At 45.2% G+C, this 115,343-nt stretch carries 112 protein-coding genes and 2 pseudogenes; 71 read left to right on the top strand and 43 right to left on the bottom strand.

Annotation, left to right across the window (positions count from 1 at the left end):
* Positions 1–9: 9 nt before the first annotated feature.
* The 4 genes from QUB12_RS03945 (at position 10) to QUB12_RS03930 (ending at position 2,918) form a co-directional block, all read left to right on the top strand.
* Positions 10–306 carry a hypothetical protein gene (locus tag QUB12_RS03945; protein ID WP_333305572.1) on the top strand — a complete coding sequence of 99 codons (297 nt, stop codon included), beginning with the start codon at positions 10–12 and terminating at the stop codon, positions 304–306.
* 139 nt (positions 307–445) lie between these two features.
* The gene (locus tag QUB12_RS03940) at positions 446–1,312 is read left to right on the top strand and encodes a DUF5895 domain-containing protein (RefSeq protein WP_333305570.1); all 867 of its coding nucleotides are present in this window, start codon (positions 446–448) and stop codon (positions 1,310–1,312) included.
* Positions 1,313–1,453: 141 nt separating this feature from the next.
* Positions 1,454–1,897, top strand: a complete 444-nt coding sequence (locus QUB12_RS03935) for a hypothetical protein (RefSeq protein WP_333305568.1) — start codon at positions 1,454–1,456, stop codon at positions 1,895–1,897.
* Positions 1,898–1,910: 13 nt separating this feature from the next.
* A complete protein-coding gene (locus QUB12_RS03930) occupies positions 1,911–2,918 on the top strand; it encodes a DNA phosphorothioation-associated putative methyltransferase (RefSeq protein ID WP_333305566.1) in 1,008 nt (335 codons plus the stop codon).
* Positions 2,919–3,062: 144 nt separating this feature from the next.
* Here QUB12_RS03930 and QUB12_RS03925 read toward each other — a convergent pair whose 3' ends face one another.
* A complete protein-coding gene (locus QUB12_RS03925; RefSeq protein ID WP_333305564.1) occupies positions 3,063–3,755 on the bottom strand; it encodes a DUF4417 domain-containing protein in 693 nt (230 codons plus the stop codon).
* Between the two features lie 296 nt (positions 3,756–4,051).
* Between QUB12_RS03925 and QUB12_RS03920 the strand changes: the two genes are divergently transcribed.
* The 7 genes from QUB12_RS03920 (at position 4,052) to QUB12_RS03890 (ending at position 9,162) form a co-directional block, all read left to right on the top strand.
* Positions 4,052–4,240: a hypothetical protein gene (locus QUB12_RS03920; protein WP_333305562.1), complete on the top strand. Its 189-nt coding sequence runs from the start codon at positions 4,052–4,054 to the stop codon at positions 4,238–4,240.
* 861 nt (positions 4,241–5,101) lie between these two features.
* Positions 5,102–5,482: a DUF4326 domain-containing protein gene (locus QUB12_RS03915; RefSeq protein WP_333305560.1), complete on the top strand. Its 381-nt coding sequence runs from the start codon at positions 5,102–5,104 to the stop codon at positions 5,480–5,482.
* A gap of 64 nt (positions 5,483–5,546) precedes the next feature.
* Positions 5,547–5,909 carry a DUF2493 domain-containing protein gene (locus QUB12_RS03910; RefSeq protein WP_333305558.1) on the top strand — a complete coding sequence of 121 codons (363 nt, stop codon included), beginning with the start codon at positions 5,547–5,549 and terminating at the stop codon, positions 5,907–5,909.
* Between the two features lie 119 nt (positions 5,910–6,028).
* Positions 6,029–7,186: a hypothetical protein gene (locus tag QUB12_RS03905; RefSeq protein ID WP_333305557.1), complete on the top strand. Its 1,158-nt coding sequence runs from the start codon at positions 6,029–6,031 to the stop codon at positions 7,184–7,186.
* 40 nt (positions 7,187–7,226) lie between these two features.
* Positions 7,227–7,826: a hypothetical protein gene (locus QUB12_RS03900; RefSeq protein ID WP_333305555.1), complete on the top strand. Its 600-nt coding sequence runs from the start codon at positions 7,227–7,229 to the stop codon at positions 7,824–7,826.
* Positions 7,827–8,049: 223 nt separating this feature from the next.
* The gene (locus tag QUB12_RS03895; protein ID WP_333305553.1) at positions 8,050–8,208 is read left to right on the top strand and encodes a hypothetical protein; all 159 of its coding nucleotides are present in this window, start codon (positions 8,050–8,052) and stop codon (positions 8,206–8,208) included.
* 498 nt (positions 8,209–8,706) lie between these two features.
* Entirely contained in the window at positions 8,707–9,162 is a 456-nt protein-coding gene (locus tag QUB12_RS03890; RefSeq protein ID WP_333305551.1) for a hypothetical protein, read from the top strand.
* Here the strand turns inward: QUB12_RS03890 and QUB12_RS03885 are convergent, their stop codons facing one another.
* Positions 9,163–9,585, bottom strand: a complete 423-nt coding sequence (locus QUB12_RS03885) for a hypothetical protein (protein WP_333305549.1) — start codon at positions 9,583–9,585, stop codon at positions 9,163–9,165.
* 196 nt (positions 9,586–9,781) lie between these two features.
* Between QUB12_RS03885 and QUB12_RS03880 the strand changes: the two genes are divergently transcribed.
* From QUB12_RS03880 to QUB12_RS03850, 7 genes are all read left to right on the top strand, one after another.
* Positions 9,782–10,333 carry a hypothetical protein gene (locus QUB12_RS03880; protein WP_333305546.1) on the top strand — a complete coding sequence of 184 codons (552 nt, stop codon included), beginning with the start codon at positions 9,782–9,784 and terminating at the stop codon, positions 10,331–10,333.
* Positions 10,334–10,398: 65 nt separating this feature from the next.
* Positions 10,399–11,121: a hypothetical protein gene (locus QUB12_RS03875; RefSeq protein ID WP_333305544.1), complete on the top strand. Its 723-nt coding sequence runs from the start codon at positions 10,399–10,401 to the stop codon at positions 11,119–11,121.
* A gap of 38 nt (positions 11,122–11,159) precedes the next feature.
* On the top strand, positions 11,160–12,173 hold the full coding sequence (locus QUB12_RS03870; RefSeq protein WP_333305541.1) for a metal-dependent hydrolase: 1,014 nt from the start codon (positions 11,160–11,162) through the stop codon (positions 12,171–12,173).
* Between the two features lie 9 nt (positions 12,174–12,182).
* Positions 12,183–13,046, top strand: coding sequence for a hypothetical protein (locus tag QUB12_RS03865; RefSeq protein WP_333305539.1), 864 nt, complete (start codon positions 12,183–12,185; stop codon positions 13,044–13,046).
* A 27-nt stretch (positions 13,047–13,073) separates the two neighbouring features.
* Positions 13,074–13,637 (top strand): thermonuclease family protein, encoded by a 564-nt coding sequence (locus QUB12_RS03860; protein WP_333305537.1) that lies wholly within the window; start codon positions 13,074–13,076, stop codon positions 13,635–13,637.
* A gap of 527 nt (positions 13,638–14,164) precedes the next feature.
* On the top strand, positions 14,165–15,019 hold the full coding sequence (locus tag QUB12_RS03855; RefSeq protein WP_333142018.1) for a hypothetical protein: 855 nt from the start codon (positions 14,165–14,167) through the stop codon (positions 15,017–15,019).
* Positions 15,016–16,245, top strand: a complete 1,230-nt coding sequence (locus QUB12_RS03850; protein ID WP_333142019.1) for a tetratricopeptide repeat protein — start codon at positions 15,016–15,018, stop codon at positions 16,243–16,245. Before QUB12_RS03855 ends, QUB12_RS03850 begins: the two co-directional genes overlap by 4 nt.
* A 132-nt stretch (positions 16,246–16,377) precedes the next feature.
* On the opposite strand, the gene QUB12_RS03845 is transcribed toward QUB12_RS03850, so the two are convergent.
* The 3 genes from QUB12_RS03845 to QUB12_RS03835 form a co-directional block, all read right to left on the bottom strand.
* Complete coding sequence (locus QUB12_RS03845) at positions 16,378–17,862, bottom strand: S-layer homology domain-containing protein (protein ID WP_333142020.1); 1,485 nt, start codon at positions 17,860–17,862, stop codon at positions 16,378–16,380.
* Positions 17,863–18,024: 162 nt separating this feature from the next.
* Entirely contained in the window at positions 18,025–19,011 is a 987-nt protein-coding gene (locus tag QUB12_RS03840; protein ID WP_333142022.1) for a DUF6263 family protein, read from the bottom strand.
* 4 nt (positions 19,012–19,015) lie between these two features.
* Positions 19,016–19,705, bottom strand: coding sequence for a polysaccharide deacetylase family protein (locus tag QUB12_RS03835; protein ID WP_333142023.1), 690 nt, complete (start codon positions 19,703–19,705; stop codon positions 19,016–19,018).
* 79 nt (positions 19,706–19,784) lie between these two features.
* On the opposite strand from QUB12_RS03835, the gene QUB12_RS03830 reads away from it, so the two are divergent.
* From QUB12_RS03830 to QUB12_RS03800, 7 genes are all read left to right on the top strand, one after another.
* Entirely contained in the window at positions 19,785–20,078 is a 294-nt protein-coding gene (locus QUB12_RS03830; protein ID WP_333106892.1) for a DUF433 domain-containing protein, read from the top strand.
* Positions 20,075–20,446, top strand: a complete 372-nt coding sequence (locus QUB12_RS03825) for a DUF5615 family PIN-like protein (protein WP_333142024.1) — start codon at positions 20,075–20,077, stop codon at positions 20,444–20,446. Before QUB12_RS03830 ends, QUB12_RS03825 begins: the two co-directional genes overlap by 4 nt.
* Positions 20,447–20,621: 175 nt before the next feature.
* A complete protein-coding gene (locus tag QUB12_RS03820) occupies positions 20,622–21,389 on the top strand; it encodes a ChaB family protein (protein ID WP_333305534.1) in 768 nt (255 codons plus the stop codon).
* A 266-nt stretch (positions 21,390–21,655) separates the two neighbouring features.
* Positions 21,656–21,817 carry a rubredoxin gene (gene rd, locus QUB12_RS03815; protein WP_333305532.1) on the top strand — a complete coding sequence of 54 codons (162 nt, stop codon included), beginning with the start codon at positions 21,656–21,658 and terminating at the stop codon, positions 21,815–21,817.
* Positions 21,818–21,841: 24 nt separating this feature from the next.
* Positions 21,842–23,107: an NAD(P)/FAD-dependent oxidoreductase gene (locus QUB12_RS03810; protein WP_333305530.1), complete on the top strand. Its 1,266-nt coding sequence runs from the start codon at positions 21,842–21,844 to the stop codon at positions 23,105–23,107.
* Positions 23,108–23,677: 570 nt separating this feature from the next.
* Positions 23,678–24,346: a hypothetical protein gene (locus QUB12_RS03805; protein ID WP_333305528.1), complete on the top strand. Its 669-nt coding sequence runs from the start codon at positions 23,678–23,680 to the stop codon at positions 24,344–24,346.
* 132 nt (positions 24,347–24,478) lie between these two features.
* Positions 24,479–25,252, top strand: a complete 774-nt coding sequence (locus QUB12_RS03800) for a class II aldolase/adducin family protein (protein WP_333305526.1) — start codon at positions 24,479–24,481, stop codon at positions 25,250–25,252.
* Between the two features lie 111 nt (positions 25,253–25,363).
* Here the strand turns inward: QUB12_RS03800 and QUB12_RS03795 are convergent, their stop codons facing one another.
* From QUB12_RS03795 to QUB12_RS03780, 4 genes are all read right to left on the bottom strand, one after another.
* Positions 25,364–26,278 carry an Rpn family recombination-promoting nuclease/putative transposase gene (locus tag QUB12_RS03795; RefSeq protein ID WP_333305524.1) on the bottom strand — a complete coding sequence of 305 codons (915 nt, stop codon included), beginning with the start codon at positions 26,276–26,278 and terminating at the stop codon, positions 25,364–25,366.
* A 37-nt stretch (positions 26,279–26,315) separates the two neighbouring features.
* Positions 26,316–27,062, bottom strand: coding sequence for a HEAT repeat domain-containing protein (locus tag QUB12_RS03790; protein WP_333144593.1), 747 nt, complete (start codon positions 27,060–27,062; stop codon positions 26,316–26,318).
* Positions 27,063–27,530: 468 nt separating this feature from the next.
* Complete coding sequence (locus QUB12_RS03785; RefSeq protein ID WP_333144595.1) at positions 27,531–28,067, bottom strand: GNAT family N-acetyltransferase; 537 nt, start codon at positions 28,065–28,067, stop codon at positions 27,531–27,533.
* 4 nt (positions 28,068–28,071) lie between these two features.
* Positions 28,072–28,275 (bottom strand): hypothetical protein, encoded by a 204-nt coding sequence (locus QUB12_RS03780; RefSeq protein WP_333144596.1) that lies wholly within the window; start codon positions 28,273–28,275, stop codon positions 28,072–28,074.
* A gap of 134 nt (positions 28,276–28,409) precedes the next feature.
* Here QUB12_RS03780 and QUB12_RS03775 point away from each other — a divergent pair, with 134 nt between their 5' ends.
* Positions 28,410–29,771, top strand: coding sequence for a calcium-binding protein (locus QUB12_RS03775; RefSeq protein WP_333300483.1), 1,362 nt, complete (start codon positions 28,410–28,412; stop codon positions 29,769–29,771).
* A gap of 215 nt (positions 29,772–29,986) precedes the next feature.
* Positions 29,987–31,345 (top strand): calcium-binding protein, encoded by a 1,359-nt coding sequence (locus tag QUB12_RS03770; protein ID WP_333305522.1) that lies wholly within the window; start codon positions 29,987–29,989, stop codon positions 31,343–31,345.
* 89 nt (positions 31,346–31,434) lie between these two features.
* On the opposite strand, the gene QUB12_RS03765 is transcribed toward QUB12_RS03770, so the two are convergent.
* Both QUB12_RS03765 and QUB12_RS03760 read right to left on the bottom strand, forming a co-directional pair.
* Positions 31,435–32,799 carry an MFS transporter gene (locus tag QUB12_RS03765; RefSeq protein WP_333305520.1) on the bottom strand — a complete coding sequence of 455 codons (1,365 nt, stop codon included), beginning with the start codon at positions 32,797–32,799 and terminating at the stop codon, positions 31,435–31,437.
* Between the two features lie 264 nt (positions 32,800–33,063).
* Positions 33,064–35,127, bottom strand: coding sequence for an Eco57I restriction-modification methylase domain-containing protein (locus tag QUB12_RS03760; protein WP_333305518.1), 2,064 nt, complete (start codon positions 35,125–35,127; stop codon positions 33,064–33,066).
* 108 nt (positions 35,128–35,235) lie between these two features.
* Between QUB12_RS03760 and QUB12_RS03755 the strand changes: the two genes are divergently transcribed.
* The 7 genes from QUB12_RS03755 to QUB12_RS03725 all read left to right on the top strand — a co-directional run bounded on the left by QUB12_RS03755 (position 35,236) and on the right by QUB12_RS03725 (position 40,952).
* Positions 35,236–35,478 (top strand): CopG family transcriptional regulator, encoded by a 243-nt coding sequence (locus QUB12_RS03755; RefSeq protein ID WP_333305516.1) that lies wholly within the window; start codon positions 35,236–35,238, stop codon positions 35,476–35,478.
* Positions 35,468–35,749 (top strand): type II toxin-antitoxin system RelE/ParE family toxin, encoded by a 282-nt coding sequence (locus QUB12_RS03750; protein ID WP_333305514.1) that lies wholly within the window; start codon positions 35,468–35,470, stop codon positions 35,747–35,749. Before QUB12_RS03755 ends, QUB12_RS03750 begins: the two co-directional genes overlap by 11 nt.
* Before the next feature lie 340 nt (positions 35,750–36,089).
* On the top strand, positions 36,090–37,457 hold the full coding sequence (locus QUB12_RS03745; RefSeq protein WP_333305511.1) for an AAA family ATPase: 1,368 nt from the start codon (positions 36,090–36,092) through the stop codon (positions 37,455–37,457).
* Positions 37,450–38,235, top strand: coding sequence for a hypothetical protein (locus QUB12_RS03740; RefSeq protein WP_333144602.1), 786 nt, complete (start codon positions 37,450–37,452; stop codon positions 38,233–38,235). Before QUB12_RS03745 ends, QUB12_RS03740 begins: the two co-directional genes overlap by 8 nt.
* A 4-nt stretch (positions 38,236–38,239) precedes the next feature.
* Positions 38,240–38,389, top strand: coding sequence for an alpha-E domain-containing protein (locus QUB12_RS03735; protein WP_445243466.1), 150 nt, complete (start codon positions 38,240–38,242; stop codon positions 38,387–38,389).
* Between the two features lie 83 nt (positions 38,390–38,472).
* Entirely contained in the window at positions 38,473–40,089 is a 1,617-nt protein-coding gene (locus tag QUB12_RS03730; RefSeq protein WP_333305509.1) for a family 10 glycosylhydrolase, read from the top strand.
* Between the two features lie 278 nt (positions 40,090–40,367).
* On the top strand, positions 40,368–40,952 hold the full coding sequence (locus QUB12_RS03725; protein WP_333305507.1) for a Uma2 family endonuclease: 585 nt from the start codon (positions 40,368–40,370) through the stop codon (positions 40,950–40,952).
* A 143-nt stretch (positions 40,953–41,095) separates the two neighbouring features.
* On the opposite strand, the gene QUB12_RS03720 is transcribed toward QUB12_RS03725, so the two are convergent.
* The 4 genes from QUB12_RS03720 to dusB form a co-directional block, all read right to left on the bottom strand.
* Positions 41,096–41,587 (bottom strand): hypothetical protein, encoded by a 492-nt coding sequence (locus tag QUB12_RS03720; protein WP_333144605.1) that lies wholly within the window; start codon positions 41,585–41,587, stop codon positions 41,096–41,098.
* A complete protein-coding gene (locus tag QUB12_RS03715; RefSeq protein WP_333144606.1) occupies positions 41,584–42,894 on the bottom strand; it encodes an AAA family ATPase in 1,311 nt (436 codons plus the stop codon). The genes QUB12_RS03720 and QUB12_RS03715 overlap by 4 nt, the downstream gene beginning before the upstream one ends.
* 190 nt (positions 42,895–43,084) lie before the next feature.
* Positions 43,085–44,005, bottom strand: a complete 921-nt coding sequence (gene argF, locus QUB12_RS03710) for an ornithine carbamoyltransferase (protein WP_333144607.1) — start codon at positions 44,003–44,005, stop codon at positions 43,085–43,087.
* 99 nt (positions 44,006–44,104) lie between these two features.
* Complete coding sequence (dusB, locus tag QUB12_RS03705; protein WP_333144608.1) at positions 44,105–45,115, bottom strand: tRNA dihydrouridine synthase DusB; 1,011 nt, start codon at positions 45,113–45,115, stop codon at positions 44,105–44,107.
* A gap of 463 nt (positions 45,116–45,578) precedes the next feature.
* Between dusB and QUB12_RS03700 the strand changes: the two genes are divergently transcribed.
* Together QUB12_RS03700 and QUB12_RS03695 are read left to right on the top strand one after the other, a co-directional pair.
* Positions 45,579–47,177, top strand: coding sequence for a glucose-6-phosphate isomerase (locus tag QUB12_RS03700; protein ID WP_333305505.1), 1,599 nt, complete (start codon positions 45,579–45,581; stop codon positions 47,175–47,177).
* Between the two features lie 518 nt (positions 47,178–47,695).
* The gene (locus QUB12_RS03695) at positions 47,696–48,436 is read left to right on the top strand and encodes a response regulator transcription factor (RefSeq protein WP_333305503.1); all 741 of its coding nucleotides are present in this window, start codon (positions 47,696–47,698) and stop codon (positions 48,434–48,436) included.
* 3 nt (positions 48,437–48,439) lie between these two features.
* Here the strand turns inward: QUB12_RS03695 and QUB12_RS03690 are convergent, their stop codons facing one another.
* From QUB12_RS03690 to murC, 4 genes are all read right to left on the bottom strand, one after another.
* A complete protein-coding gene (locus QUB12_RS03690; protein ID WP_333144611.1) occupies positions 48,440–48,931 on the bottom strand; it encodes a low molecular weight protein-tyrosine-phosphatase in 492 nt (163 codons plus the stop codon).
* Positions 48,932–49,138: 207 nt separating this feature from the next.
* A complete protein-coding gene (locus QUB12_RS03685; protein ID WP_333144612.1) occupies positions 49,139–49,489 on the bottom strand; it encodes a YbaB/EbfC family nucleoid-associated protein in 351 nt (116 codons plus the stop codon).
* Positions 49,490–49,906: 417 nt separating this feature from the next.
* Complete coding sequence (murB, locus tag QUB12_RS03680; protein WP_333144613.1) at positions 49,907–50,863, bottom strand: UDP-N-acetylmuramate dehydrogenase; 957 nt, start codon at positions 50,861–50,863, stop codon at positions 49,907–49,909.
* Between the two features lie 150 nt (positions 50,864–51,013).
* Positions 51,014–52,570: a UDP-N-acetylmuramate--L-alanine ligase gene (gene murC, locus QUB12_RS03675; RefSeq protein WP_333144614.1), complete on the bottom strand. Its 1,557-nt coding sequence runs from the start codon at positions 52,568–52,570 to the stop codon at positions 51,014–51,016.
* A gap of 620 nt (positions 52,571–53,190) precedes the next feature.
* On the opposite strand from murC, the gene nadD reads away from it, so the two are divergent.
* Both nadD and QUB12_RS03665 read left to right on the top strand, forming a co-directional pair.
* Complete coding sequence (gene nadD / locus QUB12_RS03670) at positions 53,191–53,907, top strand: nicotinate (nicotinamide) nucleotide adenylyltransferase (protein WP_333144615.1); 717 nt, start codon at positions 53,191–53,193, stop codon at positions 53,905–53,907.
* A 191-nt stretch (positions 53,908–54,098) separates the two neighbouring features.
* Entirely contained in the window at positions 54,099–55,118 is a 1,020-nt protein-coding gene (locus tag QUB12_RS03665; RefSeq protein ID WP_333144616.1) for a type I glyceraldehyde-3-phosphate dehydrogenase, read from the top strand.
* Between the two features lie 770 nt (positions 55,119–55,888).
* On the opposite strand, the gene QUB12_RS03660 is transcribed toward QUB12_RS03665, so the two are convergent.
* The gene (locus QUB12_RS03660) at positions 55,889–56,014 is read right to left on the bottom strand and encodes a hypothetical protein (protein ID WP_333305501.1); all 126 of its coding nucleotides are present in this window, start codon (positions 56,012–56,014) and stop codon (positions 55,889–55,891) included.
* A 56-nt stretch (positions 56,015–56,070) separates the two neighbouring features.
* On the opposite strand from QUB12_RS03660, the gene QUB12_RS03655 reads away from it, so the two are divergent.
* Together QUB12_RS03655 and QUB12_RS03650 are read left to right on the top strand one after the other, a co-directional pair.
* Positions 56,071–57,030 carry a GDP-mannose 4,6-dehydratase gene (locus QUB12_RS03655; protein ID WP_333144617.1) on the top strand — a complete coding sequence of 320 codons (960 nt, stop codon included), beginning with the start codon at positions 56,071–56,073 and terminating at the stop codon, positions 57,028–57,030.
* A gap of 90 nt (positions 57,031–57,120) precedes the next feature.
* Positions 57,121–57,912, top strand: a pseudogene (locus QUB12_RS03650) (glucose-1-phosphate cytidylyltransferase).
* Between the two features lie 69 nt (positions 57,913–57,981).
* Here QUB12_RS03650 and QUB12_RS03645 read toward each other — a convergent pair.
* From QUB12_RS03645 to QUB12_RS03615, 7 genes are all read right to left on the bottom strand, one after another.
* Positions 57,982–59,094 carry a DegT/DnrJ/EryC1/StrS family aminotransferase gene (locus QUB12_RS03645; RefSeq protein WP_333144618.1) on the bottom strand — a complete coding sequence of 371 codons (1,113 nt, stop codon included), beginning with the start codon at positions 59,092–59,094 and terminating at the stop codon, positions 57,982–57,984.
* A gap of 72 nt (positions 59,095–59,166) precedes the next feature.
* On the bottom strand, positions 59,167–59,580 hold the full coding sequence (locus QUB12_RS03640) for a sugar 3,4-ketoisomerase (protein WP_333144619.1): 414 nt from the start codon (positions 59,578–59,580) through the stop codon (positions 59,167–59,169).
* A complete protein-coding gene (locus tag QUB12_RS03635) occupies positions 59,570–60,220 on the bottom strand; it encodes an HAD hydrolase-like protein (protein WP_333144620.1) in 651 nt (216 codons plus the stop codon). The genes QUB12_RS03640 and QUB12_RS03635 overlap by 11 nt, the downstream gene beginning before the upstream one ends.
* Positions 60,217–60,933, bottom strand: a complete 717-nt coding sequence (locus QUB12_RS03630) for a class I SAM-dependent methyltransferase (RefSeq protein ID WP_333144621.1) — start codon at positions 60,931–60,933, stop codon at positions 60,217–60,219. The genes QUB12_RS03635 and QUB12_RS03630 overlap by 4 nt, the downstream gene beginning before the upstream one ends.
* Entirely contained in the window at positions 60,930–61,877 is a 948-nt protein-coding gene (locus tag QUB12_RS03625; RefSeq protein ID WP_333144622.1) for an NAD(P)-dependent oxidoreductase, read from the bottom strand. The genes QUB12_RS03630 and QUB12_RS03625 overlap by 4 nt, the downstream gene beginning before the upstream one ends.
* A complete protein-coding gene (locus QUB12_RS03620) occupies positions 61,865–62,923 on the bottom strand; it encodes a hypothetical protein (RefSeq protein ID WP_333144623.1) in 1,059 nt (352 codons plus the stop codon). Before QUB12_RS03620 ends, QUB12_RS03625 begins: the two co-directional genes overlap by 13 nt.
* Positions 62,924–62,980: 57 nt before the next feature.
* The gene (locus QUB12_RS03615) at positions 62,981–67,981 is read right to left on the bottom strand and encodes a tetratricopeptide repeat protein (RefSeq protein ID WP_333144624.1); all 5,001 of its coding nucleotides are present in this window, start codon (positions 67,979–67,981) and stop codon (positions 62,981–62,983) included.
* Between the two features lie 144 nt (positions 67,982–68,125).
* Here QUB12_RS03615 and QUB12_RS03610 point away from each other — a divergent pair, with 144 nt between their 5' ends.
* The 7 genes from QUB12_RS03610 (at position 68,126) to QUB12_RS03580 (ending at position 75,150) form a co-directional block, all read left to right on the top strand.
* Entirely contained in the window at positions 68,126–68,287 is a 162-nt protein-coding gene (locus QUB12_RS03610) for a hypothetical protein (protein ID WP_333144625.1), read from the top strand.
* A 142-nt stretch (positions 68,288–68,429) separates the two neighbouring features.
* Positions 68,430–70,379, top strand: coding sequence for a hypothetical protein (locus QUB12_RS03605; protein ID WP_333305499.1), 1,950 nt, complete (start codon positions 68,430–68,432; stop codon positions 70,377–70,379).
* Between the two features lie 20 nt (positions 70,380–70,399).
* Complete coding sequence (locus tag QUB12_RS03600; RefSeq protein WP_333144856.1) at positions 70,400–70,891, top strand: hypothetical protein; 492 nt, start codon at positions 70,400–70,402, stop codon at positions 70,889–70,891.
* On the top strand, positions 70,872–71,273 hold the full coding sequence (locus tag QUB12_RS03595) for a hypothetical protein (protein WP_333144857.1): 402 nt from the start codon (positions 70,872–70,874) through the stop codon (positions 71,271–71,273). Before QUB12_RS03600 ends, QUB12_RS03595 begins: the two co-directional genes overlap by 20 nt.
* A 56-nt stretch (positions 71,274–71,329) precedes the next feature.
* A complete protein-coding gene (locus tag QUB12_RS03590) occupies positions 71,330–72,586 on the top strand; it encodes a glycosyltransferase (RefSeq protein ID WP_333144858.1) in 1,257 nt (418 codons plus the stop codon).
* 67 nt (positions 72,587–72,653) lie between these two features.
* On the top strand, positions 72,654–73,907 hold the full coding sequence (locus tag QUB12_RS03585; protein ID WP_333144859.1) for a glycosyltransferase: 1,254 nt from the start codon (positions 72,654–72,656) through the stop codon (positions 73,905–73,907).
* A gap of 43 nt (positions 73,908–73,950) precedes the next feature.
* Positions 73,951–75,150, top strand: coding sequence for a glycosyltransferase (locus tag QUB12_RS03580; protein ID WP_333144860.1), 1,200 nt, complete (start codon positions 73,951–73,953; stop codon positions 75,148–75,150).
* 153 nt (positions 75,151–75,303) lie between these two features.
* On the opposite strand, the gene QUB12_RS03575 is transcribed toward QUB12_RS03580, so the two are convergent.
* The 7 genes from QUB12_RS03575 to QUB12_RS03545 all read right to left on the bottom strand — a co-directional run bounded on the left by QUB12_RS03575 (position 75,304) and on the right by QUB12_RS03545 (position 83,013).
* Positions 75,304–76,227, bottom strand: coding sequence for a DUF4214 domain-containing protein (locus tag QUB12_RS03575; protein WP_333144861.1), 924 nt, complete (start codon positions 76,225–76,227; stop codon positions 75,304–75,306).
* Between the two features lie 95 nt (positions 76,228–76,322).
* Complete coding sequence (locus QUB12_RS03570; RefSeq protein ID WP_333144862.1) at positions 76,323–79,037, bottom strand: tetratricopeptide repeat protein; 2,715 nt, start codon at positions 79,035–79,037, stop codon at positions 76,323–76,325.
* A 26-nt stretch (positions 79,038–79,063) separates the two neighbouring features.
* A complete protein-coding gene (locus QUB12_RS03565) occupies positions 79,064–79,405 on the bottom strand; it encodes a hypothetical protein (RefSeq protein ID WP_333144863.1) in 342 nt (113 codons plus the stop codon).
* A 395-nt stretch (positions 79,406–79,800) separates the two neighbouring features.
* Positions 79,801–80,403 carry a 50S ribosomal protein L25/general stress protein Ctc gene (locus QUB12_RS03560; protein WP_333144865.1) on the bottom strand — a complete coding sequence of 201 codons (603 nt, stop codon included), beginning with the start codon at positions 80,401–80,403 and terminating at the stop codon, positions 79,801–79,803.
* A 192-nt stretch (positions 80,404–80,595) separates the two neighbouring features.
* Positions 80,596–80,964 (bottom strand): hypothetical protein, encoded by a 369-nt coding sequence (locus QUB12_RS03555; protein WP_333144866.1) that lies wholly within the window; start codon positions 80,962–80,964, stop codon positions 80,596–80,598.
* Positions 80,965–81,001: 37 nt separating this feature from the next.
* Positions 81,002–81,373, bottom strand: coding sequence for a hypothetical protein (locus QUB12_RS03550; protein ID WP_333144867.1), 372 nt, complete (start codon positions 81,371–81,373; stop codon positions 81,002–81,004).
* A gap of 299 nt (positions 81,374–81,672) precedes the next feature.
* A complete protein-coding gene (locus QUB12_RS03545) occupies positions 81,673–83,013 on the bottom strand; it encodes an adenylosuccinate synthase (protein WP_333144868.1) in 1,341 nt (446 codons plus the stop codon).
* A 399-nt stretch (positions 83,014–83,412) separates the two neighbouring features.
* Here QUB12_RS03545 and QUB12_RS03540 point away from each other — a divergent pair, with 399 nt between their 5' ends.
* The 8 genes from QUB12_RS03540 (at position 83,413) to QUB12_RS03505 (ending at position 93,257) form a co-directional block, all read left to right on the top strand.
* Entirely contained in the window at positions 83,413–84,450 is a 1,038-nt protein-coding gene (locus QUB12_RS03540) for an adenosine deaminase (RefSeq protein WP_333144869.1), read from the top strand.
* A 225-nt stretch (positions 84,451–84,675) separates the two neighbouring features.
* Positions 84,676–85,980, top strand: coding sequence for an aspartate aminotransferase family protein (locus QUB12_RS03535; protein ID WP_333036696.1), 1,305 nt, complete (start codon positions 84,676–84,678; stop codon positions 85,978–85,980).
* 291 nt (positions 85,981–86,271) lie between these two features.
* Positions 86,272–87,759, top strand: coding sequence for a TldD/PmbA family protein (locus tag QUB12_RS03530; RefSeq protein WP_333144871.1), 1,488 nt, complete (start codon positions 86,272–86,274; stop codon positions 87,757–87,759).
* A 139-nt stretch (positions 87,760–87,898) separates the two neighbouring features.
* Complete coding sequence (locus tag QUB12_RS03525) at positions 87,899–88,192, top strand: DUF4926 domain-containing protein (protein ID WP_333300488.1); 294 nt, start codon at positions 87,899–87,901, stop codon at positions 88,190–88,192.
* Between the two features lie 194 nt (positions 88,193–88,386).
* Positions 88,387–89,721: a TldD/PmbA family protein gene (locus QUB12_RS03520; protein ID WP_333144875.1), complete on the top strand. Its 1,335-nt coding sequence runs from the start codon at positions 88,387–88,389 to the stop codon at positions 89,719–89,721.
* A 516-nt stretch (positions 89,722–90,237) separates the two neighbouring features.
* Positions 90,238–91,362: a THUMP domain-containing protein gene (locus QUB12_RS03515; protein WP_333144876.1), complete on the top strand. Its 1,125-nt coding sequence runs from the start codon at positions 90,238–90,240 to the stop codon at positions 91,360–91,362.
* Positions 91,363–91,428: 66 nt separating this feature from the next.
* Positions 91,429–92,280, top strand: coding sequence for an adenine-specific DNA-methyltransferase (yhdJ, locus tag QUB12_RS03510; RefSeq protein ID WP_333144878.1), 852 nt, complete (start codon positions 91,429–91,431; stop codon positions 92,278–92,280).
* A 5-nt stretch (positions 92,281–92,285) separates the two neighbouring features.
* The gene (locus QUB12_RS03505; protein WP_333144879.1) at positions 92,286–93,257 is read left to right on the top strand and encodes a restriction endonuclease; all 972 of its coding nucleotides are present in this window, start codon (positions 92,286–92,288) and stop codon (positions 93,255–93,257) included.
* 229 nt (positions 93,258–93,486) lie between these two features.
* Here QUB12_RS03505 and hpxZ read toward each other — a convergent pair whose 3' ends face one another.
* From hpxZ to QUB12_RS03490, 3 genes are all read right to left on the bottom strand, one after another.
* Complete coding sequence (gene hpxZ / locus QUB12_RS03500; RefSeq protein WP_333144880.1) at positions 93,487–93,873, bottom strand: oxalurate catabolism protein HpxZ; 387 nt, start codon at positions 93,871–93,873, stop codon at positions 93,487–93,489.
* A 232-nt stretch (positions 93,874–94,105) separates the two neighbouring features.
* Entirely contained in the window at positions 94,106–94,525 is a 420-nt protein-coding gene (locus tag QUB12_RS03495; protein WP_333144881.1) for a peptidylprolyl isomerase, read from the bottom strand.
* A 236-nt stretch (positions 94,526–94,761) separates the two neighbouring features.
* Positions 94,762–95,631, bottom strand: coding sequence for a prohibitin family protein (locus tag QUB12_RS03490; RefSeq protein WP_333144882.1), 870 nt, complete (start codon positions 95,629–95,631; stop codon positions 94,762–94,764).
* An 87-nt stretch (positions 95,632–95,718) separates the two neighbouring features.
* On the opposite strand from QUB12_RS03490, the gene QUB12_RS03485 reads away from it, so the two are divergent.
* Positions 95,719–96,522: an RNA ligase family protein gene (locus QUB12_RS03485; RefSeq protein ID WP_333144883.1), complete on the top strand. Its 804-nt coding sequence runs from the start codon at positions 95,719–95,721 to the stop codon at positions 96,520–96,522.
* A 121-nt stretch (positions 96,523–96,643) separates the two neighbouring features.
* Positions 96,644–97,804 (top strand): AAA family ATPase, encoded by a 1,161-nt coding sequence (locus QUB12_RS03480; protein ID WP_333144884.1) that lies wholly within the window; start codon positions 96,644–96,646, stop codon positions 97,802–97,804.
* Positions 97,805–97,838: 34 nt separating this feature from the next.
* Here the strand turns inward: QUB12_RS03480 and QUB12_RS03475 are convergent, their stop codons facing one another.
* From QUB12_RS03475 to QUB12_RS03460, 4 genes are all read right to left on the bottom strand, one after another.
* Complete coding sequence (locus tag QUB12_RS03475; protein ID WP_333144885.1) at positions 97,839–98,525, bottom strand: HAD family hydrolase; 687 nt, start codon at positions 98,523–98,525, stop codon at positions 97,839–97,841.
* A gap of 229 nt (positions 98,526–98,754) precedes the next feature.
* The gene (locus QUB12_RS03470; protein WP_333144886.1) at positions 98,755–99,609 is read right to left on the bottom strand and encodes a manganese catalase family protein; all 855 of its coding nucleotides are present in this window, start codon (positions 99,607–99,609) and stop codon (positions 98,755–98,757) included.
* Positions 99,610–100,171: 562 nt separating this feature from the next.
* The gene (locus QUB12_RS03465) at positions 100,172–100,381 is read right to left on the bottom strand and encodes an acetyltransferase (RefSeq protein ID WP_333144887.1); all 210 of its coding nucleotides are present in this window, start codon (positions 100,379–100,381) and stop codon (positions 100,172–100,174) included.
* 27 nt (positions 100,382–100,408) lie between these two features.
* Complete coding sequence (locus QUB12_RS03460) at positions 100,409–101,575, bottom strand: zinc-dependent alcohol dehydrogenase (protein WP_333107537.1); 1,167 nt, start codon at positions 101,573–101,575, stop codon at positions 100,409–100,411.
* 674 nt (positions 101,576–102,249) lie between these two features.
* On the opposite strand from QUB12_RS03460, the gene mutS reads away from it, so the two are divergent.
* The 4 genes from mutS to QUB12_RS03440 all read left to right on the top strand — a co-directional run bounded on the left by mutS (position 102,250) and on the right by QUB12_RS03440 (position 106,961).
* Positions 102,250–104,877 carry a DNA mismatch repair protein MutS gene (gene mutS, locus QUB12_RS03455; RefSeq protein WP_333144898.1) on the top strand — a complete coding sequence of 876 codons (2,628 nt, stop codon included), beginning with the start codon at positions 102,250–102,252 and terminating at the stop codon, positions 104,875–104,877.
* A 138-nt stretch (positions 104,878–105,015) separates the two neighbouring features.
* Positions 105,016–106,245, top strand: a complete 1,230-nt coding sequence (locus tag QUB12_RS03450) for an AAA family ATPase (protein WP_333144888.1) — start codon at positions 105,016–105,018, stop codon at positions 106,243–106,245.
* On the top strand, positions 106,239–106,406 hold the full coding sequence (locus tag QUB12_RS03445; protein WP_333144889.1) for a hypothetical protein: 168 nt from the start codon (positions 106,239–106,241) through the stop codon (positions 106,404–106,406). Before QUB12_RS03450 ends, QUB12_RS03445 begins: the two co-directional genes overlap by 7 nt.
* A 45-nt stretch (positions 106,407–106,451) precedes the next feature.
* A complete protein-coding gene (locus QUB12_RS03440; protein WP_333144890.1) occupies positions 106,452–106,961 on the top strand; it encodes a DUF4276 family protein in 510 nt (169 codons plus the stop codon).
* Positions 106,962–106,987: 26 nt separating this feature from the next.
* On the opposite strand, the gene QUB12_RS03435 is transcribed toward QUB12_RS03440, so the two are convergent.
* Together QUB12_RS03435 and QUB12_RS03430 are read right to left on the bottom strand one after the other, a co-directional pair.
* Positions 106,988–107,698: a hypothetical protein gene (locus tag QUB12_RS03435; RefSeq protein ID WP_333144891.1), complete on the bottom strand. Its 711-nt coding sequence runs from the start codon at positions 107,696–107,698 to the stop codon at positions 106,988–106,990.
* A gap of 29 nt (positions 107,699–107,727) precedes the next feature.
* Positions 107,728–108,405 (bottom strand): actin-binding WH2 domain-containing protein, encoded by a 678-nt coding sequence (locus tag QUB12_RS03430; protein WP_333144893.1) that lies wholly within the window; start codon positions 108,403–108,405, stop codon positions 107,728–107,730.
* A gap of 599 nt (positions 108,406–109,004) precedes the next feature.
* Here QUB12_RS03430 and QUB12_RS03425 point away from each other — a divergent pair.
* The 10 genes and pseudogenes from QUB12_RS03425 to QUB12_RS03380 form a co-directional block, all read left to right on the top strand.
* Complete coding sequence (locus QUB12_RS03425; RefSeq protein WP_333305495.1) at positions 109,005–110,249, top strand: tyrosine-type recombinase/integrase; 1,245 nt, start codon at positions 109,005–109,007, stop codon at positions 110,247–110,249.
* A 263-nt stretch (positions 110,250–110,512) separates the two neighbouring features.
* Positions 110,513–111,382 (top strand): BRO family protein, encoded by an 870-nt coding sequence (locus tag QUB12_RS03420; RefSeq protein ID WP_333144895.1) that lies wholly within the window; start codon positions 110,513–110,515, stop codon positions 111,380–111,382.
* Positions 111,375–111,953: a hypothetical protein gene (locus tag QUB12_RS03415; RefSeq protein WP_333305493.1), complete on the top strand. Its 579-nt coding sequence runs from the start codon at positions 111,375–111,377 to the stop codon at positions 111,951–111,953. Before QUB12_RS03420 ends, QUB12_RS03415 begins: the two co-directional genes overlap by 8 nt.
* Positions 111,950–112,459: a hypothetical protein gene (locus tag QUB12_RS03410; RefSeq protein WP_333305490.1), complete on the top strand. Its 510-nt coding sequence runs from the start codon at positions 111,950–111,952 to the stop codon at positions 112,457–112,459. The genes QUB12_RS03415 and QUB12_RS03410 overlap by 4 nt, the downstream gene beginning before the upstream one ends.
* Positions 112,460–112,723 carry a hypothetical protein gene (locus QUB12_RS03405; RefSeq protein ID WP_333305488.1) on the top strand — a complete coding sequence of 88 codons (264 nt, stop codon included), beginning with the start codon at positions 112,460–112,462 and terminating at the stop codon, positions 112,721–112,723.
* The gene (locus tag QUB12_RS03400) at positions 112,714–113,001 is read left to right on the top strand and encodes a hypothetical protein (protein WP_333148411.1); all 288 of its coding nucleotides are present in this window, start codon (positions 112,714–112,716) and stop codon (positions 112,999–113,001) included. The genes QUB12_RS03405 and QUB12_RS03400 overlap by 10 nt, the downstream gene beginning before the upstream one ends.
* Positions 112,992–113,579, top strand: a complete 588-nt coding sequence (locus QUB12_RS03395) for a hypothetical protein (protein ID WP_333305486.1) — start codon at positions 112,992–112,994, stop codon at positions 113,577–113,579. Before QUB12_RS03400 ends, QUB12_RS03395 begins: the two co-directional genes overlap by 10 nt.
* Complete coding sequence (locus tag QUB12_RS03390; RefSeq protein ID WP_333305484.1) at positions 113,572–113,877, top strand: hypothetical protein; 306 nt, start codon at positions 113,572–113,574, stop codon at positions 113,875–113,877. The genes QUB12_RS03395 and QUB12_RS03390 overlap by 8 nt, the downstream gene beginning before the upstream one ends.
* A gap of 65 nt (positions 113,878–113,942) precedes the next feature.
* Complete coding sequence (locus QUB12_RS03385; protein WP_333305482.1) at positions 113,943–114,443, top strand: hypothetical protein; 501 nt, start codon at positions 113,943–113,945, stop codon at positions 114,441–114,443.
* 125 nt (positions 114,444–114,568) lie between these two features.
* A pseudogene (locus QUB12_RS03380) lies at positions 114,569–115,343 on the top strand (DUF5906 domain-containing protein); the annotation flags it as partial.

Genomic DNA, 115,343 nt, shown 5'->3' with positions numbered 1-115,343 from the left:
AGTAAACCCATGAACATCAGAACAATAGCCGTGGTGTATACCCGCAAATTCAACTTGCTTAACTTCAATTCAGTTGACTTATCCTGCTCGTTGTGGGCACAAATAGACCCCGAAGAAGATGAAGATGCCTGCATTGCCATATTGCAAGATAAAGCAAGAGAAGCCGTGCGCTGTGAGTATCACAAAGTGAAAAGCAATCAAGGCCCCGTACCCACAGTTAAAGTAAACGGTGCTTTTGTTGAAGACTTTACCCCAGAAGGTGAAGAATATAGCGCGATTGCGGTGAAGTCAGCACATCTCCAATAGCGCAGAGATTGATGGAGAGAATAGCCCCAAGTAATCAAGTCTATTTGGGGGTTCTCAACATCAACTATCAATAAGTAACGATCGATAAAAGTGAAAAAGAATGGCTTTCGCTAGGGTGAAAAATAGGAGGCTTTATCACATGGCTAAGAAATCAGAGTCTAATATCCAATCCGAATCTACTATCCAATCTGATGCAATGCCAATTCCCGAAATGGTAGAACCGACCATCGAGCGCGATGAGTTTGCCAGTCCTGAATTCGTAGACCCCGAAGCTCGTCTACCACGCATTCAAGCAGTGCGGGGAGAATCGAACTTAGAACACTGCGGCTACTTCATAACTGCCGATCAAATGGCACAAGCAGGGTGGCAGGAGTTTGATGAATCCCAACTAATCGAGTACACCTTCAATTCAGGAGAAACCGAGCAAGGAATCCTTATCCGCAAACCCAGGATGATTGTTTGTCCAAAAACACCGGTGCTTGCCTTTGACCGGGATGAAAGCGAAAAATGCCAACAGACCGTCATCTTGGGCTTGTACGATCGCGCGGCAAAGGAAAACGAACGCATTAGCAACATCCAATTGTTTCAGGTATTTCTAGTCAATGCTCAGAATCAACCCCTGCATTCAATTCCTTTAAGCTACAAAGCCAAGGGTGCGAATCAAGCTAGTTTTAGCAAGCACTGGCAGCAGTTCTGCACCGAGATTACAGCCTGTCACGCCCTCGAAAACGGCATTGCTGCCAAACCCAAGAATGCAGCTTTCAAGAGCTTGTGCGTGTTTGAGTTTGAGGTAGAACGCCAAATCGTAGGAGAGAAGAAGAAATCGCCTTGCTGTTACGTTACCTCGCACACAAAACCCACCCTAGAAACTTGGAAACAGCACTTTTTGGGTTACGACCAACAAACCAAAAAATGGACTTGGGAAGCCCTAGAACCCGAACGCCCTTTGACCATCCCCGCACTCCAATTTTCATCATCTCCACCCTTAGCTTTATCTGAAAGCTAATCCTTACTTTTGGGGAATTGAGTAACTTCTAGTAACTTTGATGTAACTGCAATTCCCCATAACTCAAACACTTGAAAAAGCACATAAAACAGCAACAAAACGGCTACCGCAATGGTGAAAACAACGATAACGAGGTACACTATGGCTCGCACAACTGTGAAACAACCCCAACCCCCTAACTTTGATGCTGCCTTTGGTGATGATTTTACCGTCAAAGATTACTCCGAGAAAGAGTGGGAAAGCGTTTACTATGCCATCCGAGAACTGCAAGGGCGAGCGCTCAGGAAATCTAAATTAGCTCAGGGTGATGTGTTTTCCTGGGATGCTTACAAAGCCAAGTTTTCAGAGGTATTTGGGACTCCCCAGGACAAGCGCTTTACTCTGGAACAATTGGTGAGTTATGCTACCAAAAAGTGGGGTATGGACTTGGAACAACTCAAAGCATACAACCGCCGTTCTTGGGAAAGACGCAATGTTGAAGTCAAGGTATCGGTAATTCCTGCAGTTGTGACAACTCCGAAAAACCTCAAAAATGTTAGCTCTTGGGATGTTAGCAATCGGGTAACAGATACTTGGGCAACATGATATTCCCTACTAATTGAATCGCACTCCCAGGCTAGTCCTGGGAGGTACAATCTTATTAGTTAATGAATTAGCGCACCCAACGCCAAACACAATGCTACACCGCCACAAAGCAGCTATCAACCGCCACAAACTATCGCGACCTTGCCAAAGAGCAATAGAGTGGGGATTCATCACCCCAGAAACTACCATCACCGATTACGGTTGCGGTTATGGGCAAGATGCAGAACGGTTGAGTGCAATGGGGTATCCCGTCATCAGCCGTTACGACCCGTACTATTTCCCCAATTCAACCCCATTGCCCGCTGATGTAGTAATGCTCAACTTCGTATTGTCGGTAATCGAAGACCCAGCAGAACGCGAACAAGTGTTGGTTAGAGCGTGGAACTTAGCTCAGAAATATCTCATTGTGGGATTGTTATCGGGTAAAGCTAAAGAGTCGGCATACCGCTTCAATGACGGCATCATTACCAAGTGGAGTACCTTTGAAAAGCACTACTCCGCCACATCGGGAAAAGCTTACCTGCAAGCAATATTGGGATGCGATTTAGTGCGTCTAGAAAACTGCATTTGGGCTATCCCCAAGGTTTCCTCGAAAGTCCTCACAGCTTACAATACTCCCCCTTCCGAACTTCAGCGCTTGCTTGCCAATTATAAGAAACAGCGCTATCGCTTGGGGTGTCAAACTCTCTTGCCCCAAGGTGCTTACATTGAAGATTATTCACCCAGCAACAGCAATCAAACTTATTACCGGTTGCGCTCTCCCAATCGAGATTTGCCGGGTAAAAAGGGCAAGAGCTTTGTAGTGCATCTGGGAACGGTTGAGTCTCCAGAATTCAAAGAAGCAGCGAAAGCATTGCAGCGCAGGGAACAATTGGATTTCCTTACCTCCCGAATCGATTACATCCAGCAAGTTCTTAAAGAACCGACATCGACCGAGACTAAGGTGACAGTGGCTCCCCAACCAGGTTTCATGGCTCACTTTTCTATGACCCAAATGGATTTGTCACCCCCCGCCAACTAATAGGAAGTACAGACCAACGCCCCGGTCTAACTTGCTTGATGCCATATTTCCCCTTAGTATTCGGGTTATCTTCCAGCATCGCTAACCTCTGAAGCGCTTCCTCAAATTTGTTGCCCCATCCCCCGCTGCTCCTGCCGCCCATCCTTATCTTCCCCCTTGCCCTTCTCCCTCAAATTTACCCGTAGCCCTTTCCCAAAAGCTGGGAGCCCATATCCAATGGCGCTTGGTACACTGTTCCTTGATTTTTTTGCCACCTCCCACTACCAAAAATACAATCTCTTTCGTCTCGGCCCGTTCACACGCCATCTCCCACTGGTCTAGGTTGTACTGGAAGTTATCGCCGCATCCCCTAGTCGAGTATGCCCTCCATCCTTTGGGCACTCCCAACAGTTGCCACTCGGCTTGTTCAGCAGCAAAGTTAACATCCACCCAAATCCGAATCGCTGCTTCTGATTGCCAAACCCGACTCGTCCACCGCTTAGCATAAATCAATCCCATCAGGTAAGCCAGGGGCGTATTCAAGTCGGTGCTGAAATTCAATTCACAGGCAGCCTTGGGATAAAGGGCAGGTAATGCCATCGGATTCGACAGCAATTGCGTAAATTTGTAATCATCCTGGTAAAAGTGGAACGTTCCCGTAGTTCCCCGCTTCTTGGCTTTGCTTCCCCAAGCGTCCAGGGGAAGTTCCAAACCCGTTGCTTGCCATTCGAGCATCAACATGGGTACATCCCAATCATCGGCGGGAAATACCAAACCCCCCGCCCGTAGTAGCTTCCTTTGTAACTTCCCCGCTTCAGTACGATCGCTCCCAATTGTTTCTGGCTTTGGATGTAACATTGTTCCTTCGCTCTTCCTTTGCTAACCCGCTCTACAAGTTGCTGCAAACCGTGGAAACCACTTCTATTGATGTTCTCCTGCTCGCCCACTACTTGCTGCTAACCGTCAAAACTAAACCTCACCGATGTTGTTTTGTATGTGGTAGTTATCGAAAGTTTTGAACACAGAAGAAAAAAGCTCGTTTTCAATCACAGTAAGCGTTTTGGAAAGTGTAGATTGTCCTTTCTTGAACTTCTGATGTTCCCTTTTAGCAGAATAATCAGCCTTATTTTAGGACAATTATAGTCAAGGAATCGGTGAATAGGGGAAACATCCATGCACCGAGTGACGTGTCTGCATCCACGATCGCTCCTGGCGCTATTGGGATCGTGGTTGTCGATCGCGATCGCACTTTTTTGACCACGAAGCGATTGTCCTACACGATCGCCCGCTGCAATTCAAACACTTGGGAAACCTTCACTACCCGCACTATCGATCGCCCTTGAAATTCAAAAGGTTGCTGCGCTTTGGTTTCGTTGCCCCCCCCTGCCCCCTCGGGGGGAGACACTCCTCGGAAGTTCGGGGGAGGATTTCTTGCACGAGTGCGAAATTGCTCCCCCGAACTTCCTCGCAAAAGCAGTTGCTTCGCTTTTATTTGTTTGGGGCCGCTCAGGCCGCTGGGCCGTCACTACATTGGGCAGTATACAGAGGCGGTCGGAAAAATGTGCAAGGCCTCACGTACACTAACTCCGACTAAGCAAATAGGCTTCACTAACAAACTGCAAGGAATTTTCACAGCCTCACTAATCGAATAGGCTTTACTAAGTGTCAGTAAGCTCGAAGACTCGCTAACTGACACTAACTAAACCGTATTCGCTAAGTGAGTCTGTGAAAATTTGCAGTTTGTAAGTGAACCGTATTTGCTAAGTCTCCGTAAGCGTCCGAGAGCAAGTAAGAGTTTGCAATCGTTAGACTCGCTAACAATTGGCTAAGATTTCAGACGCCGACAACGAATTATTCTATCTATTTTGGCGTGTTGTCGGCGTCTGAAATCTTGCCAATTCTAAGCTCTTCTAAGCGAGCAAACTCTAAGCCTTGACATAAGCAAGATTTTGTAAGACTTGGCTCGCGGACAACTTCTAAGCTAATCCGGTAGCTGGCAGTTTTGTAAGCTTCACGCCCCGTATTAAGTAGCAGTAAGGCTCGAAGACTCGCCAACTGCTACTAAACACAGGGCGAGAAGCCAACAAAACGGTCGCAACTACCCGATTAGCTAAGAAGTAGTTGACGCTCACGCAAGCCTAACAAAATCTAACTTTTCCTCGCACCTCTGTCTCCTAAAAGTGTAGTGACTGAGGAAAAGTCAAATGTTTGAACGCACTTGCGGAAAGGATGGTGTATTCGGATTCAATGCCCTACATCGAGTCTATATCGGACGGGGAAACAAAGCTTATCAATTAAAGCCAAGCCCTCTAGCAAATCCATTTGTAATTGGCAAACACGGTTCTCGCGAGCAGGTAGTTGAATCCTACCGTCAATGGCTTTGGCAACAAGTAAAAGAAGGTATGGCGGGGAAACCCAATGCAGCGTGGAATGAGTTGAAGTATTTGCAATCCAGTGCCAAAAAACTCACCACGAAATGGGATTTTGATTCTCTGGAATTGACCTGTTGGTGTCAAGATTCTGAGTTGTGTCACGGAGATGTGATTATCAAGTGTTTGGAATGGATGAATAAGAATGACCTCTAAGGGGTTTTGGGCGGGGTCGAAAGACCTCGCTTTTTTTATCAACTAATCAAAGGAGAAAAAGACAATGCTCAAAGTAATCATCGCGGGTTCAAGAGATTTCAACGATTACCAATTACTCGAAAGCCTGGTAGATATGTACCTCCAACGCTATTCTCCCGACCAGGTAGAAATAGTATCTGGAGGAGCGCGGGGTGCCGATCGCCTTGGTGAACGCTACGCCCAATCACGGGGAATGGCGCTTAAGGTAATGCCCGCCGATTGGAATCGATACGGTAAATCAGCGGGTTATCGACGCAATGAGGAAATGGCGCAATATGCCACTCACTGCATCGTTTTCTGGGATGGCTCGTCACGGGGAACCCAACACATGATTAATCTAGCCAATCAATACCAATTGGCTCTGAGAATTGTGCGCTATCGTCCCTAGAGACTTGCCCTGAGCAAGGCATTAAAAGGCTCATTGACAAGAAGAGAAAAGAAAAAAGGAAAGTAAATAAAACTGCTTTCGCATTCGGTGTAAACACAATTCAATCTAGGAGAAAGACCATGAGCTTCATCAACAAGTCTCAACTCGGAATCTATGCACCCAAGGCTTCAGAAAAAGCAGCAATCGGTGCCGAAGCCCAAACCATTATCAAGGATGCTCTCTCCACCTACAAGAAACTCTACTACGGATTGAGACAAGTCGCTTGGCAACATCGAGATAAACGAGCCAGCTTCATGGATGCTAAATCCAACGGAGAATTAGAGCAATTTATCATCGCACCGGGTTGCCGCCAAGATGATGGTTCCTATTCCAAAGATGAATGGGATTACCAACAACTTAATAAATATCTCTGGGAACGTTTCTGTGCCCATTTCGAGGATACCTTTGGCTTAGAACGCATCCAAGAATTGACCAAACTCAAGGATTTGTTAGCCGTCACCGAAGAATTGCTCTCAGCGGCTCTGGATGAATGGGGAAACCGCATTCTCGAACGCATTGAAGATGAATCCTTAGAATCTCTGGATTCAGTACCCCGCTACACGACCGACCTTCCCAACGGCATCCGCATCGAAGCAGATTTCCGCAATCCCAACAAGCGGACGATCGCTCTTTCTGCACCCCAGTTCTCGAATATCCCGGATGTATTGGTCGAACAAATGCGGGGCGATACTTGCTGGCAGGGAAGGATTTACTTCGACACCACGGGAGTAACAGCGCTCACCTCCAAGTCGGCAAAACTCCTGGGTGAAATGCTCGAACTCGCCGCAAAACTGAACAACGGCATCAAGGAATTTATCGCAGCACCAGATTTCTTCCTAGGTTTGGAATCGGCCCAAGCCCGCAAGCGTAATCTCCAGCGGGTGAAGGCGAGGCTCCTGGAAATCAACGAGAACAAGCTCACCCAACGCCAAGTGGAAGCACCCGAAAAGCAGGCAACCCGCCGCATCAACGAAGCAATAGACGCAGCCGAGAATGCTGAACCAGAGCAATTTGAGGAAGCTCGGAATCAAGCCAATCGCATCAAAGCCGAGAATCCAAAGCCTCAACAACCTCAACCAAGGCCGTTGAAACGACGTGCTGCCACCCTGGATGAAGTTAGCGAATGGATGGAGCGCAACGTCCATTTATTAGGAATGGAACCCGACATCGATGCAGAACTCGGAATCAAAAGCGTAAAACAATCCAAACGCCGAGTTAGTGAAGCTGACCGAGAGTAAGCGTGCTCTCGAATAAGCAAGCGGTCGTACTTACCCCAAAGTGCGATCGCTTTTTCAGTTCTCAACGATTGTAGCTACCAAAAAAACAGGAAATTCTCAGAAAACAGCTACCGCAGCGGATGTAAATAACGAGGCAAGTGTCATGCGCTATTCCACCGATTCTGGATTCACACTAACCGAAAAACTCATCGTCATCGTGGTACTCAACATCTTGTGCGCCATCGCAGTACCGGGATGGATTGGGTTTATGAATTCTCAACAAGTTAGCGTAGCAAACGATCGAATTTATTGGTGCTTCCAAAAGGCGAAATCGGAAGCTCGACGAGACAAACTAACAATGGAGTGTCTGATTCGACAAACTCCCCAGGGTATCGAATACTCGGTCAACCGCACTGATGAAAAACCCCAGTGGCAAAGTGCGGGCATCGACCCCAAAATCACCATCAAAACTGCCACTTTCTATTATGACAAGAAAGATGGAGCCTATCGGATGCAGTACAACTGGCTCGGTGTGAGTAACGGGCGCTTGGGTCGCATTCACCTAGTCAAAGAAAATGCAGAACGCTGCACCGTGGTGAGTACCCTTTTAGGCTCCATGAGAACTGGACGCAGGGGCAACTCATCCAATCCCTGCATCTAATCCAAACCCCAGCGTACCGAGAGTTTGGGCGCTGGGTGTTTGGGTGCCCCCGCAGACCTAGATATCCCAGCAATCCTGAATTAGATTGGTGCATTGTTACATAAATTATGGGATTGCTGGGAATAAATAAATAAAATTAGTAACACTATCTTATCACTATTAAAAAGTTAACAAAACGGCTATCGCTAGGGGTATAAAACTACAAATAGGAACCCTAATTTTTATGCTCCTAATTAGCTTAGTGCAATTCATTGCCCAGTTCTTACAACAAGAATTAGCACAATACATTGAACCAGAACAATCCATCGAACCTTATTTAGCTTACCTCGAACTCCAACACGAAATAGAATCGGATTACTATCACGCCTGTGGGCGCTGGTAGCTCATCCACTTGGGGCAGCGGTTGCATTCTATCCCCTTCTCCCGTTGCCCGATATTCTTCGCTATTTCGATGCTTGGGTACACCGAATTATTCGTTATGTTTCGATGCTAGGGTACACTCTCACTATGCGCTGTGTTTCGGTGCGCTCGCATATGAAGATATCCCTTGAGTTATGGTACACTAAGCCCTGGGTTGTGTTTTGATGCTGGGGTACACTCCCGCTATTGGCTGTGTTTCGGTGCTCCCGCCTATCAAGATATTCATTTTGTTTCGGTGTACTTGCATAGCTGGATATTCGTTGTGTTTCGGTGCACTCGCCCATGAAGATATTCGCTATGTTTCGGTGTACTCGCCCATCAAGATTTACTCTCTCTAACGTTACTTTGATGCTGCACCAAATTAATCTTTAATCCAGGTTATTACAGTTTGTTACAAAATCATTACTTCCGACAACTTGGATTTGTTTAGCATTTCCAACAGGCGAGTATCATAAGGCACATGGTACTAGAAATAAAGTTGAAAATCATCCCCGATATCGAAACGGGCATCATCGCTCATCAAGTGTGTTGCACCGGTGTGCTTCATACGGGTTTGGGGAAGGCAATTGCCGAGAAATGGTCGTTGGTGGAATCGGAGTATCAACGCTTCTGCGGCCCCGATGCAGGTGGAGAGCGCTTTGTTCCCGGTAAAATTCAAATGATTCGGGTTAGCTCCACTCCAGAGCTTTGGGTGTGCAATATGGCAGGTCAAAACTTACATGGGAGCAAGAAACGCTATACCGATTACGAAGCCCTGGCGCTTTGTTTGTCCAAGCTCCACGGTAAATCCTTGGAGTTAGAACTAACTCCTTTCCTACCTTACAAACTCGGATGGTCTGGGGGGCGCGGTGAGTGGAGTGTTGTCCGTTCCCTGATCGAACAACACTGCCCCAATGCCATCATCTGCACGGATTGATTAACTCACCTGCGTTAGGGTCAACTTGGAGGTAAACAAAGATTCAATTGAAGATTCGGTGCTGAACTGGAGAAAGTAGACTCCCGGCTCCAAAGTGGTTGTCAAGTTGCTCGAATACCCATCACTCGAATCCACAACCACGCTGCGACTAGAGTTCACAATGGCGGCGATGGCATTGTCCGTTACCAGATTCACTTGCACTGGAACATTCACTTTAAATCTCGCCCAGTCGGTGATGTCGTCTCCCCCGATGCTTTCAGAAATGGTGGAAACTCCGCTGCGGTTCTTGCTCGCCATACCCTCGTTCCAATCTGCACCAGTCAGGATATCCACGCTTTCCCCAGTTTTGCGATTCTTCCGCCTTTTTGCTAAGGTTCCCATGTTCCACGCTCGACTCCGATTGTTGCCCATGTCTGTTTGCATTGTTTCTCATTCCTCTTTGATTGGTTAGACACCGCTAAGTAACAAAATACACTTATTTTGTAGATTTACTGACAGTGGAATGACTGAGCTAAACTCAGGGTGGATTCCAGTTCCCTATTCCGGTTGATAGGTGGATTTTGTGCGGTGTATAGTTCATATTATGTAAATCTGATATTAAAAAACTACCAAAATTCCAATGACAACAGAACTTTCCACCAAGCTACGACCCGATGCAATCTGCGAGAAGCTCAGTATCGGATCATCTACGTATTACAACAGATTAAAGCACCTGGGAATTGAGGCAAGCAAGGATGAGGATGGCCCCTATCTCAATGCCGAGCAAATGAAACTGATGGAGGATTTGAGCGAGCACATCAAAGCAACGGGCAAGATGCAGGGATTCGGTGGCGGCGGTCAGCTAGCGCTATCGGAAAGATCGGGTTTGGCATCGGCGTTAGAGATTCCAGAGGTGGAGGCAGAAACGTTCGATCAGATGGATGATGAAATGCTGAGTCAATTCATCGAGGAAGCAGGTGAACTAAAAACGCAGCAGATAGCGATGCCGCATTTAATTAAGTGGCATCTGGCTAACAACATGAGCGAGGAGGATTTATCGGACGAGCAAAGAGCAAAACTCCAAGCCATTAGGGATGCAGCCAACCCAAAGCAGAGTGCCGCATCAATAGCCCAGCAACTGTTGCAGCGGCACCGCAACAAGAACCAACAGAAAAATCCAGAAACGAAGTAACCAAAGTCTGCTCCACCATCCGCAGCGGTCACTGCTGCATCGTCACCGGTGAGTTGGGAACCGGTTTGGAAGAAGTGGCGGCGGGCGTTGCTTCAGAATTGGCGGGGGAGTTCTCCATAGCAATGGCTACCTACAAAGGAAGTGGCAAGAAGTTTTTGCAACAGTTAGCAGAACAGTTGGACATTCCTACCGAAGTGGAGGATGACAAAGGCAAAGTTAAACAACTCACCTTAGACCAACTCAAAGAAGAAATCGCGCTGAACCTTCCCACTGATGCCTTATTGTTGTTGCCCGAAGCCAAGCGCCTCACCACGGGGATTAGATTCTGGCTGGAAGATTTAATCGAAGCTGGTTGTAGGGTTTGTTGCTTTGCGGTGGCGAATCCAGGTCGCGATATCTTCATCGAAATGATCGAAGTGAAATTAGAGTTGCCGAGCGATCGGGCAATCCGCGAAGCCATGCAGGATGAAGCAGCAAAGTTGAATTTCGACCTAACACCGGCTCGGCTTTCCCAACTGCAACCGCTAGCTGGGAGGAATCCGATGTTGGCGCGCAAAGTAGTGAGGCAAGAGAAATTGGGTATCAACCAAACAATGGAGCACCGCCAATATTTAGTGATGATGCCCATTTTGATTGCTGCTTTATTCTCTTTTGCCGTCATCCGCTATGTAGGAATGGGAACGGGCAACAAGAATTGGCAAATCTTTGGTGGCATTGCCCTGACTGTGGCGATGGCTGCCAAACAATTAGGGCGGGTTGAAGGAGCAAAGAAGAAGTTAGGACAATAAAGGCTGTAACATCTTTCACTGTTGGGGGGTAACTGATAATGATGGCCTTAACTCACAGCATCATCGCAGCAGCGGGAACGAGCTTTTTTCTGACCACTGCCAATCCCCTGCATTTAGCATTAGCCATTGCTGGTAGTCAATTGCCCGATATCGATACATCTACAAGTACCATTGGGCAAATCCTATTTCCCATTAGCAATTGGATTGAGGATCGCTTTCCCCACCGCTCGGTTACTCACTGCTTTCTGGCAACTTGCGCGATCGCGCTTTTGTCCGCACCTTTGTATTTTTATTTCGATTGGAGAACGTGGATTTGTCTGCCCCTGGGACACCTATTGAGTTGCTTTTCGGACTGTTTCACCAAACAGGGAGTGCAGTTCTTTTGGCCGCATCCCGCTTGGTGCATATCGGTTCCAAATCCCAACCGCAGGCTTGAAACCGGCAAACCGGGGGAATACTGGGTGCTGGCAGTTGCGGTGCTTGCTTTGGTTGCAGCGATTAAGCTAAGCAAGACAGGTGGCCCGACAGCATTTGTAGGAACATCACTTGGATTGCGCTCCAATGCAACGGAGATTTATCAAACTAATGCAGATTCTTACCACGTTTACGCTCAAATAAACGGCACTTTTGCCAGCGATTCTAGTTCAGCAGACGGTAATTATTTTATAGCAGCGGGAGAGGGTAACGAGTTTGTGGTGGTAAATAAACTGGGAATCTTCAAAACCGGAACGAATATCATCGCCAGCCGATTAACCGCCGAAGTCGGTAAACCCGCAACAGCATCGGTTCAAACGCTAGAATTTGATGAATCAGAATTTGCTATTACCCCCATTCCCGATACTCTTATATTGCTTACGGGTACACTAACCGTGGATGACCCGCAATCTATTAAAATAGCAACCAATCCGAAACAATTAGAGATGGCGAAACTAATCGGTGATAAAATAACTTTTAACTACTGTCCCCTAGAAACAGCGATCAAATTACTGAGCGGACAATACATCACAGGTTCCCTAGAAGCCAAGATATTTAGCCCTAAACCCGATGTTTGAGATAACCCTATGAAAGAATATATAGCAACTGCATTGGGAGCGGGAGTTGTGGGATTCTTGCCTTTCCTCAACCTTAACCCGCAGCCTAATACACCCATACCCTCCCTCGCACCCTCACCCGTACCTCGTTTACAAAAGCCACCCGTTATTCAGCTACAGCAATCAACCAAACCAACTAAAAGACACCGCATTCAAGTGCAAGTGATTTCCCTCAACGATTTAAAGATTGCTGAAGGAGTTGAGGTAGTAGCCGGACAAATCATCAGTGATCGCACTGAAGAACGCCAATCCTTGGAAGCAGAACGCAAGCAAATCGAGAACAGCATCCAACAATTATCGATTCCTACGAGCAAACTAGCCGAACTTCCCGAACCCAACTTTGCCATAGAAGAAGCAGCCATCCAACAAATTAAGGATGAACTACAACTAATGGAAGCCCACTCGGTAACACCTGCACCAGAAACATCGTTCAGATTTAAGGATGAAACGCTCAGGAAGTTATTGGAAGCCAAACAGCTAGAAGAAAGGGCAGAAGCCATCACCGCTGAAGCGAACAACCGCACCAAACTTGCTGAATCTAAAGCAAGATTAGTGGGACAACTAAACAGCGCCATTGCTGCACTAAACAAAGCTAAGAGCAATTACCAACACCAACAATACGAGCATTCACTAAACCTGGTGAGGCAACAATCAGAAATGCAGAGGCAACAGTATCAAATAGCTTCCTTGGTAGGGCAAAAACAAGAGATTGAAGCTAAACTACGCGACATTACTCAGATTAAATCTCCTGTAGCTGGCAAAGTACGCCGCATCAAAAACTTGGGTCAAAAGGACAGGCAGATTAATTTAGAGGTAGTAATTGATGTTCAATAAAGTATTGATTAAATTAGCAATAAATAAATGCAGAAATTCCTCAACGCCCTACCCTTGTTAGCCATCGCAGCTTTGGTTTGGTTCCACTTCCACCAACCCAACAGCGATAAACCAAAACTAGCCAAGCCTCCCAGCCAAACAGAATCGCGTCGATGTCAGGTAGTTGATGGTTCAATCTACGACGGTGATACTTTTCGAGTGCGGTGCGACAATCAGGAACAAAAGATTCGATTGTGCGGCATCGATGCGCCAGAAGCCAAGCAACCCCTGGGTATTGAGTCTCGGAATTACCTGCGTTCCCTAGTTGCTCAAGCCAAAGGTCAGGTCATAGTTATTGAGATGGATCGGGACAAGTACGGCCGCAGTGTCGCCGAAGTGTTGCTAGAGTCACCATCAGGCGAACAATCGGTGCAAGAGGAAATGCTCAAAGCGGGTATGGCTTATCACTACAAACAGTACAGCAGCAATTGTCACAACCGTGAGGCGTTCGATATTGCAGAGGAGATGGGGCGATCGCAACAGCGGGGAGTGTGGCAGTTTCTCAATGGTGGTGAAAGACCGTGGGATTATCGCAAGCAAGATAAGAGTTGATTTACGCCAATGTTGGGTATACACCAATGCAGGGAATGCGGCAACTTCCCAAGGGTGATAAACGACTGTGAAATTATCCTCAGCCAAAACGTTAATTGGGGTTGTGGAATTGTTGTTTTGCCCAATCCAACAGCTCGTCATCATTGCTAACAAGTTAAGCTAAGAAAGCATTTGTCAATCAGCAATTATGCTCAACATTTACTCGGATTTTGGGCATAAAACTGAGATTTGGGCGATCGAGGAATCATGCCTCCCATGATATTTATACCTACTCCCTCTCAAATCGTAAATTTTCCACTCCTAAAAAAGCAGTTTTTTTTGAGTAATATTACTGATTGACAAATGCAATTAAGTCTTAACTTGTTACCAATGCACTGCGGTCATTAAATAAGACTACAAAAGAGCAATAATTTTGTAGTAAAAACTTGAATTGTTCCCAGTTCGTAGTAAGGACTAAAGTCCTTAATTTTGACCAAATTAAGGACTTTAGTCCTTACTACAAACCTGTTTTTCAAATATAGTAAAAAATGTCTTATCTGCGCCGGAGTATCGTAATTTATCGATGTCAAAATTTGGAGTTAGAAACTCCAGAATCAGAGTGGCAAATTCCCCGAGTGTGGCTGAGTTCGGGGACTCAGCTAGCTGTTGACAGCGTACCCGATCGCATTCCGTATTGCGAAGGGGCTTTTATGCCACAAGAACCTTGGAGGGAACCAACACCAGCAGAGTCTGCACTGCTTTGGGTTCATGAACCGCCGCCGCCATATTCGGGTATAGGAATTGTGCGTTTACCGCCGGATGTTTTAACCTTGTTTGCTGCTGCCGGTATAGCTTCGCTAACAACTCGGCTACAGGTCGCTGAGTTTAAATCGCAGGAAAAATGCCAGCAAGCACTCGATAAATTAATTGAATATTTTAAGCCTTTTTGTATGTCGGACGCGTCGCCAATTATTAACGGTATGGGAGGCAGGCAGCCGGGATTGAGTACGGCAACAATTGATAATAAACGGGGTTGCCGCAACGGTTTGCATACTGATAATTGGGACTGGTTGCCGCTGGCGAAAAAGCAGGACGCTACTAATCGGATTTGCTTGAATTTAGGGCGGGACAGCCGTTATTTTTTGTTTGTGAATTTGACTGAGATGGACATTTTTGAGATGTTGGGCTGTCGCGAGTCAGATGTTAGCAAACCTTGGAGGAGGCAGTTAACTCATGAGTTTATGAGACGCTATCCTAATTATCCGGTGGTGAAGCTAAGAATTGCACCGGGTGAGGCTTATATTGCACCGACAGAAAATATGATTCACGATGCTTCTACTGCCGAAATGAAGCACTTGGATGTTAAGGTGATGATGCGCGGTTATTACAGGATTCCAGCATGAGTTTTGCCCTTAGCGAAGCCTTCGGAGAGGATCGCACTTTTACAGATACTTTTAGAGATAGTTTGAAGGATGAGGGAAAATTGCAAGAGTCGATCGCCCTTTACGAACAGTCGATCACCCAAAATCCCAATTCGCCCTCCGCTTACCACAATTTAGGCAAAGCGCTGCAACAAAACGGACAAATTGCAGAAGCTGTCGCCTGTCACCAAAAAGCCATTCTCCTACAACCAAACTTTACTGCTGCTTACTTCCCCTTGCTGTACGCGCCGCTGCCTCAATATTCTCCTCTGATTGACAGCCTGGTTGCTCTTTACCGCGAAGTTATCGAGATTTTGCCAAATTTTCCATTAGCCTACATTAACTTGGCTGTAGCGCTGAGCAAGCAGGGAAAAATTCAAGAGTCGATCGCGCTTTTTCAAACCGCAGTCCGCTTGCAAACAGTCGCATCTCGCCCGGAATTGGCACAAGTAGAATGGAATTATGAAAAATTGCGATCGGCCGATTTCATTATCATCGGTTCTCCCCGTTGCGGCACAACTTCTCTCTACAAATATATCACTTCCCACCCTCAGATTTTACCGGCAGCCAATAAAGAAATCTGTTTTTTTTCAGAACATTTTAACAAGGGATTAGCTTGGTACCAGGCGCATTTTCCGCCGCCAATAGATTCGCATCATTTTTTAGTAGGAGAAGCAACTCCGACTTATCTGACTCACCCGCTGGCTGCAGAAAGATTGCACGGTTGTTTACCAAAAGTTAAGCTGATTGTGATTTTGAGAAATCCAGTTGATCGGGCTTTTTCGCACTATCAAATGCTGGTGAGGCGCGGTACTGAACGCAGGAGTTTTGAAAAGGCGATCGATTCCGAGTTGCAATTGCTTGCTGGTGCAACCGAAACCAGTTTAGAAGATAGGGCTCAGTGGAAAGATTGTCATTATATTTATAAGAGTCTTTATGCTTGCAGTCTCAAACAGTGGATGAAACTTTTTCATCGGGAACAGTTTTTGATTTTGCAGAGTGAAGAATTTTATGCCAATCCGGCTGCGACACTCAAACAAGTTTTTGAGTTTTTAGATTTGCCAGATTTTCCACTCGGGAATTATCAAAAGTACAACGGTGGTGATTATCAGCCTGCGGATGATGTTGTCAGCCAGCGATTGCGCGAGTATTTTCAGCCGCACAATATGAAATTAGCGGAAAATCTGAAGAGAGAATTTGCATGGTAATTACAAAAAACTTATAGGGGCGGGTTTAGCACGAAATACCAAATACTGAACAGCTAATCTAAATACCAAATCCGCCCCTACAGACACTATCCGCGTTAATCCGCGTTCCTCTGCGCTTAAAGACCTGCAAATCTACTTACTCGCATAACCCGTACTTACCAAAAACTCCCGCAACTTCCCAAAGTATTGAGTGCGATCGCGTCCTTGATAAACTTTCTCCAACAACTGCCAACCTTCCGCCTCCTGGCCCATGACATACTTGTTCGCCATGAAAGCCGCCAACACCCCCTTCACCTCCCCATCTTCACTCAGACGCTTGTTAGATTCCAGCCAAAGCTCAGCAGAATTCGTGTATACTTCCACCGGATACTGTTTGCTAACATCTTGCATTTTACCTTGGCGGTACTGCCAAACTTGCAGCGGGAAGCGAGAATCAGCATAATTGGTAAAAGCCTCGGAAAATCTGCCGTCCTGACTCTTAAACTCTGGGATATCATTTTTGCCAAAATCGACAATTTCGTAACTCACATTGCCCCAGAAATGCTTGATATGAGTGTATTTGTTAGCTGCCGAGTCGTAGCGGTAAATAAACGAATAATTGCAGCAGCGGACGCCGCTTTTGGTTGACACTAAATCTGCCAGGACTTCCGGTTCCTTGTCGCCGTCCAAATCACGGATTCGCAGCGATAAAAAACGTCCTTCTGATATTTCTTCGCTGGCTCTTTGGTCGGGGTTATCTACTAGAGAACGAGTCGGAATCAGCACTGGTTCTTCTAATAATTTTTTACCGTCGCGGATGATTTTGATGCGGAGATTTTTAGCATTTTCTGCTTCTTTTACGAAAGAAACTTCTGCGCGAAGTTTCCCCGATTCCGAGGTTTCTGTTGTTCTCGGCGGGCCGATATTCGCCGGAACTTGGGCGATATATTCCGCAGGAACTAAGGCCGTTTGACCGGGTTTGGCGATCGCCTGACAGAAAAAAGTGGCGACTTCGGCGCGAGTAGCATTCCGAGTAGGTTCTAGCTGTTTTACAGCCGGATAATTGACCACAAGTTGTTTTTCTGTGGCGGCGGCGATCGCACTTCTGGCCAGTTCGGGAATTTGCGGCGCATCCTCAAAAGTCGCATCCAAAATCTCAGCCGCCGGCCCCGTCGTAGGTGTATATTTCAAGCCGCTGCTTAAAGCTACCAAAGCCTGCCAGCGGGTAATATTCAAAGTGGGGTTAAAAATACTGCCACTGTATCCAGACATAAAACCCGTCTGATAAGCTTCTCGAATTGCTTTAAAACCCCAGTAATTTGTAGGAATATCTGCAAAGTCGATCGGAGCGCGGACGGTTTTGGCATCGGGAAAAGCCATGCGAACCATCGCCGCAAACTCAGCGCGGCTGACTGGGCGATTCGGGCGAAAAGTGCCGTCTTCGTAGTAGCCGCTGATAATTTTTTTCTGTGCTAACTCCTCAATGCAACCTTGCGCCCAATGGTCTTTAACATCCTGAAATTTAGCTTGAGCAAATGCCGGCGGTACATTCATGCCCGGAAACACTAAATTCCCGATGATTATCCCTAAAGCTACGACGAAAGCAATTACAGCTTGACTTTTGTGCGATCGAACCATAGAACAGACTCCTCTACTTGCAAATTGGCGATCGAAAGTTTCGGAAAATTTACATAATATCAAGTATATTAGCCCGATTTAATACCATTTATTAAAAATTTAGCTGCGACCAGGGACACGGAATTGCCGTGTCCCTACTTTTTCCAGTTGGTATAATAAAGGTTACTTCGACTCTAAAGTCATCTCCATCACCATTTTTGTTGTGAGTGTTAATTCTTGAGAACTGCCCGCATTTTTACCACTCATTTCGCTATTTGAACTAACAGACACAGTAGACCGAAACGGCATTAATCTATCCAAGCGCATTGTGGTTGATCCCCCACCCTGAGAACTAAAAGATTTTAGGGTTAAGGTAGTTCCAGCAGGCAATTGGGGAGAGGTAATATTTTGAGGGTTTGCTTGCTGCTCTATACTTACATTCAGAGAGGCAACTCCATCTTGCCAGCTCGCCAATTCATAGGTATAAATGTTATTCAAATTCATGCCACTCAAATCAGAAGAAGAAGAAACGCGCCATTTGGCTCCTTTTCCGACTGCTTCTGCGGGCAGCGGCGAGGCAAGTTGCTCTAGAGATTTAGACATTTGTCGAACCATTTGTTTGAGGTTGTTGTCAGCTTTTTCGGGCAAAATAATGTCACCTCCTTTATGAAAACCGCGATTGTCCATGATGAAAGAGCCTTTCACTCCCACCATGCTTTTGAGTGCGGAACGCATGGCATCTCGGACTGCTGGCGGCATATTTCCAGTATCGCCGACGATATCTGAGTTAGTATAAGCAAACTCGTAGTGAATATCGCCGTTGGGATCAATCTTAGTGACTTTTGTCTCGAAAGTCATCACCGATACTGGAATTTTAGCCCCAGGCGAAGACCGACCGGATGCGGATATTTCCATATCCATTTTTACGGTCATAACAGTTGTTTGTTTGACATCGATAGCTGGTTTTAAACGCAGTTCCTGTCGTGGTTCCACTCCCGGATTTAGCAGTTCCACTTGCGGGGTTTTCGAGTTGGGGGCAGGCGCGGATACGCCAGGGGCTGGCTGCTGCACTACAAGTGGAGTTTCCGCACTCAGGGAAGCAGGAGAAAGCTCGATCGCCCATCCGGCACTTACCAAACAAAGAGATGCAATAAACTGTCTTTTTTTCATTAACTTAATTTCCTGGTATTTGAATGTTAGCCTGTTCCCACAGTCGATCGACTGTCACGAATTTGTAACCTTTGTACAAAAGCAAGGGAATTATTTTATCAGCAGAAGCTGCAACATCTTCACCGCCGCAATAGCCGTCGTGCAGTACAATAATTGAGCCGTTTTCTGTTTGCTGCACGATGCGACTAATAACTTTCCTCACCCCCGGTCGCACCCAATCTTCCGGGACAACACTCCACATTACAGGGCGATATTCCCACTGTTGCAATAACTCTAATGTTCGCGGCGTAAAAATGCCGTTGGGTGGCCGCACGTCCAGGATTAATTGTGGGTCTAAATCGCAAGCTTTGGCAATTGCTTTTTGCGTGTCTTCTAAACTTTGTTTGAGTTCGTGGGTTTTGAGTTTGGGAAACGATATATGCTGATAGCCGTGGAGGCCGATCCAGTGTCCGCGATCGTACACTTCTTTAGCCGTTTCTGGATGCCTGTCCACGCAAAATCCCAGCCAGAAAAAACTAGCTTTGATGTCGTATTTATCTAAAATTTTTAACAATTGAGGTGTGTGCTGACGGTGCGGCCCGTCGTCAAATGTGAGGGCAATTTCTCGGCTGTTGATATCTCCCGTCCACAGACATCTGGGAAAAGCCGATTTGAGAATGGGATGAACGACAGGAAACAGGGGTGCTAATGGCATTGATTAATGTTGTTTAGTGCGATCGGGTAGAAATGAAGCTGCGTTACAATAGAATAAAGTTAACTCAATCTAGGTAAATATGACAACTGCCGTTGATATAGGAACGCTAATTGTCCGCACGCCCGGAACTTGCGGCGGCCGCCCGCGAATTGCAGGAACTAGAATTACGGTACAGAATATTGCTATTGATTTTAATGCCGGGATGACTCCACAGCAAATCATTGATGAAATACCGCATTTGACTTTAGCACAAATTTATGCAGCACTCACTTACTATTACGCGAACAAGGAAGCAACGGACGCCGAAATAGCAGCTTACTACGAAGAGTATGACCGTTTGGAAGCAGAATATATGGCAGGTAAGCTATCGTGAGCCGAATTTGTTTATACATGGATGAGGATATTCTCCAACGCTCGCTGATACTCGCTCTGCGAACCTCTGGTGTAGACGTAATAACTACCTCGGACGCTAACAAGCTTAGCTGTTCAGATGAGGAACAACTGATCTGGGCAGCGGAGCAAGGGCGTGCCATATACAGTTTCAACACTAAAGATTTTTGTCGTTTGCACAGTACCTTTATTGCCCAAAATATCGGTCATGCTGGAATTATTATGGGAGTGCAACAGCGGTACTCGATTGGCGATCAGTTGCGGGGGTTTTTTAACTTGATTGCTGCTAAGTCAGCCGAAGAAATGATAAATCAATTGGTGTTTTTAGCTGAGTACATTAGATATGAATAAAAGCTTGAAATAACCGATTGCACCGGAAACTACCAGCCTCTTTAACTCCTTTGATATAGACTCAATCTAGCCACAGTCGCATCGACCTCTATCTCGCGGTCGATGCGATCGCCCTACAGTCTCTTCCTATACTAAAAACTAGCACAACTAATCTACCAACCATCAAGGAGGAACAATGACCGAGGAATATTTAGCCGAACGAACAGTTTCAGCCGTATTTAAGGAAGAAGAACAATTAGACGGCGTAATTCGGCGGTTGCTAGATCGCGGAGTTTCCCGCGACCACATCTCAGTAATGGGAAAAAACTTTCAATCTAAAACTAAAATTGCAGGCTTTATTACTAAAAAAGATGTAATTTTAGGCGGTCTGCGAAGCGGGGCAATTTTTGGTTCCTTATTCGGTTCTTTTTTGGGTTTGCTAACAGGCGTCGGCGTGCTGTTTATTCCCTTTGTTGGCGCAGTAGTATCGGCGGGCCCGCTGGGTGCTGTACTGTTGGGTGCAGCTAGCGGCGCGATCGCAGGTTCGGCCGGTGCGGGTCTAGTTTCCGCTTTAGTCGCTGTGGGAATGCCCGAAGACAAAGCAACTATCTATCAAACGCGCGTTGAAGCTGGCGAATTTCTCGTGATGGCAGAAGTCGCCGCCGACCGATCGGGCGAATTTCAACTCTTGCTAGAAAGTGCAGGTGGCGAAGAAGTTTCAGTTAGCGAAATGACGCTGCCGCGCGCCGTTAAAGGTCGCTGCAATAGTCCGGCAGACTTATCTCCAGAAGTGCGATCGCACCTGTCGGAAGCAGCTCAAAAAACCTTTATGGAATCCTACAACGCCGCATTTGACGAAAGCAACGACTCGATACAAGCGGAACACACTGCTTGGGACGCCATTCACCAGCAATACGAAGAAGATGAAAACGGCGTTTGGACTAAGCCTTTAGCGAAAGTCTAGTCTTCCCATCGCAGTAAACTAATAAAAAATACAATCAAGCCTCTAGAACTGCGGTTCTGGAGGCTTTGACGATTTGAGATTTTAGATTTTAGATTTTATAATTGTGCAAGACTTAATTAGATTTTAGATTTTATAATTGTGCAAAATTTAATTTTTAATAATTTGGGAATGGCCGAAAGTCGCATTACGTTGGGAAATTGGTATTGCACTAGGTTGCGTTGTCAAGTACAATCTATAAGCTTACAATATAAAATTGAGTTAAGCAAATGCAAAAATACGTTTGTACCGTTTGCAATTACGTCTACGATCCCGAAGTAGGCGACCCCGACGGGGACATAGATCCCGGTACTGCCTTTGAAGATATCCCCGACGATTGGGTTTGTCCGACTTGCGGGGCGAAAAAATCCGATTTTGAACCAGAAGAATAAGCGAGAAACAATTTGTCCGATCGAATGCTCAAAATTACAGTCATAGGTGGTGGTGCAGCAGGTTTTTTTAGTGCAATTACCTGTGCCAAAACCTATCCGCAAGCCCGCGTCACTTTACTAGAAGCTGGCCGGCAACTCCTGGCAAAAGTTCGCATCTCTGGCGGCGGGCGCTGCAATGTGACTCACGCTTGTTTTGACCCTGGTGTTTTAGTGCAGAATTACCCCAGAGGAGGGAAAGCTCTGCGCGGTGCTTTTACTCGATTTCAACCCCGCGATACTGTAGAATGGTTTGCCGGTCACGGTGTGAAGTTGAAAACAGAAGAAGACGGGCGAATGTTTCCGATTACAGACGATTCGGCGACAATTGTTAACTGTTTGATCCGGGCTGCTGAGGATGCAGGCGTAAAAATTCGCACCGGCGATGCAGTAGTTTCAGTAAAGAAGTTAACGGGCAACACCCCAGAGGGCGAACAAGGGGACACTGCGCCTAGGTTTGAAATTGAGTTGAAGTCGGGGGAGAGTTTTAAGTGCGATCGCATTCTTCTCGCTACAGGCAGCAATCCATCGGGTTATAAGTGGGCAAAAGAGTTAGGTAATACAGTAGAACAGCCCGTTCCTTCTCTATTTACTTTTAATATTTCCGACAGCAGAATCAAAGATTTAGCCGGAATTTCTGTTCCTAATGCTAAGGTGAAATTGCCGGGAGCTAAATTAGAACAAAGCGGGCCTTTGTTAATTACTCACTGGGGTTTAAGCGGGCCTGCTGTACTCAAACTTTCGGCTTGGGGTGCGAGATTTTTGCACGATCGCCATTATAAAACATCTGTGCTGATTAATTGGCTTCCCCAGTACAATGCGGAAGTTTTGCGGCAGCAACTGCTAGCAGTTAAGTCGCAGTTGTCGCACCGATTGATAGTTTCTAGCTGTCCGTTTCCGGTGCCGCGCCGCCTCTGGGAACGCTTGACAAGTTCGATCGGCATTGATGAGCAAAAACGCTGGGCCGACTTATCTAACAAAATCCTCGATCGCCTCCTGCAAGAACTCGTTCAAGGCGAATATCAGATTGCCGGAAAAGGCGCATTTAAAGAAGAGTTCGTCACCTGCGGCGGTGTCAACCTCAAAGAAGTCGATTTTAAGACAATGGAAAGCCGCCGCTGTCCCGGACTTTTCTTTGCTGGGGAAATCTTGGATATCGACGGGGTGACGGGCGGTTTCAACTTCCAAAGTGCCTGGACTACGGCGTGGTTGGCCGGAAACGCGATCGGCAAACCATCCGATTTTAGAGTTTAGATTTTAGATTTTAGATTGGGGGATACTTGCTATATAAAGGTTTGGGAGTTGCGATCGCGCGATCGGCTTGCCTGTATTAATTTTTGTGTTATTTTTGACTGAAGGCGCACCAAATGTGTGTCAAATTCAGCTTGTAGACACAATTCGGAGTTTTGCGGAGTTAACATCGGGTGAGATACGTCACTAACCCCACCCTAAAGGGATGGGGCTTGAAAGCGGAAGACTCACCACCTTCTTAATTTGAGGCCAAACCAGTGTCTAGCCTGGGTCTTCGAGACAAGCTGAACTATATGGTGGTGGTACACCAAGCGACGTTAAGAATGCTTCCCTAGTTTTTAACCTCTCGGATAGTCAGCGGCGAAGGGATATATACACACGGGCTTACAGCCACTTGCTATGCGTACAGGTAAAAAGCACGAGCCTGTAACTGTCCAGGCGAAAGGCGAATACAAAACGTCGAACGTCGTCACTATATTCAAGGCGGTAGCAAGCAAGAAAAGGGGGACTAATCCTCCCCCCATCCAATGTAAAGCCGTCCTAAAAGGACGGGGTTTCAAACCCAAATTTTTGATGAAAAACTTGAATCTAAAAACCCTAAAGTTCGATCGCAACCTTGAGGGCCATTTTGACTCACCTTTCATCGAAAAAAATGGCTTGCTGGAATTCAACCCCAAATTTATCACTCCCGAATTTTTAACAACCTGGACGTTTGAAACACACCTGTACGACGAACAAGTTGCGATCGACCACTTTGTCATCACATTTCCCAGCCGAACCGAACTCGAAAAATACGCCGAATCTTTTTACCCATTCGACGCCAAAATAGTCGAAGGCCCAGACTTGTTCCCAATTAACTTTTGTGCGGAAAACATTAATGTTCCCTCCGATTTGTGGCTGCATTTAATGACCTTATTGATGCCAGCCGGCGGCTTAGTAGTATTAGATGCGCCCCACGCAGCGGGCGACCAAAAAAACCGCTTCCAGCAAGAAAGAGGATTAGAAGCAGTTCACCACGTCGCGCTTCGAGTCGAAAACGTGCAGAATGCTGCTAAAATATGGCAAAATAAAAACTTTAAACCGCTATCAGAGCGTCCTCTAGACTACGGCTCATTAACCCAGTGGTTTCTGCAAAACCCCGCCGGACAAATTCTCGAATTAATAGAACGTCGCCCCGGCAACAACGCCACCTTTGACTGCAAAAACATCGTAGGTTTGCGTCTCAGCGAAATCGCAGTTTAGTAGGGCAGGCAAGATGGCGGCCCCACAGTTCCCAATTCAAATTTCCCAATTCAAAATTTATCTCGTTCCCAGTCTCTGACTGGGAATGCCGATTCGGAGGCTCTGCCTCGTGTCTTTTCACTAATAAAATATATGGTTGCAATAAAAATCCCCAAAGTCACTTTTCAACCCCCAACATTCAACTCACTTGAAGAAGAACGCCGCCACCGCAAACAGCGTTTAGCCGCCGCATTCCGATTATTTGCCCGCTTCGGATTCAGCGAAGGAATTGCCGGACATATCACCGTCCGCGACCCCGAACACCTCGACCATTTCTGGGTTAATTCTTTTGGAATGCACTTTAGTTTAATTCGAGTCAGCGACCTAATTTTAGTCAACCACAAAGGCGAAGTTGTTGAAGGAAATAAACCCGTAAACGAAGCAGCATTTGCCATTCATTCCCAAGTACACAGCGCCCGCCCCGACGTAATCGCAGCAGCCCACGCTCATTCTCCCTACGGCAAAAGTTGGTCGAGTTTGGGCCGCATGCTTGACCCGCTGACGCAAGATGCTTGTTCGTTTTATGAAGACCAAAGTTTATTTGACGATTACACCGGAGTTGTTTTGGAAATCGAAGAAGCTAAACGCATAGCCAAAACTTTAGGTGAGAAAAAAGCCATTATCTTACAAAATCACGGACTGTTAACAGTAGGTCAAACAGTAGATGAAGCCGCTTGGTGGTTTATTGCAATGGAACGTTCTTGTCAAGCGCAGTTAATGGCCGAAGCTGCGGGAAAACCCATTCTCATCAAGCCAGAATGTGCGCGTTTAACACAGCAGCAAGTAGGGTCTCACCGCATGGGATGGTTTAGCTTTCAACCGCTTTATGACATGATAGTGCGTCGGGAACCTGACTTATTAGATTAGGAACTAGGCGGTTGAAACCGCTACTACACAAACACCGTCCGCCTGCGGCGAATCAAGAATGAAGGGGGTATTAAAGCCGGATTTAGTATCAGAAGTGCAAAATTTATAAATTCATGCTGACACGGATTCCAGCCAAGCTATCAAATCCTGTTGACTGGTAAAATCTAGCAAGATTTCTCCTAAATCCTCTAATTGTTCGAGAGATAACTGCTGGATGCGAGTTTTAATTTCTGGTGGGATTTCGCCAGTGCGCCGCGCGACTTGACGCAAGATTAATGCTGTTTGCCCCTCAATTATGCCTTCTTGGCGACCTTCTTGCATCCCCTTAATAACAGCACCGCGTTGGTCTTCAAAAAACATTTCCCGCTTTTCCAATTCCTCTAATTCCTTAAGGGTTAAATTAGTTCTGCTGGCGATGGAAAAAGCTGTTTGAATTTCGGGAATTGATGTGAACCTTTCAGGAATTTCATCGAATAGGGGAGCATTTTTGATAAAATAAATCCAGCTTTGAATTAGGTTTTCGATTTGTTCTAGTTCTTTGTTAAACTTGGGAAGTTCGACAAACACTAATTCGATTTCTCTGTTATAATACTCGAAGTTTTCTTCTAGTTCTTTAAATACAAAATGGGTGAGAAATTTTTCTGTATTTTCAAATAGAATAAAATCTGTAATTGTTAAAGCAATCAGAGGATTTAATTTAGAGTATCCTTCCCTGGGTCTGAGTTGAGTTGCGTAGGTTTTGGCGGCATTGTACACTACCCGTTTAGTAAAAGCTTCTACATTTATTACCTGCATTTCGATAATCACAGTTTTGTTGCCTGTAATTTTGGCTTTAACATCCAGGTAAGTATCTTTTAATCCAGTAACGCTCGGCGCGGCGTAAGGGTCAATAATTTCTAAGTCTTCAATGGTTGGCTGTGCGTCATAGAGCATAGCATTGAGGAAGCTAATCAAAATGTCTTTGCTCTGGGGCGAACCAAAAATTTTTTTGAAACCAAAATCTGTTTTAGCACTGATGAAAGGCATAATTAATAGTGGGTAATTGGTAATGGGGGCGTTTAAATCACAAAAGTCCTTCCATTTCTAAGTCTTCAATTATCTGCAATCCGCGCGGGTCGCCAACTCGCAAAAGTGAAGATTTAGCATCTTCCCTGACGCCCATATCTTCATCTTCTTCTAAAGCTTCAATCAAACCGTCGATCGCCCCAGCGTACACTATATTATTCGGCAATTCGCGGGCCAGTTGCCCGATCGCCCAAGCGCAGTTGCTCCGCACAGCAGATACAGGATCTCCCCGCAGCGCTTGAATCAACGGTGGAATCGCCGCAATCACCACATAGTAACCAACTTTTGCCATTTGACCCAGAGAACTCGCCGCCCACAAACGCACCGCCGAAATATCTGTTTTTAGAGCATCAATTAAAGATGGCAAAGCGCGGTGATCCCTGCAATTTCCCAAGGCCCAAACTACCCCTTTGCGAACGTAACCGTTCCAGTCGCAGTTAAGTTGAAGAATCAGGGGTTCCACAGCATCGGGGCTCGGATTTCGCCCCAAAGCATAAGCCGCGCTCACCCGCACCAAGGGGCAACCGTCTCTCAATAAATTAATTAAATGCGAAATTGCTCGATCGTCCTGCACTTCGCAAAAAGCCCGCGCCCCAATCATCCGGTGCTGAGGTTCCGGGGATTCCAGCAAAGGCAGCATTTCATCGGGATCTGGCAGCGGGGGTTCGGAGTCATAAATTTGCTCCAAAGGGCTTTCCAGTTCCGTGTCAGTATCAAGGGCGTTGGAGTAGTCGTTATTGTTCATAAAAAAACTTTACCGCACAGAGGATGCTCCTAAGCAAATCAGTCAGTAGTCAGCACTCAGCAGTCAATAATTGTAGGGTGCACGCGCAGTACCTTACTACTGAGATATTGCACCATTGTCAGCAACAGGCTTTTCGGCCTGTTCCACAACAGATAAATTTTCTTGTGGAACAGGCCGAAAAGCCTGTTCATAAAAGGCTAATGGAGAATGGTGCAACATATGACTTACTACAAACAAATTCCTCTGCTGTCACCTAAGTTGGTAGCGAGGACTTCAGTCCTCATAATTGCTGTCACCTAAGTTTGTAGTGAGGACTTCAGTCGTCATAATTTGGATGAATCAGGACTAAAATCCTTACTACAAAGGAATATCTCTGCTGTTACTTAAGTTTGTAGCGAGGACTGAAGCCCCCCTAATTTGGATGAATCAGGACTTTACCCCTGATTCCAAACCAGTAGAATTTATATTTCAAAGGGATTTGAGCATCGAGAGGGAATGAGTTTGATAGCCTAATTTTTGATAGAGATTCACCGCAGGCTGATTGCTCAGAAATACTTGCAAACCAATTTGCCGATCGCCCCTTTCCCGCGCCCAATTTTCAGCATGAATAACTAAAGCTGCACCGACTCCTAAACGGCGATGTTCCGGTGCGACGTACAGCAAAAAAATGTGAGCGTAGCGTTCTCCGGTGGTTTGGTCGATCGCATTTCCCAACCACAAACATCCGACAACCGATTGGAGATTTTGGGCTTGAGATTGGGGATTGAGATACTGCGAGGGAAGCGCCGGCAAAATTTCTGCCTCTTCCTGGCTGTTTTTCTGGCACTCTACCCACCAAACCGGCGTCTGGTTAGAAAAATACTGCTCGACAGTTTGAGCCAAATGTCCCAATTCCCGATCGGGGTAAAGCTCTTGGTAAGTCCGGTGCATAAACTTTACCAGTTTTGCTCGATCGAGTCCCGATCCTGAGCGCAGCCGATAGCCCGGTATTAGTTGAGCAGACATCAGATCAGCGGACACGGAAAGCTGAATAATTTAGCCCCAAGAAAATTGGGTTCACTACTGCCGCTTGCTTTTGGGGGATCGCTTCCTCAATCGGTGCGGGGGCCGCCATGTCACCAGGCAAAAAGATGCGAGCACTGACTGCTACCAGAGCCGCGAAAAATACTAATACCGCTATAAATGGAGCAATGTATTGACGAATGATACCCATAACCGCAAAAACTTTATTCTTGAGTTGATATTATCAAGTGTACCATACAAATCTTGTCAGCTATAATGGTTGATTGGACACTTAGCTCAAGAAGAGAGCGATCGCAAATACCAACAAACACAAAATATAATATTATGGCTGCCTCGCCTGCTGTTTATGAAGCTCTGGCTAAATCAATTGTTTTTTTGAATAAAAAGCCGAGCGAGCAAAATGAAGTTTCGAGTTTCCTGGATACTAATGGCTACTATATCGATCGCATATTCGACGACCAAGAAACCGGGTTTTATGCGATCGGGTTCGGTTCATCCAATCCCGAAAACCCGCCCGCCCTCGTATTAAAAGGTACAGACTTCATCGACGGCGACGCTATCTTTTCCGACTCGCGGGACATTGGTGTACCGGAATTTGAAAAGAACAAAGATAATATCCAAAATTGGCTCACAGAAATCGGTCAAAATACTGGTAAAAACCCCAACAAATTATTGCCCGATGTCATCGGACACAGTTGGGGCGGAGCCGTCGCTCAAATTGTAGCAACCGAATACACATCTCTGACCGGCGATATCTTTACTTTCAACTCTCCGGGAGTATCAGCGAGTACATTCAACACTTTTCGGAGAAATCTCAGTAGGGCAGGCAACAAAAATGTCACTCACTACATTGTCAGCGGAGATGTAGTCAGCTTGTTTGGCGAAGCATTTATTCCGGGTAAAGTATTTATCCAAAGCTTTACAGACCCGAGTATTAATCCCTTAACTGTTTTGGCAAAACATCGAACTGAAAATTTGTTAACTACTCCGCCCGTGGGTTTTTTGCAGAGGCAAATTTCCGTAGAACAATTAAACAGTCCCGAATTTACTTATAACAACGATTCAGATTTTAACGAGTTTATCGCTGCGATGAATTTGGCCTTACCCAATGTGTCAGTAGCCATCAGAAGCAGAGGCGGTGCAGAGAGTGTGAGAACAGCACCAGAATTTTCTTTTGTGCAGTTAATCAGACAAATGCAATACGGTTTAGCTCCCTTACAACCGAATTATTTATCAGGCGACGCTCGCAACAATACTGCTACGGGGGGCCCTGGAGAGGATACAGTTATCGGCAACGGCGGTAACGATACTCTCAGAGGCAATCGAGGTAATGACAGCATCACCGGTGGTGATGGCGACGATTTCTTGTACGGCGGCAGAGATAACGATTATTTGGAGGGTGGCGACGGAAACGATTTGGTTTCCGGCGAGTTTGGCAACGATTTTTTAATTGGTGGTGCGGGGCGCGATCGCTTTGTATTGGAATCCGGCGGCGGAGCCGATGTGATTGTCGATTTTCAAGATAGTGAAGATTTAATTACACTGTCGCGGGGTCTAACTTTTCCTCAAATTAGAGTAACCCAAGGGGGTGACGGAGCTTTAATTACTATCCCGGTTACTGGGGAAATTCTTGCTACTCTCAGAGGCGTAGTTGCCAGCGATCTTACGCGGGTAGATTTTGTATAGCTTGGGGGCGATAAAAAATTGTAGTTTTAGTGGCGCGAAACCGGGGTGGGTTTTGTAGCAAAATTGTTTTTACCCACAAAAAATGTCTGCTAAATCTGCCCCTACAAAGCAACGAAATATGACCAATTAATATGGTTAATAACCGGAGTTTACAGTAAAATTAATTAAGTAGCTTAAACACTAATTCCCAATCTAACGACAGGAAATAAAAAAATATGCCCTCCTCTCCCGCCGCTTACGAAACTATAGCCAAGCAACTTGTTTACATAGATAACAACCCCCAGTCTCAAACTTTAGTTCAAACGGGTTTGACCGCTGCTGGCTACCAAATCGATCGCACCTTTGACGATCCCGGAACTGGATTTCACGCGATCGGCTTAATTTCCACCACCCCAGACAAACCGCCAGTTTTGGTATTTCGCGGCACCGACTCGCCCACAGACGATCTTGCCAACGCAGACAAGCGCGGCGTCGGTTTCAACCAATTTGAAGCCAACAAACAGGCATTAGGAAATTGGCTGACACAAATCGGTCAAGACACAGCAAAAAACCCTCGTCGCTTGCCCCCAGACGTTCTCGGACACAGCTTGGGCGGTGCTTTAACGCAACTAGCCGCCACAGAATTCACATCTGCGATCGGAGATGTTGTCACCTTCAATTCCCCGGGAGTTGCTCAAAGTACAGTCAATTCATTTAAGCAGAAAGCCGGTGCGGGAAAAAATGTAACTCACTACATAGTTAGCGGCGATTTTGTGAGTTTGGGAGGAGAAGCTTTTCTCCCCGGAAAAGTAGTTCTTCAAACATTTACTAACCCGATTATCAACCCACTACTTGTCTTGGACAAGCACGGCCAAAGCGGTTTGTTAACTTCTCCACCTCCCGGCTTGACTCAGGCCGAAATCTCTGTAGACCAGTTGAACCGCCCTGATTTCACTTTTACAGATTCAGATTATTTAGAACTGTTAGCTGGCTTAGACTTTGCATTACCAGAATTTGGAGATGCGCTGCAATCGCGCAGCACAGTAGAGCAATTGAGAACCACTCCCGGAAAAGGCTTTTTTGGAAGTTTTAGGGCAATGCAAACTGCTCTAGATCTATCCCAAATTAATAATTTAGTCGGCGACGATGCCAACAATATAGCATCCGGTTTGGCAGGGGACGATATTATGACGGGCAATGGGGGAAACGACACCCTCATAGGCAATGGAGGTAACGATATTATCAGCGGTGTCGCCGGCAACGACCAGTTATTCGGCGGCAAACGAGATGACAATTTGAACGGGGGAGAAGGAGACGATACGCTCATTGGCGGAGTAGGTGCTGACCTCTTGATTGGCGGCGCTGGACGCGACTTGTTTGTGTTGGGAATTGGGGCTGGTACAGACACACTTATTGACTTTAAACAGGGTGAAGATTTAATCGGTTTGACCAAAGGTTTGAGCTTTAACCAACTGAGAATTACTGAAACGGAGCTTTCAACGGGGATCGAGGTTGTCAGCACAGGTGAAGTTCTTGCCAGTTTCTTCGGCACACTAAATACTCCGCTTACAGCTAGCGATTTTAGGTCGATTTAGTTAGCAATACAGATATGGGGTAGGGACACAACATTGTTGTGTCCTCTATTTTGTGGCGCCACCTAGGAACGTCAACAGATACAATTTAATTAATCGAAATCGTCCAGTCCAGGTCTGGGCATGGATGCCAATTTTTTCTCATCTTCTAAGGGCAGAAAGAAAATCGTCAGCATACCGGGAATCACAGCCAGCGCGCTCATCAAAAAATAATTTTGATAGCCGAGACTCGCCTGCAAGTAGCCGCTAAAAACGCCCGGAATCAGCACTCCTGCTGCCATAAAAGCCGTTGTAATTGCATAGTGAGATGCTTCGTATTCAGGGCGGACAGTCCGCATCAAGAACACTGTATAGGCAGCTACGCCAAGTCCGTAAGTAAATTGCTCGATCGAGTTTACAGCATAAGCCCATTCAATCCCCGGTTGATTGATTGCCAACAGCCAATACAGCACGTTAGTTGAATTTTGCAGAATTGCCGTCGGCCACATCCATTTTTTCAATCCTTGTTTGGCAATCAAATAGCCCCCCAGCAACCCTCCAATTAACAGAAACATTACCCCTAAAGTACCGGATAATAAGCCCATATCCGACGTAGAAACTGCTAATCCTCCTTTCTCAACTTTATCCATTAAAAAGGGAGGAGCCATTTTAAACGTCAAGGCATCGCCCAAGCGAAAAATCAAGACGTAAGCCACAATCCAACCTATTTTATCTTGCTGAAAATAGGTTTTGAATGCTTCGATAAAGCTGGTTGTTCGTTGAGGAGTGTCGGATTCCTGATCGTAATTTCTAGGATAGGGAAGATACCACCGCTGAAAAAGATATATCAGCACAAACATAATCGCACAAATGCCAAAAGCTGTCGCCCATCCGTAGTTAAGCGCAGACACGCTAAAATCCGAACCGAAAAGTGACAGCGGAATGTTTTGATATATTTTGGTGTCACCTGTATTTCCGCTGACTAAATGCTGTTCTGCCAGTTTCCCCGCTAAGAATACCAATAAACCGCTACCGGCAATGACAGCACCTCTATAAGCCGTGTTGCGAACCCCGACAAATAGTGCTTGTTGGTCTTTATTTAGAGTGTTTAAATAAAATCCGTCAATGGCGATGTCGTGAGTAGCTGACACAAAGGCGATCGCGGTAAAGATAACAAGCGATATAATAATCGGTGCCGGCGTTAATACGCCAAAAGCTAGGAAAGCAAACAGAAAAGCACAAATGATTTCGGTTGTTAAAATCCATTTGCGTTTGGTGGAATACAAATCAACAACTGGCCCCCACAAACCTTTTAAAACCCAAGGAAAAGACAAAAGACTTGTCAATCCTATCAATTCGTTGCTGGTTCCCATACCTTTCAAAAAAATCACCGACATTAAATTAACGACGGTGTAAGGGAGACCTTGAGCGAAGTATAATACTGATACCCACAATCCAGCGTTATGCTTTTTTTCCATTGCAGAGATATTTTACCTAGTTACTTATTTGATTTACTGAGTGCGATCGACAATTCCGGTCAATTCAACCCCTGGCATCACAGTATAGCAATCTTAAATCATTCAGATAAATTTGTAGGGGTAGTGCTACCCCTACTCCCCGTGCCTACCCCCTATCTATCGGGGCAACCGGGCGTGGGATTGCCCCTACAATAATTACGCAAATCATTTAGGATTGCTATACTGTGATGCCAGCGGCTGCCATATAAATAGTGCATTTTAGCATCATTCATACTCAAAACTATTTTTATTTTTTGAATTAGCCTGCAAAAGATGTTCTCCGTTAAAATGAACGAGGTAAGCGCGAAGATTCTTGTCCCAATCATAAGTGTCATAAGTTCGCAGCAGTTCCAAAGCACTTTCTTCTATCTGATATGCAGTTTTTGGACTATTCACCGGACGTTCGGGACTGTCAGGATTAACAACAATTAAACCTGCATCTAGAAACTGATGCACCGTTTGGCAGCGCACAGTTTCCCGCGTATTTAGTGCATATTTTTTACTGTACTCTTGCTCCATAAATTCCATAATTGGTGTGATTCCCCGAAGTGGAGATTTTGCCAATTCCCAAGCATCCTTTGGCTTGAGGTCAAGCAAAGCCAGAAGGGTTAAGGCGGAACGTTCGTTAAGCTGACCTTTTGGAAAACCCAGCGCTGCAAGTATTTCTAAAGATTCATCAATACGGTTCTTGATTGTCATCGGACTATTTTCTAACGGATTGGGATCCTTCAGCAGTTGTCTCTCGACAAGTCGATCGAGCTCCCGCTGTGTAGGAAATATTTCTCTTATTTGAGCGCCAAGTAAAAGTAATTGCTCTACATTAGGATACTTCAAATTGCGTAAATCCGTAGCATTAACTTGAGTGTGTCCGTTGAACAGTCGGAAAAACGCATCTACCAAACTCGAATTTAGATAAACGGTCAATCCCCGCGCCAGGGTGAGGTCTAATCCGCGTCCCTGTTGGTGAAAGTAATTCAAATGGTTCTCAAAACCCACGCTAGAACTATTAATTTTATTGGCATCCCAAACAACTGCAACAATTCGCTTTTTCTCTTCCTTTGAGGAGAAGCGCTTGCTCAAAACATAATGTTCGTTAGGTACGAGGAGTGCAGCAGTTTTTTCCGTGACAGCTAAAGCTTGATGCTTTCTCGTGGCTGTGGGATATTCAACACCGCCAGCCGAGAAATGTGCGGGATAAATCAGCGGAACTGTACCGTTTTCAGGTTTTAGCCGCAAGTCAGACCGAACACGAAAATCTACAACTTTTCCGGTAGAAACTGTTAAGCCTAATTCCTCTAGGGTGCAAGTAAATTGAGCCATTTGAGCGACTACTTTCTGGCTGACAGAATCCGGTAAAATCCGAATAAATTGCTCGGAATCTTTGGGATTAATTAGGGCGGTATAGGGCAGTTGGTGAGACAAAACCAGGTCGTCGCCCACGCTGCTGCTTGAGGTAATTAGTACAGTATCTGGCTGTTCTATTTGTTTGGTGGCGCGCACAATAATAGTTTCTTGCAGCACCGCATCATCGCGAAATGGCAACTGTCGGGATTCAAAGATGTGTAGTTGGCGTAAAGCCATCATTTGAAGGAATACTTTGCGGAAATCTCGAAAGTATAAACCGTTACAAAAGCTGCGGGGAGTAATCGACACTAATTCACCGTTTGGTTTGAGCAGGTGAGCAGCAGCAACTGTGAAGCCAGCGTAGAGATTGCTGGTTTCTAGTCCTATAGAACGCAGCAAGGTTCGGGCTTGGGACTTAGCGTCTATCTTGGCATAGGGAGGATTGATAATTGCATGGGTAAATTCCCGTTTTACTGGTTGTGTAAATAGATTGGGCCGCAACATATCGGCGCTGTCTTGAATAAAATCTATTTCGCGAACCTCACAGGTAAAAGATATCCCAAAACGCTGACATTCTATACTGCATAATTCTAAGGTTTGCTTGAGGTATTCTATCAAAATAAGGTCAATTTCATAAGCTGTAACGTGCAGGCTGTGCGGTTTGTTTGGGCGCTGGCAAAGCTCGCAAACAACGGCTGCTAACAGGGAACCAATTCCTGCGCCGGCATCTAAAAGCGATATATCGGGACAGTTAAATTCAAACATTGCCGCCATCAAAGTTGCGACTGAGGAAGGTGTTAAAAATTGTCCTTTTTCTCCTCTCTGGCTTTGCTGCAACTTTCGGGTTGCTTCTTGGCGCCAGCCATCTACTCGATGGAGTAAATTGCTTGCTGTTGAGTAGCTGTTACCCGGAAGGGCTAGCGTTTGAAAGTGCGGTACTATCATTTGTTCAAAAAGTGCGATTTCGAGTTCAGTTTATTTTCGCCCAAAATAGGAATCTATAGGCTATCATAGTACCAGTTTACTCTCTTCCCATAACAGCAAAGGGCAGCCATGAGTCAAGAAAATTTTACATTTCTCCTTGATAGCGAAAAAAAAGAGGCGCTGAAGGCGATCGCTACTGTCACCGATCGCGATTTAACTTATGTTTTGAACGAAGCGATCGCTTCTTACCTAGAAAATTATCAATGGCTGCTCGATGAGATTAACAAAGGCGTTGCCGAGGCCGAAGCTGGAGACTTTGCCAGCGATGATGAAGTCCAAGCAGTTTTTGCCAAATTGACTAATGAAAATTAAGTGGCTGCGACAAGCTTTGCGAAATCTAGAACAGGCTCACGCATATATTGTTAAAGACGATCCAGAGGCAGCAAGGCAATTAATTTTAAGGATTCAGAGTGCTGTAGGTCAACTCGCCGAATTTCCTTTTATGGGTCGAGTTGGTCGCGTAGAATCTACTAGAGAACTTGTCATTTCCAATACCTCTTATCTCATCATCTATCGAGTAAAAGAAGAAAGCGTAGAAATTCTCCGTATCCTTCACAGTTCAAGAAAGTATCCAGAAAATTAGGTGATGCTGTCGATCGCGATTCTGGGCGCAAGCAATTTACTCGATCGAGTAAATTGCTTGCAGTTGAGTAGCTGTTACCCGGAAGGGCTAGCGTTTGAAAGTGCGGTGCTATCATTTGTTCAAAAAGTGCGTGACGCGCAGCTATCCCGTAGGGAATCGCGAGTTCAGCTTATTTTCGCCTAAAATTTCACCGATGTGCGAAAATGTCAAGCGCACTATAAAATATATAACTTATCCAAAAGTATATTGACTGTTCATATAGCTAGATCGGGAGGTAGCTAACGATGACACAAACTCAAAGCAAGCGTTATGATTTTACTTAAGTATCTAGGCCTAAGTTATGACAACTATCAACTGGAATGAAGTTTTAGATAGTATTTCAGAGAATGCAGAAGAGCCAGAAGTCGAAGATAGATTTGTCAAACGCCTTCTAAATGCACTGGGATTCACATCTGATGAGTGGGTACAACAGTTTAAAACAGGGAAGGGTCCTGCTGATTTTGCTGCTCGCAAGAATCACGATGAGGATAAATTTTCAGTTGCTAAGAGTAAGCCATACTTAATCATTGAAGTTAAAGGGAGAGTATCAGGAAAGGTAATCCTTAACTTAGCAGAAGGTACTCCCACGTACAAAAAAGCTAAAGAACAGATAACAGGTTATCTTCTTGCTCCTAAGTGCCAAACATCTCAATGGGGTATTATCACTAACTCAACAGATATCCAGCTCTTCCGCAAACATGGTAAAATCGTATTGCCTGCTACTGACTGCATGAGGATAACCAAAGATAATATCATTGAGATTATTACTAAAATTAAGAACTTGCTGGAAAACCCACCCAAAGCTTTAACAATTTGCATTTATAATGATAAGGGAGGCGTGGGAAAAACTACAACGACAATCAACTTGGCTGCGATTCTTCGACAACAGCCGAAAAAAGTGCTTGTTGTTGACTTCGATCCACAACAAGGAGATTTAACAGATTCATTAGGCTTACAGGAGGGAAAAGTAAAATTATCGGATTGCTTGAGGGATGGAGCATTGAATGTTAAAGACACTATTCAAGCATTTAATCTGAAGAATAAAGCGGGTCAATTAGTTAAGGTGTTTGATGTCATTCCATCGGATACAGGGTTATCGAAGTTTATGGATTATAAGTATGAAGCACAAATTGAAAAAGGTTCAGCAAGGCTGCGAGATTTGCTTGATATTTTTGTTCGTGATTATGATTACATCTTAATTGATGCACCTACGAACTGGACTTTTTTTAGTAAAAGCTGTGTGGTAGCTTCCGATGTAATCCTCATGCCAACAGAACACAATAATTTTTCATCTTTAAAGAATGCTGCTAAAGTGATTAAAGGATTCTTACCTGAAGTTAAGAAGCTTAGGCAGGACGGTGGCCCTATTGCCTTGCCGATATTTTTCAATAAACATAAAGAAACAGAGGCTTCAATCAAAAGAGCAAATGCAGAAATTAAAGCAATTCTTACACTTAAGAAAGGAGAGAGTTATATTCTCGATTCTAATTTGTTACCCTATTATTGGCCTAAATCTACAAAAACGGTGATTGACACAAGTATATTCAATGTTCCAGAATATGAAGTTGTTTCAAGTGCAGCTTTTTCTCGAAAACCAGCGGTTTTTCAACACAAAAAAGCCGCTGAATATTACTTAAAATTAGCGAAGGAGTATTTTTTGTATGAGTAATTCTGAGAACATCGGTAAGTTAATGCACTTGAAGTTATCTAAAATTGAGTCAGCAGAACCCTGCTCTGAGTCAGAGTTTATCATTGCCGGAGCCGCCGAAGCCGTCTTGCAAGCAGGTAATCGCAATTGGATTCCGATTATCGTTAAAGAAACAGGCGACTATCAGTATCAAGTTGTGAGCAATCACTTTGTCTATGCTGTAGCTCAACAAGCCAAATTAGATTTAGTATGGTGTATTGTCATTGACCCAAAACCATCAAATATTGAACAAGCGAAGATTCTAGCGCGAGAAGCAAATCCCACAGTCAATCTGAGTACAGCATCAAAAGATACTATTATAGCTGCACTTGAATACTTAGTTAAAGAGCATAATTGGAACAATGTAAAACCAGTTGAAGCTGCCAATAAAATTTTAGAATCTAACCGGGATCAATGGTCAGATTTTAGCCCTTTGACTAAGCTAAAAAGTTGTAATTTGACTAAGGCGAGATTAGGTTGTATTGCTAAAGTATTTTCTATATCACCGCCACCGCCGCCGCCTCCTCCTCCTCAAGCAGTCAGCGTGAAACGTGCATCAAGAGATGAAATTTTCGATCGTCTCAATTACTTATACACTAATAAAATAGGAGGCTTTGAAACTATCGATCCTGAAAAAACAGCCGATGCTATCTTCACCGCGAATAAAGGCAAGTGGAAAAGCCTAACTCCAATTGCCAAACTTGAACCCGGCCTTGATACAGCCAAAATGAAAATCATTAAAACCCTATTTAGCCTGTAAAACTATGTTAAGTGGTGTAGCGGATTCAATTTACTGGCTCAACCGCTATATTGAAATATCGGAAAATATCGCCCATTTTGCCGAGGTCAATTTTAATCTCATTCTCGACTCTCCCAGCGGTATTACTCAACTATTTACCGATCTGCCCACTTAATTTACCATTGTGCGAAAATGTCAAGCGGACGCTCAAACCAAAAGTCCGTAAAGGACTGTTAAACGCTCTCTCACACATTTCTGATGCCTAAACCCAAAACATTCTTTTTGTCAAGCTTGTTCCTGATTGGCTTAACAATTAGTTTTCTGCTGACTCCTGGTTGGTTATCAAACTGGTTCCCAAACCGCGCTAACGCAACTATGCCCCCACAAACCCAAACCGCCGAATTTCGAGCCTTCTGGGTGGACGCCTTCAACCCCGGCTTCAAAACGCCTCAAGAAGTCACAAAATTGATCGCAGACGCGCAGCGGGCAAATGCCAACGCTATCGTCGCCCAAGTCCGCCGCCGTGGCGATGCTTTTTACACCAGTGCGATCGAACCCCGCACCCTCGATCCCAACGTTCCGGCGGGTTTCGATCCCCTGCAAGATTTGATTGACAAAGCCCACGCCGCAGGCATTGAAGTACACGCTTGGATGGTGACGCTGCCGGTGGTTTCGGGCACCAAACTTCCCGCCGGTCACGTTTGGCAACAACACGGGCCTTCGGCCCCAGGAAACGACAATTGGGCGATGCTGACTTACGGGGGGGAATCACCCGGTTTCCTCGATCCCGGCCATCCAGACGCCCTAGATTATACTGTTTCCGTCTATTTGGACTTGCTGAAGCGCTACGATGTGGACGGCGTACAGTTGGATTACGTGCGCTACGGCGGGCCGACTTGGGGCTACAATCCGACTGCGATCGCCCGTTTCAATCAGCAAACAGGTCGATCGGGCAAACCCGCACCCACAGATCCCGCGTGGATGCAGTGGCGGCGCGAACAGGTGACAAATTTAGTGCGGAAGCTTTATGTAGAAAGCCTTGCGATTAAACCGCGCGTTAAAATTACCGCCGCCACGATCGCCTGGGGAGACGGCCCGCAAAACGATGCAGGGTGGTATCAAACCCAGCCCTACAAAGAAGTATTGCAGGATTGGCGCGCTTGGCTGGAAGAAGGGATCGTAGACATGGCGATGCCGATGACTTACCAGCGCGAGTACAAACGATCGCAAAAACTCGCTTACGACAACTGGATCGAGTACGCCAAAGACCACCAGTACAACCGCCAAATTGCGATCGGCCCCGGCAATTACCTCAACTACATCGAAGACACTCTAGGCCAGATTCGTCGCGCCGAACAGCCTTCTGCGAAAGGAAATCACGTCGCAGGTACGGTGCTGTATTCCTACGCTAGCAGCAACGTGTACACGAATGTGGAACTGCGATCGGGCGGTAGCGGTGATTTGCCCCGCCAGCCTTGGAAATACGTTCCCCAAAGCAACGATTTGTTTTACACTGCGCTGTCGCAGCCGAGTCAATACGTTGACGCTGCCACGGGCAAAACCGTTCAAACTCAGCCTGTGTGGGCGACAACCGCAGCGGTTCCCGATATGCCTTGGAAGTCGCGGCCGACTACAGGTGCGATCGCCGGAAATTTGCAGCGGTGCGCTCAAACTTGCGACGGTGCGAGCTTGACATTGCAGTCGATCGATGCTGCGGGAAAGGTGCGTCAACTGCGCGCGGATGGTAAAGGATGGTTTGGGGCGATCGAGCTTTCTCCGGGAACTTATCAGTTGAAAGTTGACGGTAGTCAAATTCAACAAACAGTTAATGTTGTCGCCGGTGAAGTAACAAAAGTGAATTTCGCCAGTTTGTAGGGTGTCAACTTAGCCCGAAAGACCGGGATGAGTTTAAACCCCTGCTTAGCCCGAAAGACCGCCAGGGAATTAATTCCCTGGCTAATAGCTAAAGTCCTCTCAAGAGGACTGATGAATTGTGCAGTCCTCTTGAGAGGACTTTAGCTTTGAGGCAGGGGTTTCAACCCCTGCCGGACTATCGGTTTTACGTTAAGTTGTCAGTAATGGTTTCTGCCTGGGAACCAATTAAGCTACAATCAAATTATCCAGGCTCAAATTATAAATTTAGCCGAGAAGCTATGCTAATAACAGAAGCTGCTTTCATGCTCCGTAAATGGACAGTTAAAGAGTATCACAAGCTGGGAGAAATCGGAATTTTTAACCCAGAAGAACGACTCGAATTAATTGAAGGAAATATTATAAAAATAAGTGCAAAAGGAACTCTTCACGCTGCCGCCACTAGACGCACTGCGACGCTGCTGCACAATCTTCTGGGAAATCAGGCTGCTGTTTATAATAAAAGCCCGATCGCCCTTGATGACAATTCCGAACCCGAACCGGATATCGCCGTAGTCAGAATCGATCCTTTTGACTGTGCGACTCACCATCCCACTCCCTCAGAGGTATATCTCATTATCGAAGTGGCAGACAGCAGCTTAACTTTCGATCGCGAAATTAAAGCCAAAATTTACGCGCGATCGGGAATTGCCGATTATTGGGTGCTAAATGTGGGCGATCGACAACTGCACGTTTTTCGAGAACCTGCGGAAGATGGGTATCAAAGCGAGGTTATTCTGGGAGAAAGCGCGAGCATTTCACCGCTGGAATTTCCTGCTTTCAATATCGCAATTCTGGCAATGTTGCCCCCTCTGGTATCAAATTGAAAACGGCTGTATCAATTCTCTTTATTTGTGAATTATGTTTTTTTTATTAACCGCAGAGGGCGCAGAGGGCGCAGAGAAAGAGAAGAGATAGAGATAGAGAGAATGGCTTTTCCCTTCGCGATCGCCTATTTATGCGTTCAGGACTAGGATCGGTATTTTGCGTTTTGGTGATAGCTGTTTAAATCACTGTCCAGTGACCAAATAAACACTTCACTCATGGGGAAACGCTGACATGACTTATTAAATTCTTCAATGATACTGAGATCGCCGAAGCTAGTTCCTTCATACTTATCAGGTGCTTTGTTTCTGCCAGCTAAATCAGGAAAATTGTCAATCCACAGTAGTATTTGTTCTGTATTTGGGAATTGAGTAAGTGACCAAGGAGCTTCACCCTTAAATGCAGCTTTAACTTCTTTAACAAAACGCATGGCTGTTTTCCTTCGCATTGTACCGTCGCCATTCTGGGCAATGTGGTTGCCTGTTTCTACTATGGTTGCCATCGGTAACAAAAAAGTACAACCAGATTCAGCATAAATCTTAAAATCTTCTAGGACTAATGCCCTATCCTGATTGCAGTTGGGAACATTAAGAAAGTTGAGGAAAATGCTAGTATCGATTAGGCAAATACTACTCATTCCCCGTACTCCTGCAAACGAGATAGCCATGCCATTGCTTGCTGTTTTCTCTCATCAGGCGTGTGCGGCGACTTGACAAACCGATCGACTACTCCAGCAGTTACCAATTGACCAAGAGGGCCTTGCGATATCAGGCTAGGATAGTCATACATATCTCCGAGTCGTATAAGGCGGCTATCCCCTGCTTGTGGATCTCGGTAACAAAACACTACATCACCGAGGGCCGCGTCAGGTAAGGCATCCATGAGAGCGGGGTTATGAGTAGAAAGCAGCACCCGCAAATTACGACGCTCGGCAATATCTCGAATGCAGGTTAGTAGATGTTTGGCGCGGTTGGGATGAACCCCATTATCGATTTCTTCGATGACTACTAAACTACCTTCAGTTGCTGATAGCATGGCTGCTGTAATTGCTAACACCCGCAAAGTGCCATCTGATAACAAAGCAGCCTCGCAATAGCGCGGTTTGTTACCAAAGGTTTCTGCTAGCCGCACCATCACTTCATCTCGCGGACCAGAAATGAAATCTAGCTTGTCTATAGCCTGTTCTGGTAAGCTCTGAATCAAGTTTAAAATGGTTTTTTGATTGTCTGGTTTCTTGTCCCATAGGCGAAACAAAACACTGGAAAGATTAGTGCCATCCTCTTGTAAGCGTTTATCCGATTTGAAACTGTACTCGCGCATTTTGGCGGGAACGGGATCTAGAAATAGGATGTTTTGTAATACTCTTTGATATTCGCGGACTGTTTCAGGAATGACTTTTTGGGATTTATGGTTTTTTGCATCAAAACGAGCAGGTGTGTCTAATTGAACAAAGATAGCCATTTGATCGCTGCAAATTACTCGTGGCTTATTTTTTCCTTGGGTAAAGTTGTTATAGGAAACATCAACATCCGTCCCTATTCCTTGAGATGGTTTATTTAGCTCATATAGAGGTATTTGACTTGTTTCAGTTGTCGAGCCAACAATCCGCTCACTACTAATATGCAGTTCTCCCTCACGCACATTGAGGGTTATATCAAGTTGGTTCCATTTTGTTGAGTCTAAATGGCAACCGATGGTAAAATTTGACTCTCCTTGATAAGATAAATCATCGACTCGACCGCGTATAATGCGATCGGCATTATTGACCGCATATTGAATAGTGGTGAGTTTTTGACCTTGTGCCAACCATGACAAAAACCGCAAAGCTTCAATTGCATTACTTTTGCCTGCGGCGTTGGCCCCGATGAGCACAGTCAGCGCTCCAAGCGGTAATCGGCTTGTTTTGTAACTCTTGAAGTTTGCGAGGGTAAATTCTGTTAGCATAGTGTCGATCGGGAATTGCCGATTATTGGTGTTAAATGTGAATTAGCGACAATTTCATGTTTTTCGATAACCTTTTGTGAATTATGTTTTTTTATTAACCGCAGAGGGCGCAGAGGGCGCAGAGAAAGAGAAGAGATAGAGAGATGGCTTTCTCTTTCAACCGCCGATTCTTCTCTTCCCTTCTTTATTCCTAATCGCTTTCTAGAATGCTTGCGAGCAAAGCTTGCTGAGCGTGCATCCGATTTTCTGCCTGATCCCAAACGCGCGATTGACTGCCTTCTATCACTGCATCGGTAATCTCTTCATCCCGGTGTGCGGGCAAACAGTGCAATACAATTGCATTCTTATCTGCTAACTTCAGCAATTGTTCGTTTACCTGATAGGGCTCAAACAAAGGAATCCTGATTTTTGCTTCCTCTTCCTGTCCCATACTCGCCCAAACATCAGTATAAATCACTTGAGCATTCTTCACAGCAGCTTCTGCGTCCGCCGTCACAGTAACTTCTGTTTTTCCATTAGCAATATTCTTAGCTTTTTCCACTATCTCAGCATTCGGCTGGAAATCTTGAGGGCAAGCAATTCTTACATTCATTCCCGTCATTGCACAGCCCAACATCAGCGAATTAGCCATATTATTGCCATCGCCCAAATAAGTCAGAGTCAATCCTTCTAGCTTGCCAAAACACTCTTTTACTGTCATTAAATCTGCCAGCACTTGGCAGGGGTGTTCGTCATCTGTCAGCGCATTAATAACAGGAATCTTTGCATAGTTAGCAAAAGTTGCTAAGTCCTTTTGCTCGAAAGTCCGAATCGCCAAAATGTCTAAATATCTGTCTAACACCCTGGCTGTATCTACCAAAGGTTCACCGCGGCTGACTTGGGTAACGTTGGGATTAAGGTCAATCACTTGCCCTCCCAATTTATACATTGCTACCGTAAAACTTACCCGCGTTCGCGTTGAAGCTTTGGAAAATAACAAGCCGAGAACTTTATTGCGTTTCAGCTTGACCATTCCCGATTTTAAACTGGCTGCTAGATCCAGCAAATAATTTAATTCGTCAATGCTTAAATCTGCCAGACTTAATAAATCTCGCCCTTTTAAGGAATCCATGCTTTCCCCCACCCACAAATTTTTAACTGTGTCTTAAATCTTAGCCCGCAGAGGTGAATTTTGTTTCTGTAATCCCTAGTTGGCCTCTGCGGGTAAGGTTTATGCGGGCAATTGCTCGATCGCGCGATCGATCGAATCGCAACCTTGTTCCACTGTTTCTACCACAGCCAACACGCCCCGCAATTCCCCAGCACCGGGGAAACCCTTAGCATACCAGGTTAAGTGCTTGCGCGCTTGGCAAACACCGCTTTCACCTTTATATTCCCACAAAGCCCGCAAATGTTCCTTAGCACATTCGAGGCGTTCAATTGGTGTCGGAGCTATCTTTTCCACACCCGTTTTCAAGAAATAATCAACTTCTCCCACCAAAAAAGGATAGCCCAATGTTCCCCGCGAACACATCACTCCATCAGCGCCGGTTTCTTCCAGACATCGCATCGCTGCTTCCACTGAAAAAATATCCCCGTTAGCAATAACTGGAATCGATAAAACTTCTTTCACTCGGCGAATCCACTCCCATTTTGCCGGGCCGGTGTAACCTTGCGATCGAGTGCGGCCGTGCACGGTAATCATTTTTGCTCCCGCATCTTGCATCCTTCGAGCAAATTCCAAAATATTAATTTCTTTGTCAGTCCAACCGATCCTAGTTTTAACGGTGACAGGAACCTCTACCGCTTCCACCACAGCCCGCACAATTGCCTCGGCCGTTTCCGGATCTCGCAGCAGGGAAGAACCGCCGCCGTTTTTAGTAATTTTGTTAACCGGACAGCCCATATTAATATCAACAGTATCTGCTCCTTCGGCCACAGCTTTCTGGGCTGCTTCTGCCAAGAAATCCGGCCGGCAGTCAAACAATTGAATGCTAATCGGGCGTTCGTTCGGGTCAACTTCCATAATTCTCGGCAGTTGCTTGACGTAGTGCAAACCCGTAGCGTTCACCATTTCCGTGTACATCATCGAATCCGGCGCGTAGCGGCGCACCAGGCGGCGAAATACCAAATCGGTAACGCCGGATAAGGGCGATTGCAGGACGCGGCTTTTAACTTCAAAATCGCCGATTTTGAGCGGAGTTGCTAACCTTTCTTTTAATTCGGGAGATAGAGCAAGCATAGTCGATCGCACTTTAATTCTAATATCTGTATATTATACTACACTTCAGATAGTTGACTGTTGTTAACTATATTTTTAGCCGATTATTGAGTGACAGCTAAAAGTATATTTAACCTGACCGCAATGCCTATTTTACACCTCCCGATCGCCCGAATTTGAATATTGTGAAACCAGGGCCCAAAGCCCAACCCCGACTACACTTAAATCTCTGTGCCACTTCGATCTATCTATGGGGTGTGGCCATTAATGGGGGATCTACCTACTAAGACTGTTGCCCAAGTCATATTTTTATTGTTTAATTCTGCCGAATGCTCTGCCTGCCTTCGGCTCCGGCTGCCTTCAGACGATTAATGCTTAAATTTATTAGGATTCTGCAAAAGCCGTACATCAGATCGTTTTAAACTACAATTGGTGGATTCCTGACGACCCCGATCGAACATTAAAAAAATTGTAGAGAATTCCTATGGACGCCGCAGCACTCTGGCAACGCTATCAAGACTGGCTTTACTATCACTCTGGATTGGGACTTTACCTCGATATCAGCCGCATGGGATTCGACGACGCTTTCGCAGCAGAACTCAAGCCCAAATTTGACAAAGCTTTCAAAGACATGGCAGCCTTGGAAGCAGGTGCGATCGCCAATCCCGACGAAAACCGGATGGTGGGCCACTACTGGCTGCGAAACCCTGATTTAGCTCCCACTCCAGAATTAAAACAAGAAATAGTCGAAGGCATAGCACAAGTCGAAGCATTTGTCAAGAAAGTTCAAAACCGCGATATTAAACCGCCATTTGCTCCGCAATTTACCGACATAATTTCGATCGGCATCGGTGGTTCGGCCCTGGGCCCCCAATTTGTCGCCGAAGCTTTATCCCCAGACATTCCGCCCCTAGCAATACATTTTATCGACAACACAGATCCGGCTGGGATCGATCGCATCCTTAACAAAATTAAAGACAAACTCGCCAGCACCCTAGTAATTACAATCTCCAAATCCGGCGGCACCCCCGAACCCCGCAACGGCATGATTGAAGTTCAAAAAGCCTTCGCCGCCCAAAAACTCGACTTCGCCAAACAGGCAGTTGCCATCACTGGAACAGACAGCAAACTAGACAAATTAGCAAAATCCGAAGGCTGGATTGACAGCTTCCCGATGGCCGACTGGGTGGGAGGGCGCACTTCGGAACTGTCAGCAGTAGGACTTTTGCCAGCAGCTTTGCAAGGCATCGACATTCAGGCGATGCTCGATGGTGCTAAAGTCATGGACGAAGCTACCAGAATTCCCGACATTAAAAATAATCCCGCCGCCTTGTTAGCAATGTCCTGGTATTTTGCTTGCAACGGACGTGGCGAGAAAGATATGGTAGTTTTGCCGTATAAAGATTCACTGCTATTGTTCAGCCGCTACTTGCAGCAATTAGTCATGGAATCGATCGGCAAACAGGAAGATTTAGACGGCAACACAGTTCACCAAGGTATCGCAGTTTACGGCAACAAAGGCAGCACCGACCAACACGCCTACGTCCAGCAACTGCGAGACGGCGTGCCGAATTTCTTCCTAACATTTATCGAAGTTTTGCAAGACAGGCAAGGCATTTCCCCAGAAGTAGAAACCGGCGTGACTTCTGGAGATTATTTGTCTGGTTTGTTGCAGGGAACTCGACAAGCTTTGTACGAAAATCACCGAGATTCCATTACTGTCACAATTCCCCAAGTCAACCCGGAGACAGTAGGAGCATTAATCGCCCTCTACGAAAGAGCCGTAGGTTTTTACGGTTCCTTGGTGAATGTCAATGCCTATCACCAGCCAGGGGTTGAAGCAGGCAAAAAAGCAGCCGCTGCTGTATTGGACTTGCAGCAACGGGTACTGCAAGTGCTCAAAGACGCTCAAACACCTCTGTCTGTATCAGAAATAGCCAAAAAAGCCGGAAGACCAGAGCAAATCGAGACAATTTACAAAACTCTGCGGCATTTGGCAGCCAACGGGCGCGGCGTAGCTTTGGAGGGAACATTAGGGCAGCCTGCTACTTTAATAGCAAGTTATCAACGAAATGGGGTCTAAAACCCTGTCCTTCTAGGACGGTTTTAATTTCTTAAATCCCTTCCTAAAAGTGAGGCAATTTCTAGTATACTAGAGTAGTCAAGGTTAAACTCCTTTGCCATCGTGTATAAAAACAGTTAATGACACACTTTTAGGCGTAAACCGGGGGACAAAGAGCGGCGAAAACTCTATAAACAGCTAGGGGCTTAACACAGTTCCTTTAACCAGAGAAACAAACTATTTAGTCTTGTTAAGTAGGGTAGGGCATACCCGAACTCTAGGTGAATATCCTAGTACGCTTTTGGAGATAGACCCTAGGCGGGTGACTGCGAATCGGGCTCGTTAATTGGTAGGCTTTCTACGGTTAAAAAGTTTGAGTATTGCCGAAAGGACGCAACATTTTAAGGTCAGTCGCTGAATTAAGAATCCCTGTCCTTTAGGTCAGGGAGTGTCAAAAACAGAATTAAACAGTAGAATTAAAAATTAAAAGTGACTAATTTCACTTTTAATTTTTAATGTTTAATTTTTAAATTCCCCTCATGCCCTTGACCATTCTGGTTGCTGACGACGATTTCGCGACTCGCTTGTCGATTACCGATTATCTGGAAATTACCGGATATTCTGTAATCCCTGCTGAGAACGGCAAAGAAGCTTTAGGCTTGGTAGAGGAATTTCAGCCCCACTTGATTGTTACGGACATTACAATGCCCGAGATGGATGGCTACGAATTCGTGCGGCGAGTTCGGACTCGTCCCGCTTTTCGCTTGCTGCCGGTGATTTTTTTGACGGAACGCACGACTACGCAGGAACGGATTCGCGGCTATCAGATGGGGTGCGACAATTATCTGGCTAAGCCTTTTGAACTCCCAGAGTTGGGGGCGGTAATTCGCTCTTTGCTCGATCGCTACGCCCTAATCGCTCAGGCACCGTCTCATTCCCCAAAACCTGAACCGACGCCAACAGAGGCACGCAGCAGAGCCAACAGCCAGCCCGAAGCGGATTTTTTTACTCAAAAGTCAAACACAGGCGATTCCCTACGGGATAGCTCCGCTTCACGCCCCTCTCCCAGCCAAAATGCTCCGAGTTTGACTCAGCGAGAGCGAGAAGTGCTAGAGTTGCTAACAGAAGGTCTTTCTAATATTCAAATAGGCGATCGACTCCACCTGAGTCCTCGAACTGTCGAAAAGCACGTCAGCAGCTTGTTCAGAAAAACCGACAGCAACAACCGTGCAGAACTCGTTCGTTTTGCGATGGAACACCATTTAGTCGGTAATTGGTAATTGTTAATTGGTAATTCTTAATTTTTCCTGATTTATAACATACTCCAACAAACCCGCTTGAGCGTCCAGCAGCAAATCAATTACTCGATCGAATCCCTCCGGGCCACCGTAGTAAGGATCTGGCACTTCTTTAAGGTCGTATTTCTGGCAAAAATCGCACATCAGTCGCACTTTATCTTTATACTTTCCAGCCGCATCCAGGGCAAGAATATTGCGATAATTGTCCCGATCCATAGCCAGAATCAAATCAAAATTTTCAAAATCTTTCCTGGTAAATTGGCGGGCTTCGCCTAGCAATTCAATGTCTCGCTTCCTCGCCGCCAATGCCATCCGCCTGTCAGGGGGGCTGCCAACGTGATAGCTAGCAGTTCCAGCCGAATCGCAGGTGATGCGATCGCCCAAACCAGCTTGTTCAATTAAGTGATTCATAATATTTTCTGCTGAGGGCGATCGGCAGATGTTGCCGAGACAGACAAACAATAATTTATAAGACATTAAATTAGTAATTGGTATTGAGTAATTGGTAATTGGTAATTGGTAATTGGTAATTGGAAGGAAGAGGAAAGAATATTTTTCATTCCAATTACCAAGGTTTCCTGCTTCATACCAATCAACCAGTCATTAGCTATCAAGCCGTTATTAAACATCCATCACCATTGACTAATGACTAATGACTGATGACTAATGACTGATGACTAATGACTAACCGAAACCGGGGAGATTTAGTCCACCGGTGAGTTCTTCCATTTTCTCCCGCATCGTCATCGTAGACTTAGCGTAAGCCTCCTGCATCGCCACCGTGACGAGTTCAGAAACCACATCAGCACCTTCACCGAGGGCATCCGGTGAGATTTCCACGCGGCGGGGTTCTTGGTTGCCGCTAAGAAAAACCTTGACCAAGCCGCCGCCGGCAGTTCCCTCAATTTCCATGACATCCAACTCTTCTTGGAGCTTTTTAGCTCCTTCTTGAACCTGCTGAGCTTTTTTGAAAGCTTCAGTCAGTTCTTTCATTTTGCCCAGGCCGAAGCCAAATCCCTGTCCTGATTTTGTCATCAAAATTCCTCGGGTCTGAAACCCCGTCCTTACAGGACGGCTTTACATTTAATTTTAATCCCCTTGCGGGGTAGGGGGGTATGGTTGCCCCCCCCGTGAGGATATGGTTGTCCTCAATCTCCCATTTCTGGGGTAAAGTTAGCTTTGCCAATGTTTTCTGAGCTTGCGCGGGCTAGCAGCACTGTTCCAGTGACCTTAGAACTGTTTAACTACTAGCGACAGAGCAGGGAACTAGCTTCGCATTCGCCCGGTGTCGTGACTCAAAAAACGTAGTCAGTTAAGACGCAAGGCGGGTCAAGATGGCTTGTTAGATTTCTCTTTCAAGCCTCATGCCGTCAGGGCTGAGGTTCTTGACAACTACTTTGTGATGGTGTGTGGGCTGGCAGTCTGCCGTTTCCGTATTACTTCAATGATGCCTTAGAAGGGAAACTCTCCCAGTATTCTAACTTCTGGCTCCAACAACAGCGACCACCGCTGCTCGACTTGCTGTTGAACGTGGCGGATCACTTGAAAAATATCATTGGCCGTTGCCGACCCGCAGTTAAGAATAAAATTAGCATGGCGCTGCGCTACTTGTGCGCCGCCGATCTGATATCCCTTCAGTCCCGCTTGTTCGATGAACCAACCGGCAGTCTTGGGGCCGGGGTTACGGAAGACTGAGCCACAGCTCGGTAAGTGGTAAGGTTGAGTTGTCCGCCGCTGGCTGAAATGGTCATTAGTTTCTGCCATTACTTGCGATCGGTCGAACCCCGGCTGTAACTGGAAAGTCGCTTCTGTTACTAGCCGATCGCCCCCTTGCAGCACCGAAGTCCGGTAGCGGTACTCCAACTCTTGGGGAGTCAGAATTTCCACCTTGCCACCAGGGGATAGGACGCGAGCGTTGACCAGAATATCAGCAGTACAGCCTCTGTGAGCGCCTGCATTCATCACCACAGCCCCTCCCACGCTGCCCGGTATGCCGACTGCCCATTCTAGACCTTTCCAGCCCCGTTTAGCCGCCAACCAAGCAAGGCGGGGAATTGACTCCCCCGCCCCCGCTGTAACTTGACCTGTTTCTGGGTTAAAATTCACCTGTTTCAGGTAGCGAGTGCCGACGACCAAACCGGACAAACCCCGATCGCTCACCAACAAATTAGAACCGGCACCCAGCAGAGTCACAGGCACCCCTTCAGAATCAGCCCAAGCAAAACTCGCTTGCAAAGCCTCCATACTGCGGGGAGCAACGTACCACTCGGCAGGGCCACCGACTCGGAAGGAAGTCAGGCCCGCCAGCGAAACTTGGGAGTTAATCTTGCAATCAGTTCCCCGCAAAGAAATAGGAGAATACACTCGCCGATTGTCCTTAACAGAGGAGTCATTCGAGATAGTCACCATCTTGAAAATCCTTAAAAATACCTTCGCTCGAAGACGTGGTTTAAAATCCATTTAGCTAACTTATGTCGCCCCTTTGAGCGAGCCGTCCGACAGAAGTTTCGGCCCAACGTGCAACGCCATAATGTCGATCGACTCTACTCAGTTCGCGAGCTAATCGGGGCGATCGGCTTGTTGATAAAAAGCCATCACCTCTGGAATAATCTGATTCAGATTACCAGCGCCCAAAAACAGAGCCAAATCCCCCGGTTGCAGATTTTTGGTTAAAAACTTAGTGACTGACTCCAGGGAAGGCGCAAACTCAACCTCTCGGCCTTCTTTCGCAATCAAATCAGCAACCTGCTGCCCGCTAATCTCTCCTAAATTCGGTTCCCCAGCACTATAAATATCGCAAGCCACAACCAAATCAGCATCCCCAAAAGATTGAGCAAATTCTGGCAAAAATGTCAGAGTTCGGCTGTAACGGTGGGGTTGAAAAATTGCAACCACTCTTCGGGATTTGGAATTTTTTTCGCTACCTTCGATACGCAAGCGAGCCGCCGCCAAGGTGACACGAATTTCGCTAGGATGGTGGGCGTAGTCGTCCACAAACAGGATGTCATTGTGAAAGCCCCGCACCTCAAAACGGCGGCGAGCTCCTTCAAAGCCAGCAATCGCTTTGGCAATCGCCGAAAACTCTAACCCCAACAATCGGCCTACTGCTACCGCAGCTAGTGCATTGCTGAGATTGTGTGTGCCGAGCAACTTCAACTCCATTTCCCCCAGGAAAACTCCTCGCTCCCAAATCCGAGCCTTGGTGCTTTCTGCCCCGTACTCCACGCCCGAAGCCGTGTAGTCAGCACCGCTGTCCGGCTGCAAGCTATAACTGACATGAGGCCCAAGGCAGTCTTTGACGATTTGGTCGTCAATGCAGCCCACCAAGGTTTGACAGTTTTGGGCAAACACCTTAAAAGTGTCTATTACCTGGTCAAGGGTATCGTAATGGTCTGGATGATCCAGTTCCACGTTCGTTACTATGCCAATTTTGGCTACTAGCTTAACGAGAGAACCGTCGGATTCATCAGCCTCGGCCACTAAGTAGGGGCCTTCCCCCAAACGGGCATTGCCTTCCCAAGCATTTACCTCGCCTCCTACTACGATGGTCGGGTCTAGACCCGCAGCCATCAGCATGAACCCGATTAAGCTGCTAGTAGTAGTTTTGCCATGAGTCCCGGCTACGGCTATGCTTTGGTAATCTTGAATTAACGCTGCCAACACATCCGATCGATGAAAAATCGGACAGCCCAAATCTAAAGCAGCTCGATATTCGGCATTGGCTGGGTGAATAGCCGTCGAACATACTACTTGAGGCAATCCCGCAATTGCTTGGGCGCTTGAACCGTTGCCGTTCAATTGGACAGCTTTGGCTGTCGCGACAGAAGTCCCTACCGTACCCGCGACTATCGAGGATACTGCCCTTTCCTGTTGCCCGCAGTCGGGACTGCTACCGTTAAGGGCCGTTTGAAATAGTTCAAAATTGCTGGCGTCTTGACTCCAAAAAATATGAGCTCCCATTCCTTGCAAGCGCTCGGTTATGTGACTCGATTTAATGTCGGAGCCGTACACAGGCAACTTGCGTTTAGCTAGAATGTAGGCAAGGGCTGACATCCCAATCCCACCAATGCCGATGAAATGAAATGGTCTACCGCTAAAATCAACAGAACTCGGCATCTTTGCTCCTCACACACCACACCACGCCAATAACACGCGATATCATATCAAGAATTGTTTTTTCAGGATACAGTTCGCTAGAGATTTTGTACAAAATTCTCTGCGCGTCCCTAGATTTGAGGGACTTGTAGAGATGTTTGTCTTGTATCCTATATGACTTAGTACCGAGTAGTTTTCCGGAACAGTCACAGCTCGAAAATTGCAGGTAAGAGAAAACGGGGTCTGGGGCCTGTGCCAATAGACTAATTTTGGGTGGTTGCATACTCCTGCATTCTTTCTATTTCTATCCGCCTGCTGTGCTGGGATACGGCAGCAAAAGCCCCACAACCTTTCTACCAAGATTGAGGGTAAAACCCATAAGGATTTACAAACACTACCACGAACAACAAAATTTCGCTCATTTTGTAGTCATTTATCTACTCCTACGGTTATTTTTTCTTGAAAGTCAGAGATTGACACGATCGCAACTCAACTATAGATAATATGTATTCTCACTTAATTGTATATATACCAAGTTATGCAGTTAGTCGAATAAGTCGAAAAGCGATAGAGTTTACGGTTAAAAGTGTATAAACATAAAATTGGCGCGATGTCTCTACTAATCCTGATTTTGGGGAAATATGGGGAAAATAGCGATTTTGGGGGGGACTTTTGACCCGGTTCACTGGGGTCACGTGTTGGTAGCCGAGACGGCTGCGAGTCAATTTGCTCTCGATCGAGTCATTTGGGTACCGGATCGCTCTCCTCCTCACAAAGAGCGCCCGGATTTGGCAAGTTTTGAGCGGCGGCGGGAAATGCTGGCTTTGGCGATCGGCGATCGCCCAGACTTCGTAATTTCGCCGCGGTCGGCAAATCCCAGAGGCAGTTGTTTTGCGATCGACACCCTGCTGTATTTGCAAAAATTGTATCCTGGCGATCATCGCTGGTACTGGATTATTGGTAGTGACGCACTCCTTACTCTTCCCAAATGGCACCGATGCGCCGAAATTGCCGGGTTGTGCGACTGGTTGGTGGCCCCACGTCCGAGTCACGGAGATCGAGTGACAGCAGAAACCGGGGAGATTGGGGGACTGTCCGAGTGGGGAGATTGTCCGGGTGGAAAACCCCTCGATTTCGGGGGGGACAGGATGCAGGTTCAGGCGACTGCTGTGGGCCGACGAGTTGCCGAACAAATGGCTCTTTTGGACGTGGAAATGCGCTGGGATGTGCTTTCGATGGCTGCGATCGAGATTTCGTCGAGCCACATCCGCCGCTGCTGCGCCGAAAGGATCGACCTCCGCTACTTAGTCCCGGAAGTTGTCGGGACTTATATTGCAGCCCATCAGCTTTACCAGTAACCAGCTGCAGAAAGCCTAATGCCTTCTGCCTTGCAATTTCAGCCTTCTAGAAAAGTTCAAGCTTTTTTGATCGACACAAAAAGTTATAAAGGATCAACCTTTGCGATATGATCTTGTCTCATAAGTCAATTCTTAAATTTTTCCAAAATTTAAGCCTGAGCTAGGGGCTGCCATCATTAGGAGGTACTAAAGTGATTCGAGTCGCGATCAATGGTTTTGGACGTATCGGGCGCAGTTTTGCGCGCTGCTGGCTGGGCAGAGAAAACAGCCAGCTAGAGTTGGTAGCTATTAATGACACTTCCGATCCCAGAAGTAATGCTCACTTGCTCAGATACGATTCCATGATGGGAACGTTGAAGAATGTGGACATCAGTGCGGATGAAAATTCCATTACCCTAAATGGGAAGACAGTTAAATGCGTGAGCGATCGCAACCCGCTAAACTTGCCTTGGAAAGATTGGGGTATTGATCTGATTATTGAAGCGACCGGCGTCTTCGTTGACCAAGCTGGTGCATCGAAGCATATCACTGCCGGCGCTAAAAAAGTGCTAATTACCGCTCCAGGCAAGGGTTCTGAAGTTGGCACTTATGTGATGGGAGTCAACCACCACAACTACAAGCACAGTGACTACACTGTCATCAGCAATGCTAGCTGTACTACCAACTGTCTAGCTCCTGTACTGAAAGTGCTGCACGAAAATTTTGGCATCGTCAAAGGCATGATGACCACTACCCACAGCTATACTGGGGACCAGCGCTTGCTGGATGCCAGCCACCGCGACTTGCGGCGGGCCCGGGCGGCAGCAATGAATATTGTGCCGACTTCTACCGGAGCAGCCCAAGCTGTGGCTTTGGTGATTCCAGAATTGAAGGGCAAGTTAAATGGTATTGCCATGCGCGTGCCGACTCCCAATGTGTCCGTAGTTGATTTTGTGGCTCAGGTAGAGAAAAAGACTTTTACCGAGCAAGTAAATCAAGTATTCAAAGAAGCTGCCTCTGGCTCGATGAAAGGGATTTTAGAGTACAACGATTTGCCTTTAGTTTCATGCGACTATCGCGGAAGTGATGCTTCTTCGATTCTGGATTCCAGCTTAACGCTGGTGATGGATGGCGACATGGTAAAGGTTTTGGCTTGGTACGACAATGAGTGGGGCTACAGTCAGCGGGTGGTTGACTTGGCTGAATTGGTCGCCGAACGTTGGGAAGCCTAGTACCCGAAGGCAGAAGGTATTAGTCATTCGGCAGAAGGTAAAAAATGCTGATATTTTGTACTTTTGAGTCGATTTCTAGCTGACTGGTTATTTCTGTTTTCGAGCGCTAGAGACTTTTGGCAGTCGATAGTTGGCGAGTACAAAATGAAATATGGTAGGGAGACGGCAGTGGGCAATGGTGTTAACTTAAGCTTTTTGTCCACCAGTCCTCCCGCCCACCCGTTAGTCCGCCAGGGAATGAATTCCCTGTCTAATAGCTAAAGTCCTCTGAAGAGGACTAATGAGTTTTTTAGTCCTCTTCAGAGGACTTTAGCTTTGAGGCAGGGGTTTCAACCCCTGTCGGGCGTTGCTGATTCACGGTATGAAGCAACTTTTCGCTTGATGTTACAAAGCTCAGCCTCCGAGGGCTTATAGCAATTGGGAAATCTTCCATTCATACCTGTATTCAGCAACGCCCCCTGTCGGACTATCGGTGGTACGTTAAGTTGACACCTATGGGCAGTGCGGTGTCCCTACCCGATATCCGTGGGAGACGGCAGTGCGGTGTCCCTAGGATATCCTTATGCTGCTACTCCCAGCTATCGATCATCGAACTTTTTGCAATAATACTTCGATCGGGCTTTCGGGTCTGCTTGATGATAAATTTGTTGTTTGTTTGTAGTAACCGCTTAAACTTGCTCTGGTAAATCCTGGGAAAATCCCAAATATTAAAAAAATAAAAATTCCGACTATAAAAGTTAAAAACCTGGAAAAATAGCAACGGGAGCATCTCATATTTGTAAAAATACTTCTTCTGGCTCCTTCCTTCTTCTGGCTCCTTCCTTCTTCCTCTTTCCTTCTGCCTCCTGCCTCCTGCCTCCTGCCTCAAAACTCCAATTTCTAGCGGAGGGCTGCAAAGGTGAGATGCTCCCATAGCAACAGCTACGGTGTAGTTTTAAAAGCAAAATGTAATATGAAAAAAGCGTTAATTAGCGGTATATCAGGTCAGGACGGAGCTTATTTAGCTAAACTGTTGCTCGAGCGAGGTTATGAAGTTTGTGGCACCTCCAGGGACGCCCAAATGTCTAGTTTCGGAAACCTGGCCCGTTTGGGCATCCGAGACAGAGTAAAACTAGAATCCATGTCTCTCAACGATTTTCGCAGCGTTTTGCAAGTGCTTGCTAAAATAGAGCCCGACGAAGTGTACAATCTAGCAGGTCAAAGTTCCGTCGGTCTGTCTTTTGAACAACCCGTAGAAACCCTCGAAAGCATTGCCACAGGCACATTGAATCTCTTAGAAGCAATTCGGTTTACAGGCGGCAAAATTAAACTTTACAATGCCAGTTCTAGCGAATGTTTTGGGGATACTGGAGGCAGTGCAGCGGATGAAAATACGCCTTTTCGCCCCAGAAGTCCTTACGCGGTAGCGAAAGCAACGGCATTTTGGGAAGTAGCGAATTATCGGGAAGCGTACAATTTGTTTGCGTGTTCTGGTATTCTGTTCAATCACGAGTCGCCCCTGCGGCCCGAGAGGTTTGTTACCCAAAAGATTGTATCTGTTGTCTGCCGAATTGCTGCGGGCAGTTCCGAAAAACTGCATTTGGGAAATATTTCCGTGCAGCGGGACTGGGGTTGGGCGCCGGAATATGTGGAGGCGATGTATTTGATGTTGCAGCAGGAAGAACCGGACGATTATGTAATTGCTACGGGTGCAAGTTATCCTTTGGAGGAGTTTGTGCAGACAGCGTTTGTTGCTGCGGGTTTGGATTGGCAGGAACATTTGGTAACGGATGCGAGTCTCTACAGACCGACGGAGATTGCAGTTGGGAGGGGAAATCCGGGTAAGGCGAAGCAAAAGTTGGGATGGGAGGCAAAATATAAAATGCCCGATGTGGTGCGGATGATGGTGGAAGCGAGAATTGGTAAGGTGTGAGGATTTTTTCTGAAAAAATAGCTCTTTGTTTGCAATAAATACCTGTTGTGAATTATCAGCGGTTGTGTACCCTTTTCAAGATGTGAAACAATGCAAGTAGTTATATTAGCCGGCGGTTTGGGGACACGTCTCCGAGAAGAAACAGAATTTCGTCCTAAGCCCCTAGTTGATGTGGGCGGGCGTCCGATTCTCGGGCACATTATGAAGACCTATGCCCATTAAGGATTTCATAATTTTCTTGTGTGTTTGGGTTATCGGGGCAACATGATTAAGGAGTCTTTCCTCAATTATGAAGCGATGAATAATGATTTTACTATTTGCTTGGGCAGCCAGAATTGCATTACTTATCACGAGGATCATCGCGAGCAAGATTTTAAGGTGACGCTGGCGGAAACTGGCTCGGAAAGCATTACTGGGGGGCGGGTGAAGCGGGTGGAGAAATACATCGATGATCGCGATAACTTTATGGTGACATACTGGGATGGAGTTACTGATGTAGATATTAGCAAACTGGTTGATTTTCAGAAGTCCCACGGCAAGCTGGCAACTGTGATGACAGTGCGTCCTATTTCTCGCTTCGGAATTTTAGATGTAGACAATTCCGGCAGCGTGCGGGAGTTTGTCGAGAAACCTCAAGTAGACGGCTGGGCAAGTGCGGGATACATGATACTCAACCGCCGTATTTTTGATTATTTGGGGGAAGATGAGTGCGTTTTAGAGCAAGAGCCGCTACAGCGTTTGGCTGCAGAAGGGCAATTAATGGCTTACCGACACGGCGGTTTGTTTTTCGTGATGGATACTTACCGGGAATATAAGTATTTGAATGAGCTGTCCGATAATAGAGAGGCTCCTGGGAAGGTGTGGGAATGGGAGAGGAAGTAAGAATGGGAGATTGTTTGGTGTTTATCACTGAGTTCAATGGTTCCTTGAGAAACGGGTCGCCAAACTCGATTAGTGAGATAAATTCACGAAGGAATGCATCTGTGAAATAACTGTATTAACACCCTCTTTTGATAAATGAGGCCCTATAGGAATACTGAGTACCTCCTTGGCTAACATTTCCGAGACTATTAAACTTCGGGATGGCCAATTTAGTTCAGCATAAGCTGACTGCAAGTGTGGTGGAATTGGATAATGAATTAAAGTGCCAATGCCTGCATTAGAAAAATGCTTTTGTAATGCGGTACGATCGAGATGACAGATAACGAATAAATGCCAAACAGGTTCAGCCCACTCTGGCACATAAGGCAATGTCAAACCCGGGCAACCGTCAAGAGCTTCAAGATAAAAACTAGCTATCAGCCGCCGCCGCTCATTCCATTCGTCTAGCTTGGCTAATTTGACTCGCAGCCAAGCTGCTTGCACATCATCCAACCGAGAGTTGAATCCTTTTTCTTCGTTGTGGTACTTAACCTTAGATCCATAGTTGCGGAGCATTTTTACTCGCTCTGCCACCCGATGGTTATTGGTTACAACTGCACCCCCATCTCCAAAAGCGCCCAAGTTCTTTCCGGGATAGAAGCTAAAACCCGCAGCATCTCCCAAACTGCCAGCCCGCCGACCTTTGTACCGCGCGCCGTGAGCTTGAGCAGCATCTTCAATCACTTTCAGCCCGTATCGTGCTGCGATTTGATTGATTGAATCCATGTCCGCAGGTTGGCCATAAAGATGCACTGGTAAAATTGCCTTGGTGCGTTCTGTAATCGCAATTTCGATGAGTGCTGGGTCAATGTTATAGGTATTTTTGTCAGGCTCGACGGGAACTGGTGTAGCTCCGGTATAGGAAACTGCCAGCCAGGTAGCAATGTAAGTATGAGCGGGTACGATAACTTCATCACCCGGACCAATATCGAGAGCTCTCAAGATTAAGTGTAAAGCTTCTAAACCATTACCAACTCCTATACAGTATTTCGCTTCGCAATATGCAGCAAACTCCACTTCAAATGCTTCTAATTCTTGCCCGAGCAGATACCAGCCAGAGTTCATTACTTGCTGGTAAGCAGTATCGAATTCTTCCTTTAGTTCGAGATAGGGTGCTTTTAGATCCAGAAAGGGAACAAGCATCGATCTTCGCTCCTTAGTTAAATATTTAAATTGAGTGGGTAATGAAATTTATTATTTGTTGTGAGGTCATATTCACTTCTTCTGATTTACAGCTTCAATAAAATCTTGATACTCACGGTAATAGTCGGACTCATCGTAGTAATCAGAGGCCAAAACCATGCAAACCGCTCCTGATGAGAAATTATCAAGATCTCGCCAGATCATAGGACAAACATATAAGCCGTAATAAGAACGGTTCATGTGATACTTCTTTTTTTCATGCCCATCATCTATTAGTAGGTCAAAACTCCCTGACATAGCAATAAATAGCTGTTGCAATTGCTTATGACCGTGACCCGCTCGTTCCGATCCCCCTGGAACATCATAAAGATAGTAAACCCGCTTTATATCAAAGGGAATATGTCTATTAGCCTCCACAAAAGTTAAGTTTCCTCTAGGATCGGAAATTTTGGGTAATTCAATGATGCGACATTGCTCAATTCCCATCTATACACCTCAAATTAATACTTACTAAGTCAGAACTTAAAAAATCAGGAGATAGCGATGCTAAGTATAATTCTGTGCGAAGACCGCAGGTAACTCCCCAGATGGGGCATCCCAGTAATCGGGCAGCTTCAACATCTACCTCTGTATCCCCAATCCAAATAGAATTTTCAGGAGATACCTGGGGAATTGCTTTTTTAACCTGTGCCACTTTGCCATTTGCTCCTAATTGATGATCGCACGGCAATACATAATCTAAAAGAGTATCTAACCCTAATTCAACCAGTTGAGCATGAAGCCGTTCTGGGTAGCGTCGCAGAGTGACCAAAATTAATTGAAGTCCCGAATTGCGCCATTGTTGTAATTTATCTATTATACCGGGTTGTGGCCGATCTAATGCTAGAAATTGTGGCTGTTCAATTAATTCCAGCCAAGCCTGTAAGAATGGTTCATAAATTGATTCAGCTCCAGAGGCAGCTAACTGTCCTCTGCGATTCACTTGCTCTCGCTTCATCTGCCAATAGCTTTCCAAACTAATTGGTGTATAGCCTTGTTCCCTCAAGATTTGACTATAACAGGCATAATGTCGAAATTTTCCCTCCAAAATGGGGCCGTCTAGGTCGAGAATAACGAATTGAATCATGGCCGTTCACAAACAGCATACAATTCCGCCGCATACTCTGGAAAATCCTTACCCAATTCATAAAAACCTTGAATCATCTCTTCGTTCCAGTTGTCCTGAATCTGCTGATTGGAAACGGGTTTGAAAAATACACCGCCCATTTCAGCAATACAAAGACCTGACGCCTCTAAGTCATGCCTAAATGTTTCAGGTGTGTACACTCGGCGATGCCCCAAGGCATGATCTCGTTCATTGAGTTCGCAAGGGTGTTTCAGCAGCCCCATTTTGACAGCTACAAGCCGATGAATAGAATTACCGTTTGGCACGCCTGCGAGAATTTTTCCTCCGGGAGCTAGCCACTGTTTGGCGCGTTGCAATAAAGCCACGGGTTCCTCTATATGTTCCAGTATATGTTCCATAACAATGGTATTGAATTGCTTATCGGGAGCAAAATCCTCGAATAGTGCGTGTACCTTTAACAAATTAGGAGCATCAGGAATATTTGCCAACAGGTCGCCGGAGCCTTCTACTGAGGTTAATCTGGCAAAGTCTTGTAACAATAATTGGGTCATTTCGCCTTCTGCTGGTCCGAGTTCTAATCCTTCTGGCCCTTGCAAGTGAGGTTTCAGACTTTGGTAGCGGAAGCCGATTAACCGCTTGTCAAAATCAAGCTGCTCCCGTAAATACCAATCTGATATTTGTTCAACTCTGGTTTGTTCATCAATATGGCTCATTGGCTATAACTCCGAAAATAATTAACTTCTTCTTTTAGTCCCTGTTCTAGGGAAATAAGTTTCCATTTTCCTAGAAGTTCCTGCATCTTTATACTGTCAAAACGCCAAGACTGTCCGTTTGGCTTATCCGCTAAATATTGAATACTCCCTGAAAAACCAGTAAGTTGGATGAGGGTTTCAGTGATACTGCGGATTGAGCTTGATCCTCCCCGCACTATGTTGACGGGGCCGAGTTCCTGAATCTCGGAAGTAGCAGCTCGTAAAGTTGCTTCAACTGCATCTTCCACATACAAGAAATCCCGCTCTGCACTCCCGTCCCCATACAAAATTGGAGCTTCATCTCGGAGCAATCGCTGTATAGTCTGCGGGATTAACTTCTTATAAGCTCCTTCGCCAGGACCGAATATATGACCGTAACGCAAAATAGCGCAACTGCAATCTCGCTGGCGAGCATAGGAGCGAATCAATAGTTCGCAAAATAGCTTTGAGACCCCATACAAACTACCAGGTTCAACTGGTGAGGATTCACTCAAAGCTACGCCATCAGGTAGTGGGGCATACACATCAAGGGTACTAGCGAAAACAATCCGTTGAGGCGGAGTTGGGAGACTTTCTAATAGGCTGCGGGTTCCTTGAAGGTTGTCTCGGTACACCTGTTCCACCGCATTAATGGCATCATTACTTTTGGGAGTAAATGCGCCCAGATGAAGTACCACATCAATTTTTTCTATGCCTGCTGCTTGCCATGTTTCTGGGGTCAGTTGGTCGAGAGCTGCTGCTACCGAAGTTATGCCATATTGACTTTGGGTCAAAGGTTTTCTGGTGAGAAGCACTAGATGAATAGCCGGATTCTGGGACAGACGACGCACTAGATGAGTGCCAATGAACCCAGTAGCACCAGTCACTAAAACTGTCTTTCCATCCAATAAATTCAAAGCTGGCATTGCTCCATTTTTTCCATTTCTTCAACAGTTGTCATCACAGGTTCCACATCCATACCCCTGATCCACACCAAGCCATTTGGTAGTGGATTAATTTTACGATCAAGAGTTGGGAATTTTTCCTCTAGAGCAATATTAGAGTAGATTTCTGGCATATTTAAGCCAGCTTTAGTAAAAAAGTAATGGGTGGTAAAGAATCGACCAATATTAATCTCCGTAGGATTAGGCAACCCTTGTTGGTCGTAGGTCATGTCTACCCCAAATATTCCGTGTGGCTTCGGGTCAATTGCTAAGATAGAATCTTGAGCCACTTGGTCTACAATCGTATCGGAACAGGTTTCCGCAACCCCTGTAATTCCAGTGACTCCAGAAAGTGTACGGTTGCCAAAGTTCCAACTTCTCCGTCGCCTGGTTTGTGCTACTACCAGTTCTCCCTCGTACCAAATGGATAGCCAAGTGATGCTCTGGGAGGTTAGGCACGCTGCTGCTGTACATTCACCCCAACCTTGAAAACGATCGATCCATAACTTGCCAAAATCAAAGTTATCGGTTGGGAGTGCCCAACGTCCCCCCCCTCCAGTAACGGCTCTCACCCAAACCTTCTGACCAAACTTTTCAAATGCCAATTTTAGGTCTTCTGGAGTATCGAGCAGGATAGTTTCAGGCACTTTAATCCCAGCTTGACTCCAAATTTGGTAGGATTTGTACTTATCTATACAGTTTTCCACAGTATCTGAGGTAGGCAGAAAAAGCTTGACTCCCAGTGCTTGAACTTGTTCTCGGAGGCGAGAGATAGCTTGCACCTCAAAATCATTTTGCAGGTGTAAGAAGTTTGGTTTAGTCTTCTGTAATAAACTCAGTATTGCTTGTGGATATTCAGGAGCTACTGCATAAGGAACCAGATACTTTTCTTCGGTATCTGCTAAGAATAAATCTGAAGGAATGCAAGACATACCGAGCAGATAGTCATTACGAGAAGATTCGCGTAATGAGCGGATAAAGTTGTTAGATGGAGCCCCACCTGAGCCTCCGATTAGAATCCTAGCCATTCAATTCTTCCTCATTCATCAGTAACCGAGCATAAAATCCTAAGTTAATTTTTTACCTCAGAGTTCTCTCCTCCTCTGCTCGACTCCAGCCAGGGTGAACAAGTGCTTTAGGGAATCGATCTCGATCAGATTATCTACATAACCATCTCCGGGATAAATCACTTGGCGCAAGTAAGGGCAGACAATACCTTCTGCTCCTATCAAATAGTAGTAGTCTAGACCAAGATGATGACTGATCATTCTGTAATTAGGACCTATGAAATAAGGGGAGAAAAGTTCTATTACTTTAGTTCCAGGGCTGCATAAAAATAAGTTAGCATTTCCGCCTCCATAACCTATTACAACTTTAGCATTAGCCATCAGCGGAGCTAGTTCAACTATAGACATGGTAGCAGGATCTATAGTCGTAAACCCGTACTCCTGCAAAACACCTAGCATTTCATTCTCATTAATTATTTTGCGGTACATAGCACTGCCCCGACTCAAATGTATTCGCTCTGGATGCTCGGATTTGGAATTATCAGCCCGGGGTAAAATTTTTTTCCTCAGAAAATCAACTATCCATTTAGTTGGATAGTTGACTATTCCTGCATAGGATGGAACAACTAACCTATCTGCTTTGATATGAGGATAAGTCAGAGAGTCTATAATTTTATGGGAGGGAATGCCTAAAACTTCCAGAGTTTCTTTGTGAGCGTTCAAAAAATACCCACTGACTAAAAATTTATCGATGCTGTCTATATCTATATCACTCAGCTCTAGCAGTCCAAATCTAGGTAGCATATCATACAGCCAATGGTAATAACTCTTACCTGCTGTATTCGCTGATAAAGCAGCTACTGTACCTTCAATATGGTAAGCAGGTATGTTGTGAGGATCTTGGAAGTCCGTAGTAAGTTCATTCAGTAGCTTGTTATCTGAAGTAATAGCTGCTGTAGTAGTATCCCAGGCAGAATACCGTCCCTGCGGCACTATGACAACAAAGGTTTTTGGAGATTCAAATTGATTGGGAAGAACTACTCTAGGATCTAAATCTTCATGTATAGTTCTCGGTGGATTAGGAAACTCTACTATGTGAGGTGGGTGTATTTCTATATAGTTACTAACTTGTATACTTGAAGTAACAGCCCAGTCTTTTACTGAGTTAATTATGTCTTGAATAGGTGGATGAATTTGCCGTTTTTGGAGATAGGTATCTGCTTCTTCTGACAAACCCACTTTTTGCATAAGCTGGGCTATTTCTAGCTTCTCTGTGTAAGGTAAGGGGATATTTAAGCTAATTAACTCTTTGAGAATAAAGTTTGCGTCTTCTGGCTTGCCTTGTGCTATGAGGCAATTGACCAAGGACATATAGGCATGATGGTGTACCGGGGGATTTTTTATAGCACTTTTGTAACAGCTAATTGCTAACTCTAAATTATTTATTTGGCAATAAGAATGACCAAGATGGATATAGTAATCTGAGTTTTTTGGATCTAGAACGAGAGCTTTATGAAAAAAACTAATGGCTAAATCTACATTATTAGTTTGAGAATATATATGTGCGATTGCGCTATATATTTCTTTTTTTACAAGATTAGTTTGAAGTGATTTTTGAAAATAATCAAGAGCGTTATCTAGCTGATGACTAGATAAAAGTGCTTGTCCTATTTCTGAGTAAACTTCTCCCTGTTTTGAAGAGTCAGGTTGTAACAAAATTGCTTTTTGATACATTTCTATGGCTTCCCCAAACCTAGCTCTGATTGCTAAAAATTTTCCTAGACAAGTGTATATTTCTGACGAATCTGGATTGGTTAGTATTGACTTAAAAAAACTCGACCTTAAAGCGGATTGCTCATCTATTTCATTTTGCGTGCCCCTATCTTCTATCAAACGGCTGTAAGCGATCGCGATTTCTGGTTTGAGGATAATTGCTTTGTGGTAGGCTGCGCTCGCCTCTTCCCAAAGCCCTTGTTTTGCAAAAAAGCTTCCTGTATGCCAGTGCAATTCCTCAAAAGATAGTGACATTGCTGTGGATAAACAAAAGCCCCACCTCAACTGAAATTCCTGGGAACAGCAGATGTTCGCAAGTATTTGCTGCCGTGTCAGCGATCGGGTAACTTCCAGAAATTCTGCAATTCCTTCATCCTGTAGAGAGCGTTTCAGATAAGTACAGAAAGATTCTTGCACAAAAGCTGCATCTGTGAGGTGATTTGTTGTTTGCAAAAATAATTTTTCCTGGGGTGGGAATTGCTTCATCTGAAGCAACTTAGCCAAGAGTTTTCCCAGAGAGTTATCATTTGACATCAAAGATGGATCGAGTTCCATAGCTTTGCGGTATGAGAAGATAGCTTCTTCCTGATGATCCTGTTTTTCAAGAACTTCCCCTAATTCATAGTGAATTAATGCTTCTTTTGGGTTAAGCTCGATCGCTCTCTGACAAGCAGCGATCGCTTTTTCCCATTCCTCTAGTTTTACGAATGCCTTGCCTAAGCGCCACCAAAGTTCCCAATTATCTGGTTCAATTGTCAGTAGATTGCAATAGGCTTGCACCGCATCTGGATTTAGCTCAATAGCTCGACGATAAGAAGCGATCGCCCCTTCCCAATCCAATTGAGTTCGCTGTTGCAGCACTTCCCCCAGTTTATATTGAATCCAATCCGCCTCTGGCTCAAGCTCACTGGCACGGCGATAAGTCGCGATCGCCTCATCTAGCTGATCCAATTTTTCTAAACTTTTTCCTAATTCCACATAAGAACCAAAATACTCAGGATTTAATTGACAAGCCTGACGGTAATTTTTAATCGACCCTTCCCAATATCCTTGTTCAGTTATTTTTTTTCCTAACTCTAAACAATCTTCAAAAGGTTTTGATATTTCTTCTCCTGAATGGTGTTTTTTTTCAGCTAAGAACTCCTCTAAATTTTTCTGCCTTATATATTCAAAGTAAGCTTGAATATTCATGTCTCGTTTGTTACCGGAATCTTGGTCCGAATTAATTGATTGATTTGGTTGTAGCCGATAAAGCAACGCTAATTCGATAGAATTAATTGCAAAGTTATTGCCCATAGAATAAAATCTCACTTGTAATTCTTGGGCATTCGTTAGTTCCAAATAAAATTCAATCTGAGTATCTTGGATATCTACCTTCTCGTCCCAAGCTACGCTGTTACCATGATCGGTGACTATATCAAATTTAAAGCCAAAAATCTGATGATTATGTGTTTCTTTCACCTCTCTGGTATCCATTTCAACATCTATCTTGACTCGATAAATCCCGTCAGGCACATTAATATAAGGACCGAAAGAAACTAATTGACCTTCTTCTGAACAACTCACCAACTGATAGCCATCCTTATTTTGAATCAGTTGCCCCGAGCGATTACACAGTTGTTGTGGAGAAATTTTAAAATAATCTACAGGTGGTAATTCCGATAAAAAGCTTCTTTTTTTCCCTATTTCGGGATTTAATTGCATTGCCCTACACCACAGATTAACGGCTATATCCAAATTTTGTTTATATATATATAATGCTAATTCTAAATGCAAATCTGCATGAGCCAGCGCCATTTGCGTCATTTTTGGCTTTAAAAAGTGTCTATATTGACGGATATTATTTTTTAGATAATCTGGTATATCTTTACCTTCAACATCTCTGACATCGTAATAGTATTTACCCAGAGACTCTTCATCATTGGTCGGTCTTGCTACATCATAATTTATCAAAGGAATTCCTTTTTCTTTAGAATTATCTCCCTCTGCATGAGCAAAACTCTGCACTTTGTACCTTCTTGTTTTGGTGCCTCCAAAATAAGTTAAATGCCAACCCCCCTTCTCAATGTAAGGGTGTTGAAATCCTTCCTTTCTAATATCTGCTGCTTTCCAATTTGGACTCCAAAAACCTTCGTCCGACCTCCTAACTTGGGTTGCAGTTCTAATTTTAAAATCTTTGTATTTACACGCTACTGTACCACACCACCAATTACTCTTAAAATCATCTAAGTGATAATGATACATATCATGGGTAAAGATGACAAACTTATGATTTGAAAGCAGCTCGATAGCATCTCCTATTTTTTCTTTTTTCGGGATTTCATCTAAATCACTTATCAATATAATATCTTCATCGTCACAATGTATAACTCTCAAAGGTCGAATGATACAATCCCTCTGGTGAATTTCCAGAGGCCACCTGTCGCCATCGATCACTTCTGGCATATCATCGACAACATAATGAATAATTTTGTCCTGATATTCAGCAAATTCATGAATAAAATCTTGGTAATATAGAGGCTTAGGATTGCCACTAAAGGTTTTAGTGGCTTCTACTAAAATAAACTTATCGACAACATCCTTTAATTCCTCTATTCTAATTTTAAGAAGATCTATTTCATTAAAAAAAGTAAAACAATCATAAATCCGAGGGCGTTTTTGATTAGCTTGCATATTATGGGGATTTAGCTTAAAAGCCTTGTAGTAACAGAGGCTTGCCTCGTTTGTGTTTCCTTGGGCTGCTAGTGCTTCTGCTAAGTTATAGTAAGATCCTTCATCGGGATTTAGCTCAATCGCTCGGCGATAAGAAGCGATCGCCCCTTCCAAATCCAACTGAGTTCGCTGTTGTAGCAGTTCCCCCAGTCTATACTGAATCCAATCTGCATTTGGTTCAAGTTCACTGGCACGGCGGTAAGCAGCGATCGCCTCATCCAACTGACCCAACTTCACCAAACTCTGCCCTAAGCCACAGTAAGTCCCGAAATGTTCGGCATTGAGTTCAATGGCCCTGCGGAAAGCAACAACCGCTTCCTCCCACTGTTGCTGTCGATCTAAAGCATCCCCCAAGTGATGATAAGACCAAGAAAAATCCGGGTTGAGTTCTATCGCGTGCCGATAAGCTGCGATCGCTTCCTCAAATTGACCAAGTTTTGCTAGAGCTTCCCCTAAATTGTGGTGTGACCAAGAGTGGTCAGGATTTAGCTCAATGGCACGGTGGTAGGCGGCGATCGCCTCCTCCATATTCCCTTCCTCTAGAAATCGATCGCCCTCGTCCAAATAATCAACGGCAGTTTTTTTGGCTTCCATCTTGAGTTACTGTCAATCGTGCTAAGCTGATGAGCAACTTCAGGTTACACTAAGTTGTGTACCTTTGACAAGATGTAATCTTAATGACCTGACCTTAGTGTAAACTGTGGTGGAATCCCGGACTATTGAGAGGCGATGTATTTGATGTTGCAGCACAAACAGCCAGAGGGCTGGGTAAGTGCAACAGGTGAAAATCATTCCTTACCACAAATTGCGGGGACATTGCTTGATGAGAGATTAAACCTGACGGAACATATAGCGACGCAAGCCAGTCCTAACAGACTAACGGAAATGCGGGTAATATAAGCTGCGCTTGGGGATCATTTATGCGAAAATCCGGTTGACTTGCCGATGAGTCGAAGGGAATCGGTAGCAGTATCAATTGCGTCAATTCACAAAACTCTCAAATCCGACTAAATTTAATGTAGAAAAGACCGGAGAATCCACAATGCAAGAATGGAAAAGAACGTTTTCTTTTAATAAAACAAAACTTTATTACAACCGGATAAAATTTAACAACCCTACCGAAAGAGCTGTAGAGATACCTATTGCTTTTAACTTTTTGGCCGCTCTCCAAAAACCAGCAAGCATACTTGAAGTTGGAAATGTACTCTCTCATTATGAAAATCATTTGAGTGAAACGCTTGGTATAACATCAAGACGAATTGTAGATAAATTTGAAGTAGAAGTAGGGGTAGATAATGAAGACTTAATGAACCTGCCGTCCGAAGACAAATACGACGCGATTGTCTCACTTTCTACAGTCGAACACATTGGACAAAAAGGAGATCCTTCGGGTGGATATGGAGAGCAGGAAGAAAACCGCGATCGTGAAGGTCCCTTAAAAGCAATTGCTAAGATATACGACCTACTTGCTCCTGATGGCAAAGCCTTGATTACCGTTCCTTTTGGAAAACTTATAGACGGGGAATGGTATATTCAGTTTAGTAAAGAGTATTTATATCTGTTAGGGAAAAAATATGGAATTCCTCAAGAGGCTGTCTCAGTTAATTGTTTAAAGCTAATAGACCGAGAAACAACTGACCGTGGTTTTAACGTGCTTTGGGAAGAGTTAGATGCTCTTGAACTGAGTTATGTGGAATACGGCTCGCCTTTTTCTCAAGCAAATGCGATCGCCGTTATCGAGCTTTCCAAGCTTTCAAGTGACTTTCACTTGAAATTAAATGTCGAGCCGAGTCCTCTGTTATACAATATGCCCTATGAGACGCGGGCAGAATTCCAGCAAAACAAGGCTCTCCTACAGCAAACTCAAAGTGAATTGGCAGAATTTCAGTTGCAATTGCAACTGAGTCAGAGCGAATTGGAACAATCCCAAGCAATCCAGCAGCAGACTCAGAGTGGATTAGAACAATCCCAGTTACAACTCCATCAGACTCAGAGTGAATTAGAACAATCCCAGTTACAACTCCATCAGACTCAGAGTGAATTAGAACAATCGCAAGCAATCCAGCACCAGACTCAGAGTGAATTGGAACAATCGCAAGCAATCCAGCACCAGACTCAGAGTGAATTGGAACAATCCCAGTTACAACTCCACCAGACTCAGAGTGAATTGGAACAATCCCAAGCAATCCAGCACCAGACTCAGAGTGAATTGGAACAATTCCAGTTACAACTGCATCAGACTCAGAGCGAATTGGAACAATCCCAAGCAATCCAGCAGCAGACTCAGAGCGAATTGGAACAATCCCAAGCAATCCAGCATCAGACTCAGAGCGAATTGGAACAATCCCAGTTACAACTGCATCAGACTCAGAGTGAATTAGAACAATCCCAGTTACAACTGCATCAGACTCAGAGTGAATTGGAACAATCCCAGTTACAACTCCATCAAACTCAGAGTGAATTGGAACAATCCCAAGCAATCCAGCATCAAACTCAGAGCGAATTGGAACAATCCCAAGCAATCCAGCACCAGACTCAGAGGGAATTGGAACAATCCCAGTTACAACTCCATCAGACTCAGAGTGAATTGGAACAATCCCAGTTACAACTGCACGAGACTCAGAGTGAATTGGAACAATCCCAGTTACAACTGCACGCGACTCAGAGTGAATTGGAAAGATTAAAGTTTTCGCAAGCTAGGGTTAGAGAAACTGAGGTCAAAAGTCAGATGCAGTACAAAGACTTATTGTGGGAGGGGTGGTACGCTTATTGCAAAGGTGATAGGGCGGGGATGGCTAACTTTCTTAAAGAATCCTTGAAGTGCACGCCTTTTTCAACAACAGAAACAGTTTTGAACTGGTTAGAAAATTTTGCTTGCTTTTCATCAGAAAAAGGAGATATCCTCGATACCAATACCTTAGTTAACTCAGCAGAATGGAAAGAATTGATGCGTCGTAGCATTAATGGCAAAACTGCGCTAACCATCCATTAGTAAGAGATTGCAAGGAAGCTATGATTACAAACTCGGGTTTCAGTATTGAGAAAACTACCATTAAGCATCAGCCATTGATTGTCAATGACGAGCCAAACTTAACCAATCCAGTCTCGCAAATGGCCACCGAGGCCCAGTGTCGATCGGATGCCTTCTACTATTGGTGTGAGGAAACTCGTCTGCCGCACGAGCCAATATTTCATCGAAAACTGTGGGAGTACGCCTATATTCTCCAGTGTCTGTCTGAGGCGGGCATGATGTCACCAGGCAGGCGCGGACTAGGTTTTGGTGTCGGCCAGGAACCGTTAGTAGCTGTAATGGCTGCGCGAGGCAGCGAAGTGGTGGCCACAGACCTAGATTCAGAGGAAGCCACTAAGCAGGGATGGGCAGGTACCGGTCAATATGCAGCCACGCTAGAGGCACTTAACGATCGCGCGCGGCATCTGCCCCCCCGAACGCTTCGCATCCAAGGTGAGTTACCGCGTGGCAGATATGAACAAGATAGATCCTGATTTGGTCGGCTTCGATTTTGTCTATTCGTCTTGCGCTTTCGAGCACGTCGGCTCGATCGAACTGGGGCTGCAATTCGTCAAAAACAGCCTGAAGTGTCTGCGTCCGGGGGGAATAGCAGTACACACCACCGAATTCAATGTTTTTTCTAATGACGCGACGATCGACCACCAACAGACTGTACTGTTTCGACGGCAGGACATCGACAGACTCGCAGCAGAGTTGACAAGCCAAGGACACGAAATAGTCCTCAACTACAACACCGGAAGTGGGCCGTTCGATCGTCACATAGACGTACCGCCCTGGTCGGGGATACATTTAAAGCTTCATTTGGAACAATATGTCACAACATCCTTGGGGTTGCTCATTAAAAAGGCTTCATAGATTAAATCGTTTTTCACTCATATTCAGACATTTCTACTCAGCCAAAACCAAGACCAATGTTAAATCATCAACTAAATAATTCTTTGGGTGTAAATTTAGCCGGTCATATAACCGGTGATTTTGGGCTAGCAGAAGCCGCTAGAGGAAATCTCCGAGCCCTAGAAGCAGCCAGAATTCCCTTTGCGGTTAAGGATCTGAAAATAGATTGGTTACCCAACTCCGATACCAGCTACAAAAAATTTTCCGACGACAATCCATATCCAATCAATATAATCCAAACCAACCCTAATTGGGTTGAGCAGATTTTAGCCGGATACTTTCCCGGCATTGGTTCTGAATATTTCAAAGGCAAATACAATATAGGTGTGTGGTTATGGGAATTGCCAGTATTTCCTAGTGAATGGCAGTGGGCATTTGATTTATTTGATGAAATCTGGACTACCAGTAATTTTTGTGCAGAAGCATTTGCGGCTGTGTCCCAAGTTCCTGTACTCAAAATTCCTGTTAGCCTCGCCTTTCCGCAACCTCTATTAACAAGAGAAAACCTAAACTTACCCAAAGATAAGTTTATTTTTCTTTTCATGTTTGACTTTGGCAGTTCCTTTGAACGGAAAAATCCCTTTGCCACCGTTGAGGCATTTAAACGAGCTTTTGGTAAATCTAATCCAGATGTTTTACTCGTTCTCAAGTTTGCCAATGCTCATCTTTTTCCGCAACGGCGGCAGGAACTAATTGATTTAGCTGAGGGTTGGTCATCTCTTCAGTTTATAGACGGACATTTGAAAAAAGAAGAGATTCACGGCTTGGTTAATAGTTGTGACTGTTATGTGTCTCTGCATCGGGCTGAAGGATTCGGTTTAACAATGTCGGAAGCGATGTACTACGGCAAGCCAGTAATAGCCACCGCCTATTCATCTAATATGGAATTTATGAATGTTGGCAATAGTTTTCCGGTTAAATACGAACTGGTGACAACAACTGAAGATTATGGAGCTTACCCCAAAGGCAGTGTCTGGGCGGAACCAGATATCGATCATGCTGCGTCTCTCATGCAGTTTGTATTTGAGAATTATCAGGAAGCTCAGAAAACAGGAAAAATAGCAGCCAAGGAAATCAGGTCTTTATTAAATCCTCAAGCTGTAGGTATAAAAATAAAAAATCGCCTTGAATTTATCAGGGGACATCTAAATCATACCCAGTTGTCAAATCGGTTCCATGAACTTCAGACAGAAAGAGATCTATTGGCTCGTCAAGCCCAAGCTTGGAGGCAGACAGCATTACAAGTACAGAAAGAGTTAGCAAAATACTCTTAATTTCAACGAAAATAGCCCTGAATTCTCAAGCCTTTATTCTAGATATTTCTTAAGTAAAAGATGAACCATGTTAAATCAAACAATAGATTCTAATTTCGGCATCAATTTTATCGGACACCTGAGCGGTGAATATGGTCTGGGAGAAGGTTCGAGGGCCACTCTCAGAGCGATCGAAGCTGCTGGCGTTCCCTATGCACTCAAGGATATTAAGGTAGATTGGCATAGAAATTTAGATAACAGCTACACAAGTTTTTCCGAGCAAAATCCCTATCCCATTAACCTGATTCACACTCTACCAGAACCCGTTGTTTTCAACATGGTTGATCGCGAATGCTTTAAAGGTCGATACAATATTGGCTTCTGGGCTTGGGAACTGCCCATATTTCCCCCAGGATGGCTGTACGCTTTTTCTTTATTTGACGAGATATGGACTTATAGCAATTACTGCGCTGAAGCTATCGCGCCCGTATCCCCCGTCCCTGTGATTAAGATGATGTCCAGCCTTGAATTTCCCGAACCGTCCTTTGAGAGAGAAGCATTAGGATTACCCCAAGACAAATTTATTTTTTTGTTCATGTTTGACTTCCACAGTACCATAGGCCGCAAAAATCCCTTTGCTACTTTGGAGGCATTTAAGCGAGCTTTTGCTCAATCTAATGAAGATGTATTACTGGTACTCAAGTTTTCTAATGGCAGCTTTTTCCCCAAAGAGCGAGACCAACTCAAAGCGCAAGCTGAGGGCTGGCCAGTTCACTTTATAGATGGGCATTTAAAGAGAGAAGAACTTCATGCTTTAGTTGCCAATTGCGACTGCTATGTTTCCCTGCACCGGGCCGAAGGTTTTGGTTTGACAATGGCGGAAGCGATGTACTACGGCAAACCCGTAATCGCGACTGGCTACTCATCGAATATGGAATTTATGAATGTCGGCAATAGTTTTCCAGTAAAATATGACATAGTGACGCTGGCAGAAGATTATGGGCCTTACTTTAAAGGCAATTACTGGGCCGATCCCCATATAGATCATGCAGCATCATTAATGCAGTATGTTGTTGACAATCCCCAAGAAGCCCAGCAAGTAGGAGCAAGAGCAGCTCAAGAAATCAAGTCTTTACTGAGTCCTCAACTTCTAGGCACGAAAATCAAAAATCGATTGGAAATCATTAAAAACAGGATGAACCAATCTACAAACTGGTCAACTCGCATCCATCAGATGCAGCAAGAGACGGCTTTTGCCCAGTCCCAAACCCAAGTTTGGCGGCAGACAACACAGCAAGTTCAATCTGAACTAGCGCAACACCACAGGCTTACTAAGACTTAAAAAGTTTAATTTACTGTAGATATTTGTTATTAGGAGTTCAATCATGTTCAATAACACAAATTTTAAGTTGGGAGTTAATATTATCGGTCATGTGAGTGGCGAGTTTGGTTTGGGCGGGGGTGTGCGAGGGACTATCAGAGCGATAGAAGCAGCTAACATTCCTTTTACAATCAAGGATCTGAAAGAAGATTCACAACGCAACTTAGATTCTACATACACCAATTTTTCCAGCGATCATTCTTATCCCATTAATATCGTCCATACCAACCCGCACGAGTCCTTGTTGAATTGTATCGATCCTGAATATTTTAAGGATCGCTATAATATTGGTTTTTGGATTTGGGAACTTCCGGTATTTCCTGATTTTTTCATGGGAGCTTTTAATCGATTTGATGAGGTGTGGACTTACAGTAATTACACTGCTGAGACGATTTCCGATGTCTCGCCTCTTCCCGTTGTCAAATTACCACCTAGCATTTATTTACCGCCCAACGAATTGGGCCGAGAAGCTTTAGGATTACCCAAAGAAAAATTTATTTTTCTGTTCATGTTCGATATGGGTAGCGGTTTTGAGCGAAAAAATCCTTTTGCTACCATTGAGGCGTTTAAAAAAGCTTTTGGGAAGTCTAATGAAGATGTTTTACTGATTATTAAGGTTAGACCTCATCCTTATTATCAAAATCAGTACGATCAACTAAAGGCAATGACAGAAGACTGGCCATCTATTCAACTTATCGAAGGGCATTTGAGCAAGGAAGAGGTTCATGGGTTAGTAGATAATTGTAACTGCTATGTATCGCTACATCGGGCTGAGGGTTTTGGCTTGACTATGGCAGAGGCAATGTATTACGGCAAGCCAGTCATAGCTACGGCTTATTCATCCAATACCGATTTTATGAATGTCGGCAATAGTTTTTTGGTCAAGTACCATCTAGTGGCAACGACTGAAGCTTATGGACTTTACCCACAAGGTAGTATCTGGGCTGAGCCGGATATCGAGCATACAGTGGAGCTGATGCAGTATGTCTTTCAAAATTATCCGCAAGCACAGCAAGTAGGAGTGAGAGGAGCTAAGGAGATTAGGTCTTTATTGAGTCCAGAGGTTATCGGTCAAAAAATTAGACATCGCCTGGAATATATTACCAGGACAATAGAAGAAAAAAGCTGGTATGAATCCCAAGCTCAAGCTTGGAAACAAGCGGCTTTGGAAGCTCAAAGAGAATTAGAGCGCTCAAGGTTTTAACGCAATACGGTTCAGACAAAATAGGGCTACACTTACAGCGTATCCCAGGTTGATGAAGTGCAGCTTGAGACACGGCTGCTCCCCGTGTCCCTACCGGGATAGATCGGATCTGCACTGTACTTCATAAACCTGGAATTTTCTGTATCAACAACCCTAACAATCTTCTGCTCGCATACAGCAAATGTAGAAACAATAGGATTTATCGGGATTATCATTTATGAGTTGACTGTTCATAAATTCATGGTTAAAATGTTCCATGCTAGATTTTTCAATGGCTGTTGATAAATCGATAATTCCCTTGGTTTCAATGATTTTGAAGTTATGTTTCTCTAAGAGTTTGCATAAATCTTCCCAATAATACTCTATTTTGTGTTCGGGATGGATATATGTATCAGGGCATTGTAGCTTGGTGGCTCGCCTATTTGGGGTATCTAGTGCTAGCTTCCCACCTGGCTTTAATAATTTGTATGCTCGATCGAAAACTGCTTCAGCCTCTTCAGGGGTTATGTGTTCTATAGATTCTCCAGACCAAATCAAGTCAAAAAAGTTTTCCTCAAATGAATCTAAATCATTCATACTGCCATAGACATATTCAATTTCACAACCTTGGTGGTTAATGTGTTTTGGCCACTCCGGCCCGGGAAACATCATTTGGTCAGGATGAAAGTCTAATATATAGAGCTTTTCCGGTAGATTAGAATAGCCTAGTTGCAATAAAGCACCTTTTTGATCAGAGGCCGAATAACCTCCCAAATCTAAAACAACTTTAGCCGGTGGAAGTAGTGTTTTCACCATTTTCATTCTGCCACTGTGAAGTCTATGAAGAGTTTGGTTTCCCTCTCCTCCACCTGGAAGGCGTCTTTGAAATTCCTCTGACTCAACCATTTTTTTGATGACATCAGCTCGACTCAAACCACCCTTGATATCGTTTAACCAAGCTTCTAGCCCATCCGGGTCTGCTTCACGATCGAAGATGACCCAATAAGCCATCCACAGAAAACTTTTGTCGCTTTTAGTGTGAGTGGATAAAGTCTTTTGGATACTTGATTCTAAACGCTGGGTTTCTTCAGGGGTCATGAATGCTCCTTCAATAACGATGGGATTGTTTTCTGGAAAATAGTATTTCTGATGTTAGGTTAACCTACGAAATACATGGCAAATTAGAGGGTAAATTAGAAAATTTTTGGTTCTAACTCTAAGGCGTGACGGTAACAAGAACTCGCTTCATCAATTTGCCCTTTCTTCGTTAGAACTTCCCCTAAATTATAGTGGAACCAAGAGAAATCAGGCTTAAGCTCTATGGCGCGGCGGTAACAAGCGATCGCTCCCTCCACATCTCCTTGATGTCGCAGCATATCCCCTAAATTGTTGTGGATATACGGATCATCAGGTTTTAACTCGAGCGCGCGGCGGTAACAGTTCATCGCTTCCTCCCGCTGACCTTTTGCACTCAAAGCATCGCCTAACAATTGGTAAGGTTTATACTCATTTGGTTGAACCTCAATAGCGTAGCGGTAACAAGCCATCGCCCGCTCTTTATCATTCTTTTGCGCGAAAATCAACCCCAACTGCAAGTGCGCCTCACCGCATTCGGGATTTACTTGCAACGCCATCTGATAAAAGACGATCGCCCCATCCGACCAATTCTTCCGCACCAAAGCATTAGCCAACTCAACATAAAGGTCAGCATCATTCGGCGCAATCTCCAGCGCCTTGTGATACAACTGCACGTCATCAGGATTCCCCTGAATCGCCTTTCTGTACAAACGCATCGCATCCCGCAAATCCCACTGCGATCGCATCCTCAAAGCATCAGCCAACTTTTGCGAAAGCCACGGCAAATCAGCCTGAATCTCCGCAGCACGGCGGTAAGCGGCGATCGACTCATCCCACCGTTCCAACTTCTCAAAAGCCGTTCCCATGTTGTAATAAGTCCACGGAAAATCAGGATTTAACTCGGCCGCGCGTCGGTAAACATCGATCGCTTCCTCCCACCTTTCCATTTCTAGCAGCACGTCCCCCAATTTGCTCTGCGACCAGAAGAAATTCGGATTAACTTCGTTAGCACGCCGGTACGCAACAACCGCCTCATCCCACCGTTCCAAATTCACCAGCGCTTCGGCTAAATTGTTGTGCGCCCAAAAATGGTCAGGATTGAGTTCGATCGACCTTTGGTAAGCCGAAATTGCCTCCTCCCACCTTCCCAGTTTAATCAGCGCGTCTGCTAAATAGTTGTGCGACCAACTGAAATCAGGATTTAACTCTGTTGCTTTCCGGTAAGACTCTACAGCTTCTTCCCACCGTTCCAGCTTCAGCAACACATCGGCTAAATTGTTGTGAGACCAGCTAAAATCAGGATTTAATTCGATCGCCTTGCGGTAAGCATTTACAGCTTCCTCCCAGCGTTCCAACTTGACCAGCGACTCAGCTAAATTGTTGTGCGACCAAGAAAGATCGGGATTGTTTCTAATGGCATTAGTGTAAGCATCTACCGCCGCTTCCCACTGTTCTTGCCCCTTAAGAATTTCGCCTAATTCGTGATAAGCTGCGCCCGCATTTGGATTCAACTCAACCGCGCGCCGGTAACACTCAATTCCCTTATCTACCTTACCTTGCTCGATCAAAGTTTTGGCTAAATTCTCGTGTTCCTCAGCCGTGCCGGATTTGGGGTCTATCGCAAAAGCCCGATACCAAGCCTCAGCCGCCTCCTCCGACTTGCCTAACTGCGTCAAAAGTTTCGCAAAATTGCGGAAAGCACCTGCAAAATCCGGTTTCAGCGCGATCGCCTTTTCGTAAGCAGAAACCGCTTGCTGCCACTGTTCCTGCTGCGCGCAAATGCTGCCGTAATTAGCGTAAGCTTCGGCAAAATTAGGGTTAATTTCTATTGCTTTGACATAGCAACTTTTAGCTTCCTCAATTTTGCCGCCAGCTTGCAGGGCGTTGCCCAGCATTTTGTAAAGCGGCGCTTCCGGCTTAATTTGTAGCGCCTTCTTGCAAGCTGCGATCGCCTGTTCCAATTTACCCTGAGCAAAATAGCCTTCTGCCAATATTTTGTATGCTTCTGGATCTTCTATATTAATTGTAGAATTAACTGCCTGCTGAACTGGCGGCTTAACTGCCTGCTGCACTGCCTGCTGCACTGGTGGCTTGACTGCGGTTACAGAAGGCTGTTGCTTAACTGCACCGTTTGTTCCATTTGCACCCGCCAAAGTTTCCTGTCCCTCGCTGCCGTTTCTCGCATTAGCTGCGTTCAGTTCAATAGCTTTGCGATAATATGCTGTCGCTTCCTCTAACTTGCCTTGTTTTTTGAGCGCTTCGCCCAAATTTTGGTAAGCAGTAGCCACATTAGGATTTAATTTTATGGCGCGATCGTAACAGGCGATCGCTTCGGGGAATTTTTCCTGCCGAAAAAAAGCGTCGCCCATATTCAAGTGTTCCCCCGGCGCTACTTTTTCCGGTTCCAAACTAAATGCTTGATACCAGCACTGCTGGGCTTCTTCCGCTTTTCCAATTTGTCCGAATACTTTGGCTAAATTCCGGTACACTCCCGCGAAATTCGGCTTAATCGCGATCGCCTTTTGATAAAATCCGATCGCCTCCTGCCATTTTTGCTGCTGCGCGCCCAGGCTGCCCAAATTCGCATATACTTCCGCAAAATTCGGTTCTATTTCAATCGCTTTAGCGTACCAGTGCCGCGCCTCTTCCATCCTGCCTTGAGCTTGCAGCGCGTTGCCCAAAGTCTTGTAAGCTGGTGCAAAATTGGGGTGAATCTTCAAAGCTTGCTCGCAGGAGGCGATCGCTTCTTCTATTTTTCCTTGGGATAAGTATGTTTCTCCCTGTTGGTTAAATTGAACCGCTGTTGATTCTGTATTCACTGTTGATGGCATATGGGCGGCGGCTCCAGAGGCAGGAATTAAATAGGGTAGTCAAAACGTTTCACAATTATACTCGCGTTTGACACTAAGAGTAGCGGGCTTGTTCCCCCAATTCTTAATTTTTTTGACTCTCGGTGCTGGCGAGGAACCGGAATTGTCGGCTGATTTTTTGATTTTACGGCTAAATATGTAAGAATCAGTACGGTTTCTGGCGGATTTGCGCGCCAGTCCAGACTTTTGTAGCTAAAGAGTCGATCGCCCGTGTTGTAAAGAAAAGTAAACACTGCCGGTTCTTGCTTGTAACTCACATCTTGCACCATTCTCAAGAACGGGCAAGATGCCCGTTCCACAAGAGATGAATTTTCTTGTGGAACAGGCATCTTGCCTGTTCCTAAACGGGCAAGATGCCCGTTCCACAAGAGATGAATTTTCTTGTGGAACAGGCATCTTGCCTGTTCCACAAGAAATTGAGAATAGTGCAACATCTCAGTTGTAAGATGCTTTCTTGTGGACGGGGCAAGGGAGATTGCACCCTTTTCTATAGGCTTTTTAGCGCCGGGCTAGGAGCCCAACCCCTACTCCCCACAAGAAAGTCATTCACTATTTGTGGAACAGGCATCTTGCCTGTTCATAAAAGGCTAATTGACAATGGTGCAAGATGTGCGATCGAACCCAAATTAGAATAGCCTTTTTAGCAAAAAACGATCGCCCTTTTGGGAGAAAGCGATCGCCCTTTTTTTGCAACCATTAGTTAACAACTATTAGCAATTACTAATTAAGCTGCTGCTGCGTCTGCTTCTGCGTCTTCGGCTTCAGAACCTGCTTGAATTCCCAGCACGCTAACAACCACCTGATCTGGTTCGCCGAGAGCTACCACTCCTGCAGGCAAAACTAATTCGTGAATGTGCAGCGCATCCCCAACCTTTAAATGAGAAATATCTACTTCAATTGCTTCAGGAATGCTGTCAGGTTTGCACTTAACTGCGAGTTGCGTCAGTACAGTATCCAAAATGCCGCCTTCTAACTTGACGCCGACGGGTTCGCCGACAAAATTCAGCGACACTTCAACTTCCAGACTGTCTTGAGTTGCGACGGAGAAAAAGCTCAGGTGGTAAGGATAGCCCTTCCAAGGATGAACTTGAACTTCCCGGAGCAAGGTTTTTCCGCTCCAAGAGAGGTCGGGAATGCTGAGGTCAATTAGGGTATTGTTGACTACGTGCTTTTTGAGCAGGTGTTCAACTGTTTTGGCTTTGATGGTAAGGGAAATGGATTCAGAGCCTTTGTGCCCGTAGAGGACGGCGGGAATCAATCCAGAGCGGCGGAGGGCGTTAGGTTTGCTGCCTTCTGCCCGCTTTTGACATTCTACTGCGAGTTCCATTTTCTGACTTTCTGTTGATTGTTTTCACATTTTACCAGAATTGTGATATTGCGATCGAACATTAATCAGACTCAGGTCAACGGTCACACTTTAACTAGCTTGTATGGTGCGTCAGTATTGAGTTTATGACAAAAAATTTAGGTCTTATCAACTGACGCACCCTACGAATTGAACCAGTTGCGTAAGTCCCGATTAAATTCGCTGAAGGTATTGATAATTTTCGTTTTCCACACACTTCAGCAATTCCAGCATTTTTCTGAGACGGTACGTTCCTGATTGATACTCTTCTTTTGAAGGGTAATCACCAAGCTTAGTAAGAACTGCATCGCTTTCACTGATGATTGCTTCGCTGAAAATTTTCTTGAACTGCTGGCGAATATCTTGATTTAATTCAACTAGAGGCAGAATTACATTTTCTTCATCTAGGTAAATTTGGGTTTCGACTGATTCGCCACCTATTTTTGAAAATGCTGATTTTGCTAACCATTCGTAAGTAGCTGCTGTTATTCTTACACTATCGGACGGTTCACCATTTGCTGAATAAAAACTGATGTCAAACATTGGGATTACTCCTGCTACTAAACATCGAGAAACTCGTTCAAACGACTCGCTGAAGATACTGATAATCTTCGTTTTCAACACATTTTAGCAAGTCCAGCAATTTCCTCAAACGGTAGGTTGCTGTTTGATACTCTTCTTTGAGAGGGGAATCTCCCAGCTTGGTGAGGACGGTATCGCTTTCGCAGATAATTGCATCTCGGAAAAAATTTCTGAGCTTCTGGCGAATATCTCGATCTAACTCAACTACAGGTAGCTTCTCCTCTTCTTCATGTATCAAAATATTTCTGGGAACTGATTTGCCAATTTTGGAAAATTCTGATTTTGCCAACCACTCGTAAACCTCTTCAGACATTTCGACATAGTGTGGTGACAGTTCGGTTTTGAAGGCATAAAAAATAAAATCTAACATTAGCTTTCCTCTTGACCTTCCTGATTTAACAACTTACTTTCGGGAAAATATTACAAGTCATTAGTGTCAACTTAAGGCTAAAATCTTTGATAAATCTCACTTTTATTGTAGTCTAGATCCCCCTCGCATACCCCCTACTCCCCATTAATAAGGGGACTAGGGGTTGACTTTGAGAAGAGTCTTGTCCCCCCCTTCGTAGGGGCGGTGCCCCCGTGCCCGCCCTTGGCGCCGGGGGGATCTAGATTTAATAGTCAAACAGCAGTCTCTGACTGGGTTTGACGTTAAGTTTAGACCAATGATTACGAGTGTGCTGCTACAGGCGTACCGTCAGCAGAGAGCAAAGCGCGTTTCGGGCCGTGAATCGGGTCTTCTACAATAATAGTTTGGTCGCGGCTGGCACCGAGAGAAACGATCGCGATCGGCACTTCCATCAAGTCTGCCAAAAACTTCAGATAATTCAAAGCTTGCTGCGGCAAATCTTCCAAATTCCGGCACTCTTCCGTAGACTGTTTCCAACCGGGAAGGGTTTCGTAAATAGGTTGGCACCGAGCAAAGATTCGGGAACTTTTCGGGAAATCAACACATTTTTCGCCGTCAATTTCGTAAGCAACGCAAACTTTTATTTCTTCTAATTCATCCAACACATCTAGTTTGGTAATTGCCAGACAGTCAAGGCCGTTGATGCGGACTGCGTAGCGGCCGATTACCGCGTCGAACCAACCGCAGCGACGTTTGCGGCCGGTTGTCGTGCCGAATTCTGCACCCCGATCGCCCAAAATTGCGCCAATTCCATCTACCATTTCGGTAGGGAAGGGGCCTTCGCCGACGCGGGTTGTATAAGCTTTTGCTACACCAATTACGCGATCGATCGCTGTTGGGCCGACTCCGGTTCCCACACAAGCACCGCCAGCGATGGGATTGCTGGAAGTAACGTAAGGATAAGTACCGTGGTCTAAGTCTAATAAAGTGCCTTGCGCGCCTTCAAACAGAATATTTTTCCGCTTGTAAATTCCCTCATAAATCTTCAGGGAACTATCAACTACGTGCGGCCGCAAACGTTCCGCATAAACTCGATATTCATCAATTACGTCTTGCGGATTTAAAGGCGGCAAATTGTAGAGTTTTTCAAGAAGGACATTTTTACAATTAATCGTCCATTCCAATTGTTCTTGCAACCCATCCAAGTCCATTAAATCGAGCATCCGAATGCCGGTACGTTCCGACTTGTCGGCGTAAGTAGGGCCGATGCCGCGTCCCGTCGTCCCGATTTTATAATTTCCCCGCTGCGTTTCCGATGCTACATCAATTAATCGATGATAGGGCATCGTTACGTGAGCCGTCTCCGAAATCATCAGGGAGGCTGTCGAAATATTCAGTGCCTCTAGCTGATCTAACTCTGCAATTAAAACTTTAGGGTCGATGACCGTGCCGCAGCCGATAATACACTCTTTATCAGGGTAGAGAATCCCAGACGGAATTAAGTGCAGCTTGAAAGTCTGACCGTTGACTACCACGGTGTGACCCGCGTTGACGCCCCCTTGGTAGCGGACAACGATATCTGCGGATTTGCTGAGCAAATCGGTAATTTTGCCTTTTCCTTCATCGCCCCACTGGGCGCCGATTACAACTACGTTAGCCAAGGGTTTCTCGCGTTCTGTTCAGGTTGACACAATCTCCGATTATGTACGAATGCGTCCGAAATGTCAAATAAATTTTTGTTACAATTGAGAGACTTGAGGCTGTATTGCTCTCAAAAACCAACTTCCAGCCCTATCGGGGGACTGGGAAGGGAGAGTAGGAGAGGGGAAGAATGGGTGAGGATTTGACGAGTTTTTAGGGGAATCCCATGTGCAGCTTAAATGTGGAAGAGTTTACCGGCTGGAGGTTGTTGGCTAGTATTTGGGAAAACCCGGTTTCTGACCACTGATGCGTATAGGACTAAATTACAAATTCTTCAATCCTTCAATTCTTCAATCCTTCAATTCTTCAATCCTTCAATTCTTTCAATCTAAAATCTAAAATCTAAAATCTAAAATCGCATGACTTTACACGCTGAGTTGCACCGCCATCTGGGTGGTTCTGTCGTTCCTAGGGTGCTGTGGCGGTATTTCGATCGCCACAATGCTGAGATGGTTAATCGATTTCCGAAATACTCGGAGTTTGAGGAGTTTTACACTCGTCCGCGCAATACTCTCAATGAGTATTTGGAACTGCACACGCTGGTAGAAAGCGTTCAAACTGTTGAGACGTTGCCTTATTTCATCTATCGGTTGATGCGGGGCGCTTACGTGTTTGAAAATCTGGCTTATTTGGAGTTGCGCTATACGCCTTATTTGCGGACTCCAGAACATTTGAATCAGTCAGAACGCATTGATTTGATGGCAGAAATTGTACAGGTTGTGGGCAAGGCAAGTCAAATTAGCGATTGTCCGATTGTTACCAGCCAAATTTTGTGTATGCACTCGCGTTTGCCTTATGAAGTGAATCGGGCGATCGTAGATTTGGCGGCCGGGATGGGAGAATATGTTTGTGCGATCGATCTTGCTGGCGGCGATGATTGTATAGGCGATCGTTTGGATGAGTTTGTCGGATTGTACCAGTACGCGAGGTCGATCGGCATCAAAACTACCGGCCACCTCTACGAAACTACCTCTGGCTGTTATCCCGAACTTCTGCCTTATCTGATGCGTATCGGCCACGGGATTCAAATTCCGTTAAAATATCCCGAACTGCTGCCAGAAGTCGCGCGCAGGGGTCAATGCTTGGAGGTTTGCCCAACTACCTATCTCAAAACGGGGACGTTGCAGGATATGCGCGAATTGAAGGTTGTGTTCGATCGATGTTTTGAAGCTGGTGTCGATATTGCCATTTGTACCGACAACGCGGGATTGCACAACGTGCGATTGCCTTTCGAGTACGAGAATTTGTTAACTTTGGATATCATTGATTTTCGGCAATTGCAAGCGTGTCAAGATGCAGCTTTCCGCCATGCTTTCGCCTGGCCCTACGGGGAGCGGCCTGTGAAAATGCTGACCGGTTTGTTGCAGCATGAGTCTGTCGGTGCGATCGTGAATTAAGATGCGATCGTGAATTAAGATGAGACGGCGGTTGAAACCGTGTCTACACAAAGGAAGTCCGCCTCCGCGGACTGAAGAAAATAAGGTAATTTCAACCGCCCTCCGATCTTCAACCCGCGTCGGCGGGTTTTGTTTGTATAGACGCGGTTTCAACCGCCGTTTGATCGGAACCGTATTGAGTTATATTTGGGAAGCAGAAGCATCAATATAAAAGGATAAAAAAACATGACAAATATGGACGCTTACTGGATGCCGTTCACCGCCAACCGACAGTTTAAAGCGAATCCGCGAATATTGGTTTCGGCAAAAGATATGCACTTTACAAGCGATGATAACCGCTCAATTTTGGATGGTACTGCGGGGCTGTGGTGCGTCAATGCAGGGCACGCCCGCGAGACAATTGCCGAAGCAGTTAAACAGCAGGTTTTGCGTTTGGATTACTCTCCGGCTTTTCAGATGGGACATCCGGGTGCTTTTGAATTGGCGGAACGTTTGGTAAAGATGATTCCGGGCAATTTCGATCGCGTTTTCTTTACTAATTCGGGTTCGGAATCTGTAGAAACAGCGTTAAAAATTGCCATTGCTTATCACCGGGTAAAAGGTGAAGGAACTCGCCAAAGATTGATCGGGAGGGAACGCGGCTATCACGGCGTTGGTTTTGGGGGAATTTCTGTCGGCGGTATCGGTACAAACCGCAAGTTTTTTGGCAGTTTGCTGACGGGAGTCGATCATTTGCCTCACACTCACAATCTCGAACACAATGCTTTCAGCCGCAAACAACCGGAATGGGGAGCGCATTTGGCGGATGAATTGGAGCGGATTGTCGCTTTGCACGATGCGTCTAATATAGCAGCGGTAATTGTCGAACCGGTGGCTGGTTCTACAGGTGTTTTGATTCCCCCGAAAGGTTATTTGGAGCGGCTGCGGGCGATTTGCGACAAGTACGGAATTCTGCTGATTTTTGATGAGGTAATTACCGGATTCGGGCGTTTAGGTTCCAGTTTTGCAACGGAATATTTTGGGGTGGTTCCCGATATTGTGACGGCGGCGAAAGGGATAACTAACGGTACGGTGCCGATGGGGGCGGTGTTTGTGAAAGAAGGCATTTATGATGCTTTTATGAATGCTCCTGAAAATGCGATCGAGCTTTTTCACGGTTATACTTATTCTGGTCATCCTCTGGCTTGTGCGGCTGCTTTGGCGACGCTGGATATTTATGAGGAAGAAAGGTTATTTGAACGAGCCGATAAGATGGCTGGTTACTGGGAAGATGCGGTGCATTCTTTGAAGGGGGTGCGGCACGTAATTGATGTCCGCAATCTGGGACTGGTGGCGGGTATTGAGTTGGAATCTATTGCTGGGAAGCCGGGGAAACGGGCTTTTGATTGTTTCTTGCAGTGCTATGAAAAAGGTTTGCTAATTCGGACTACTGGTGATATTATTGCTTTGTCGCCACCGTTGATTATTGAGAAGGAACATATCGATCGCCTTGTGGAAATTTTGACAGGGGTTTTGCAGGAAATGGAGTAAGATTAAACGAACCGCGAAGACGCGAAGGACGCGAAGGAAGAGAAAGAAAAAGATGTTTTCAGGTAAAAAGTCTACTTAGAAATGATCTCAAATTCGTTGGCATTGGAATTATTAATTTATCTCTTTTCTTCCTCTGCGGTCTCTGCGCCCTCTGCGGTTTAATCATTCCGAAACAACCGTAAACGATATGATAAAGACCTCTCTCTTTCCTTCCTTCGCGTCCTTCGCGTCTTCGCGGTTTATTCAAATATGTTATAATAATTAACAACTAATGACGAATGACGAATAACTATGGTGCAATTAACTGCAAAAATCTCTGCTAACGAGTTAGCAAATTTGGCTGTAGATTTGATTCGGAAAACAGGTTGCGAGTACGGTGATGTGCGTTTTTGCACTTATCGAAGGCAGAATCTTTACGCGCGCGATCGATCTTTAAGTCAACTGTCAGATAATGTAAGTTCCGGTTTTGGCGTGCGGGTGCTTCTAGACGGCGCTTGGGGGTTTGCCGCCAGTCACAGCAAAACACCCGCAGAGGTTGCAAGAATAGTCGCTTTGGCTGTAGAAATTGCTAAAGGCAGCCGCCTAACTCAGAAGGAACCGGTGCGGTTAGTGCCTGTCGAAAAATATGTCGATACCTACATTACTCCCATCACCATTGATCCTTTTTCTGTACCCGTTGCTGACAAAGCCGAACTGCTGCTAACTATCAACGAGAAGCTACTAGCACACGGCGCACAAGGCATCAAAAAAGCTTCTTCTTTTTTGCAGTCCAGCCGCGAAGACAAGGTTTTTGCTTCCACAGAAGGCTCGCTAATCGAACAAACAATCTACCGCAGCTATCCGGGTTTTGACTGTACGGCAATTGCGGGCGGCGATGCCCAAAGTCGCAGTTACGAACGCCCGCCGCTGAATATCGGTTACGAACATATTAATCCAGATGATTTGTTGAGTCAAGTCGAAAGAGTTGCCGCCGAAGCTATTGAGAAAGTCAGCGCTCCCACAGTCCCGGCTGGTATTTGCAAATCCCTGATTCTTAAGCCGACAAATTTGTTTTTGACAATCCACGAATCTGTCGGTCATCCAACTGAATTAGACCGGGTTTACGGCTACGAATCTAATTTTGCTGGCACGAGCTTTGCTACTACTGATAAGTTAAATAAACTGCAATACGCTGCACCTTGGGTGAATTTTAAGTGCGATCGCACTCAACCAGGTGGCCGCGGTACAATGGGTTACGATGATGAGGGCGTAAAATCACAAGAGTGGTACGTTGTCAAGGATGGAATTTTAGTTGATTATCTCACTGACAGAGAGACGGCTTATCGCCTCGGACGCGGTAGCAGCAACGGTTCTGCTTACGCTGACAGTTGGTCTAGCGTGCCGATGGTGAGAATTCCCAATTTGGGATTGGAGCCGGGCCCGGATGGCGGCAGCCATACTGCTACTTTGGCCCAGATGATTGCTGATACGGAAGACGGGATTTTAATCGACGGTATGGGTAGTTATTCGATTGACCAGCAGCGGCGCAATTTTCAATTCGGCGGCGATGCTTTTTGGAAGGTGGAAAAAGGTAAGGTTGTCGGTATGTTGAAGGATGTAACTTATCAGGCGATGACTACTGATTTCTGGAATCAAATAGATGCGATAGGGCCGGCGTCGGAGCTGGTTCAGTGCGGTACTAATATATGCGGAAAGGGCGAGCCGATGCAGGTTGCTCAAATGACTCACGCTTGTGTGCCGGTGCGAGTGAGGGATATTCAAATTGGGGGAAATTCTTAATTAGATTGTAGGTTTTTAAAGTGAGAATTATAAAGGAGCTGTAGGGTGCGTCGCCATCAAAAATCCTCAAAAAAATCTAAAATATCGCAGCGACGCACCTTACTAATTATGACAATTGCGTCCCGGACTGACAACTTAGATGCCCGACAGCTTACTCTCAAACCCAAAAAGGAGTCTCGACGTGAAACTTGAACTTTACCAGCGTGTAGCATTGTGTCGGGATATGCCGCTATATCAGCTAAAAAAAGGTGATGTAGCCATGCTAGTCGATCGGGTACCTCATCCAAGGGAAGGCGAAGATGATGGCTGCGTTCTAGAAATATTTAATGCTTTAGGAGAATCGATTTTAGTTGTGGCTGTTTCTCCTTCAGATGTGGAACCTCTGCGAGCAGATGAAGTGTTAGCAGTACGCTCTTTAGTACAGGCGAGTTAACCGTAGTATTGCACTCCTAAATGATTCAGATAAATTTGTAGGGGTAGTGCTACCCCTACTCCCCGTGGCTACCCCCTATCTATCGGGCAACCACGGGGGGATTGCCCCTACAATAATTATGCAAATGATTTAGGATTGCTATATTGCGGCTAAACCTATTTTCAAATACAACAAATATTCCGGGACTTTAGCTTATGCTCGTAACAACATCGCCCGCACTTTTAAGTGAAGACCAAGCCTTATCTTTAGTAGAAAAAGCAGTCAAACTCTCCAAAGCAGAGGAAGTATTTGTCAGTCTCTCTACTGGCGAGGAATCTCTTTCCCGCTTCTCGGAAAATCAAATCAGCCAAAATATCAGCAAAACTGTATTTAACCTGAGCATTACTAGCTATTTTGGTAACAAAAGCGCCTCTGCTGCTGTTACAGAATTTGATGAAGATGCGATCGCCTCCGCAGTCAAGCGATCGGAAGAATTGGCCCGAATTGCGCCGGCAGACCCCGAATGGATGCCGCTGCTGCCACCTCAAACCTACGATTTGCGATCGCCCGCATTCGACGCAGCAACGGCAACTGTATCGCCTCTAGCGCGGGCCGAAATGGTGCAGCAAGCGTGCGCCAGATCCTCCCAGGGGGGCGCTCATGGTTCGGGCACTTTGAGCACTGAGGCGTCGCTGTACGCGATCGCCTCGTCAACCGGACTCCGCGCCTGCAACCATTCTACAGATGCGGATTTCAGCTTTACTGCTCGCGTTGAAGACGGTTCTAGTTGGGCGAAGATCACTGCTTGGAGTATCAACGAATTGCCGATCGCCCAATTAGCAGAACAAGTGCTCGATCGGGCGAAATCCTCCCGCAACCCGCGCCCCATCACCCCCGGCGTTTATCCGGTAATCTTTGACGGCGCTGCTTTTGCGGGCTTGCTACCGTGGGTGATTTGGGGGCTGGATGCGAGGGCGGCGGATGAGGGGCGATCGTTTATGTCGATCGCCGATGCAGAGGGAAACCGCGCGGGGGAACAAATTTTCAGCCCGTTAGTGCAAGTGCAGCGCGATCCGGCTCATCCTTTGTTGCGATCGAATACTTTTTTCGGCGACGGATTGAGCAATAACTATTTGGAAATCATCAAAGATGGCGTCCCTCAAAGTTTGTCTTATTCCCGCTACTGGGCGGCACAAAAAGGCAAAGAGGCGAAAGGTGCTTATTACCCGATCGTAATGACAGGTTCCGACCAAAGTTTAGCAGATTTAATTGCTCAAACCGAGCGAGGGATTTTTGTCAGTCGAGCTTGGTACGTGCGCTACGTTAATCCGAAAACTTTGGAAGTAACGGGAATGACTCGCGACGGTACTTTTTGGATTGAGGATGGCAAAATTGCTTACCCGATTAAAAACCTGCGTTTCAATCAAGTTTTACCTGATATGTTGCGCGATGTGGATGCAGTTAGTACGGTGAAGCGTTACGGGGGTAGTGTCGTGCCCGGAGTGCGCGTGAAAGCTTTTAATTTCACGAGTATTACTGACAGTTTGTGACTCACACATTTTTAACAATCTGTAGGGGCGGGTTTCACAAACAATCACAGCCAACAAAGAACAATCTCTCAAACCCGCCCCCACTGACAGTTTGTGACTCGCACATTTCTAACAATCTGTAGGGGCGGGTTTCACAAACAATCACAGCCAACAAACAACAATCTCTCAAACCCGCCCCCACTGACAGTTTGTGACTCGCACATTTCTAACAATCTGTAGGGCCGGGTTTCACAAACAATTACAGCCAACAAAGAACAATCTCTCAAACCCGCCCCCACTGACAGTTTGTGACTTGCACATTTCTCACAATCTGTAGGGGCGGGTTTCACAAACAATCACAGCCAACAAAGAACAATCTCTCAAACCCGCCCCCACCCAGATTAATGCGAGTGATTTATCGTAAAGGTAGAGTATTTATTTTGATAGTTAGGATTAAAACCAGCTATTATAGTCATCAGTCTGGTGTCTGTTGTTAGTAACAATGCCCAATTCCCAATTCCCAATTCCCAATTATCAATGAATCAATATTTTGCTACTGTTGCGCGCGGTTTAGAAACAATTGCCGCCCAAGAATTAGAACGTTTAGGGGCCCAGGATGTCAAGCCAGATTTTACAGGGGTTTACTTTGCGGGCGATCGCACTTTATTGTACCGCGTCAATCTGTGGTCGAGAACTATTTTTCGAGTGCTAATGCCGATCGCCGAATTCCGGTGTTACAACTCGGATATGCTCTACCGCGAAGTGCAGAAAATCCCTTGGGACGAATACTTATATCCCGACAATACTTTAGCAGTAAACTGCACCGGCGGCAACGAAAAGTTGAACCACACTCACTTTACAGCTTTGCAGGTCAAAAATGCGATCGCCGACCAACAGCGCCTGCAATTTAACAAGCGTTCTAATGTTGATGTAGAGCATCCCGATTTGCTAATTAACCTTCACATTCATCAAGATAGAGCTATTTTAAGTTTAGACAGTTCGGGCGGCAGTTTGCACCGCCGGGGATATCGACCGGCGATGGGGCTTGCTCCCCTGAAAGAAACCCTAGCTGCGGCTTTGTTGGAGATGGCAGAATGGACGCCTGATTTGCCGTTTTTAGACCCGATGTGCGGTTCGGGAACTTTGCCTTTGGAAGCGACTTTAAAGGGATTGAATATTGCACCGGGATTGTTTCGAGAAAAGTTTGGATTTATGACTTGGCGGGATTTTGACGAACCTTTGTGGGATAAATTGTGGGCAGAAGCGGAAAACAGCGAATTACCGGAACTTAAAGAGGTGATTGCAGGGTGCGATCGCGATTCTGATATGTTAACTCAAGCTCGCACGAACGCGCAGCAAGCCGGTATTTCCGGTAAGATTCAGTTTGCTCAAACCGAGTTATCTCAGTTGGAAGCCCCCGCAGACAGAGGCGTTCTGATTTGCAATCCTCCCTACGGAGAGCGCCTGGGAGATGCTAGCGAATTGGGAGATTTGTACAAGATGTTAGGGGATATTTTCAAGAATCGTTTTAAAGGTTGGAATGCGTTTATTTTGACTGGAAATAAGGAGTTGGGTAAAAAGGTGGGACTCAGGACATCGCGGCGAATTCCGGTTTTTAATGGCTCGATTCCGTGTACTTTGCTCAAATATGAACTGTATTAAATATTTATAGAATATATCTGAGTACACTTGACAAGAGCCAATATTTATTGGAAGAGGCTAGGCTAAATGAAAATCTTTGAAATTGACGACCACAAACTCATCTTAGGAGATGTGTTAGAAGTGCTTGGGAGTGAAATCGAAGACAACTCAATAGATTTAATTTTTGCAGATCCTCCCTATAATATTGGCAAAAATTTCAATGGTTTTAAAGACAAGTGGGAATTTGAAAGCGATTATTTAGAATGGAGTTATACTTGGTTGAACTTATGTATTAATAAGCTCAAGCATAACGGCAGTTTGTATCTAATGGCGTCAACTCAAAGTATGCCCTACTTTGATTTATATTTGCGCGATCGCTTAACAATCCTTTCTCGAATAGTGTGGTATTATGACAGTTCGGGCGTACAAGCAAAAAAATTTTACGGTTCTCTGTACGAACCAATTTTATATTGCGTCAAGGACAAACGAAATTATACCTTCAATTCCTCCGATATTCTGGTAGAGGCGAAAACCGGAGCTGTTAGAAAACTAATTGACTACCGCAAGGCTACACCATCAGTATATAATTCTAAAAAAGTTCCCGGTAATGTCTGGGAGTTTCCGCGAGTTAGATATCGTATGCCTGAGTATGAGGAACATCCTACCCAGAAACCAACATCGTTGTTAGAAAGAATTATCAAAGCCAGTAGTAATGAGGGCGACGTTGTACTAGATATATTTTCGGGAACTTTTACAACATCATTTGTTGCCAAGCAGCTTAACAGAAAGTCAATCGGCATAGAATTACAAGAAAAGTATCTACAAATAGGATTGCGGAGGTTGCAAATTACCCCGGATGAGAGTGAAGAGGCTCTCATGTCTGAAGTCAACTCCGGTGAAGTTTCGCCACAGCAGCTAACACTAAACTTACAGCTATAATAAAAATGGAACATGAATTTACAAAAATAATTAAGACAATTTTAGAGGATAAGTTTGGCGAAGTTGGGTATCAAATCTTGCGTGAAAGCCAGCTAATTTTATATTTGAATATCAAGACTAAATCTTCAAATAAAGGCTCAAAATCAAGAGGAAGTTTTGCCAACTTATACGCAATCTATGTTTTAGTTGAAGATTATTTGGTGAAAAATTTTCATCAGACAGGAATGTATTCAGATTATGAAGGTGCAGTTTATACGAATCTTTTTAAGAGACAGCGTGAATTACCATTCGGGCAAAAGCTTCAAAATCATGGCTTGAACCATAGGATGAATGAAGAATTTAAAAGATATTTTCCCACTTGTGAGTTCATCCCAATTTTGAGAAATCAGAAAAATAACAGGTATTGGTTTAACGAAAATTTATTAAAAGTCAAAATCAATGAGAATGAACACAATATAGCCGAAACAGTAATCCACATAATTGATGCTTACGTTGAAGCTAAGAGAGATAGCTTTGAAAAGTTTATTCAAATTTGTAAAGATGCTCAAAGATTGACCGAGGTTCAAGTCAGAGAATTTATCAAACAAATGGTAGCCCCAAATGTAGATGCTCGAATTTTCGAGATAGTCAGCTACAGTATATTAAAATACTACTACAATGACCGAGTTATTTATTGGGGTTATGCACTAGACAGACTCCAGCAAGAAAATTTAAAGCTGTTTAAAACAGGTAGGACAAATGCTAATGATGGGGGAATTGACTTTGTAATGAAACCCCTAGGACGTTTTTTTCAGGTGACTGAAACTGTAGATGTAAATAAATATTTCCTAGACATTGATAAAATTGAAAGGTATCCGATAACATTTGTAGTTAAATCTTTAGATTCAGATAGGGAAATTAAATCAAAGATTGAAGCACAAGCTCGAAAGCTGTATTCAATAAATGCTATAGTATCTCAGTACATGGAATGTATATAAGAAATAATCAATGTTCCTATTCTGATAGAAAGATTTGAACAAGCTGTTGCAAAAGGGTACTTAAGCAATATATTGAGCGAGATTATTAAGCAGAGCAGAGTAGAATTTAATTATGAAGATGAGGAAGAAAGTTTGGAAATTGAATTATTAGACGTTGCTCTAGAGGATGAATGATTCAGTCATAAAGTCCGCCTGCTTTAGACAATTATTGTTTCCTTACCTTTAACATTTACACCGGCAAAAAAGAAACGTGAGCGGAAACAATCTTCCACCCTTGAGGAAACTTGCGCCACATCTGACTTTGCCGCCCCAGCCGTACTACTCCATCCATTACACGGCGAAATTCCAGCGTCACAGCCGCCGTGTCTGCATCGAATGTCACGACTTTGAGGTTGAACATTTCTCGATCGACATTTACAGGCGATCGTCCTTTGCGAAAAGCCCTCACCTCATCGCTCCCGTAGAGGTTCTCCGTCACCCCAAACCGCACAACTTCCGGCGCATCCCAGAACAAATTATCAAGAGTTTCAATATCATTCGTACAAAGAGCTTTTTCGTATTTTAAATATAGTTCAGTTAACTCAGTCACCACAGCATTATCATTGATAACAGTCATTCGATTTTAGATTTTAGATTTTAGATTTTAGATTGACACCACGGATAAATCCGGGGGCTTGAGGATGCAAGGATTTTGGATTTTGGATTGATTCCACGGATAAATCACGTGGCGGGTACCCTCAAGAAATTATGGGTCATAAATTGTAGAGTTTCAAACTCTTAAATTTCACACGTTTTGTTTGCAATAAGGACTAAAGTCCTTACTACAAACGCAACTAAATTACTGAAAATTAATGCTCAATTTTGAGCGAAATAATCTTGTCACCTTGGCGGATAGCATTGACGACAGACATATCCTCAGTTTTGCCAAAAGTTGTGTGAACTCCATCTAGATGAGACTGGGGAGAATGGCAAATAAAGAATTGGCTACCACCCGTATCTTTACCTGCGTGAGCCATCGATAAAGTTCCTGCCTCATGTTTGTTCGAGTTGATTTCGCACTTGATTTTGTAGCCGGGGCCGCCCGTTCCATTGCCTTTTGGACAGCCACCTTGAATCATAAAGTTAGGAATGACTCGGTGAAAAGCCAATCCATCGTAAAAACCTTTTTCGGCCAAGTCAACAAAATTCTTCACTGTGTTAGGCGCATCCGCATCGAACAATTCCAAATTGATTGTGCCTTTGTCGGTTTCCATTATAGCGCGGGTCATGATTTTTCCTTGCTTCCTAAAATGAGTGTGTTGCCTACGTGTTAATTGCGGACTTCGCTTTTATAACGACAGTTTGAAACCTGTCGTTATATTGTGGCTTTCAGAAGTGTAGCATATTCCGGCAATTCTCATAAGACTTATGTGCGCTTTCTGAGGAAACCCGGTTTATTCCGAGATTTCTGGTTAGCAAAGCCCATATTTTCCCAGACACCGGGTTTGTTACCGTCAGTCATGTTTTAATCGTTGGTCACTTGCGGGCGATCGGGTTCTTCCTGAATATCGCTCATATTAAAAATGAAAGGAACCCGACTAGAACCGCTGCCCATAACCAGCACTTTTGGCATCTGAGCGCCGCCGCTTCTCCAAGCTTCGATCGCCTCTTTTTGCAGCACTAAATCGCCGCCCTGAGCCTTCAAAGTTTCAGCCAAAAGTCTTTGAGCTTCAGCCCTACCTTGAGCGCGGTTAATGTCAGCTTGAGCCTGCTGTTCTGCTTCCTGAGCCACATAAACAGCCCTTTGCGCTCGCTGTTCAGCAACCTGTTTCTCCTCAACCGCTTTCGCAAAATCTGTGGAGAATCGAATGTTAACAACGCTCGTATCGAGTACGATTACATCATACTTTGATAGCCTTTCCTTCAGCGCAGTATCAAAGTCTCGCTTCAGTTCACTTCTTTGAGTAATAGATTGTTCGGCGGTTCTCAGTGCAGCCGCTGTTTTAAATGCTTCTTGCGTCTGAGGAGCAATAATTTTTGAGACTATATTCTCCAAAGTTCCTTGAGTCCTTCTGATCTCCACTATTTTCTCAGCATCGAGGCGAAAATTGATCGCAAAACTAGCATTTAAATCCTGAAGGTCTTTAGTAGCACTCTGGGCGGGAACTTCAAATTTTTGCACTGTTACATCGTACACATCTACCTTGGATATCAACGGGGGTCTGAGATGAAACCCCTCTAACAATGCTCCATCTGTGGCTTTTCCTAAAACGCTAACCACCCCTGCTTCACCGGGATTGATAACGACGAAAGAGTTTAATCCGAGGAGTAGCGCGCCTACTAATAGAATCCCAGCGATTGCTGATGATATGCTCTGGAAACTTTGACTTTTCAACTTACACGCTCCTTTGTTATAATTCCATTATAATGGTTAAATAGATTGGGTCGCCTCTAAAGTCTCAAATCTCAAAGGGATGGGCTGATGCTCAAAATTGTTAAATATCCTAGAACTTATCACATCGAAGGTTCGCGTTTCCAACCGGGTGATGAAGACCTCGACAGCGTGCCATTTAGCGCCCTGATCGATCGCCCTCTAATTATAGAAGAAAAGGTAGACGGCGCTAATACAGGCATCAGCTTCGCACCAGATGGACAAATGCTGCTGCAAAGTCGCGGCCACTATCTCACCGGCGGGCCGAGGGAAAAACATTTTAACTTATTCAAACAATGGGCTTTCAGTCTCAGCGGGGCGCTGGGAGAAGTGCTGGGAAATCGCTACATTCTTTACGGCGAATGGCTGTATGCCAAACACACTGTTTTTTATGATTTTTTGCCGCACTATTTTATGGAATACGATGTGCTCGACTTAGAAACCAGTCAATTTATGAGTACAGAATCCCGCCGCAAGTTGTTAAGCGGACTGCCGTTAGTGTCCGTTCCCGTGCTGTTTTCGGGAGTCCTGAAATCTCCAAAGCAAATGATGCAGTTTATGGAAAAATCTAATTTTATTCAACCTGGACATTTGGAACGCTTGCGTTTGTACTGCGGGGAATTGGGATTAGATGAGGAGCGGTGTTTGAAAGAGACTGACAAGAGCGATATTATGGAAGGTTTGTATATTAAAGTAGAGGAAGACGGAATTGTCAAGGCGCGTTACAAATACGTGCGTGCCAGTTTTTTAACAGCGATTAAAAACGCCGAAGGACATTGGCTCAATCGCCCAATTGTACCCAATATTCTGCGTCCCGGTGCAGATTTATTTAATTTCACAGGACTTGCGCCCTAACTATAACTATTATAATACTCGGCGGTTTAAACCGCGACTACACAAACGAAGTCCGCCTTCGCGGACTAAAAAATAAAGGTGCCAATTCGACATCTTACTATATTAACAAAGAGGTGAAACCATGACTGCTCTATTATCACAATCCCCAACTTGGACTTTTCCCTTTTGTCCCGAACCCCCCGATTGGTTTCTGGAGTGGGACAGCATTCAAAATCATTTCGATTGGATTCAAAACTTAAAAGGATGCCAGCAAGACCCGATTTATCACGCGGAAGGAGACGTTTTAATTCATACCAGAATGGTCTGCGAAGCATTAATATCTTCCCCGAATTGGCGGCAACTTCCCGAAAAAGAACGATCGATACTTTTTGCCGCCGCTTTGCTGCACGATGTCGCCAAACCCGCCTTTACAACAATAGAAGCCGACGGCAGAATTAGTTCAAAAGGTCACGCCCGCCAAGGTGCGAGAATGGTCAGACAAATTTTATCTCAATTCGACCCGCCCGTGCAGTTTGAGATTCGCGAAACAGTTGTGGCGATCGTCCAATTCGGTAGTTTACCCATCTGGCTGATCGACAAACCCAACCCCCAGCAGTCTGTAATTAAAGTCAGTCAAGTTGTCCGCTGCGATTTCCTCGCACTTTTAGCCGAAGCAGACGTGCGCGGCCGACAGTGTAGCGACAGACAAGAATTGCTTGATAAAATAGAACTATTTCGGGAGTTTTGTCAAGAAAATAATTGTTTGGATTCTCCCCGACAATTCCCCTCCGCACACAGCCGATTTATCTACTTCCGCAAAGAGAACGGAAACCCGGATTACGAAGCATTTGACGACACTAAATGTGAAGTAATTTTGATGTCGGGCTTGCCGGCAAGTGGTAAAGATTATTGGATTCAGAAAAATCTCCCAAATTTGCCAGTAATCTCGCTGGATGCACTGCGAAAAGAGATGAATGTCCCTCCCGACGAAACCCCTGGAAATGTGGTGACAGCCGCCAAAAAAAGAGCGCGAGAATACATGGATGAGGGGCGTTCTTTTGTGTGGAACGCCACGAATACAACTAAACAAATGCGGCAGCAATTAATTAATTTTTTTGCTGCTTACGAAGCGCGCATTCGCATTGTTTATCTAGAAGTACCTCTAGAAGAAATATTGCAGCGGAATAGATCGCGCACAGCAACTGTACCGGAAGCAGTCATTCGCAAATTAGCTGCGCGCCTAGATATTCCCGATCGCACAGAAGCCCATCAGGTAGAGTGGATTTTGAGCGATCGCGCTTAATAGTGGCAATCCACCCGCGATCGCCCGTATTACTTCAACGCGCTACCAATTCCTTTTTCCCTAAAATAGAATCGTCATAATGCGCCAACAAATCAGCAGGGTGATCGTAAATTGCCGCAGCATTTGCCAGCGAAGCATCATCGAAACCTCCGCACCGAAAAGCAATTACTGGCACCCCGCACTTGCCCGCAGCTTCGATATCGTAAGGAGTATCAGCTAACATCACCGTCTGACTCGCTTCCATCTGCAATTTGCTCAAAGCAGCTTCCACAATATCCGGTTCCGGTTTAGAAGCTTCCGCATCACTCGATGTCGCCGCTTGCGCTTGATCCAATAAATCGTCAACTTGTGCAGCTTTCAGCAAACCGGAAAGTTCTTCGGTGGTAGCTGAAGTAGCAATAATTAGCCGCAATCCTTCTTGCTGCATTTTTAACAGCAAATCCCGCGAACCGGGGGTTGGTGAAAGATCGGGAGAAAAGCGGTTAATAATCAGTTCTTTGCGCCGCTGTGCAATCTTTTTCCCGTCGCCTGCTTCGTCGGAAAGTCCTGATACCATTTGGGGTATAACTTTGTCGCCTCCCATGCCAATTAGCGGGCGAACTTTCTCGAACGGCACCTCGTAGCCGTAAGCCGCAAATGACTCTACCCAAGCTTGAGCGTGGGCGTCATTGCTGAGCGTCAGAGTACCGTCAATATCGAGAATTACTGCTTGCAGTTGCATAACTTATTTATTGTTAGTTATTAGACTTCGGGTCAAAATCTGGTTTGTAGTAAGGACTGAAATCCTTAACTAATTAATTAGCCAATCATGTAGTAAAGTTCTTACTACGAAGGTTTGGGTTCGTAGTAAGAACTTTAGTTTTTGTTAGGTTAGGAGTAAGCACTTTAGTCCTTCATTACTTAATTACTCGATCGGGGACAGGAAACTCCATTACTAACTTTTTGATTGGCTATACCATGCCAGTGCCGTGCAATTTTGGTTCTGGCGGCGGGGGTACTGGTTCTGGCCCTAACGGTTGGGGATTGGGTACATATTCAAACTCGCCTTTGCCGTCCATTGATTTGCCTTTCGCCCAGCGTCCCTCGCTACTTTCGGAACCTTCAGAATGATTCCAAAACTGATAAGCAAATTCTGACTTTTCCAACTCCTGCGGGAAGGAACTCGGAACAGGTGTTGTTTCCATTCCCGAACTTTCTAAATCTTCGATCGCCGCCAGCCACAAATTTTGGTGCATCGTGTCGCGGGCGATCATAAAACTCAGGGTGTCTTTGACGCCCGGATCGTCTGACATTTCATACATCCGCACAGCCTGCAATCTTCCTTGCGATTCGGCGTGCAAATTCGAGCGAAAATCTGCTAAAAGATTGCCGCTAGCAACGATATAACGGCCGTTCCAGGGATACCCTACGCTGTCGCTAGGAAGTGCGCCCAAACCCGATACAATTGCGTGCTGCGGATTCATGCTGGCGGCGATCGCATCTCGCGGGCTGTTTCCACCCATCACAGCACCCACCACAGCATCCTTGAAACCTTCTTCTTGCAGAGATACAGGAGCGTTATCTAACAAGTGAGCAATCATAGTTGCTAACATCTCGATATGCCCGATTTCTTCTGTACCAACATCAAGCAGCATATCGCGATATTTGGCAGGGCCTCGGCAGTTCCAACCTTGAAATAGGTACTGCATCATCACAGTCATTTCGCCAAATGTACCGCCAATTAGTTCTTGTATCTTCTTGGCGTAAACGGCATCTGGCTTTTCTGGTCTTTTGTAATACTGTAGTGGCTTCTTATGGTAAAACATGGGGGATTCCTCCCAGGGTTGTTTGATTAACTTTCATTAGTTTTAACGCTGCCCGTGAGGGAGGGAATCAGCTTTTAGTCATAAAGAAATTCAATCAAACCCGGTTATCTTTATCACTTTAGTTTAATGCGGTTTCTCGCGCCCGCGAACTAAAGACTATATGAAATTTGGTCGATCGTACATTCTATTTAAACAAACACAGCGCTGTGTCCTCCTGGTGTCAAAAAACACGTCAAAACCGCCCTCCTGCAGAGGTTTTAACCCCTGTGGGAGGGCGGTTTTTCGGGTTTAGCTGACAGCTATGTGCCCAAGGAGTGTCAACTTAAGAGTGAAACCCAGCCAGAGACTGCTGTTTGACCATTAAATCTAGATCACCCTGGCGCCCCCCTTAAGAAGGGGGGGACAAGAGTCTTCTCAAAGTCCCCCTTCTTAAGGGGGATGCGAGGGGGATCTAGACTTAGCGTAAAAACGAGATTTCTCAGGGGTTTCAGTCTTAAGTTGACACCAATGCTATGTGCCGTGTCCCTACCCCTAGCTTCCCGGCTAGGGGGAATGTCTTGAATCAATGAGTTTGATAATTTTCCTCAGTCCAACAACGGGGCAGAGTTTCACCGGAAGGAAACACTAAATTACTTTTTGGAAAAGTTGCTGTTTCTTGCTCTTCTTGACCAGCTTGATTTTTTCCCGGCACTTCATTTTTTGTAGGGCTGATTAAAGCATCTACATCGAGGATTTCTATCAAGTCGCCTGATTCTTTTTCTTGTAAAAGCATAGTTTTTCCGTGAAGGGTAAATGCGAGTTAGGGTTTGAGGACAACTTTGATGCAGTTGTCTTTTTTGTTTTTGAAAATGTCGTAGGCGTGGGGCGCTTCATCCAATTTCATTCGGTGCGTAATTACGAATGACGGGTCAATTTCGCCTTTTTGAACGCGATCGAGCAAAGGCCGCAAATAGCGGTGAACGTGCGTCTGTCCCATTTTCATGGTCAAGCCTTTGTTGAAAGCTGCACCTAATGGCACTTTGTCAACGAAGCCGCCGTAAACGCCGGGAATTGACACTGTGCCACCCTTGCGACACGCGAGGATTACTTGTCGCAGGGCCGTAGGTCGATCGCTCTCCAACCGCACGGCTTGCTTAGCTTTGTCGTACAAAGCGTCGAGACCGGTGCCGTGGGCTTCCATCCCCACCGCGTCGATGCAAGAGTCGGGCCCGCGTCCCCCCGTCATTTCGGTGACGGCTTCCCCGGCGTCCATTTCTTCGTAATTGATGATTTCAGCTTTGGCCGCAGCCGCCATTTGCAAGCGTTCCGGTACGCGGTCGATCGCAATTACTCGATCGGCCCCCAGCATAAACGCGCTTCTGATTGCAAATTGTCCCACCGGCCCGCATCCCCAAACTGCTACAGTATCCCCCGGCTGAATGTCGCAGTTTTCGGCCGCCATGTAACCCGTAGGAAAGATATCGGTGAGGAACAATACTTGTTCGTCAGAAAGTCCGTCGGGAATTTTTAAAGGGCCGACATCTGCAAACGGAACCCGCGCGTATTCTGCTTGGCCTCCTGCATAGCCGCCCGTTAAATGCGAGTAGCCAAACAGTCCCGCCGGCGAATGACCGAACATTTTTTCAGCCAGCCCAGCATTGGGGTTGGAGTTGTCGCACAGCGACCACAAATCGCGGTTGCAAAAGAAGCAACTGCCGCAAGAAATAGTAAAAGGAATGACCACGCGATCGCCCTTTTTTAAGTTCTTGACTTGGCTGCCGAGCTCGACTACTTCCCCCATGAATTCGTGCCCCATGATGTCGCCCGATTGCATTGTCGGGATGAAGCCATCGTAGAGGTGCAAATCTGAGCCGCAGATTGCTGTAGACGTGATTTTAACTATCGCATCGCGCGGGTTGATAATTGTTGGGTCTGGTACATTATCAACTCGCACATCATTTGCTCCGTGCCAGCAAAGAGCCTTCATTATTTCGTTCTCCTCTAGTTAACTACTAGCTAGCAGATTTTTGATTGTAAATCTTAAACTTACTACGCCGATTAATTAGTAACTTGGATTTTTTTAATTTTAATCATATAAAATATATTTTATCTCTATCCAAGGTATAATTTACAAATCTATCTTCCGGCTGTTTTCAATAACAAAAATGTAAAGTTTCTCCTCCTACTAAAGTGCGGGAGATTTCACATTGTTCTGTTAACCACCAACATTTATAGCAACCACGCCCGACGGTTAGGACGTTCTTAATTGCTGAAATCCTTGCTTCTTCCTTCTCTCCTAGATAACTAAAGCCTTCTTCCTTCTGCCATAACAGCTAACAACTACATAGCTGAGATTGTTTTTGTCGATCGCCGATCGCTCTCATCTCACAAAAAATAAGTTTTTCTCACTTTATCTCACTAAGACCGATATTTTGGCTCACTTTAGATAAAAAGCGACCGAAAACTTCTCAAGTATAAAGCGGGTTTATAGATTATTAAGCAGGGCGCGTGACTTTTGTATAGCTCAATACTCCGCCCAAATCTTGAGAATTACGCACCCTGCTTAAGGAGGATTAATCGTCAAATATTGTATATTAGTTAGAGCTAAAAGCCGAGCTTGCGCTAAAGTTGTTAAAGATTAAAATTTATCGATCGCCTTTTATGCCTTACACTGCATCTACCCCAACAGATCCCAATCAACCCAACATCCGCAATGCCGACCACCGCCTACTAGAATTCACCAAGCTGACGCCGATGATGCAGCGGTATGTGGAAGTGAAAGAACAGTATCCCCACGCACTTTTATTGTTTCGAGTCGGAGATTTTTTTGAGTGTTTTTTCCAAGATGCAGTTACTATTTCGCAGGAATTAGAACTTGTTTGTACTAGCAAAGAAAGCGGCAAGGAAATTGGCAGAGTGCCGATGACAGGAGTGCCGCACCACGCCCTAGACCGCTACACTTCAATGTTAGTAGAAAAAGGCTATGCAGTGGTAGTTTGCGATCAAGTTGAAGATGCCTCGATTGCTGCTAAAGAAGGCCGCCAAGTCAAGCGAGAAATTACCCGCATTCTCACTCCCGGAACTTTGACTGATGACGGAATGCTCAAACCCCGACAAAATAATTTTTTAGCAGCAGTCGTCATCGCTGGGGAACATTGGGGATTGGCTTATACAGATATTTCTACGGGAGAATTCGTCACTACCCAAGCAGACAGTTTAGAACAATTAACCCTAGAATTGCTGCGCTTGCAGCCTTCGGAAGTCTTGGTACCGACTAATGCGCCGGATTTGGTGACTATGTTGAGGCCCGGAGAGAAATCCGAGCATTTGCCCGATTGTTTGCCGAATTCGTTTTGCTATTCTTTGCGATCGCAAATTCCGTTTAGTTTGTCCGAAGCAAAACAGAGAATTCTACAAAAATTCAAAGTGCGATCGCTCGAAGGTATGGGATGCGGCCACCTTTCCCTCGCAGTGCGCGCCGCCGGCGGTTTGCTGCAATATATCGAAGAAACTCAAAAGGAAAAAGCAGTTTCTTTGCAAAGATTGCACACTTACACTCTCACCGATTTTCTCATACTCGACTACCAAACCCGCCGCAATCTCGAAATTACTCAAACAGTGAGAGATGGGGTTTTTCACGGTTCGCTGCTGTGGGCGATCGACAAAACCAGCACCGCAATGGGAGGCCGCGCTTTGCGCCGCTGGGTGCTGCAACCTTTGCTCAACATTAAAGGCATTTGCGCCCGACACGACACGATTCAAGAATTAGTAGAAAATAACGGTCTGCGCCAAGATTTGCAGCAGTTGCTGCGCCAAATTTACGACATCGAAAGACTGACAGGCCGCGCCGGTTCTGGAACAGCTAGCGCGCGGGATTTGGTCGCTTTAGCTGATTCTCTCTCGAAACTGCCGGAATTAGCTTCGATCGCAGCCCAAGGGATCTCGCCCTATTTGAAAGCGCTGCAAAATGTACCGCCACTTTTAGAAGAATTAGCAAGTAAAATTCACGCTCATTTAGTTGACGAACCGCCGATTCATTTAAAAGAAGGAGGTTTGATTCGATCGGGAATCAATGCCATGCTAGATGAAATGCGCCACACTGCATCAGCCGACCAAGAATGGATTGCAAATTTAGAAGCTACCGAGAGAAAACGCACGGGAATTTCTAATTTAAAAGTAGGCTACAATAAAGCTTTCGGCTATTACATCAGCATTACCAAATCGAAAGTAGACCAAGTGCCGAAGGACTACACCCGTAAGCAAACTCTCACCAATGAAGAACGTTATAGCACTGAAGAATTAAAAGAAAGGGAAGTGCGAATTCTGACAGCACGGGAAGATTTAAATCAATTGGAATACGATATTTTTGCTAAAGTGCGATCGGAGGTAGGAGAACACGCCGAAATTATTCGCAACGTTTCCCGCGCCGTGGCGGCGGCAGATGTTTTGTGCGGTTTGGCCGAAGTAGCAGTTTACCAAAATTACTGCCGCCCGACTATGACAGAAAGTCGGGAAATTAAAATTATTGAAGGTTGTCATCCTGTGGTGGAAAAGTCTTTGCCGCCGGGATTTTTTGTACCTAATTCTGCTTTTTTGGGTCGGGAAGAATCGCTAAACCGCCCAGATTTAATTATTTTAACCGGGCCGAATGCTAGCGGGAAAAGCTGCTACTTGCGGCAGGTGGGTTTGATCCAGTTAATGGCGCAGATGGGCAGTTTTGTGCCGGCGAAAGCTGCGAGTTTGGGAATTTGCGATCGCATTTTTACCCGCGTCGGCGCAGTAGATGATTTGGCAACAGGTCAGTCTACGTTTATGGTAGAAATGAACGAAACTGCAAATATTCTCAATCATGCGACGCCGCAATCCTTGGTTTTGCTAGATGAAATTGGCAGAGGAACGGCAACCTTTGACGGACTTTCGATTGCTTGGTCTGTGGCAGAATATTTAGCAACTGAGATTCGGGCGCGGACAATTTTTGCGACTCACTATCACGAGTTAAATGAGTTAGCTTCTATTTTAGATAATGTCGCAAATTATCAAGTGACAGTGAAAGAATTGCCGGATCAAATCGTATTTTTGCACCAAGTTCAGCCGGGAGGTGCTGACAAATCTTACGGAATTGAAGCGGGCAGATTAGCTGGTTTACCGCCGTCGGTGATTGACCGGGCGAGACAGGTGATGAAGCAGATTGAGAAACATAGTAAAATTGCGATCGGGCTGCGGAAAGGTGTTAAAAAAAATGGTAAAAAAGAGTCGGAGGGCGAACAGTTGGATATTTTTGACGATTGAAATGATCGAGCGCTCCGAATCCAGGACTTAGCTATCAACTCTATTTTAAGGTCAGTAATCCCCAGATTACTGACCTTAAAATGACGAAAGTGTGATACTATTTTTGCAGATATCAAAAGCTTTAAATAGGAGGATGAGATGCAAGGCAAAAGATTTATCCGAACTCTTAGCTTAAAAAACTTTCTATCCTACGGAAGTGAAGGAGAGGAAATAGAACTTCAACCCCTGAATGTGTTAATTGGTCCCAACGCATCGGGCAAGTCCAACTTGATCGATGCCGTGGGGATTTTACAGTCAACACCCAATGATATAAATACTCCATTTCGGCAAGGAGGCGGTATTGGCGAGTGGCTTTGGAAAGGTGATGAAAAAAATTCCAACAATATTCCAACAGCTACAATCGAGGCAACCGTAGATTACCCTGAAGAAACTATCCCCTTACGCTATCAAATCTCTTTCACGATGGAAGGTCCAAAACTACAAATTGTAGATGAATATGTAGAAAATGAATTAGAATTAGATCCAAATTATGAAGATGTATATTTTTTCTACCGCTATGAAAATGGAAATCCAGTCTTAAATATTAGAAATGTCTCAGCAGAGGGAAAAGGTACATACACTAATAGGAGTCCACGCCATCTTCGCCGTGGCGAGATAAATCCTTCTCAATCAGTTTTGTCCCAAAAACAAGACAAAGATTTTTACCCTGAGTTAGCCTATTTAAACAATCAGTTTTCCAATATCCGTATTTATCGGGAATGGAATTTAGGCAGGTACACGCCACCAAGAAAGCCCCAACCATCTGATTTACCAAATGACTTTCTTGAAGAAGATGCAAGTAACCTTGCTCATGTTTTGAACAATTTAGAATACCAAGGTATTAAACCTTTGCTAATCGAGCAGTTGCAAAAGTTTTACGAGGCAGTAGGTGACATCATAACTAAAATTGAAGGTAGTACAATACAAACATTTCTAAGGGATAAAAACTTCAATCGACCAATTCCTGCTACCCGTTTATCAGATGGTACCCTTCGTTATTTGTGCTTGCTGACTTTACTTTGCCACCCAAGTCCACCGCCCCTGATTTGTATTGAAGAACCAGAATTAGGGTTGCATCCAGATATCTTATCGACTGTTGCTGAATTGCTAATTGCGGCATCTAAAAGAACTCAAATAATTGTTACTACTCATTCTGATGCTTTAGTTTCTGGTTTGAGTGAAGTTCCCGAATCCGTCTTAGTTTGCGAACAGAATAACACAGGCAGTCACTTGCGCCGTCTAGAGCCTCAGCAACTTAAAAAGTGGCTGGAAAAGTACACTCTAGGAGATTTGTGGCGGATGGGACACATCGGAGGAAACCGATGGTAAGGGAGATTCGTATTTATATTGAAGGCATTGGAGATGAAAGTGAAGATGAAAGTACAACAGAAAATATACCTCAACAACGTCCGGGATTTAGGAGTAAAATTCCGGCAGGAAAAGAGACAACAGCGGGGCTGCGAGCGGGTTTTGTTCATCTCTTCAAATAACTCTACGATCTCGCAGAGAGCAAAGGCATAAAAATCCTGTCAATCATGTCTGGATCTCGCGGCGATGCTTGCGAAGATTTCCTAATGAGTATGGAATCTTATCCAGATGCTTTTAATGTTTTGCTTGTTGATTCTGAATCTCCTGTTCCTGAAACTCACACACCTTGGGAGCATTTAAGGAGCAGAAAAGAAGACCAACCTTGGATTTTGGCGACCCAGGGGCGTGATGATGCCTGTTGCCACTTAATGGTACAAACTATGGAGGCTTGGTTTATTGCTGATATTGATGCTTTAAGCAAGTTTTATAAGGGCGGATTTAAAGAAGATTATCTTCACAAAAGGCAGGGAAATCAAAGCGTGGAGAAAGTTTCAAAATACAACCTGAGTCAGTGGCTGAAATCAGCCACTAATAAAACCTCTAAAGGTAAATATCACAAAACACGACACGCTCCCAAACTGTTAGAACTTTTAGATGTTGACAAGGTACGCAAGGCTTCTCCTAGTTGCGATCGCCTTTTCACAACAATAATTACCAAAATCCTAGAAGAGACATAAATACATTGCGTGTATGTAATCCCTATTTACTTGCTATTTTGTAACTTTCTTACCTCTTTGTGTACGCTCATCCCAATTTCCAAAGCCTCATTCAGCAACCGCCCGTATTCAGTCGCCCGATTGCTCACATCCACCGCCATCAAAGCAGCCAAATTACTTTCAATATTAGCAAATAACTCGTAACGGCGGTCGATAAATTGCTGATTTTCCCTGAGAATCCTCTCTGTTTTCAAAGCACAGACTAAACTTTCTCTAGTAATTTTTAATGCCTCAATTGCATCTCCTCGGTTAATTAAATTGGCTTGTAAATTGCCAGCAGCCGTTAGGCGATCGATAATATCTAAAGCCTGAATCACCTCATGATACTTCTCAACTTCATCCAGCAGACCGGCTAGCGTTGCCAGAGGCTTGGCCTTAACCCATTTATAGACATTCCAAGCCACAGTAATCGCCAGCGACAAACCCAAAGTTATTTGTAAAACCCGGACAAATATCTCAGCATCGCTAAATGAACCAACCTTATGTTGATTAGCCAGTAAAGCAATCGGCAGCGAAACAACTAATGTCAGGCAAAATATCAGCAACTCATTCAACAAAAGAGAAAACAGCTTTTTCCCGTCCCGGAGTGCAGCATGTCGGTAAAAATCCGCTGCAAAACCGTCGCTCAAAGCTATTCCGCTCAAATCCTCCAACTCCTTCTCAGGAATTTTTAACTGTTCCAAATCCGCTTGTATCACTCTTTAAAAGCTCCTTAAATTCGGATTAATTACGATCCTCCCAGAGACATAATTGATTGCCACAGACTCATATAAAAATTGCTTTCTCGGTTTCGGAAGAGTTGAAAAGCCATTCCCGACGACCCAAAAAACGGTCTCAGCGTCCATCCCAACTGAGTGCCAACAAACGCATATAGTCCCAACCAAAAGCGCAAAATATTTAGCCTGATGTCTTTGCCTTCGGCATCTTGTTCAGACAGAAAGTGCATTCCTTGATAAATGAAACTTACTCCCAAAAATCCTGTGATTGCCATAATAGCAACATTCAACACTAGAAAAAAATTGTAATTGGTACTGCTCAGAAGAAAAAACAGACTAACAGGTGCAAATCCAAACAACAAAACGCTAATCATCGCCATCGCTGTCATCAACAATGTCAAATACTGCTCAAAAGTTCGTTTTGAACCAAACATGACATTAAAAAAGTAAAGTGTGGGAAAGCAGATAATCAGCGTCAGCAAGTAAAGTGCTGGCAACTTAATTGCTGAAACCAGACATTGCATCCACGTACTAGAGGCACCTAATATCGCTCCGTAAATGGCAAAAAATACGGTACTAGAAATCAACAAACCGAAAATTTTAGATTTGAGCTTGACACCTTGGCGAATTTCTTCGAGAAACTGTTGCCGTTCCCGCAGCAAATACATTACTACTGAAAAATATTTCACGGGCCCTCCTTGTGACTGATGCGACTCCGAATCAGTCATAACTCAAGCTGAGTTCGATCGGCAAGCTTGTCAAATCAGGGCACTCTATGTTAACCAATTGTTCTTGTACCGAGCTCACCACAAGCTCAGATGTGGAGGCGTTTTGAGAGATACTTGCAAACCTCAACGGCTCAAACTGAATACAGTTATGCTTTGTATTCAATTTGTATTCATTTGTCTCCAAATTGTCTCCACAAAGGGCGATCGGGTAGTCATTTGATACTCAGTTGATACTCAGTTTGGTCGTTCCGTAGTCAAATCGTAGTCATTTTGTCTCCAATTTGTATCCAATTTCTAGTCAAGTTGACCCCGCCAAAACCCAAAAAATCAGCAATAAAAAACCTCAAACCGTTGATTTCTCGTTAGTTTGAGGTTTTTATAGGCGCAAGCGGGCAGCGGGAATCGAACCCGCATAATTAGCTTGGAAGGCGCTAGGCGCAAATGGTCACAAGCTTTATCTGACAAGGCTTAGGGCAAAACTCTTATTCTCATTGGTGGTTTTTCTAGTCATTCTCTAGTCAGTTGAGTAAAATTGAGGGGTCTAGCTTGGGTAGTAAAACATGACCAAAATTTTGGAATTTAGTAGAAAAGCTTCCAAGGGTTCTGTTGTTGTTGGGACTGACAAGGGGAGGTTGCGCTTGCAGATGCCGAGGCATCTTTGTGGAGGTAAGCAAAAATTCCTATATCTCAATTTGGCTGACACCGATGAAAACCGAGAGCTGGCAGAAGCTAAAGCACGGGTGATTGAATCCGACATCAAGTTTGAGCGGTTTGACCCCACACTCAAAAAGTACAAGTCACAGACTCACCTGACTGTTATTGAGACAGTCAAGCCTAATCCGGAACTGACACTGACTAAGCTGTTTGCTAAATATTTGGAATTCAAGAAACCAGCACTCAAGGCCACAACTTTTAACTACTTGGTAACAGGCATTCAAAGCTATGTTGACCGTTGCCCCTACCAGCCTCTATCAGAGGACTGTGCTTTGCAGGTACGCGCTTGGCTGTTGGAAGATACGACTAACAGCATGACTAAAAGGATTTTGACTCACCTAAATGCAGCGGTGAAATGGGGGATTAAGTTCAAGATTGTTAAGGGTTTAACTGTATCCCCGTTTGAAGGGCTGGCAGCGGAATTGCCTAAGCACAACTGGGAAAGTGACCCGGAACCGAACGCATTTACAGCGCAAGAAAAAGAGCTGGTATTGGAGGCTTTTAAGAACCATAGAGGTACTTGGAATGGGAGGGGAGAAACCGGGCAAAAGTTTTGTTTTTACTACCCGATGGTGCAGTTCTGGCTGCTGACTGGATGCCGTCCGTCAGAAGCTGTTGGGTTGAGGTGGTCTGACATTGCTACTGACTTTTCTCACATTGTGTTTAATGGGAGTATACAGCACCCAAGCGGTAAGGAGACAAGGGTTGACGGCAGTAAAAACAACAAACGGCGTAAATTTCCTTGCAATCAAGAACTGGTTCAGTTGTTGAAAGGTATCAAGCCACAAAATCTGACAGACAAGGATAGGTTGGTATTTCCATCACCTATTAAGGGCGGGGCGATTAATTACAACAATTTCAGTAAACAGGTATGGCATAAATTGGTTGACCCGATTACCGAAAAAACCAGGCAACATGAACAGGGTTCTAAGACTACTACCCCTTACTCTTGCCGGGATACTTTTATCAGCGAACAAGTTGGCAAGGGTGTACCGAGTGCGGTTGTGGCTAAATGGTGCGATACGTCGGAAAGGGTGATTAATGCTGTCTATTTAGACGGCAAGATTTTGGAGCATTTACGCCCGCTTTGATGCTATTAGGATGTTGATTCTACGGGCAACTTTTGCGAAACAAAACTTTACACTTCCTGTGTTGACAAGGAATTGGAAGTCTGCAATCGTGAGTAACTAAGGAAGATTGATGCGCGGTTGACGAGCACTTGCAATGCTAGCCAAACCACGACTTCCCCAAACGTTCGAGTACAACGGTTGGAGCCGATAAATTATGACATTTTTGGACGGTTGTCTTTGCGGACGATCGCAACTCTTAATGATTGAGTTTGCGAGGTTTTGTAATGACTGAGTTATCAATTTTCAATTTTGAGAGCCAAGAGATAAAGGTGTTCGGTTTAACCGAACCCCTTGAGTGGTCGGCCGCCGATGTGGGTGCTGTTTTGGGAATCAGTAAAAGCACCTTGTCGGAACGCCTGAGCAAGATGCCTGCAAACTGGAAGGGTGTTCATTCGATGATCACCCCTGGTGGCCCTCAACAAGTTCTCACCGTAACTGAGCCCGGTTTGTACGAACTTATTTTTCGATCGGACAAACCAGCGGCGCAGCGTTTCCGAGTTTGGGTTTTTGAGGAAGTGCTGCCGAGCATCCGCCGGACGGGAAGCTATTCTCATTCCGCTCCTGAACAGGTTTTTGACCCCCAATTATCTCAGTTCATAGAGCTTGCACAGAGCCAAGTTGATGTCATCAACGAACAGCAGAAAATGCTGGCAGAACAGCAGAAAATGCTGGCAACAGCCCTAGCTAGCCTGGATAAGACCAAGGCAAAGGACAAGAAGCAGCCCAAGTGGACACCGCGCAGTACCAGTCATTTGATGGAATTTGTCCGTGAAGTCGGTTTGGAATATCAACCCGAAGGTAAGGTTTACGTTTCTGACCTCTGGCAACAGTTGCGCGACTGGTACATCAAGACTGGGGTGCTGAAGGTTGAGACTGTGAAGGGCAAAGAAAAGTTGACTTGGCGGGACTTACCAAACAAGCGGGACAACCCTGTTAAAGCTATCAACCAGTTATCCCGCAGGTTGTGTGAGATTTTCCCTAAGCTTCGGAAACAGCGGTATCAAGGGCGAGGCGATTTAGAACGACGTGGCTGCAGTTATTTGACAGGAATCGGTTACGCGCAAGGCGTAGAGGGGCTTGTCAGCCATGACTAAGCCTACCGTCAGCTACCGTCGCATTGACCAATTAAAGGCGATCGCCTTTGACCGTGGATTCACCAATGAAGACGCCAGACAGTTCGGGAAGCTTAGCAAAACTGCTACATGGGAAGCGCTGCTAGAACTGTACCTCGTTGACGGTGAATCACTTGACACAGTGAATGTAGGCAGTGTAGACGCAGTGCTAGACATACCACTAGACACAGTTCTAGAAAGTGTAGACGCAGTGCCTGAACTGCTTGACACAGTACCCGAAGTTACACAAACAGTCGCAAGTAGTCGCAAGCAGTTCGACTGCTTGTATACCTCGACTGCACCACTAGACACAGCTCTAGAAAGTGTAGATACCCTAGATTGGACTAACGATGGTTCGTTCCCTGTGTGTGGTTTCACCCGCCAGACTTCCACCAGCTTTTTAGACTGGGTTGACATTGGACAACTCATCGCACTCGCACTCGCATCGGCGGGACTGCTTGTGCTGGCAATGTCTATGTGGCGACAAATCAATCCCCTGAATTTATTTCCCTCTCCTGTTCGCATCAACATTCAAATTGGGACAAAACTATGAGCTTACAACTGCGACTGTTTGGTGGTAATTCTGATGCTGGAAAACTCACAGCCAGCAACGACGGCGGACACGCAATCGACAAATCAAAAGTTCTGGCAAGCACCGACGCAAGTGTCATCACACCGCTAAATCCTGGTAATTTTTCCAGCATCCGTAGTGTGCCAGTTGTGCCAGCACCGCGCTACTTTACCAAGGAAGAAGCGGACGCAATGAAGGATTTAGCAAAGGAGAAAACAGACGGGGCAAGACAATCTAAGCGAGCCTATGAAGCACTGGCAAAAGTTGAAGAAGCCGATGCTAAAGTTCACCGCCATCACCGCAAATATGAGGGTGTCGTGGCTGATAATGAACTGGGTAAAAAACGCTCAGACACTCGACTGGCTAAGCACTTGCACAGCTTGCGTCCCGGATATGCCCGACTGGGTTTAGGAATTGATAAGGCTGACAGTGATGCCCGGACTCGCATTGATGAAATCAAGGCAAAACTCACAGGAGGGACTCACTAAATGAAAGCGATGTATCTGGCAAATTACTTCCTTGCCGGATGCGTCGCTTTCTCCCTTTTGGGGTGGATAGCGAGTCTGCATCCGATGACAACGAAAGCCGTCTCATTCTTGTTAGCAGCGATTGCGATTGCTTGGGGGTTGAGCTGGTTACTTGACTACTCCCTGAGCAAACTACTTAAGATTACAGTTGCTGATTTACAAGCAGTTCTAGTCGGTGGTTTAGCGATGTTACTGATTGGTTTGGGGGTGTTTCCATGCAGCTAGACTTTTTGACTACAGAAGATTTTATCAATCTTCTCTCGCAATTTGTCGAAGAAGTAAAAGCTGAAAACTTGAAAGAATACGCAAGGACTAAGCGACAAAAGGAAGACGACTGTGAAATTTTTAACTGGGATTTTACAGATTTACAGTACGAATTTGAAGACAGAATTTCCGCTGCTTTGGAAAAAGCGATTCGAGCTGAAAACCTTGATTTTGAGAAAGCTGCTAGCGAAATCAACAATCATTCAAGTAAGTTATTTGAGGGGGAATCATGCAGCTAAAACTGTTTATGTTGAGCGCGTCCTCTGTAGTGCTGTGGTTGACTCCATTAGCAGCCCTGGACAAAACGCTAGACACTCACAAAGCACTGCAAGGTGTCAGCTTGTGTGCTGCGATTGCTTGTGCTGTTACCGCTGGCAATATCGCTCGCAAGCTGTCTGAGCAAGGGGAGATTGAGGCAATTAAAGAGCGGGCAATCACTGCTGATGTGGTGGATGAAATCTCGACAAGCGTATACATTTCTCAGAAACAAAGACAACAGGAAGCAGAACAAATTCTGGCAACAAACGAACGAACAGACGAACAAGAGGCAGAACTCGATTCGATAAGAGAATCACTAGAACTGTTACTGAATAAGACTTCTGGCGATTCTGGCGAACTCGCTGTAGTGAATTTATCCACTAGGCAGCGCGAACAAATCGAATTAATTCTGCAATGTCACGCGAAGGGCATCACTGGCAAGAATAAAATCCTTAAAGAAGTTTGGGGAGTTAGTGCCGGCAGTAGTCAATCCTACCGGGACGCGAAGGCTGAGTATGAATTTTTGATGCCATTTGTGAAGGGGGAAGGTGATGATTAAACAGCCAAACATCCCAACCACGGCAGCCCTAAGATTGACTGGTACTAAGTCAGAAATAGAGTTAGTATTGGCGGTTTTGCGAGGTAAAGATTTCTTCTGGAAAACTAACGGCAAGTTCTACCCGCAACGAGGGGACGGCAATCAGTACGCTTACTACCTCAACGAATTGCAATTGCCTCAACCTGGGGGAGCAGTTCCGTCAACACCAGGGGAACCACAACCTCGACCGTGGGACGCAGTTCTGGGTGGTCAGGGCACAGAAAAATCCGTCCGAAATTTCGGACAAGAGTCCCTCTGACTTGGCGGCGCCGAAAGCCTTGTTCTGACTCACTCGTCTAGTGCTTTTACCTTTAAACCCGACGAGTGAGTTTTGGTAGAGAAACGGTACGTTTTTTTTACGTTTTCGGTTCGTTGCCGGGACAAAATCTGTCCGAGATTATCAAGTGCGACTTGTCGCTTAAAATGTTCGATATGGATGTGAAATGTATTTACGGGTTCATCAAACGAGTCAAGCGCAGTCTAAAGCCTTTCTGGAATGGAGGGGCCGGAGAATCTCTTGTGGAGTTTGGAGAACGCAGCCGGGAATGGAATCCGAGAAAGATGAGGTTCTGGAAATACATTTGCTGCACAGTCCGGGGACAGATGTTGGCAGAGATAAGGTATCTCATCAACAAGCCTGAGAAAACTCCCGAAACTCGTCTTGAGCTTGCCAAAGAATCTGTAACCGTAGACACCGACATTCAGTTACCTATTCGAGCAACCGATCGGGCGCCGCCATCCTTCCCAATCTTTATCCCATTTCCTGATGCCGAAATAGGTGGCTGTGCTCGTAACGACAGCTTAATCGCACCCCTAGTCAACTAGCGGGGCGGTACCTCCTATGCCTTAAATTTTCCAAAAATTGTAAACACCAAAAAACCGCTGCTCTCGATTGGTACCCGACTTGCAACGGTTTTGAGGATTCAACTCGCTTAGGGCGAGAAATTTCCATGCACGACAATTCTACTCCAGATAACGACCAAACTTCAAGCACTCCCAAAAAATTTGACATCCGCGACCATCTGGACAAACTAGAACCAGGCAAAGCCAAAAATTACTATATTTGCCCTGTCTGCGAGGGTCATAGCTTAGGGATTAACTCCAAGAACGGCAAGTACCAATGCTGGACGAACGAGTGCTCAACTGCTGACATCCGGGAAGCTATCCGGCCACTGGCTGAATTTTTAGCAGAGTGTGAAGAAGAAAAACTTAAGCAACAGGCAAGCAAACCACAAGCAAAGAAGCCAAAAGCCAAAAAGAAGGAATACCTACCCGTACCAATTCCGATCGGCGCGAAACTTCTGAGATTACCTGCACCCGGAAAACCACCTCGCACCGAACAACCTAAATACTTTCCTAAAGGCGTTCCCGACAGTGCCACACAGATTACCTACGCCTACAGCGACACTCAAAAGGTTTTGCGGTTTGATTGGTCTGATGCCAGTAAACCAAAGGGACGCGACAAAACTTGCCGCCAAATTCACATAGACCCTAGTGGCAAGGAAGTCTGGAGCAAGGGCGATACTCGCTGGCCTGCATATCGGATTGATGAAGTTGTCGAACTACTAGAAGCACTGCCAGACGGTGAACCCGTTCTCGTTCTGATGCTTGAAGGGGAAGACAATGTAGACCGTGCGAGGGGCATCGACATCGCAGGACTAACACTGCAAGGTTCCAATTGGAGTGACCCCGAAATTCAGATAATGCTCGAAACTCTGCAAGCGA

It is taken from the genome of Microcoleus sp. B7-D4 (assembly GCF_036705125.1).
Taxonomy (GTDB): domain Bacteria; phylum Cyanobacteriota; class Cyanobacteriia; order Cyanobacteriales; family Microcoleaceae; genus Microcoleus.
The sequence above is the reverse complement of the archived record's forward strand: the minus strand, read 5'-3'. Positions and strand labels throughout refer to the sequence as shown.

Excerpts from the sequence above, each read along its gene's own strand:
- QUB12_RS03945 (WP_333305572.1), top strand. The coding sequence starts at position 10 with ATGAACATCAGAACAATAGCCGTGGTGTATACCCGCAAATTCAACTTG.
- QUB12_RS03940 (WP_333305570.1), top strand. The coding sequence starts at position 446 with ATGGCTAAGAAATCAGAGTCTAATATCCAATCCGAATCTACTATCCAA.
- QUB12_RS03935 (WP_333305568.1), top strand. The coding sequence starts at position 1,454 with ATGGCTCGCACAACTGTGAAACAACCCCAACCCCCTAACTTTGATGCT.
- QUB12_RS03925 (WP_333305564.1), bottom strand. The coding sequence starts at position 3,755 with ATGTTACATCCAAAGCCAGAAACAATTGGGAGCGATCGTACTGAAGCG.
- QUB12_RS03915 (WP_333305560.1), top strand. The coding sequence starts at position 5,102 with ATGTTTGAACGCACTTGCGGAAAGGATGGTGTATTCGGATTCAATGCC.
- QUB12_RS03910 (WP_333305558.1), top strand. The coding sequence starts at position 5,547 with ATGCTCAAAGTAATCATCGCGGGTTCAAGAGATTTCAACGATTACCAA.
- QUB12_RS03905 (WP_333305557.1), top strand. The coding sequence starts at position 6,029 with ATGAGCTTCATCAACAAGTCTCAACTCGGAATCTATGCACCCAAGGCT.
- QUB12_RS03895 (WP_333305553.1), top strand. The coding sequence starts at position 8,050 with ATGCTCCTAATTAGCTTAGTGCAATTCATTGCCCAGTTCTTACAACAA.
- QUB12_RS03890 (WP_333305551.1), top strand. The coding sequence starts at position 8,707 with ATGGTACTAGAAATAAAGTTGAAAATCATCCCCGATATCGAAACGGGC.
- QUB12_RS03885 (WP_333305549.1), bottom strand. The coding sequence starts at position 9,585 with ATGCAAACAGACATGGGCAACAATCGGAGTCGAGCGTGGAACATGGGA.
- QUB12_RS03880 (WP_333305546.1), top strand. The coding sequence starts at position 9,782 with ATGACAACAGAACTTTCCACCAAGCTACGACCCGATGCAATCTGCGAG.
- QUB12_RS03870 (WP_333305541.1), top strand. The coding sequence starts at position 11,160 with ATGATGGCCTTAACTCACAGCATCATCGCAGCAGCGGGAACGAGCTTT.
- QUB12_RS03865 (WP_333305539.1), top strand. The coding sequence starts at position 12,183 with ATGAAAGAATATATAGCAACTGCATTGGGAGCGGGAGTTGTGGGATTC.
- QUB12_RS03860 (WP_333305537.1), top strand. The coding sequence starts at position 13,074 with ATGCAGAAATTCCTCAACGCCCTACCCTTGTTAGCCATCGCAGCTTTG.
- QUB12_RS03855 (WP_333142018.1), top strand. The coding sequence starts at position 14,165 with ATGTCTTATCTGCGCCGGAGTATCGTAATTTATCGATGTCAAAATTTG.
- QUB12_RS03850 (WP_333142019.1), top strand. The coding sequence starts at position 15,016 with ATGAGTTTTGCCCTTAGCGAAGCCTTCGGAGAGGATCGCACTTTTACA.
- QUB12_RS03845 (WP_333142020.1), bottom strand. The coding sequence starts at position 17,862 with ATGGTTCGATCGCACAAAAGTCAAGCTGTAATTGCTTTCGTCGTAGCT.
- QUB12_RS03840 (WP_333142022.1), bottom strand. The coding sequence starts at position 19,011 with ATGAAAAAAAGACAGTTTATTGCATCTCTTTGTTTGGTAAGTGCCGGA.
- QUB12_RS03835 (WP_333142023.1), bottom strand. The coding sequence starts at position 19,705 with ATGCCATTAGCACCCCTGTTTCCTGTCGTTCATCCCATTCTCAAATCG.
- QUB12_RS03830 (WP_333106892.1), top strand. The coding sequence starts at position 19,785 with ATGACAACTGCCGTTGATATAGGAACGCTAATTGTCCGCACGCCCGGA.
- QUB12_RS03820 (WP_333305534.1), top strand. The coding sequence starts at position 20,622 with ATGACCGAGGAATATTTAGCCGAACGAACAGTTTCAGCCGTATTTAAG.
- rd (WP_333305532.1), top strand. The coding sequence starts at position 21,656 with ATGCAAAAATACGTTTGTACCGTTTGCAATTACGTCTACGATCCCGAA.
- QUB12_RS03810 (WP_333305530.1), top strand. The coding sequence starts at position 21,842 with ATGCTCAAAATTACAGTCATAGGTGGTGGTGCAGCAGGTTTTTTTAGT.
- QUB12_RS03805 (WP_333305528.1), top strand. The coding sequence starts at position 23,678 with ATGAAAAACTTGAATCTAAAAACCCTAAAGTTCGATCGCAACCTTGAG.
- QUB12_RS03800 (WP_333305526.1), top strand. The coding sequence starts at position 24,479 with ATGGTTGCAATAAAAATCCCCAAAGTCACTTTTCAACCCCCAACATTC.
- QUB12_RS03795 (WP_333305524.1), bottom strand. The coding sequence starts at position 26,278 with ATGCCTTTCATCAGTGCTAAAACAGATTTTGGTTTCAAAAAAATTTTT.
- QUB12_RS03790 (WP_333144593.1), bottom strand. The coding sequence starts at position 27,062 with ATGAACAATAACGACTACTCCAACGCCCTTGATACTGACACGGAACTG.
- QUB12_RS03785 (WP_333144595.1), bottom strand. The coding sequence starts at position 28,067 with ATGTCTGCTCAACTAATACCGGGCTATCGGCTGCGCTCAGGATCGGGA.
- QUB12_RS03780 (WP_333144596.1), bottom strand. The coding sequence starts at position 28,275 with ATGGGTATCATTCGTCAATACATTGCTCCATTTATAGCGGTATTAGTA.
- QUB12_RS03775 (WP_333300483.1), top strand. The coding sequence starts at position 28,410 with ATGGCTGCCTCGCCTGCTGTTTATGAAGCTCTGGCTAAATCAATTGTT.
- QUB12_RS03770 (WP_333305522.1), top strand. The coding sequence starts at position 29,987 with ATGCCCTCCTCTCCCGCCGCTTACGAAACTATAGCCAAGCAACTTGTT.
- QUB12_RS03765 (WP_333305520.1), bottom strand. The coding sequence starts at position 32,799 with ATGGAAAAAAAGCATAACGCTGGATTGTGGGTATCAGTATTATACTTC.
- QUB12_RS03760 (WP_333305518.1), bottom strand. The coding sequence starts at position 35,127 with ATGATAGTACCGCACTTTCAAACGCTAGCCCTTCCGGGTAACAGCTAC.
- QUB12_RS03755 (WP_333305516.1), top strand. The coding sequence starts at position 35,236 with ATGAGTCAAGAAAATTTTACATTTCTCCTTGATAGCGAAAAAAAAGAG.
- QUB12_RS03750 (WP_333305514.1), top strand. The coding sequence starts at position 35,468 with ATGAAAATTAAGTGGCTGCGACAAGCTTTGCGAAATCTAGAACAGGCT.
- QUB12_RS03745 (WP_333305511.1), top strand. The coding sequence starts at position 36,090 with ATGACAACTATCAACTGGAATGAAGTTTTAGATAGTATTTCAGAGAAT.
- QUB12_RS03740 (WP_333144602.1), top strand. The coding sequence starts at position 37,450 with ATGAGTAATTCTGAGAACATCGGTAAGTTAATGCACTTGAAGTTATCT.
- QUB12_RS03735 (WP_445243466.1), top strand. The coding sequence starts at position 38,240 with ATGTTAAGTGGTGTAGCGGATTCAATTTACTGGCTCAACCGCTATATT.
- QUB12_RS03730 (WP_333305509.1), top strand. The coding sequence starts at position 38,473 with ATGCCTAAACCCAAAACATTCTTTTTGTCAAGCTTGTTCCTGATTGGC.
- QUB12_RS03725 (WP_333305507.1), top strand. The coding sequence starts at position 40,368 with ATGCTAATAACAGAAGCTGCTTTCATGCTCCGTAAATGGACAGTTAAA.
- QUB12_RS03720 (WP_333144605.1), bottom strand. The coding sequence starts at position 41,587 with ATGAGTAGTATTTGCCTAATCGATACTAGCATTTTCCTCAACTTTCTT.
- QUB12_RS03715 (WP_333144606.1), bottom strand. The coding sequence starts at position 42,894 with ATGCTAACAGAATTTACCCTCGCAAACTTCAAGAGTTACAAAACAAGC.
- argF (WP_333144607.1), bottom strand. The coding sequence starts at position 44,005 with ATGGATTCCTTAAAAGGGCGAGATTTATTAAGTCTGGCAGATTTAAGC.
- dusB (WP_333144608.1), bottom strand. The coding sequence starts at position 45,115 with ATGCTTGCTCTATCTCCCGAATTAAAAGAAAGGTTAGCAACTCCGCTC.
- QUB12_RS03700 (WP_333305505.1), top strand. The coding sequence starts at position 45,579 with ATGGACGCCGCAGCACTCTGGCAACGCTATCAAGACTGGCTTTACTAT.
- QUB12_RS03695 (WP_333305503.1), top strand. The coding sequence starts at position 47,696 with ATGCCCTTGACCATTCTGGTTGCTGACGACGATTTCGCGACTCGCTTG.
- QUB12_RS03690 (WP_333144611.1), bottom strand. The coding sequence starts at position 48,931 with ATGTCTTATAAATTATTGTTTGTCTGTCTCGGCAACATCTGCCGATCG.
- QUB12_RS03685 (WP_333144612.1), bottom strand. The coding sequence starts at position 49,489 with ATGACAAAATCAGGACAGGGATTTGGCTTCGGCCTGGGCAAAATGAAA.
- murB (WP_333144613.1), bottom strand. The coding sequence starts at position 50,863 with ATGGTGACTATCTCGAATGACTCCTCTGTTAAGGACAATCGGCGAGTG.
- murC (WP_333144614.1), bottom strand. The coding sequence starts at position 52,570 with ATGCCGAGTTCTGTTGATTTTAGCGGTAGACCATTTCATTTCATCGGC.
- nadD (WP_333144615.1), top strand. The coding sequence starts at position 53,191 with ATGGGGAAAATAGCGATTTTGGGGGGGACTTTTGACCCGGTTCACTGG.
- QUB12_RS03655 (WP_333144617.1), top strand. The coding sequence starts at position 56,071 with ATGAAAAAAGCGTTAATTAGCGGTATATCAGGTCAGGACGGAGCTTAT.
- QUB12_RS03645 (WP_333144618.1), bottom strand. The coding sequence starts at position 59,094 with ATGCTTGTTCCCTTTCTGGATCTAAAAGCACCCTATCTCGAACTAAAG.
- QUB12_RS03640 (WP_333144619.1), bottom strand. The coding sequence starts at position 59,580 with ATGGGAATTGAGCAATGTCGCATCATTGAATTACCCAAAATTTCCGAT.
- QUB12_RS03635 (WP_333144620.1), bottom strand. The coding sequence starts at position 60,220 with ATGATTCAATTCGTTATTCTCGACCTAGACGGCCCCATTTTGGAGGGA.
- QUB12_RS03630 (WP_333144621.1), bottom strand. The coding sequence starts at position 60,933 with ATGAGCCATATTGATGAACAAACCAGAGTTGAACAAATATCAGATTGG.
- QUB12_RS03625 (WP_333144622.1), bottom strand. The coding sequence starts at position 61,877 with ATGCCAGCTTTGAATTTATTGGATGGAAAGACAGTTTTAGTGACTGGT.
- QUB12_RS03620 (WP_333144623.1), bottom strand. The coding sequence starts at position 62,923 with ATGGCTAGGATTCTAATCGGAGGCTCAGGTGGGGCTCCATCTAACAAC.
- QUB12_RS03615 (WP_333144624.1), bottom strand. The coding sequence starts at position 67,981 with ATGGAAGCCAAAAAAACTGCCGTTGATTATTTGGACGAGGGCGATCGA.
- QUB12_RS03610 (WP_333144625.1), top strand. The coding sequence starts at position 68,126 with ATGTTGCAGCACAAACAGCCAGAGGGCTGGGTAAGTGCAACAGGTGAA.
- QUB12_RS03605 (WP_333305499.1), top strand. The coding sequence starts at position 68,430 with ATGCAAGAATGGAAAAGAACGTTTTCTTTTAATAAAACAAAACTTTAT.
- QUB12_RS03600 (WP_333144856.1), top strand. The coding sequence starts at position 70,400 with ATGATTACAAACTCGGGTTTCAGTATTGAGAAAACTACCATTAAGCAT.
- QUB12_RS03595 (WP_333144857.1), top strand. The coding sequence starts at position 70,872 with ATGAACAAGATAGATCCTGATTTGGTCGGCTTCGATTTTGTCTATTCG.
- QUB12_RS03590 (WP_333144858.1), top strand. The coding sequence starts at position 71,330 with ATGTTAAATCATCAACTAAATAATTCTTTGGGTGTAAATTTAGCCGGT.
- QUB12_RS03585 (WP_333144859.1), top strand. The coding sequence starts at position 72,654 with ATGTTAAATCAAACAATAGATTCTAATTTCGGCATCAATTTTATCGGA.
- QUB12_RS03580 (WP_333144860.1), top strand. The coding sequence starts at position 73,951 with ATGTTCAATAACACAAATTTTAAGTTGGGAGTTAATATTATCGGTCAT.
- QUB12_RS03575 (WP_333144861.1), bottom strand. The coding sequence starts at position 76,227 with ATGACCCCTGAAGAAACCCAGCGTTTAGAATCAAGTATCCAAAAGACT.
- QUB12_RS03570 (WP_333144862.1), bottom strand. The coding sequence starts at position 79,037 with ATGCCATCAACAGTGAATACAGAATCAACAGCGGTTCAATTTAACCAA.
- QUB12_RS03565 (WP_333144863.1), bottom strand. The coding sequence starts at position 79,405 with ATGCCTGTTCCACAAGAAAATTCATCTCTTGTGGAACGGGCATCTTGC.
- QUB12_RS03560 (WP_333144865.1), bottom strand. The coding sequence starts at position 80,403 with ATGGAACTCGCAGTAGAATGTCAAAAGCGGGCAGAAGGCAGCAAACCT.
- QUB12_RS03555 (WP_333144866.1), bottom strand. The coding sequence starts at position 80,964 with ATGTTTGACATCAGTTTTTATTCAGCAAATGGTGAACCGTCCGATAGT.
- QUB12_RS03550 (WP_333144867.1), bottom strand. The coding sequence starts at position 81,373 with ATGTTAGATTTTATTTTTTATGCCTTCAAAACCGAACTGTCACCACAC.
- QUB12_RS03540 (WP_333144869.1), top strand. The coding sequence starts at position 83,413 with ATGACTTTACACGCTGAGTTGCACCGCCATCTGGGTGGTTCTGTCGTT.
- QUB12_RS03535 (WP_333036696.1), top strand. The coding sequence starts at position 84,676 with ATGACAAATATGGACGCTTACTGGATGCCGTTCACCGCCAACCGACAG.
- QUB12_RS03530 (WP_333144871.1), top strand. The coding sequence starts at position 86,272 with ATGGTGCAATTAACTGCAAAAATCTCTGCTAACGAGTTAGCAAATTTG.
- QUB12_RS03525 (WP_333300488.1), top strand. The coding sequence starts at position 87,899 with ATGCCCGACAGCTTACTCTCAAACCCAAAAAGGAGTCTCGACGTGAAA.
- QUB12_RS03520 (WP_333144875.1), top strand. The coding sequence starts at position 88,387 with ATGCTCGTAACAACATCGCCCGCACTTTTAAGTGAAGACCAAGCCTTA.
- QUB12_RS03515 (WP_333144876.1), top strand. The coding sequence starts at position 90,238 with ATGAATCAATATTTTGCTACTGTTGCGCGCGGTTTAGAAACAATTGCC.
- yhdJ (WP_333144878.1), top strand. The coding sequence starts at position 91,429 with ATGAAAATCTTTGAAATTGACGACCACAAACTCATCTTAGGAGATGTG.
- QUB12_RS03505 (WP_333144879.1), top strand. The coding sequence starts at position 92,286 with ATGGAACATGAATTTACAAAAATAATTAAGACAATTTTAGAGGATAAG.
- hpxZ (WP_333144880.1), bottom strand. The coding sequence starts at position 93,873 with ATGACTGTTATCAATGATAATGCTGTGGTGACTGAGTTAACTGAACTA.
- QUB12_RS03495 (WP_333144881.1), bottom strand. The coding sequence starts at position 94,525 with ATGACCCGCGCTATAATGGAAACCGACAAAGGCACAATCAATTTGGAA.
- QUB12_RS03485 (WP_333144883.1), top strand. The coding sequence starts at position 95,719 with ATGCTCAAAATTGTTAAATATCCTAGAACTTATCACATCGAAGGTTCG.
- QUB12_RS03480 (WP_333144884.1), top strand. The coding sequence starts at position 96,644 with ATGACTGCTCTATTATCACAATCCCCAACTTGGACTTTTCCCTTTTGT.
- QUB12_RS03475 (WP_333144885.1), bottom strand. The coding sequence starts at position 98,525 with ATGCAACTGCAAGCAGTAATTCTCGATATTGACGGTACTCTGACGCTC.
- QUB12_RS03470 (WP_333144886.1), bottom strand. The coding sequence starts at position 99,609 with ATGTTTTACCATAAGAAGCCACTACAGTATTACAAAAGACCAGAAAAG.
- QUB12_RS03465 (WP_333144887.1), bottom strand. The coding sequence starts at position 100,381 with ATGCTTTTACAAGAAAAAGAATCAGGCGACTTGATAGAAATCCTCGAT.
- QUB12_RS03460 (WP_333107537.1), bottom strand. The coding sequence starts at position 101,575 with ATGAAGGCTCTTTGCTGGCACGGAGCAAATGATGTGCGAGTTGATAAT.
- mutS (WP_333144898.1), top strand. The coding sequence starts at position 102,250 with ATGCCTTACACTGCATCTACCCCAACAGATCCCAATCAACCCAACATC.
- QUB12_RS03450 (WP_333144888.1), top strand. The coding sequence starts at position 105,016 with ATGCAAGGCAAAAGATTTATCCGAACTCTTAGCTTAAAAAACTTTCTA.
- QUB12_RS03445 (WP_333144889.1), top strand. The coding sequence starts at position 106,239 with ATGGTAAGGGAGATTCGTATTTATATTGAAGGCATTGGAGATGAAAGT.
- QUB12_RS03440 (WP_333144890.1), top strand. The coding sequence starts at position 106,452 with ATGTCTGGATCTCGCGGCGATGCTTGCGAAGATTTCCTAATGAGTATG.
- QUB12_RS03425 (WP_333305495.1), top strand. The coding sequence starts at position 109,005 with ATGACCAAAATTTTGGAATTTAGTAGAAAAGCTTCCAAGGGTTCTGTT.
- QUB12_RS03420 (WP_333144895.1), top strand. The coding sequence starts at position 110,513 with ATGACTGAGTTATCAATTTTCAATTTTGAGAGCCAAGAGATAAAGGTG.
- QUB12_RS03415 (WP_333305493.1), top strand. The coding sequence starts at position 111,375 with ATGACTAAGCCTACCGTCAGCTACCGTCGCATTGACCAATTAAAGGCG.
- QUB12_RS03410 (WP_333305490.1), top strand. The coding sequence starts at position 111,950 with ATGAGCTTACAACTGCGACTGTTTGGTGGTAATTCTGATGCTGGAAAA.
- QUB12_RS03405 (WP_333305488.1), top strand. The coding sequence starts at position 112,460 with ATGAAAGCGATGTATCTGGCAAATTACTTCCTTGCCGGATGCGTCGCT.
- QUB12_RS03400 (WP_333148411.1), top strand. The coding sequence starts at position 112,714 with ATGCAGCTAGACTTTTTGACTACAGAAGATTTTATCAATCTTCTCTCG.
- QUB12_RS03395 (WP_333305486.1), top strand. The coding sequence starts at position 112,992 with ATGCAGCTAAAACTGTTTATGTTGAGCGCGTCCTCTGTAGTGCTGTGG.
- QUB12_RS03390 (WP_333305484.1), top strand. The coding sequence starts at position 113,572 with ATGATTAAACAGCCAAACATCCCAACCACGGCAGCCCTAAGATTGACT.